Origin of the sequence: Amycolatopsis acidicola (assembly GCF_007713735.2) — a bacterium.
Taxonomy (GTDB): domain Bacteria; phylum Actinomycetota; class Actinomycetes; order Mycobacteriales; family Pseudonocardiaceae; genus Amycolatopsis_E; species Amycolatopsis_E acidicola.
In genome coordinates, this window is record NZ_VMNW02000014.1 from 57,672 (window position 1) to 139,934 (window position 82,263).

Annotated in this window: 95 protein-coding genes and 1 pseudogene (1 of these 96 cut by a window edge); 65 read left to right on the forward strand and 31 right to left on the reverse strand. The window is 69.5% G+C overall.

Features of this window, described 5'->3' with window-relative positions:
- From atpB to FPZ12_RS12520, 9 genes are all read left to right on the forward strand, one after another.
- Positions 1 to 469: the 3' portion of a F0F1 ATP synthase subunit A gene (gene atpB / locus FPZ12_RS12480; protein WP_144747280.1), read on the forward strand. Its footprint begins 314 nt before the window's first position; 469 of the gene's 783 nt are visible here — the last part of the coding sequence; its start codon lies off the left edge, out of view; the stop codon is at positions 467 to 469.
- 70 nt (positions 470 to 539) lie between these two features.
- Positions 540 to 797 (forward strand): ATP synthase subunit c family protein, encoded by a 258-nt coding sequence (locus FPZ12_RS12485; protein WP_144747278.1) that lies wholly within the window; start codon positions 540 to 542, stop codon positions 795 to 797.
- A 29-nt stretch (positions 798 to 826) separates the two neighbouring features.
- Complete coding sequence (locus FPZ12_RS12490; RefSeq protein WP_144747276.1) at positions 827 to 1,372, forward strand: F0F1 ATP synthase subunit B; 546 nt, start codon at positions 827 to 829, stop codon at positions 1,370 to 1,372.
- Positions 1,373 to 1,380: 8 nt separating this feature from the next.
- The gene (locus tag FPZ12_RS12495; RefSeq protein WP_144747275.1) at positions 1,381 to 2,211 is read left to right on the forward strand and encodes a F0F1 ATP synthase subunit delta; all 831 of its coding nucleotides are present in this window, start codon (positions 1,381 to 1,383) and stop codon (positions 2,209 to 2,211) included.
- A gap of 49 nt (positions 2,212 to 2,260) precedes the next feature.
- Positions 2,261 to 3,904, forward strand: a complete 1,644-nt coding sequence (atpA, locus tag FPZ12_RS12500) for a F0F1 ATP synthase subunit alpha (protein WP_144747273.1) — start codon at positions 2,261 to 2,263, stop codon at positions 3,902 to 3,904.
- A 10-nt stretch (positions 3,905 to 3,914) separates the two neighbouring features.
- The gene (locus FPZ12_RS12505) at positions 3,915 to 4,859 is read left to right on the forward strand and encodes a F0F1 ATP synthase subunit gamma (protein WP_144747272.1); all 945 of its coding nucleotides are present in this window, start codon (positions 3,915 to 3,917) and stop codon (positions 4,857 to 4,859) included.
- Positions 4,860 to 6,284 (forward strand): F0F1 ATP synthase subunit beta, encoded by a 1,425-nt coding sequence (gene atpD / locus FPZ12_RS12510; RefSeq protein WP_144747270.1) that lies wholly within the window; start codon positions 4,860 to 4,862, stop codon positions 6,282 to 6,284. It abuts the gene before it with no gap.
- Positions 6,285 to 6,499: 215 nt separating this feature from the next.
- Positions 6,500 to 6,865 (forward strand): F0F1 ATP synthase subunit epsilon, encoded by a 366-nt coding sequence (locus tag FPZ12_RS12515; protein ID WP_144747268.1) that lies wholly within the window; start codon positions 6,500 to 6,502, stop codon positions 6,863 to 6,865.
- Between the two features lie 25 nt (positions 6,866 to 6,890).
- Positions 6,891 to 7,325, forward strand: coding sequence for a DUF2550 domain-containing protein (locus tag FPZ12_RS12520; protein WP_144747267.1), 435 nt, complete (start codon positions 6,891 to 6,893; stop codon positions 7,323 to 7,325).
- A 44-nt stretch (positions 7,326 to 7,369) separates the two neighbouring features.
- On the opposite strand, the gene FPZ12_RS12525 is transcribed toward FPZ12_RS12520, so the two are convergent.
- Positions 7,370 to 7,945, reverse strand: a complete 576-nt coding sequence (locus tag FPZ12_RS12525; RefSeq protein ID WP_144747266.1) for a cob(I)yrinic acid a,c-diamide adenosyltransferase — start codon at positions 7,943 to 7,945, stop codon at positions 7,370 to 7,372.
- A gap of 9 nt (positions 7,946 to 7,954) precedes the next feature.
- Positions 7,955 to 9,469 (reverse strand): insulinase family protein, encoded by a 1,515-nt coding sequence (locus FPZ12_RS12530; protein WP_243769811.1) that lies wholly within the window; start codon positions 9,467 to 9,469, stop codon positions 7,955 to 7,957.
- Positions 9,470 to 9,611: 142 nt separating this feature from the next.
- Here FPZ12_RS12530 and murA point away from each other — a divergent pair, with 142 nt between their 5' ends.
- Positions 9,612 to 10,886: a UDP-N-acetylglucosamine 1-carboxyvinyltransferase gene (gene murA / locus FPZ12_RS12535; protein WP_144747265.1), complete on the forward strand. Its 1,275-nt coding sequence runs from the start codon at positions 9,612 to 9,614 to the stop codon at positions 10,884 to 10,886.
- A gap of 86 nt (positions 10,887 to 10,972) precedes the next feature.
- Complete coding sequence (locus FPZ12_RS12540) at positions 10,973 to 11,548, forward strand: Uma2 family endonuclease (RefSeq protein WP_144747264.1); 576 nt, start codon at positions 10,973 to 10,975, stop codon at positions 11,546 to 11,548.
- Here the strand turns inward: FPZ12_RS12540 and FPZ12_RS12545 are convergent.
- On the reverse strand, positions 11,545 to 12,168 hold the full coding sequence (locus tag FPZ12_RS12545; protein ID WP_144747263.1) for a LysE family translocator: 624 nt from the start codon (positions 12,166 to 12,168) through the stop codon (positions 11,545 to 11,547). The two genes, FPZ12_RS12540 and FPZ12_RS12545, sit on opposite strands and share 4 nt — an antisense overlap.
- Positions 12,169 to 12,277: 109 nt before the next feature.
- Here FPZ12_RS12545 and FPZ12_RS12550 point away from each other — a divergent pair, with 109 nt between their 5' ends.
- From FPZ12_RS12550 to FPZ12_RS12575, 6 genes are all read left to right on the forward strand, one after another.
- Positions 12,278 to 14,299 carry a protein meaA gene (locus FPZ12_RS12550; RefSeq protein WP_144747262.1) on the forward strand — a complete coding sequence of 674 codons (2,022 nt, stop codon included), beginning with the start codon at positions 12,278 to 12,280 and terminating at the stop codon, positions 14,297 to 14,299.
- 119 nt (positions 14,300 to 14,418) lie between these two features.
- On the forward strand, positions 14,419 to 15,312 hold the full coding sequence (ehuB, locus tag FPZ12_RS12555; RefSeq protein ID WP_144747261.1) for an ectoine/hydroxyectoine ABC transporter substrate-binding protein EhuB: 894 nt from the start codon (positions 14,419 to 14,421) through the stop codon (positions 15,310 to 15,312).
- 10 nt (positions 15,313 to 15,322) lie between these two features.
- On the forward strand, positions 15,323 to 16,039 hold the full coding sequence (ehuC, locus tag FPZ12_RS12560; RefSeq protein ID WP_144747260.1) for an ectoine/hydroxyectoine ABC transporter permease subunit EhuC: 717 nt from the start codon (positions 15,323 to 15,325) through the stop codon (positions 16,037 to 16,039).
- The gene (gene ehuD / locus FPZ12_RS12565) at positions 16,039 to 16,695 is read left to right on the forward strand and encodes an ectoine/hydroxyectoine ABC transporter permease subunit EhuD (RefSeq protein ID WP_144747259.1); all 657 of its coding nucleotides are present in this window, start codon (positions 16,039 to 16,041) and stop codon (positions 16,693 to 16,695) included. Before ehuC ends, ehuD begins: the two co-directional genes overlap by 1 nt.
- Position 16,696: 1 nt before the next feature.
- Complete coding sequence (ehuA, locus tag FPZ12_RS12570; RefSeq protein ID WP_144747303.1) at positions 16,697 to 17,449, forward strand: ectoine/hydroxyectoine ABC transporter ATP-binding protein EhuA; 753 nt, start codon at positions 16,697 to 16,699, stop codon at positions 17,447 to 17,449.
- Positions 17,450 to 17,551: 102 nt separating this feature from the next.
- Positions 17,552 to 18,448, forward strand: a complete 897-nt coding sequence (locus tag FPZ12_RS12575) for a hypothetical protein (protein ID WP_144747258.1) — start codon at positions 17,552 to 17,554, stop codon at positions 18,446 to 18,448.
- Positions 18,449 to 18,672: 224 nt separating this feature from the next.
- On the opposite strand, the gene FPZ12_RS12580 is transcribed toward FPZ12_RS12575, so the two are convergent.
- Positions 18,673 to 19,230, reverse strand: coding sequence for a hypothetical protein (locus FPZ12_RS12580; protein ID WP_144747257.1), 558 nt, complete (start codon positions 19,228 to 19,230; stop codon positions 18,673 to 18,675).
- A 15-nt stretch (positions 19,231 to 19,245) separates the two neighbouring features.
- On the opposite strand from FPZ12_RS12580, the gene FPZ12_RS12585 reads away from it, so the two are divergent.
- The gene (locus FPZ12_RS12585) at positions 19,246 to 21,423 is read left to right on the forward strand and encodes a bifunctional polysaccharide deacetylase/glycosyltransferase family 2 protein (RefSeq protein WP_243769812.1); all 2,178 of its coding nucleotides are present in this window, start codon (positions 19,246 to 19,248) and stop codon (positions 21,421 to 21,423) included.
- On the opposite strand, the gene FPZ12_RS12590 is transcribed toward FPZ12_RS12585, so the two are convergent.
- Positions 21,420 to 22,211, reverse strand: a complete 792-nt coding sequence (locus FPZ12_RS12590) for a pyridoxamine 5'-phosphate oxidase family protein (RefSeq protein ID WP_144747255.1) — start codon at positions 22,209 to 22,211, stop codon at positions 21,420 to 21,422. The two genes, FPZ12_RS12585 and FPZ12_RS12590, sit on opposite strands and share 4 nt — an antisense overlap.
- A gap of 71 nt (positions 22,212 to 22,282) precedes the next feature.
- Here FPZ12_RS12590 and FPZ12_RS46375 point away from each other — a divergent pair, with 71 nt between their 5' ends.
- From FPZ12_RS46375 to FPZ12_RS12605, 3 genes are all read left to right on the forward strand, one after another.
- Positions 22,283 to 22,813 carry a CGNR zinc finger domain-containing protein gene (locus FPZ12_RS46375; RefSeq protein ID WP_144747254.1) on the forward strand — a complete coding sequence of 177 codons (531 nt, stop codon included), beginning with the start codon at positions 22,283 to 22,285 and terminating at the stop codon, positions 22,811 to 22,813.
- 77 nt (positions 22,814 to 22,890) lie between these two features.
- Positions 22,891 to 23,985 (forward strand): LLM class flavin-dependent oxidoreductase, encoded by a 1,095-nt coding sequence (locus FPZ12_RS12600; protein ID WP_144747253.1) that lies wholly within the window; start codon positions 22,891 to 22,893, stop codon positions 23,983 to 23,985.
- 11 nt (positions 23,986 to 23,996) lie between these two features.
- Positions 23,997 to 24,602 carry an FMN reductase gene (locus tag FPZ12_RS12605; protein WP_144747252.1) on the forward strand — a complete coding sequence of 202 codons (606 nt, stop codon included), beginning with the start codon at positions 23,997 to 23,999 and terminating at the stop codon, positions 24,600 to 24,602.
- A 2-nt stretch (positions 24,603 to 24,604) separates the two neighbouring features.
- Here the strand turns inward: FPZ12_RS12605 and FPZ12_RS12610 are convergent, their stop codons facing one another.
- Both FPZ12_RS12610 and FPZ12_RS12615 read right to left on the reverse strand, forming a co-directional pair.
- On the reverse strand, positions 24,605 to 24,961 hold the full coding sequence (locus tag FPZ12_RS12610) for a VOC family protein (protein WP_144747251.1): 357 nt from the start codon (positions 24,959 to 24,961) through the stop codon (positions 24,605 to 24,607).
- A gap of 28 nt (positions 24,962 to 24,989) precedes the next feature.
- Positions 24,990 to 26,024, reverse strand: a complete 1,035-nt coding sequence (locus FPZ12_RS12615; protein ID WP_144747250.1) for an aldo/keto reductase — start codon at positions 26,022 to 26,024, stop codon at positions 24,990 to 24,992.
- 72 nt (positions 26,025 to 26,096) lie between these two features.
- On the opposite strand from FPZ12_RS12615, the gene FPZ12_RS12620 reads away from it, so the two are divergent.
- From FPZ12_RS12620 to FPZ12_RS12640, 5 genes are all read left to right on the forward strand, one after another.
- Positions 26,097 to 26,633 (forward strand): TetR/AcrR family transcriptional regulator, encoded by a 537-nt coding sequence (locus FPZ12_RS12620; protein WP_144747249.1) that lies wholly within the window; start codon positions 26,097 to 26,099, stop codon positions 26,631 to 26,633.
- 90 nt (positions 26,634 to 26,723) lie between these two features.
- Entirely contained in the window at positions 26,724 to 28,034 is a 1,311-nt protein-coding gene (gene dctA / locus FPZ12_RS12625) for a C4-dicarboxylate transporter DctA (RefSeq protein WP_144747248.1), read from the forward strand.
- Positions 28,035 to 28,048: 14 nt separating this feature from the next.
- Positions 28,049 to 28,555 carry a carboxymuconolactone decarboxylase family protein gene (locus FPZ12_RS12630; RefSeq protein ID WP_144747247.1) on the forward strand — a complete coding sequence of 169 codons (507 nt, stop codon included), beginning with the start codon at positions 28,049 to 28,051 and terminating at the stop codon, positions 28,553 to 28,555.
- Positions 28,552 to 29,346, forward strand: a complete 795-nt coding sequence (locus FPZ12_RS12635) for an SDR family NAD(P)-dependent oxidoreductase (RefSeq protein WP_144747246.1) — start codon at positions 28,552 to 28,554, stop codon at positions 29,344 to 29,346. The genes FPZ12_RS12630 and FPZ12_RS12635 overlap by 4 nt, the downstream gene beginning before the upstream one ends.
- The gene (locus FPZ12_RS12640) at positions 29,346 to 30,215 is read left to right on the forward strand and encodes an amidohydrolase family protein (protein ID WP_144747245.1); all 870 of its coding nucleotides are present in this window, start codon (positions 29,346 to 29,348) and stop codon (positions 30,213 to 30,215) included. Before FPZ12_RS12635 ends, FPZ12_RS12640 begins: the two co-directional genes overlap by 1 nt.
- Here FPZ12_RS12640 and FPZ12_RS12645 read toward each other — a convergent pair.
- Positions 30,212 to 30,982: an IclR family transcriptional regulator domain-containing protein gene (locus tag FPZ12_RS12645; protein WP_144747244.1), complete on the reverse strand. Its 771-nt coding sequence runs from the start codon at positions 30,980 to 30,982 to the stop codon at positions 30,212 to 30,214. The two genes, FPZ12_RS12640 and FPZ12_RS12645, sit on opposite strands and share 4 nt — an antisense overlap.
- A 32-nt stretch (positions 30,983 to 31,014) precedes the next feature.
- On the opposite strand from FPZ12_RS12645, the gene FPZ12_RS12650 reads away from it, so the two are divergent.
- Together FPZ12_RS12650 and FPZ12_RS12655 are read left to right on the forward strand one after the other, a co-directional pair.
- A complete protein-coding gene (locus FPZ12_RS12650; RefSeq protein ID WP_144747243.1) occupies positions 31,015 to 31,641 on the forward strand; it encodes a hypothetical protein in 627 nt (208 codons plus the stop codon).
- 9 nt (positions 31,642 to 31,650) lie between these two features.
- Entirely contained in the window at positions 31,651 to 32,424 is a 774-nt protein-coding gene (locus FPZ12_RS12655) for an enoyl-CoA hydratase-related protein (protein WP_144747242.1), read from the forward strand.
- 87 nt (positions 32,425 to 32,511) lie between these two features.
- Here the strand turns inward: FPZ12_RS12655 and FPZ12_RS12660 are convergent, their stop codons facing one another.
- Entirely contained in the window at positions 32,512 to 33,039 is a 528-nt protein-coding gene (locus tag FPZ12_RS12660) for an NUDIX domain-containing protein (protein ID WP_424923596.1), read from the reverse strand.
- Positions 33,040 to 33,085: 46 nt separating this feature from the next.
- On the opposite strand from FPZ12_RS12660, the gene nucS reads away from it, so the two are divergent.
- The 10 genes from nucS to FPZ12_RS12710 all read left to right on the forward strand — a co-directional run bounded on the left by nucS (position 33,086) and on the right by FPZ12_RS12710 (position 44,171).
- Positions 33,086 to 33,745 carry an endonuclease NucS gene (gene nucS, locus FPZ12_RS12665; protein ID WP_144747240.1) on the forward strand — a complete coding sequence of 220 codons (660 nt, stop codon included), beginning with the start codon at positions 33,086 to 33,088 and terminating at the stop codon, positions 33,743 to 33,745.
- Positions 33,746 to 34,916: 1,171 nt separating this feature from the next.
- Positions 34,917 to 36,617, forward strand: a complete 1,701-nt coding sequence (locus FPZ12_RS12670; RefSeq protein ID WP_144747239.1) for a sodium:solute symporter family protein — start codon at positions 34,917 to 34,919, stop codon at positions 36,615 to 36,617.
- Positions 36,618 to 36,630: 13 nt separating this feature from the next.
- Positions 36,631 to 36,906: a hypothetical protein gene (locus FPZ12_RS12675; protein WP_144747238.1), complete on the forward strand. Its 276-nt coding sequence runs from the start codon at positions 36,631 to 36,633 to the stop codon at positions 36,904 to 36,906.
- Positions 36,907 to 36,952: 46 nt separating this feature from the next.
- Positions 36,953 to 37,933, forward strand: coding sequence for a DUF3558 domain-containing protein (locus tag FPZ12_RS12680; protein ID WP_144747237.1), 981 nt, complete (start codon positions 36,953 to 36,955; stop codon positions 37,931 to 37,933).
- 69 nt (positions 37,934 to 38,002) lie between these two features.
- Positions 38,003 to 39,004: a dihydroxyacetone kinase subunit DhaK gene (gene dhaK, locus FPZ12_RS12685; protein WP_144747236.1), complete on the forward strand. Its 1,002-nt coding sequence runs from the start codon at positions 38,003 to 38,005 to the stop codon at positions 39,002 to 39,004.
- Between the two features lies 1 nt (position 39,005).
- Complete coding sequence (dhaL, locus tag FPZ12_RS12690; protein WP_144747235.1) at positions 39,006 to 39,638, forward strand: dihydroxyacetone kinase subunit DhaL; 633 nt, start codon at positions 39,006 to 39,008, stop codon at positions 39,636 to 39,638.
- Complete coding sequence (gene dhaM, locus FPZ12_RS12695; protein ID WP_144747234.1) at positions 39,635 to 40,321, forward strand: dihydroxyacetone kinase phosphoryl donor subunit DhaM; 687 nt, start codon at positions 39,635 to 39,637, stop codon at positions 40,319 to 40,321. Before dhaL ends, dhaM begins: the two co-directional genes overlap by 4 nt.
- A gap of 6 nt (positions 40,322 to 40,327) precedes the next feature.
- Positions 40,328 to 41,287, forward strand: coding sequence for a DUF3558 domain-containing protein (locus FPZ12_RS12700; RefSeq protein ID WP_144747233.1), 960 nt, complete (start codon positions 40,328 to 40,330; stop codon positions 41,285 to 41,287).
- Between the two features lie 62 nt (positions 41,288 to 41,349).
- A complete protein-coding gene (locus FPZ12_RS12705) occupies positions 41,350 to 42,315 on the forward strand; it encodes a hypothetical protein (RefSeq protein WP_144747232.1) in 966 nt (321 codons plus the stop codon).
- A gap of 83 nt (positions 42,316 to 42,398) precedes the next feature.
- Positions 42,399 to 44,171 (forward strand): 3-hydroxyacyl-CoA dehydrogenase family protein, encoded by a 1,773-nt coding sequence (locus FPZ12_RS12710; protein ID WP_144747231.1) that lies wholly within the window; start codon positions 42,399 to 42,401, stop codon positions 44,169 to 44,171.
- Here FPZ12_RS12710 and FPZ12_RS12715 read toward each other — a convergent pair.
- Positions 44,168 to 44,386: an FmdB family zinc ribbon protein gene (locus tag FPZ12_RS12715; RefSeq protein WP_144747230.1), complete on the reverse strand. Its 219-nt coding sequence runs from the start codon at positions 44,384 to 44,386 to the stop codon at positions 44,168 to 44,170. The genes FPZ12_RS12710 and FPZ12_RS12715 overlap by 4 nt on opposite strands.
- Positions 44,387 to 44,444: 58 nt before the next feature.
- Between FPZ12_RS12715 and FPZ12_RS12720 the strand changes: the two genes are divergently transcribed.
- Complete coding sequence (locus FPZ12_RS12720; RefSeq protein WP_243769813.1) at positions 44,445 to 45,575, forward strand: alkaline phosphatase family protein; 1,131 nt, start codon at positions 44,445 to 44,447, stop codon at positions 45,573 to 45,575.
- Here the strand turns inward: FPZ12_RS12720 and FPZ12_RS12725 are convergent, their stop codons facing one another.
- Entirely contained in the window at positions 45,576 to 46,139 is a 564-nt protein-coding gene (locus FPZ12_RS12725) for a class I SAM-dependent methyltransferase (protein WP_144747228.1), read from the reverse strand.
- A 43-nt stretch (positions 46,140 to 46,182) separates the two neighbouring features.
- Between FPZ12_RS12725 and FPZ12_RS12730 the strand changes: the two genes are divergently transcribed.
- Complete coding sequence (locus FPZ12_RS12730) at positions 46,183 to 46,944, forward strand: AraC family transcriptional regulator (protein ID WP_144747227.1); 762 nt, start codon at positions 46,183 to 46,185, stop codon at positions 46,942 to 46,944.
- Here FPZ12_RS12730 and FPZ12_RS12735 read toward each other — a convergent pair.
- On the reverse strand, positions 46,907 to 47,473 hold the full coding sequence (locus FPZ12_RS12735; RefSeq protein WP_243769814.1) for a TetR/AcrR family transcriptional regulator: 567 nt from the start codon (positions 47,471 to 47,473) through the stop codon (positions 46,907 to 46,909). The genes FPZ12_RS12730 and FPZ12_RS12735 overlap by 38 nt on opposite strands.
- Positions 47,474 to 47,602: 129 nt before the next feature.
- Between FPZ12_RS12735 and FPZ12_RS12740 the strand changes: the two genes are divergently transcribed.
- Complete coding sequence (locus tag FPZ12_RS12740; protein ID WP_279537794.1) at positions 47,603 to 49,027, forward strand: MFS transporter; 1,425 nt, start codon at positions 47,603 to 47,605, stop codon at positions 49,025 to 49,027.
- 10 nt (positions 49,028 to 49,037) lie between these two features.
- Positions 49,038 to 49,337 carry a hypothetical protein gene (locus tag FPZ12_RS12745; protein WP_144747226.1) on the forward strand — a complete coding sequence of 100 codons (300 nt, stop codon included), beginning with the start codon at positions 49,038 to 49,040 and terminating at the stop codon, positions 49,335 to 49,337.
- Here the strand turns inward: FPZ12_RS12745 and FPZ12_RS12750 are convergent.
- Positions 49,334 to 49,843, reverse strand: a complete 510-nt coding sequence (locus tag FPZ12_RS12750; protein WP_144747225.1) for a GNAT family N-acetyltransferase — start codon at positions 49,841 to 49,843, stop codon at positions 49,334 to 49,336. The genes FPZ12_RS12745 and FPZ12_RS12750 overlap by 4 nt on opposite strands.
- Positions 49,844 to 49,885: 42 nt before the next feature.
- On the opposite strand from FPZ12_RS12750, the gene FPZ12_RS12755 reads away from it, so the two are divergent.
- Positions 49,886 to 50,623 carry an alpha/beta fold hydrolase gene (locus tag FPZ12_RS12755; protein ID WP_144747224.1) on the forward strand — a complete coding sequence of 246 codons (738 nt, stop codon included), beginning with the start codon at positions 49,886 to 49,888 and terminating at the stop codon, positions 50,621 to 50,623.
- Here the strand turns inward: FPZ12_RS12755 and FPZ12_RS12760 are convergent.
- Positions 50,616 to 51,131, reverse strand: coding sequence for a phosphotransferase family protein (locus tag FPZ12_RS12760; protein WP_144747223.1), 516 nt, complete (start codon positions 51,129 to 51,131; stop codon positions 50,616 to 50,618). The genes FPZ12_RS12755 and FPZ12_RS12760 overlap by 8 nt on opposite strands.
- Positions 51,132 to 51,185: 54 nt before the next feature.
- Between FPZ12_RS12760 and FPZ12_RS12765 the strand changes: the two genes are divergently transcribed.
- From FPZ12_RS12765 to FPZ12_RS12790, 6 genes are all read left to right on the forward strand, one after another.
- Positions 51,186 to 51,431 carry a hypothetical protein gene (locus tag FPZ12_RS12765; protein WP_144747222.1) on the forward strand — a complete coding sequence of 82 codons (246 nt, stop codon included), beginning with the start codon at positions 51,186 to 51,188 and terminating at the stop codon, positions 51,429 to 51,431.
- 106 nt (positions 51,432 to 51,537) lie between these two features.
- On the forward strand, positions 51,538 to 53,322 hold the full coding sequence (gene ctaD, locus FPZ12_RS12770) for an aa3-type cytochrome oxidase subunit I (protein ID WP_144747221.1): 1,785 nt from the start codon (positions 51,538 to 51,540) through the stop codon (positions 53,320 to 53,322).
- 130 nt (positions 53,323 to 53,452) lie between these two features.
- A complete protein-coding gene (gene serB, locus FPZ12_RS12775; protein ID WP_243769819.1) occupies positions 53,453 to 54,676 on the forward strand; it encodes a phosphoserine phosphatase SerB in 1,224 nt (407 codons plus the stop codon).
- Complete coding sequence (locus FPZ12_RS12780; RefSeq protein ID WP_144747219.1) at positions 54,673 to 55,431, forward strand: peptidyl-tRNA hydrolase; 759 nt, start codon at positions 54,673 to 54,675, stop codon at positions 55,429 to 55,431. Before serB ends, FPZ12_RS12780 begins: the two co-directional genes overlap by 4 nt.
- Before the next feature lie 35 nt (positions 55,432 to 55,466).
- On the forward strand, positions 55,467 to 55,874 hold the full coding sequence (locus FPZ12_RS12785) for an OsmC family protein (RefSeq protein WP_144747218.1): 408 nt from the start codon (positions 55,467 to 55,469) through the stop codon (positions 55,872 to 55,874).
- A 209-nt stretch (positions 55,875 to 56,083) separates the two neighbouring features.
- The gene (locus tag FPZ12_RS12790) at positions 56,084 to 56,263 is read left to right on the forward strand and encodes a hypothetical protein (RefSeq protein ID WP_144747217.1); all 180 of its coding nucleotides are present in this window, start codon (positions 56,084 to 56,086) and stop codon (positions 56,261 to 56,263) included.
- A gap of 266 nt (positions 56,264 to 56,529) precedes the next feature.
- On the opposite strand, the gene FPZ12_RS12795 is transcribed toward FPZ12_RS12790, so the two are convergent.
- Positions 56,530 to 56,880 (reverse strand): hypothetical protein, encoded by a 351-nt coding sequence (locus tag FPZ12_RS12795; RefSeq protein WP_144747216.1) that lies wholly within the window; start codon positions 56,878 to 56,880, stop codon positions 56,530 to 56,532.
- 53 nt (positions 56,881 to 56,933) lie between these two features.
- Entirely contained in the window at positions 56,934 to 58,982 is a 2,049-nt protein-coding gene (locus tag FPZ12_RS12800; RefSeq protein WP_144747215.1) for an ATP-dependent DNA helicase, read from the reverse strand.
- Positions 58,983 to 59,247: 265 nt separating this feature from the next.
- Between FPZ12_RS12800 and FPZ12_RS12805 the strand changes: the two genes are divergently transcribed.
- Entirely contained in the window at positions 59,248 to 59,889 is a 642-nt protein-coding gene (locus FPZ12_RS12805; protein ID WP_144747214.1) for a choice-of-anchor P family protein, read from the forward strand.
- Between the two features lie 34 nt (positions 59,890 to 59,923).
- Here the strand turns inward: FPZ12_RS12805 and FPZ12_RS12810 are convergent, their stop codons facing one another.
- The 3 genes from FPZ12_RS12810 to FPZ12_RS12820 are packed head-to-tail and all read right to left on the reverse strand — an operon-like array spanning position 59,924 to position 62,456.
- A complete protein-coding gene (locus FPZ12_RS12810) occupies positions 59,924 to 60,583 on the reverse strand; it encodes a bifunctional 4-hydroxy-2-oxoglutarate aldolase/2-dehydro-3-deoxy-phosphogluconate aldolase (RefSeq protein WP_144747213.1) in 660 nt (219 codons plus the stop codon).
- Entirely contained in the window at positions 60,583 to 61,152 is a 570-nt protein-coding gene (locus tag FPZ12_RS12815; protein WP_144747212.1) for a nicotinamidase, read from the reverse strand. The genes FPZ12_RS12810 and FPZ12_RS12815 overlap by 1 nt, the downstream gene beginning before the upstream one ends.
- Positions 61,149 to 62,456: a nicotinate phosphoribosyltransferase gene (locus tag FPZ12_RS12820; RefSeq protein WP_144747211.1), complete on the reverse strand. Its 1,308-nt coding sequence runs from the start codon at positions 62,454 to 62,456 to the stop codon at positions 61,149 to 61,151. The genes FPZ12_RS12815 and FPZ12_RS12820 overlap by 4 nt, the downstream gene beginning before the upstream one ends.
- A 152-nt stretch (positions 62,457 to 62,608) precedes the next feature.
- On the opposite strand from FPZ12_RS12820, the gene clpS reads away from it, so the two are divergent.
- The 8 genes from clpS to FPZ12_RS12860 all read left to right on the forward strand — a co-directional run bounded on the left by clpS (position 62,609) and on the right by FPZ12_RS12860 (position 67,105).
- On the forward strand, positions 62,609 to 62,905 hold the full coding sequence (gene clpS, locus FPZ12_RS12825; RefSeq protein WP_144747210.1) for an ATP-dependent Clp protease adapter ClpS: 297 nt from the start codon (positions 62,609 to 62,611) through the stop codon (positions 62,903 to 62,905).
- Positions 62,902 to 63,459, forward strand: coding sequence for a DUF2017 domain-containing protein (locus FPZ12_RS12830; protein WP_144747209.1), 558 nt, complete (start codon positions 62,902 to 62,904; stop codon positions 63,457 to 63,459). Before clpS ends, FPZ12_RS12830 begins: the two co-directional genes overlap by 4 nt.
- On the forward strand, positions 63,456 to 64,436 hold the full coding sequence (locus FPZ12_RS12835) for a P1 family peptidase (protein ID WP_144747208.1): 981 nt from the start codon (positions 63,456 to 63,458) through the stop codon (positions 64,434 to 64,436). Before FPZ12_RS12830 ends, FPZ12_RS12835 begins: the two co-directional genes overlap by 4 nt.
- 64 nt (positions 64,437 to 64,500) lie before the next feature.
- Positions 64,501 to 64,902, forward strand: coding sequence for a hypothetical protein (locus FPZ12_RS12840; RefSeq protein WP_144747207.1), 402 nt, complete (start codon positions 64,501 to 64,503; stop codon positions 64,900 to 64,902).
- 168 nt (positions 64,903 to 65,070) lie between these two features.
- On the forward strand, positions 65,071 to 65,355 hold the full coding sequence (locus tag FPZ12_RS12845; RefSeq protein ID WP_144747206.1) for a hypothetical protein: 285 nt from the start codon (positions 65,071 to 65,073) through the stop codon (positions 65,353 to 65,355).
- A 37-nt stretch (positions 65,356 to 65,392) separates the two neighbouring features.
- Positions 65,393 to 65,818: a M67 family metallopeptidase gene (locus tag FPZ12_RS12850; protein ID WP_166462709.1), complete on the forward strand. Its 426-nt coding sequence runs from the start codon at positions 65,393 to 65,395 to the stop codon at positions 65,816 to 65,818.
- Between the two features lie 53 nt (positions 65,819 to 65,871).
- The gene (locus FPZ12_RS12855; RefSeq protein ID WP_144747204.1) at positions 65,872 to 66,150 is read left to right on the forward strand and encodes a MoaD/ThiS family protein; all 279 of its coding nucleotides are present in this window, start codon (positions 65,872 to 65,874) and stop codon (positions 66,148 to 66,150) included.
- Positions 66,151 to 66,154: 4 nt separating this feature from the next.
- Positions 66,155 to 67,105, forward strand: a complete 951-nt coding sequence (locus FPZ12_RS12860) for a PLP-dependent cysteine synthase family protein (RefSeq protein ID WP_144747203.1) — start codon at positions 66,155 to 66,157, stop codon at positions 67,103 to 67,105.
- A 38-nt stretch (positions 67,106 to 67,143) separates the two neighbouring features.
- Here FPZ12_RS12860 and FPZ12_RS12865 read toward each other — a convergent pair whose 3' ends face one another.
- Together FPZ12_RS12865 and FPZ12_RS12870 are read right to left on the reverse strand one after the other, a co-directional pair.
- A complete protein-coding gene (locus FPZ12_RS12865; RefSeq protein ID WP_144747202.1) occupies positions 67,144 to 67,506 on the reverse strand; it encodes a group I truncated hemoglobin in 363 nt (120 codons plus the stop codon).
- Between the two features lie 92 nt (positions 67,507 to 67,598).
- On the reverse strand, positions 67,599 to 68,453 hold the full coding sequence (locus tag FPZ12_RS12870) for an arylamine N-acetyltransferase family protein (RefSeq protein WP_166462710.1): 855 nt from the start codon (positions 68,451 to 68,453) through the stop codon (positions 67,599 to 67,601).
- 84 nt (positions 68,454 to 68,537) lie between these two features.
- On the opposite strand from FPZ12_RS12870, the gene FPZ12_RS12875 reads away from it, so the two are divergent.
- From FPZ12_RS12875 to FPZ12_RS12885, 3 genes are read left to right on the forward strand one after another with little or no spacing between them, the layout of a single operon-like run.
- Positions 68,538 to 69,179 (forward strand): rhomboid family intramembrane serine protease, encoded by a 642-nt coding sequence (locus tag FPZ12_RS12875; protein WP_144747201.1) that lies wholly within the window; start codon positions 68,538 to 68,540, stop codon positions 69,177 to 69,179.
- Complete coding sequence (gene murI / locus FPZ12_RS12880; protein ID WP_144747200.1) at positions 69,176 to 69,976, forward strand: glutamate racemase; 801 nt, start codon at positions 69,176 to 69,178, stop codon at positions 69,974 to 69,976. Before FPZ12_RS12875 ends, murI begins: the two co-directional genes overlap by 4 nt.
- 18 nt (positions 69,977 to 69,994) lie before the next feature.
- Positions 69,995 to 70,759 carry an MBL fold metallo-hydrolase gene (locus FPZ12_RS12885; protein ID WP_144747199.1) on the forward strand — a complete coding sequence of 255 codons (765 nt, stop codon included), beginning with the start codon at positions 69,995 to 69,997 and terminating at the stop codon, positions 70,757 to 70,759.
- Between the two features lie 27 nt (positions 70,760 to 70,786).
- Here the strand turns inward: FPZ12_RS12885 and FPZ12_RS12890 are convergent.
- Together FPZ12_RS12890 and FPZ12_RS12895 are read right to left on the reverse strand one after the other, a co-directional pair.
- Positions 70,787 to 71,680 (reverse strand): annotated as a pseudogene (locus FPZ12_RS12890) (lysylphosphatidylglycerol synthase transmembrane domain-containing protein); the annotation flags it as partial.
- A gap of 68 nt (positions 71,681 to 71,748) precedes the next feature.
- Entirely contained in the window at positions 71,749 to 72,540 is a 792-nt protein-coding gene (locus FPZ12_RS12895; RefSeq protein WP_144747198.1) for a hypothetical protein, read from the reverse strand.
- Between the two features lie 35 nt (positions 72,541 to 72,575).
- Here FPZ12_RS12895 and rph point away from each other — a divergent pair, with 35 nt between their 5' ends.
- Both rph and rdgB read left to right on the forward strand, forming a co-directional pair.
- Positions 72,576 to 73,355 (forward strand): ribonuclease PH, encoded by a 780-nt coding sequence (gene rph, locus FPZ12_RS12900; protein WP_144747197.1) that lies wholly within the window; start codon positions 72,576 to 72,578, stop codon positions 73,353 to 73,355.
- Entirely contained in the window at positions 73,352 to 73,954 is a 603-nt protein-coding gene (gene rdgB, locus FPZ12_RS12905; RefSeq protein ID WP_144747196.1) for an RdgB/HAM1 family non-canonical purine NTP pyrophosphatase, read from the forward strand. Before rph ends, rdgB begins: the two co-directional genes overlap by 4 nt.
- A 29-nt stretch (positions 73,955 to 73,983) precedes the next feature.
- On the opposite strand, the gene FPZ12_RS12910 is transcribed toward rdgB, so the two are convergent.
- Genes FPZ12_RS12910 through FPZ12_RS12925 form a run of 4 tightly spaced genes read right to left on the reverse strand, consistent with a single transcriptional unit; the run spans position 73,984 to position 77,592 of the window.
- Positions 73,984 to 74,865, reverse strand: coding sequence for a 5-oxoprolinase subunit C family protein (locus FPZ12_RS12910; RefSeq protein ID WP_243769815.1), 882 nt, complete (start codon positions 74,863 to 74,865; stop codon positions 73,984 to 73,986).
- Positions 74,862 to 75,476: a 5-oxoprolinase subunit PxpB gene (pxpB, locus tag FPZ12_RS12915; protein ID WP_144747194.1), complete on the reverse strand. Its 615-nt coding sequence runs from the start codon at positions 75,474 to 75,476 to the stop codon at positions 74,862 to 74,864. Before pxpB ends, FPZ12_RS12910 begins: the two co-directional genes overlap by 4 nt.
- Positions 75,473 to 76,249, reverse strand: coding sequence for a LamB/YcsF family protein (locus FPZ12_RS12920; RefSeq protein WP_243769816.1), 777 nt, complete (start codon positions 76,247 to 76,249; stop codon positions 75,473 to 75,475). Before FPZ12_RS12920 ends, pxpB begins: the two co-directional genes overlap by 4 nt.
- Before the next feature lie 2 nt (positions 76,250 to 76,251).
- Positions 76,252 to 77,592, reverse strand: coding sequence for an MFS transporter (locus tag FPZ12_RS12925; protein WP_144747193.1), 1,341 nt, complete (start codon positions 77,590 to 77,592; stop codon positions 76,252 to 76,254).
- Between the two features lie 284 nt (positions 77,593 to 77,876).
- On the opposite strand from FPZ12_RS12925, the gene FPZ12_RS12930 reads away from it, so the two are divergent.
- Positions 77,877 to 78,584 carry a GntR family transcriptional regulator gene (locus FPZ12_RS12930; protein ID WP_424923595.1) on the forward strand — a complete coding sequence of 236 codons (708 nt, stop codon included), beginning with the start codon at positions 77,877 to 77,879 and terminating at the stop codon, positions 78,582 to 78,584.
- A 79-nt stretch (positions 78,585 to 78,663) separates the two neighbouring features.
- Here FPZ12_RS12930 and bcp read toward each other — a convergent pair whose 3' ends face one another.
- The 3 genes from bcp to FPZ12_RS12945 all read right to left on the reverse strand — a co-directional run bounded on the left by bcp (position 78,664) and on the right by FPZ12_RS12945 (position 80,051).
- Complete coding sequence (bcp, locus tag FPZ12_RS12935; RefSeq protein ID WP_144747192.1) at positions 78,664 to 79,137, reverse strand: thioredoxin-dependent thiol peroxidase; 474 nt, start codon at positions 79,135 to 79,137, stop codon at positions 78,664 to 78,666.
- A gap of 13 nt (positions 79,138 to 79,150) precedes the next feature.
- Positions 79,151 to 79,675, reverse strand: coding sequence for a hypothetical protein (locus FPZ12_RS12940; RefSeq protein ID WP_208025836.1), 525 nt, complete (start codon positions 79,673 to 79,675; stop codon positions 79,151 to 79,153).
- A gap of 193 nt (positions 79,676 to 79,868) precedes the next feature.
- Positions 79,869 to 80,051 carry a hypothetical protein gene (locus tag FPZ12_RS12945; protein WP_144747191.1) on the reverse strand — a complete coding sequence of 61 codons (183 nt, stop codon included), beginning with the start codon at positions 80,049 to 80,051 and terminating at the stop codon, positions 79,869 to 79,871.
- A 226-nt stretch (positions 80,052 to 80,277) separates the two neighbouring features.
- On the opposite strand from FPZ12_RS12945, the gene FPZ12_RS45550 reads away from it, so the two are divergent.
- Entirely contained in the window at positions 80,278 to 80,973 is a 696-nt protein-coding gene (locus FPZ12_RS45550) for a hypothetical protein (protein ID WP_166462711.1), read from the forward strand.
- A gap of 330 nt (positions 80,974 to 81,303) precedes the next feature.
- Here FPZ12_RS45550 and dprE2 read toward each other — a convergent pair whose 3' ends face one another.
- A complete protein-coding gene (gene dprE2, locus FPZ12_RS12955) occupies positions 81,304 to 82,038 on the reverse strand; it encodes a decaprenylphospho-beta-D-erythro-pentofuranosid-2-ulose 2-reductase (protein ID WP_144747189.1) in 735 nt (244 codons plus the stop codon).
- Positions 82,039 to 82,263: the final 225 nt, after the last annotated feature.

Below are 82,263 nucleotides of genomic sequence, written 5' to 3' on the forward strand. Positions count from 1 at the left end.
GTTCGGGATCATCCCGTTCCTCCAGTTCCCGACGATGGCGCACATCGGTTTCCCGGTCGCGCTCTCGGTGCTGGTGGTCTACCCCGTGTACCACTTCGTGGGGATGAAGCGCCACGGCGTCGGCGGCTACCTCAAGCACCAGCTTTTCCCGCCGGGCGCGCCCAAGGCGGTCTACCTGCTGCTGACGCCGATCGAGTTCATCCAGAAGTTCATCATGAACCCGATCACGCTCGCGATCCGGGTTTTCGCCGCCATGTTCGCCGGACACCTCATCCTCATGGTGTTCACCGTGGCCGGTGAGTTCCTGCTGCTGCACGCGAGCGGCGTGTTCAAGCCGGTTTCGGTCGTGTCGTTCCTCTTCGCGCTGCTGATGACGGGCGTCGAGGCGCTGATCCAGGTCATCCAGGCCTACGTGTTCGCCATCCTCTCGGCGAACTACATCGGCGCGGCACTGGCCGAAGAGCACTGATAGAAGACCACCACAACCGCAAGCCCCCGATCCGCGGAGTACGCGGACCGACTGGAAAGGGATATACCAAGTGAGCAACATCGTTCTTGCGCAGGCGGCCGAATCCGCGGTGAACCTCAACCCGGGCCTCGCTGCCATCGGTTACGGCCTCGGCGCCATCGGCCCCGGTATCGGTGTGGGTCTGATCTGGGCCGCGGTCATCAACGGCACCGCCCGGCAGCCGGAGGCGCAGGGCAAGCTGATGGGTATCGCGTGGACCACGTTCGTGCTTACCGAGGTGCTCGCGCTGCTGGGTCTGGTCATCTACTTCATCGCCTCCGCTGCCTGAGTTAACCGCTCAACGCTGAAGGAGTCGTTGTGAAAACGCAGATCCTGCTCGCCGCGGAGGACACACCGAACCCGGTGCTGCCCGACTGGGGCGAGGTCATCCTCGGCCTGGTCGCCTTCCTGATCCTGCTGTGGCTGCTGAAGAAGTACGCGGTGCCGCGGTTCGAGAAGCTCTACGAGGAGCGGACCGCCAAGATCGAGGGCGGCATCGAGAAGGCCGAGAAGGCACAGGCCGAGGCCGAAGAGGCGTACGCCAAGTACAAGGCGCAGCTCGCCGACGCCTACACCGAGGCGGCCAAGATCCGCGATGACGCACGGCTCGAAGCCGAGCGGATCAAGGAGGAGCTGCGCGCCGAGGCGCAGGACGAGGCCGCGCGCATCATCGCGCAGGGCCACGCCGCGCTGCAGGCGCAGAAGGCGCAGATCGTCGCCGAGCTGCGCAACGAGCTGGGCCGCAACTCGGTCGAGCTGGCCAGCCGGATCGTCGGGGAGTCCCTGGAGGACGAGACCCGCCGCCGTGGCACGGTCGACCGTTTCCTCGCCGAGCTCGGGACCGGTAACGGAGCAGGGAAGTAGAAGGCCGGATGACAACCGCGACGACACTGCACGCCGCCAGCCGCGAGGCGCTCGCCACCGCCGAGTCCACGCTCGACGAGGTGCTCGGCGGGGCCGGGGCCGACCCGGCCGCGATCGGCACCGAGCTGCTGTCCGTGGTCACCCTGCTGAGCGGGGAGATCGGGCTGCGCCGGGCGCTGGGCGACGGGTCGAGCGACCCGGACGCTCGTGAACGCCTGGTCACCTCGCTGTTCGACGGCAAGGTGTCGGCATCCGCGCTTCGGGTGCTCAAGCGCGCGGTCGCCCTGCGCTGGTCCAGCCCGCGCGAGCTCGTGGACGGGCTCGAGGCGCTGGGCCGGTCGGCACTGTTGACCAGTGCGGAAAAGGCCGGGAACCTGGACATGGTAGAGGACGAATTGTTCCGGATCGCCCGTATCGTGGTGGGGGAGCCGGAGCTGGACCAGGCGCTGTCGGATCAGGCGGCGCCCGCCGAAGCCAAGCGAAAGCTGGTGCGGAACCTGTTCGCGGGCAAGGTCGGCGACGTGACGCTGGCCCTCGTCGAGCAGGTGGTCACCCGGCAGGTCGGCCGTGGCGTCGGCTTCGGGCTCGACCGGCTGGTCAAGCTGACGGCGGAGCGTCGTCAGCGCTCCGTGGCCTACGTGACCAGCGCGAACGCGCTGTCGCAGCCGCAGCAGGAGCAGCTGGCCGAGAAGTTGCACGGCATCTACGGCAGGCCGATCGCGCTGCACGTGGAGATCGACCCCCGCCTCGGCGGCGGGCTGGTCGTCCGTGTCGGTGACGAGGTCATCGACGGCAGTGCCGCCGGCCGGATCGCGGCGCTGCGCAGGCAGCTGGCGTGAACCACAAGACTTTGAACACTGGCAAGAACGAAGCGAGAGCGGGAACGACATGGCGGAGCTGACGATCTCCTCGGACGAGATCCGTAGCGCGATCGAGAACTACGTCTCGAGTTACTCACCCGACGTGAGCCGGGAAGAGGTCGGCACCGTCGTGGACACCGGTGACGGCGTCGCCCACGTGGAGGGCCTGCCCTCCACGATGGCGAACGAGCTGCTGGAGTTCCCCGGCGGCATCCTCGGCGTCGCGCAGAACCTGGAGCCGCGCCAGATCGGCGTCGTGATCCTGGGTAACTACGAGAAGATCGAAGAGGGCCAGGAGGTCAAGCGGACCGGGCAGATCCTGTCCATCCCGGTCGGCGAGAAGTTCCTCGGCCGGGTCATCGACCCCCTCGGCACCCCGATCGACGGCCTCGGTGACATCGAGTCGGACGAGCGCCGGGCGCTGGAGCTGCAGGCCGCTTCGGTGGTCGAGCGGCAGCCGGTGTCCGAGCCGCTGCAGACCGGGATCACCGCCATCGACGCGATGACGCCGATCGGCCGCGGCCAGCGCCAGCTGATCATCGGTGACCGCAAGACCGGCAAGACCGCGGTCTGCGTCGACACGATCATCAACCAGAAGGCCAACTGGGAGAGCGGCGACCCGGCCAAGCAGGTCCGCTGCATCTACGTCGCGGTCGGCCAGAAGGGCTCCACGATCGCCGGTGTGCGCAAGTCGCTGGAGGACGCGGGCGCGCTGGAGTACACCACGATCGTCGCGGCACCGGCTTCGGACTCCGCCGGCTTCAAGTGGCTGGCCCCGTACACCGGTTCGGCGCTCGGCCAGCACTGGATGTACCAGGGCAAGCACGTCCTGATCGTGTTCGACGACCTGTCGAAGCAGGCCGACGCCTACCGCGCGATCTCGCTGCTGCTGCGCCGCCCGCCGGGCCGCGAAGCCTTCCCCGGCGACGTCTTCTACTTGCACTCCCGGCTCCTCGAGCGGTGCGCGAAGCTGTCGGACGAGCTGGGCGCCGGCTCCCTGACCGGTCTCCCGGTCATCGAGACCAAGGCCAACGACATCTCGGCCTACATCCCCACCAACGTCATCTCCATCACCGACGGGCAGTGCTTCTTCCAGTCGGACCTGTTCAACTCGGGGCAGCGCCCGGCGGTCGACGTGACCACCTCGGTGTCCCGTGTCGGTGGTGACGCGCAGATCAAGGCGATGAAGAAGGTCTCGGGTTCGCTGCGGATCGACCTGTCGCAGTACCAGGAGCTGCAGGCCTTCGCGGCCTTCGCCTCCGACCTCGACCCGACCTCGCGCGCCCAGCTGGACCGCGGTGTCCGCCTGTACGAGGTGCTCAAGCAGCCGCAGTACTCGCCGGTCCCGGTCGAGCAGCAGGTCGTCACCGTGTACCTCGGCACCAACGGGCACTTCGACGACGTGCCGGTGGAGGACGTGGCCCGGTTCAACCACGAGCTGCTGGAGAACCTGCGCCACAAGCACGACGACATCCTCGCCGAGATCCGCGACAAGGGGCAGTGGGGCGACGAGCTCGCCGAGCGGGTCGTCTCGGCCACGAACGAGTTCAAGCGGGGCTTCACCACCTCCGGCGGTCAGACCCTGACCAACGAGGCCGAAGCCGAGGCGATGGACGCCGACAAGGTCGGGCAGGAGACCGTGAAGGTCAACAAGCCCGCCCCGAAGAACTGACCGGATAACCATGGCGCAGCTTCGCGAGCTCCGGGCCAAGATCCGGGCGACGAAATCGATCGGAAAGATCACCAAGGCGATGGAGCTCATCGCCACCTCGCGCATCGGCCGCGCGCAGGCGCGGGTCGAGGCATCCCGGCCGTACTCGGGGGAGATCACCAAGGTGCTCTCCGCGCTGGCGGGCGCGGCGGCGAGCCTGGACGACCCGTTCCTCGTCGAGCGGGAAAACCCGAAGCGCGCGGCGGTGCTGGTGGTCACCAGTGACAAGGGCCTGTGCGGTGGTTACAACACCAACGTGCTGCGGGCCACCGAGGAACTGCTCTCCCTGCTCCGCGAGCAGGGCAAGCAGCCCTTGGTCTACGTCATCGGCGGCAAGGGCGTGAACTACTACCGGTTCCGCGGCCGCGAGATCGTGGACAGCTGGACGGGCTTCTCCGACCAGCCGCACTACGAGAACGCGGCCACGGCCGGGGACACGCTGACCAAGGCGTTCCTCGCCGGGCAGGACGACACGGCCGAAGGGCCTGGCGCGGACGGGATCGAGGGCGTGGACGAGGTGCACATCGTGTACACCGAGTTCAAGTCCATGCTCACGCAGACCCCGGCCGCCAAGCGGATCGCTCCGCTCGAGGTCGAGTACAGCGAGGAGGGTGCGGAGCCCAAGCCGGGCGACATCACCCCCGCCTACGAGTTCGAGCCCAGCGCGGACCGGCTGCTGACGGCCCTGCTGCCGAAGTACATCAACACGCGGATCTTCTCGGCGCTGCTGGAATCGGCCGCGTCCGAGCTGGCCGCCCGGCGGACGGCCATGAAAGCGGCCTCGGACAACGCCAACGATCTGGTCAACACCTACACCCGCCTGGCCAACCAGGCGCGGCAGGCCCAGATCACGCAGGAGATCAGCGAAATCGTCGGTGGGGCCGATGCGCTCGCCGCTGTAGGAAGTGATGAGTAGATGACCACCACTGAAACGCAGACCAAGGGGCGGATCGTCTCCGTAACCGGTCCCGTCGTCGACGTCGAGTTCCCGCGTGGCGCGGTGCCCGACCTCTACAACGCGCTCAAGGTCGACATCGAGTTCGCCGAGCTGCGCAAGACCGTGACGCTGGAGGTCGCCCAGCACCTCGGCGACAACCTGGTCCGCACGATCTCCCTCGCCCCGCAGGACGGTCTCGTCCGCGGCGCCGAGGTGCGCGACACCGGCGCGCCGATCTCGGTCCCGGTGGGCGACAAGGTCAAGGGGCACGTCTACAACGCGCTCGGCGACTGCCTCGACGAGCCCGGCTACGGCAAGGACCTCGAGCACTGGGGCATCCACCGCAAGCCCCCGGCCTTCGACCAGCTCGAGGGCAAGACCGAGGTGCTGGAGACCGGTCTCAAGGTCATCGACCTGCTGACCCCGTACGTGCAGGGTGGCAAGATCGGCCTGTTCGGCGGTGCCGGCGTCGGCAAGACGGTGCTGATCAAGGAGATGATCACCCGTGTCGCCAAGAACTTCGGTGGCACCTCGGTGTTCGCCGGTGTCGGCGAGCGCACCCGTGAGGGCACGGACCTGTTCCTGGAAATGAGCGAGGACGGCGTCATCAACGACACCGCGCTCGTGTTCGGCCAGATGGACGAGCCGCCGGGCACCCGTATGCGGGTCGCGCTGTCCGCGCTGACGATGGCGGAGTACTTCCGCGACGTGCAGAACCAGGACGTGCTGCTGTTCATCGACAACATCTTCCGGTTCACCCAGGCCGGTTCCGAGGTCTCGACCCTGCTGGGCCGGATGCCTTCGGCCGTGGGTTACCAGCCGACGCTGGCCGACGAGATGGGTGAGCTGCAGGAGCGGATCACCTCGACCAAGGGCCGTTCGATCACCTCGATGCAGGCGATCTACGTGCCGGCGGACGACTACACCGACCCGGCCCCGGCCACCACGTTCGCCCACCTGGACGCCACCACGGAGCTTTCCCGGTCGGTGTTCCAGAAGGGCATCTTCCCCGCGGTGGACCCGCTCGCGTCCACCTCGACGATCCTCGACCCGGCGGTCGTCGGCGAGGAGCACTACCGCGTGGCCTCGGAGGTCATCCGGATCCTGCAGAAGTACAAGGAGCTGCAGGACATCATCGCGATCCTCGGCATGGACGAGCTGTCCGAAGAGGACAAGCTGACGGTGCAGCGGGCCCGCCGTATCGAGCGTTTCCTCTCGCAGAACATGCTGGTGGCCGAGCAGTTCACCGGCCAGCCGGGGTCGACGGTGCCGGTCTCGGAGACGGTCGACGCGTTCGACAAGATCGCCAAGGGCGAGTTCGACCACTACCCGGAGCAGGCGTTCCTGGGTATCGGTGGTCTGGACGACCTCGAGAAGAAGTACAACGAGATCACCAAGAAGTGACGTTGGCGAGGACGGCGGGACGGGTGTCCACTGTGGACTTCCGCCCGCCGTTTTCGGTAACTGGAGTACGGGCCATACCAATCCGATCGAAAAGAAGGCCAAGCCCGCTCAACCGGCGGCCGACCTGCGTTCGGTTGAAAGCCGTGACTGTCGATCGGATTGGTATCGACGACGCAGTAGACTCGGGAGACGCCCCGAGGTGATGGGAGAGCTACGTGGCTGAGATTTCCGTCGAGCTTGTCGCCGTGGAGCGCCGCCTCTGGTCCGGTCAGGCCACGTTCGTGGTCGCCCAGACCACCGAGGGCGAGATCGGCATCATGCCCGGTCACGAGCCTGTGCTGGGGCAGCTGGTCGAGGGCGGCATCGTCAAGGTGATCACCACCGACGGCGACGCGTTCTGCGCGGCCGTACACGGCGGGTTCCTCTCCGTGACGAACGAGCGGGTCAGCGTGCTCGCCGAGTCCGCGGAGCTGGCCGACGAGATCGACGTCGAAGAGGCGAAGGCCGCGCTCGGCGGCGAGGACGAGGCCGAACGGGCGAGAGCAGCCGCTCGCCTGCGGGCGGCCGGTCAGTCGGTCTGACCGGGCGACGAGCAGGGAGCCGGCCGTGGAGATCGCCGTGGTTGTCCTGGTTCTCCTGCTCGTGCTCGCGGTCATCGCGGTCTGGTACGGCCTGCGCTGGGTGCGGATGCGCCGCAACGGCGGTGTGAGCGTCGCGTTGCGCTGGAAGCCGGACAACACGCGAGCGGGCTGGCATCTGGGCATCGGGCGGTACGAGGGCGAGGTGTTCGCCTGGTACCGCGTGTGGAGCCTCGGGATCGGCCCGGATCGCGTCTTCGAGCGGGAAAGCCTGATGATCGCCGACCGGCGTGACCCCGCGGGCACGGAGGCGTACGCGGTGCCCGCGGACGCGACCGTGCTGAGATGTGAGTCCGAAGGCCGGGAGCCGATCGAGATAGCGATGGGGCCTGGTGCTTTGACGGGCTTCCTGTCCTGGCTGGAGTCGGCGCCACCGGGACGCCGGCTGCCACGCGCCAGCTGAGTACTTGCCAGGGGACCTCGGGATCGAGGTCCCCTTCGTCGTCTCTAGGCCTCGGGGCCGCCGGGTTGCCAGAGCACGTCGCCGTCCGGGTTGGCCAGGCGCGCGAGGATGAACAGCAGGTCCGAGAGCCGGTTCAGGTACTTCACCGCGAGCGCGTTGGTGCGCTCGGCGTCGGCCTCCACCAGCGCCCAGCCGCTGCGCTCGGCGCGGCGGGAGACCGTGCGGGCCTGGTGCAGGAACGCCGCGCCCGGGGTACCGCCGGGCAGGATGAAGCTCGTCAGCTTGGGCAGGCGCTCGTTGAACTGGTCGCACCAGCCTTCGAGGCGCTCGATGTAGGCCTCGGTGATGCGCAGCGGGGGATAGGGCGGGTCCGGCACGACAGGCGCGCACAGGTCCGCTCCGACGTCGAAGAGGTCGTTCTGGACGCGGCGCAGTACGGCGCCGATCTCCTCGTCCAGCCCGCCGACCGCGAGCGCCAGCCCGATGACCGAGTTCGCCTCGTCCACGTCGGCGTACGCGCCGAGTCTCGGGTCGGTTTTCGGCACCCTGGAGCCATCGCCGAGTGCTGTGGTGCCGGTGTCGCCGACCTTGGTGTAGACGCGGTTGATCCTTACGGCCATTGGTTGATACTAGGACTGCTCGAACTGCCGCATGGCGTCCGGAGCGTCGAAACACACCGCGGGATCGAAGCGGGCACGTAGTTCCCGCACCAGATCGCGGCCGCCGCGCCAGTCGCCGGGGCGCACGGTGATGAGCCCGCCGTGCCTGCCGAACAGGTGCAGGATCGGCAGCCGCCCGTCCGTGTGCTCGATCCCGACGCCAGCCGCGTCGTCGTAGCGCACGACCGCGACCGGGACGGTGCTGTTGCCGTAGAACGCCGAAACGCCTTCGTCACCGACGACGATCCGGAACCCGCGCGGCACGGTCGAACCGATGAGCGCCCGCTTCAGCTCGCGCCCGGACGTCGGGGGCAGGGGGCTGCCGGGCAGTTCCGGCAGGTCCTCCGGTACGTGGCCGAGCGGCGCGCACAGTACGAGTTTCCCGGCCAATTCCCTTGCCGCGGCGGCAACTTCACTCGCGTCGAGCCCGTCGAGGATCTGGTTCTGGTGCTTGGCGGCGGAAGTCCAGCCGGTGAGCGCGCTGAGTGCTTCGTCGAACGCGCAGTACTGGGCGAATTCGCCTTCGCCCAGCTGCACGGCCAGTCCTTCGCGATCGGCAGCCAGTTCCTGTGGTGTGGGGCCGTTTTCGCCGAGCCCGTGGAGTTCGGCCCGGATCGCTTCGACGACCTTGCCCGCGTGCTTGTCGGGTACGTCGGCGCCGAAACCCAGCACTGTCCGGTGTTCGTCGATGCGCTGCTGGTCGAAACCGATCTCGCAGTCGAGTCCGTCCAGCTGCCGCAAGCGATCGGTCAAGCGGGAGATGAGAACGCCGACCGCGCAAGCCATTTCGGCCGTCCAGCCGACGAGCGCGCACGCGACCACGCCGTTCGGGATCACCGTCTGCGCCGGGGTGGGCAGCTCGAACGGGCCGAACGACGGGGGTTGCCGCGGGGGTCCCTCGGGCAGCGGCAGCCAGAGGTCGGCGGGCGGTGGCCCGGAAAGCACCAGCGCCGCGTTGCCTCGGTGGAACCAGCGCGCGCCCCAGGCGCGGATCTGTTCGGCGGTCGCGCGGACGGGCGCCACCTGCACGTTCCCGGCGAGGCCGAAGGACTGGTTGCCGAACCAGATCGACGAGGGCAGCCAGGTGGTCACGCCGAGGCCGTCGCTCGCGCGTTCTTCGGCGACGAGCGCCCCGCGTTCGGTCACGAGCGGGCCGGTGTCGAGCTGCGACAGGGAGGTGCAGATGCGGCGCAGGTGATCGGAAACGGTCGCGGCGCCACTGGTCACTTCGAAACTGGTGTGCAGCATTTCGGTGGCGGAACCGTTGTCGTAACGGCTGGTGCGCAGCGGATGCATCGCGAGATGCTCGACGAGGTGCGTGACACCGGTTTCGAGGAATGTCTCGTGTGCCGTGCCGACACCGAAGATCAGGCTCGCGGAAAGCCTGCCCGGCTGGGTGTTCCAGAACGCCGGAATCCCATCGACCTCCGTGCGGTGCACGGCCGGTAGCTGAGGTACCGACGAACGGGCCACGATTTCGCTCAATGCTCCCCCAAGAGGGTTATCCGGCAGGCAGGTATCGCTCCGAGAGCGCGTAGTGTTTCACACTTTCGCCGGATTGGGCCCGCCCTTCCTTATCGCCTGCCCCACCGATCGGGCAGGCACCCCGGAAGGCATGATGGCGGCCATGAGCGAGCACTTCGACGTGCATGGTGGCGCCCGGCTGACCGGTGAGGTCGAGGTCGTCGGCGCCAAGAACAGCGTCCTCAAGCTGATGGCGGCGGCGCTGCTCGCCGAGGGCACGACGACCGTCACCAACTGCCCGCAGATCCTCGATGTCCCGCTGATGGCCGACGTGCTGCGCAGTGTCGGCTGCGAGGTGGACCTGAAGGACGACACCGTCCACATCACCACTCCGTCCGAGCTGTCGCACCGCGCGGACTCACCCGCGATGGGCAAGCTGCGGGCGTCGGTGTGCGTGCTCGGCCCGCTCGTCGGCAGGCTGAAGCGCGCCGTGGTGGCGCTGCCCGGTGGCGACGCGATCGGTTCGCGGCCGCTGGACATGCACCAGAACGGCCTGCGCGCGCTCGGCGCGACGAGCACCATCGAGCACGGCTGCGTGGTGGCCAAGGCGGACGAGCTCGTCGGCGCGCAGATCTGGCTGGACTTCCCGAGCGTCGGCGCGACGGAGAACATCCTGATGGCCGCCGTGCTCGCCGACGGCACCACGGTGATCGACAACGCCGCGCGCGAGCCCGAGATCGCCGACATCTGCACGATGCTCATCGAAATGGGCGCGAAGATCGAGGGCGCCGGCACGTCGACGCTGACCGTGCACGGCGTGGAATCCTTGCACCCCACCGAACATCGCGTGATCGGCGACCGGATCGTCGGTGCCACGTGGGCGTTCGCGGCGGCGATGACCCGCGGCGACGTCACGGTGAACGGGGTCAACCCGCATCACCTCGATCTGGTGCTGGACAAGCTCCGGCTGGCCGGTGCCGAGGTGACTTCCTTGGACGACAAGGGTTTCCGGGTCGTGCAGGAGGACCGGCCGAAGGCGGTGGACTTCGTGACGCTGCCGTACCCCGGGTTCGCCACGGATCTGCAGCCGTTCGCCGTGGCGCTGTCCTCGGTGTCCGAGGGCACGTCGATGATCACCGAAAACGTCTACGAGGCGCGGTTCCGGTTCATCGAAGAGATGGTCCGCCTCGGCGCCGACGCGCGCACGGACGGGCATCACGCGGTGGTGCGCGGAGTGCCTACGCTGTCGAGCGCGCCGGTGTGGGCGTCGGACATCCGGGCGGGCGCGGGGCTCGTGCTGGCGGGGTTGTGCGCGGACGGGGTCACCGAGATCTGGGACGTCTTCCACATCGACCGCGGTTATCCGCATTTCGTGGAGAACCTGAACCGGCTCGGCGCGCGGATCGAGCGCGTGACGGGGGAGCCGGAGCGCGCCTGACCGCGGCGGACCGCCACCCCTTTCACCTCCGGGACCCAGGCCAGGGAAGGTATGCTCTGGGAACGATCTCGAGGTTTGGGGTTCTGATGACGGTGCTGCCCGACTGGATGGTCCTCCCACCCGAAGGGCTGTCCGCAGCCGAGTACGAGGTGTTGCCGGAGGAACTGTGCCGGAACATCGAGATCGTTGATGGAGCGATTGTCGTGAACCCGGCGCCTCGCCGTCCGCACCAGAAACTAATCCGGCGGTTTTCGTACGTTCTGGAGCAGGCCTGCGAGCCTGATGTCGCGGTCGAGTTCGATGTCGATCTCCGGCTCCGTGATGTCCCGCTCCTGAACCGCCGCCCGGATCTCGTGGTCTACGACGCCTCGCTCGACGCCGACGAAATCCTCCGCCCCGACCACTGCCTGCTCGTCGTGGAGGTGATGTCGCCGGGTTCGGTGACAGCGGACCAGATCGACAAGCCCGCCGAGTACGCCCGCGCCGGGATCAAGCACTTCTGGCGGCTGGAGAACGCGGACGACACGACGGCCGGGCTGACGATGTTCCGCTACCGCCTCGACCCGACCACCGGGACGTATTCCTCGGCCGGCGTGCACACCGCCGAGATGACGGTGACCGATCCCTTCGCGCTGTCGGTCGACTTCGCCGGGCTGCTCTAACCCTCCGTCGCCAGTGCGATCCCGAAGCCGATCAGCGCGCCGCCGGTGACGCCGTCCAGCGTGCGGCGCACCTTCCGGCGCTGTAGCCAGCCCCGCACCCGGTGCGCCAGGAACAACAGCACGAGCAGCCAGGCCGCGCCCAGCACGCCGACGGTGTACGCGAGCAGCAGCGCGTCCCACGTGTTCGTCTGCCCCGGCACGAGGAACAGCGGCAGCACGGACAGGAACAGCGCGATCACCTTCGGGTTGGTGACGTTCGAGAGGAAGCCTTCACGCCAGCGCCGGAAGCTGCTCGCCCGGGAGCCTTTCGTGTCGAGCGCGTCGTAGTCACCCCGCATCGCGCTGCGCAACGCCTGCACGCCGAGGTAGCACAGGTACACGACGCCGGCCCAGCGCAGCGTCAGGAACACCGGCTGGGACTTCGTGATGAGCGCGCCGAGCCCGAGCGCCACCGCCGTGCCCTGCAGCATGTTCCCGACGAAGATGCCGGAGATCGCCATCAGCCCGCCGCGGAACCCGCCGGAAAGCGTGTTCTTCAGGGTGACCGCGGTGTCGGGCCCGGGTGCCAGCACGACCAGCACGACAAAAACCAGGTAGGTGCCGTAAGAACTCCAAGTCACGCCTGTCGAGCGTACCGGTGGAGCTCGCCGGAGTCGTGTGATTTCTCCGCTGCTGCGGACCAAGTTACCGGCAAGTACGCTAAGGGCTCGATACACATGGAGGTGCACCGTGCCCTACCCCACGGATCGCGAGCGGGACCGCCCCTGGGTCATGCGCACCTACGCCGGGCATTCCTCCGCCGCGGCGTCGAACGAGCTCTACCGCCGCAACCTCGCGAAGGGGCAGACCGGCCTGTCGGTCGCCTTCGACCTGCCGACCCAGACCGGCTACGACGCCGACCACCCGCTGGCCAAGGGCGAGGTGGGCAAGGTGGGCGTGCCGATCGCGCACATCGGCGACATGCGCCGTCTCTTCGACGGCATCCCGCTGGCCGAGGCCAACACCTCGATGACGATCAACGCGCCCGCCATGTGGTTGCTGGCGCTGTACGTCACCGTCGCCGAGGAGCAGGCGCGCGAGCAGGGCCGCGACGTGGACGAGGTGCTCGCGAAGCTCACCGGCACCACGCAGAACGACATCATCAAGGAGTACCTCTCCCGCGGGACGTACATCTTCCCGCCGGCGCCGAGCCTCCGGCTGATCACCGACGTGATCGCCTGGACGGTGCACCACGTGCCGAAGTGGAACCCGATCAACATCTGCAGCTACCACCTGCAGGAGGCGGGCGCGACGCCGACGCAGGAGGTCGCGTACGCGTTGTCCACGGCCATCGCGGTGCTGGACGCCATCCGCGACTCGGGCCAGATCGAGCTGGCCGACATGGGCAAGGTCGTCGGCCGGATCTCGTTCTTCGTCAACGCCGGGGTGCGGTTCGTCGAAGAGCTGTGCAAAATGCGCGCGTTCACGAAGCTGTGGGACGAGATCACGCGCGAGCGTTACGGCGTGGAGAACCCGAAGGCGCGCCGGCTGCGTTACGGGGTTCAGGTCAACTCACTCGGCCTGACGGAGGCGCAGCCAGAGAACAATGTCCAACGCATCGTGCTGGAAATGCTCGCCGTCTCGCTTTCGCGGGACGCGCGCGCCCGCGCGATCCAGTTGCCGGCGTGGAACGAAGCCCTTGGCCTGCCGCGGCCGTGGGATCAGCAGTGGGCGTTGCGGATGCAGCAGGTGCTGGCGTTCGAGACCGATCTGCTGGAGTACGAGGACATCTTCGCGGGCTCGCACGTGATCGAGTCCAAAGTGGACGAAATCGCCGAAGGGGCGCGCGAGGAGATCGCGCGGGTGCAGGAGCTGGGTGGCGCGGTGGCCGCGGTGGAAAGCGGTTACATGAAGTCACAGCTGGTCTCCTCGCTCGCGGAATACCGGCGCGGGGTGGAGTCCGGCGAGCGGGTCATCGTCGGGGTCAACAAGTTCGAGACCACCGAGCCCAGCCCGCTGCAGGCCGAAGGCGCCAAGGCGATCGAGACGGTCGACGCGGCGGTGGAGAAGGAAGCCGTTGCGGCGCTTGAAGAGTGGCGGCAGCAGCGCGACAACGCGGCCGTGGAGGCGTCGCTGGCCGAGCTGCGCGAGGTCGCCAAGACCACGGAAAACCTGTTCGAGGCAACGCTGAAATGCGCCCGCGCGGGCGTCACCACGGGGGAGTGGTCGCAGGCGTTGCGGGACACCTTCGGCGAGTACCGGGCGCCCACCGGTGTTTCGGCCGCCTCGATGGGCGGCGAGGCCGCGGAGCTTTCCCGGGTCCGCGACCGGGTGCGCGCGGCCGGTCAGGAGCTCGGCGAGCGGTTGCGCATCCTGGTCGGGAAACCGGGCCTTGACGGGCATTCCAACGGTGCCGAACAGGTGGCGGTGCGGGCCCGCGACGTCGGGTTCGAGGTGGTCTACCAGGGCATCCGGCTGACCCCGGACCAGATCGCGGCGGCCGCGGTGCAGGAGGGCGTGCACGTGGTCGGGCTGTCCGTGCTGTCCGGCTCGCATCTGGAAGTGGTGCCGGAGGTGGTGGACAGGCTGCGCGCGGCGGGCGCCGGGGACATCCCGGTGATCGTCGGCGGGATCATCCCGCCCGACGACGCCAAGGTGCTGACGGATCGTGGCGTCGCGCGGGTCTTCACGCCAAAAGATTACGAACTGACCGAGATCATGGATGAAATTGTCACGGTCATCCGGGAAACCCAGGGGCTGGCCCAGGAATGATTACTTTTAGTGCGAACAAGCCCTACGCGCTGTCGATCTCTTTCCGGTAACGCCTTTTGACCCGTCCGGGTGGCGGCGCCTACGTTCGGTAAGCAAACCGAGCGGAACGGGGTGCTGCAATGGCACAGGGTCAGTGGTCGCGGCGGGATTTCTTCAGGCGTTCGGCGGCGGTGGGGGCGATCGCGATCGGCGGGCCCACGCTGCTGGCGGCGTGTCAGAGCACCAGTAGCGGTGACACGCTCACGGCGGCCAAGAACGCCAAGACGATCAAGATCGGAATCGCGAACGAGGCGCCTTACGGGTTCGCGGATTCTTCCGGGAACACCACCGGTGAAGCGCCCGAAGTGGCGCGCGCGGTGTTCAAGGCGCTGGGCATCGACGGCGTGCAGGCCAGTGTCGTGCCGTTCGACCAGCTCATCCCGGCGCTCAACGCCAAGCAGTTCGACGTGGTCGCCGCGGGCATGAACATCACCGCGACGCGCTGCAAGGCCGCGCTGTTCTCCGACCCGGACTACTCGGCGCTCACGGCTTTGCTGGTGCCGAAGGGAAATCCGCAGGGCGCCAAGAACTTCCAGGACGTGGCGTCGAAGAAGCTCAAGGTCGCGGTGCTCTCCGCCGCGGTGGAGAAGGGCTACGCGACCGGCGCCGGGGTCGCCGAGGACCAGATCGAAACCCTCGACACCCAGGACAACATGCTGCGCGCGGTCACCACCGGCCGGGTCTACTGCGCCGCGCTGACCGACATTTCGCTGAAGTACCTGGCGCAGCAGAACGCGGACGCAGGCGTCGAGGTGACCCCGGGCTTCACCCCGACCGAGAACGGCCAGCCGGTGGTCTCGGCGGGCGGGTTCGTCTTCCGCAAGGACGACACCTCGCTGCGGGACGCCTTCAACCAGCAGCTGAAAACCTTGCACGGCAACGGGCAATGGTTGCAGATCGTGCAGAAGTTCGGGTTCGGTGAGAGCAACCTGCCTGCCGCGGACGTGACCACCGACAAGTTGTGTGCCGCCTGATCGGGGCGACATGTCGGACGCTCATTCCACGATCCTTTCGTCCATCCTCAGTGGACTGGGCGCGACGATCTCGGCGACGCTCGGCGGGATCCTGCTGACCATCGTGCTGTCGTTCGTGGCGGGGCTGGCGATGCTCTCCCATTCGCGGACGGTGCGGTTCGTCAGCCGGGTCTACGTCGAGGGTTTCCGGGGTACCTCCGAAGTGGTGCAGCTGTTCTGGCTCTACTTCGTGCTTCCCGCGCTGGTGGGGCTGAAGCTCATCCCGCTGTTCGCCGGGATTCTGGTGCTGGGCCTCAACCACGGGGCGTACGGCGCCGAGGTGGTGCGCGGCGCGGTGCAGTCCGTGCCGCGCGCGCAGCGGGAGGGCGCGCTCGCGCTCTCGCTTTCCCCGGCGCAGCGGATGTTCCGGGTGCTGCTGCCGCAGGCGCTGGTCGAGATGTACCCGCCGTTCAACAACCTGTTCATCCAGCTGCTGAAGAGCACGGCGCTGCTGTACTTCATCTCCGCCGGTGAGATCACCGAGAAGGGCGAGCTGCTGCGGCCGGTGTTCGGCAGCGACCTGGTGTTCATCTACGGCGTGGAGCTCGTCTGCTACCTGGTGCTCGCGGTGATCATCACGGTGGTCATGCGCACGCTCGAACGCCTCGCCGCCCGGCGGCTCGGCCGCGCTCCCGCGCCGCGGCGCAAGTGGCGCACCCGGATGCCACGGACGTCGGAGGTGTCGTGATGGATTGGGACTGGCAGAACGCCGCCGACTCGATTCCCTTGCTGCTGGAGGGTTTGCTCGTCACGGTGGAGCTGACCGTGCTGGGTTCGGTGGTGGCGTACGTGCTGGGCCTGGTGCTCGCGCTGCTGCGCCGCTCGCGGATCCCGGTGCTCTCGCAGGTGGTGTACCTGTTCATCGAACTGGTGCGCAGCACCCCGCTGCTGATCCAGGTCTTCGTGATCTTCTACCTGCTCTGGCCCGCGCTCGGGATCCAGCCCTCGGCGTTCCTCACCGGCGTGATCGCGCTCGGCATCCATTACGCCACTTACACTTCCGAGGTGTACCGGGCCGGGATCGATGCCGTCCCGAAAGGACAGTGGGAGGCCGCGACGGCCCTGAGCCTGCCGCGCACGCGGGTGTGGACCGGGATCATCCTGCCGCAGGCGGTGCCCAGGGTGCTGCCCGCGCTGGGCAACTACATGATCTCCATGTTCAAGGAAACCCCGCTGCTGCTGGCGATCGGTGTGCTGGACGTGCTCAACCGCGCCAAGGAGCAGGGCGCCGAGACGTTCCGGGTGATCGAGCCGTACACCCTGGCCGGCATCATGTTCCTGCTGATCAGTTATCCCGCGTCGATTCTCGTGAGAAGGTTGGAACGCCGTGTCGGAACGCTCTGAGATGATCGCCTTCGACGGCGTCGTGAAGAAGTTCGGCGACCATGTGGTGCTGCGCGAGCTGGATCTGACGGTGGCTCCCGGCGAGTTCGTCACGCTGATCGGGCCGAGCGGTTCGGGCAAGACGACGATCCTGCGGCTGCTGATGACGCTGGAACGCGTGGACGGCGGCCGCATCTACGTCGACGGGGAATGCCTGACGCATACGGAAAAGGGTGTCGCGGACGAGAAGCACCTGCGGAAGATGCGCAAGCGGATCGGCATGGTCTTCCAGCAGTTCAACCTGTTCCCCAACATGAACGTGCTGCAGAACGTGACGGAGGCGCCGATCCGCGCGCTCGGACTGTCCAAAGGGGAGGCCGAGGCGCGCGCGGTGGACCTGCTGGACATGGTGGGGTTGAGCGACAAGACGAAGGCGCACCCCAGCCAGCTCTCCGGCGGGCAGCAGCAGCGGGTGGCGATCGCGCGGGCGCTGGCGATGCGGCCGGAGGTGCTGCTGCTGGACGAGGTGACCTCCGCGCTCGACCCGGAGCTGGTGGCCGGGGTGCTCCGGGTGCTGAAGGAGATCGCCTCCACCACGGACATCACTTTCCTGTGCGTGACGCACGAAATGCAGTTCGCGCGTGACGTCTCGGACCGGGTGATGATGTTCGACCAGGGGCAGATCGTCGAGCAGGCGCCGCCGGAAAAGCTGTTCACCGACCCGGACCACGAGCGCACCCGGTCGTTCCTGCACGCCGTGCTGGACAGGGCGTAGGCCGTACCGGCTCCGTACCGGCGGTGCCGAACAGGAAGTCCGTGCCGCCGCGCGTATCGGCCTGAGGAGAGCGGGTTCGCGTAACGTCACCGCGCTGTGGACATGGCTGTGGACAAGAATGTCGTCACCTTCCAGGTGAACGGCAGCGACGACGATCTGCTTCGCGCCGAAACGCTTCCCGGTGCCGACGACGCCGTCCGGCAGGCGTGGCGGCTGGCTCAGGAAGGGCGGGAGATCCAGGCCTCCGACATCACCAGGGTGCACAGCACCTGGCAGCCCTCGCGGATGGACCGGGTCTTCCTGGCCGGGATGTTCCCGCACGCCGAGCACACCCATCAGTTCACGCGGCCCGAGGGTACTGCCCGGGACGAAGCCTTCGATTCCGCGCGCGACGTGTTGCAGCGCAGCGCGGACACAGCCGTCGAGGCCGAGCAAGACGGGGAATGGCTGCCGATTCTCCACACCTACGACGGCCCGTTGAAGCTCTACGCCTCCCTGCCGCTGGTGTCGGGCCGGCTGTACCTGGGGTTCGCCAAGACGACCGTCGGTGCCGGCGGCCGGGTCGGCATGTCCCACTTGCTGCGCGCCAGGTTCGAGCAGATGAGCGAGGACGAACTCCTGGAGCTGGTCGGCGAAGCCTGCGACAACCTCAAGCGCGGGCTCGTCTTCAAGGTGCATCCCGATGAGAAGAAGGGAAACCTCGTCGCGCTGGAGCGCGGCGACGGCAACCTGTGCGCCGGGTCCGCGATCATGCTGGACGACTTCTACGAGAACACCGCCGCGCGCGTCGGCTCGGAAAAGGTGATCGTGGGGCTGATCAGCCCGGACCACATTTACGTGGCCGGTGCCGATTCCGGCTGGGTGGGCGAAATCGAGGACTGGGTGCGCACTTCGCCCGACACCAGCGGCGACCTGGTTCCCACCGTGCTGCTCATCGAGGGGCCGCAGAGCATGAAAATCCTCGCCGAGCGGCCTACCGGGCGTGCGCCCCATCACTAGTGTCTCGTGATCTTGTGGTCTTGACGCGCGGGTGTGTTTGCCCGCCAGGGCGCCGAGTTGGCCCCTGGCGTCGCCGAGTTGGCTCGGGGCGTGGCCGAGTTGGCCGACCGCTGCCGCCGTGGGCAAACTCAGCGACCGGACCGGCAAAATCAGTGACGCAGCGGGCAAACTCACCGACCGCAGGGGCAAACACGGCAACGTAAACCGGACAGGGTCACGAAACACTAGCGAGCTGTTGGCGGAAACCGACGAATTCGGAATTCGGTTGCGGAATTTCCGACCTGGAATGCGCTGTTCCTGATCCACTGTTCGTCGCTTAGGCTGTCCCCCCGGATTGGGAGGATGATGAGCCACACCGATCTCGACGATGCCGACACCGTGGAACCGGGATCGGTGAGCCCCGTTTTCGACGACCCTTCGGGACGGCGCCGGAAACTGTTCCGGCGGTTCGCCATCGGCGTCTGCGCAGTGGTCGGTGTGTACGTCGTCGCGCTCGTGGCCGCTTTGTTCGGCGCGCCCATTCCGTCGTCGGCGCTGTTGCCGTTGCCCGCCGTCCGCGCGCCGGAAGCACCACCAAAGGCCTCGTCGACGGCTGCCGCCCCGACGACCAGGAGTGCGTCCACTTCAGCCGTGACAACGGAAAGGGCAACGCCCGCGCCACACGATGAATCCAGTGTCGTCGTGACCCCGGCACCGGCCGCGGCGAGTGCCCCCGCCGGCACCGCGAGTTCCGAGAGCCGCAACACGCACGCGCCGGCGGTGCCACCGGGCAAGGCGTCCACGGGGCGTCATCCCTGATGAAGCACCGCAAAGTCGCCCCGCCCAAGGCGCATTGGCTGCTGTTGTGTTCGATCCTCGCTTTCGCGGCGTTCCTGCTCGCACTGAACGCCGTTTTCCTCGGGGAATTCAACGGGGACGAGACGGCCGCGCCGGGAACCGCCACGGATGTGCCCACCACGGTGCGCGCCGGCGGTTCGCTGGTCGACGCGCACGGCGCTGAGCCCGTCTCGTCGCGGCCCGGGGAAAGGACGATCGCGCTCACCTTCGACGACGGCCCCGACCCGGAATGGACGCCCGCGGTGCTGGCCGTGCTCGCGCGGTATCAGGTGCACGCCACGTTCTTCGAGACCGGGGCGCGGGCCGCGCAACACCCCGAGCTTGTGCGGCAGGTGCTCGCGGCAGGGCACGAGATCGGCAACCACACCGCGAGTCACACCGACCTGCGGGACGCGAGCGCGTTGCGGCAGAACCTCGAGCTGCAGGCCACCGACCTCGCGCTCGCCGACGCGGCCGGGGTGGTCCCGTCACTGGTCCGGCCGCCCTACGCGGCGACACCGTCGAGCGTCGACGACGCCGAGTGGCAGGCGATCCGGCGCATCGGCGCCGAGGGCAAGATCGTCGTGCTGTCCGATCTCGACTCCGGGGACTGGCGGCAGCCGGGTGCGGACCGGATCGTCGCGAACGCGACGCCCAGGGACAACCGGGGCGCGGTGGTGCTTTTCCACGATGCGGGCGGGGATCGTTCGCAGACCGTCGCCGCGCTGGAACGGCTGATTCCCCAGCTTCGGGCCGAGGGCTGGACGTTCGACACGGTGAGCCGGTCGGCTGGGATGACCTCCGCGGACACCCCGGCGGATCTGCGGGCGAAGCTCGCCGGCCTGCTCTTCGTGTTCGCCGTCCACCTGGGCGGTTTCGCCGAGGACCTGCTGACCGTGCTGATGATCGCGGCCGGCGTGCTGGCGTTCGCGCGGGCGTTCCTGGTGCTCGTCGCGAGTTTGGTGCACCTGCGCCGGGCGCCGCGCGAGCGCGGGCCGGGACGTGCTCCGGTGACCGTGATCGTGCCCGCGTACAACGAGGAGGCCGGGATCGAGGCGACCATCCGGTCGGTGCTGGCGTCGACGCACCAGGTCGAGGTGATCGTCGTCGACGACGGTTCGACGGATGGCACGGCCGGCGTCGTGTCCGGGCTCGGGTCCGCGCAGGTCCGCCTGATCCGGCAACGCAACGCGGGCAAGGCGGCCGCGCTGAACACCGGGCTCGCCGCGGCCCGCACCGAGCTGGTCGTGCTCGTCGACGGGGACACGGTGCTGGACGAACGGGCGGTGCGCACGCTGATCAGGCCCTTCGTGGACGAGCGCGTGGGTGCGGTGTCCGGCAACGCCAAGGTCGCCAACCGCGGTGGATTGCTGGGCCTGTGGCAGCACATCGAGTACGTGATCGGCTTCAACCTGGACCGCCGCATGTACGACGTGTTCGAGTGCATGCCGACGGTGCCCGGCGCGGTCGGCGCGTTCCGCCGGTCGGCGGTGCTGCGGTGCGGTGGTGTCCCGGTGGACACCCTCGCCGAGGACACCGACCTGACGATGGCGCTGCAACGCGACGGGTGGCGTGTGCTGTACCAGCCGCGGGCGATCGCGTGGACCGAGGCGCCTGCCACGCTCGGGCAGTTGTGGCACCAGCGGTACCGCTGGTGCTACGGGACCTTGCAGGCGGCGTGGAAGCACCGCCGGTCGGTGCTGGAACCGGGGCAGGGCGGGCGACTCGGCCGCCGAGGGCTCCCATACCTGTTGTTGTTCCAGGTGTTCCTGCCGGTGCTGGCGCCGTTCGTGGACCTGGCGGTGCTGTTCGGGTTGCTCACCGGGCAGTCCGCGATGCTGCTCGGCTACTGGGTGGTTTTCCAGCTGCTGCAGCTCATTCCGGGGTTCGTCGCGTTCCGGCTGGACCGGGAGCCGGTGCTGCCGCTGCTGGCGTTGCCGCTGCAGCAGTTCGTCTACCGGCAGCTGATGTACCTCGTCGTGCTGCAATCCGTCGTCACGGCGGTGGCAGGCGTACGGCTGCCGTGGCAGAAACTTCATCGCCGGGGGATCGGTGAACTACGCGCGCCAACGGGTTCCGAGGCGGTCACGGAGCCGATCGAGCTGCCGCATCCGGCCGATGTGCGGCCGATCGTCCGTGGCGGCTCACGGCGTCGCTAGCGCGCCACGGCTTCGACGCTGAAACGGACCAAGCGGCCGTGCTCCGTCCATTCGAGCGCGGCCTTTCCTGACACGTGCAGGGCGTCGCCGGTCTCGAAATCGAGGAACAGCAAGGCGGTCGTCGGGTCGACGGCGATGTTGCCGAGGCTGTTGAACATGTTGTTGCCGGGATAGTCGCCCCACCACAGCGTGTGCTCGTCCTCGACGTACACGAACCCGGCCGGGCCGCCGCGGTGGGACGCGTCGTTCCCCTGTTCGGGGTGGGTGGTGCCGAGGATGAAGGTGTCCGCCCGGCGGATCAGCGCGACGTCTTGTTCGCCGAGCGCGGTTCCGCGGGAGGTTTCCTTGGCAGGCAATGGTTGTGGAGTGTGCTCGTGGATGTACTGCGGGCAGTTTCCGTAGGCCTGCTCGGCTTCGACGGTCAGGTCGGCGCCGACGGCGGTGAGCGTCCCGTTGACGCGGACCCGACGTCGCTTGGCGAACTCGATCACGAGCAGCCCCACGGGTTGGCCGGGAGCGATCTCCTCCAACGGCGCTGGGGGTGACGCGTGAATCCGCAGCGTCCGCTCGCCGACCGGTTCGAGAAATCCGGGCGGGCCACTCAGCGAGGTGACCCACAGCCGTCCCTCGCGATCGCGTGCGGTGATCGCCGCGAAGGTGCGCCCGCCGAGGAAACGCCCGATGCCGCCGCTCAGGTCGGCCGGCGCGAGCATGCGCGAAAGGCGCCCGGCCTCGGTCCGGACCCTTGCGCGCTGCTGTACGGCCAGCTCGCCTTCGTGGAACCCCATGCTTGAACTGTGCCTCGCCCTGTCCGCCGAGTCAAATGGTTGAAGGTAGCTCTATCCATTAGGTTGGTCGGATGGAACCGTTGCCGGTCGAGCTGATGAACACGGTGCGGGCGGGGCACGATGCGCTCGCGACGCGCGAGGAAGCCCTTGCCTGGCTGCGCGGAGTCGACGCCTGGCCGGAGGTCGTACGCGAGTGGTTGCCGACGCCGCGTGGCCTGCGGCTCGACGAGTTGCGTGAGTTGCGAGATGCCCTGCGCGTGCTGGCCGCGGACGTGACCGGCCGGGCGTCGGAGGGTGATCCGGACGCGGCGGCCGACGTGGTGAACCGGTGCTGTGCGCTGGCCCCGCAGTGGTCGTCGCTCCGCTGGCCCGCGGCCCGTGAACCGCGCTCCGCCGGGCGCCCGGGCGAACTGCTGTTGTCCTTGCTGGCGGAGGGCGCTGTGGAGTTGTTCACCGGAGAGCAGCGCTCCGCGCTCCGGGCCTGTCTCGCGCCGAACTGCGTGCGGTATTTCGTCAAACAGCACCCACGCCGCGAGTGGTGCTGCGCCGGCTGCGGCAACCGTGCCCGTGTCGCACGTCACTACGAGCGTCATCACCACTAGCCACGGATGTCTCGCGGGAAATATTCTTCCGCGCGAGACGTTAAGCCGGGTAGTACCGCAACCGACCAGGAGGGGCCATGCAGTTCGGAATCTTCACCGTCAGCGACGTCACCACGGATCCGACCACCGGGCGGACCCCGGACGACACCGAACGCGTGCGCTCGATGCTCAAGATCGCCCAGCACGCGGACGAAGCCGGGCTCGACGTGTTCGCCACCGGTGAGCACCACAACCCGCCGTTCGTGGCCTCCTCGCCGACGACGATGCTCGGCTACCTGGCAGGCACGACGAAGAACATCGTGCTGTCCACGTCCACCACGCTGATCACCACCAACGACCCGGTGAAGATCGCCGAGGACTACGCGATGCTGCAGGTGATCTCGAACGGCCGGATGGACCTGATGATGGGACGCGGCAACACCGGCCCCGTCTACCCGTGGTTCGGGCAGGACATCCGCCAGGGGATCCCGCTCGCGATCGAGAACTACGCCCTGCTGCGCCGCCTCTGGGAAGAGGACGTGGTCGACTGGGAGGGCAAGTTCCGCACGCCGCTGCACGGCTTCACCTCGACGCCGCGTCCGCTCGACGGGGTGCCGCCGTTCGTGTGGCACGGCTCGATCCGCAGCCCGGAGATCGCCGAGCAGGCCGCCTACTACGGCGACGGGTTCTTCCACAACAACATCTTCTGGCCGATGTCGCACACGAAGCAGATGGTCGACTTCTACCGGCAGCGGTTCGAGCACTACGGACACGGCAAGGCCGACCAGGCCCTCGTCGGGCTCGGCGGGCAGGCGTTCATGCGCAAGAACTCGCAGGACGCCTGGGACGAGTTCCGGCCGTACTTCGACAACGCACCGGTATACGGCCACGGCCCGTCGATGGAGGACTTCACCGCCAGCACGCCGCTGACGGTGGGCAGCCCGCAGCAGGTGATCGAGCGCTACGCGGCGATGCGCGAGGACGTCGGGGACTACCAGCGTCAGCTGTTCCTGATCGACCACGCCGGCCTGCCGCTGAAGACCGTGCTGGAGCAGATCGACCTGCTGGCCGAAGAGGTGGTTCCGGTGCTGCGCAAGGAAATGGAGTCGCACCGGCCCGAGCACGTGCCGTCGAACCCGCCTTCGCACGCCGAGCGCGTCGCCGCCAAGCAGAGCGAAGCCGTCGCTTCCTGACTGGAGAAATCATGAGTGAGTTCACCATCGTGGCGCTGTCGGCGGGGCTGAACCAGCCCTCGTCGACCCGCCTGCTCGCCGACCGGCTCACCGGCGCCGCGGTCTCCGCGCTGGAGGCCGGAGGGGCAACGGTGAAGACCGAGACCATCGAACTGCGCGACATCGCGCACGACGTCGTGAACACCATGCTGACCGGCTTCCCGGCAGGGAAGATGCCCGCGGTGTTCGACGCCGTGACGAGCGCGAGCGGGCTGATCGCCGTGACCCCGGTGTTCACCACGTCGTACTCGGGCCTGTTCAAGTCCTTTGTGGACGTACTGGACAACGAGGCGCTGACCGGGATGCCGGTGCTGCTCGGTGCCACGGGCGGGACGGCGCGGCATTCGCTGGCGCTGGACTACAACCTGCGGCCGGTTTTCACCTACCTGCACGCCGATGTCGTCACGACGGGCGTCTTCGCGGCGACCGACGACTGGGCCAGTGGCGAGGATTCGCTGCCAGGCCGGATCGAGCGCGCGGGCGGCGAGCTGGCGGCGAAAATCCTCGGCTCCCACCGTGCCGGCCCCGTGGACGACTACGCGTCGGTCCCGTCGTTCGAGGAACTGCTCGGCCGCTGAGGTCAGGCTCGAAGGCAGAACGGGTGCCCAGCCGGATCGCGGAGGACGCGGGAGCGTTCCGGGCTGGGCTGGTGGTCTTCCTTGGTGGCGCCGAGCCGGATCGCCTCCTGCTCGGCGGTGTCGAGGTCCTCGACGGTGAGATCAAGGTGGATCTGCTGCGGCCGGTCCCGCGCTGGCCAGGTCGGCGGCCGATGGTCCTCGGCACGGATCGCGCCGAGGTGGAGCGTTCCGGCGTTGACCGCGCAGAAGCCGGGCGTCTCGACCACCGTCTCGCCGCCGAGGATGGCGGCCCAGAAGCGGGCCAGTGCGATCGGGTCGGCGCAGTCGAGGTTGATCGCGGCGATTTTGGCTGTGGGCACAGGTACTCCAGGCGACAAGGGGCGATGGTCAGATCACAGGGACGGGTACGTCGTCGAGCAGGCTGTGGTCGCCATCGACGCCGTGGGCCAGTGCGGCCGCCACGCTCTCGTGTGGAGCGCCCGGCCGGATCGCGCTGACTACGTCCAGCCGTTCGTAGTGGCGTGGCTCGAGTTCGACGTCGAGGGCTTCGAGATATCCCTCCAAATGGCCCGGGGTGCGAGGCCCCACGATGGGGATCATCGAGGTCGCCGCCCGTGCGGCGCGCTCGCGCAGCCACGCCAGCGCGACCTGGACCGGCCCCGTCCCCAGCTCATCCGCGACAGCGACAACAGCGTCGAGTACCGCTTCAGCGCCCTCACCGACAACCCCGGCTCGCGCGCTGAGCCGCCCCTGTTCGCCACGGCGGTATTTCCCGGTCAGCAGGCCACCCGCCAGCGGCGAATAGAGAACCACGCCCAGCCCGTGAGCCGCCGCCATCGGGATGATCTCCCGTTCCGCGGAGCGCTCGGCCAGGCTGTACTCGGTCTGGATGCCGACCAGCGACGCCCGCCCGCTCAGCTCCGACCGGACAGCGGCGCCTGCGACCCGCCAGGCCGGAAAGTTCGACAGTGCGCCGTAACGGATCTTGCCCGCCCGGATCAGATCTTCGAGCCCGGCCAGGATCTCCGGCATCGGGGTCACGCCGTCGGGGAGATGGGGCATGAACACGTCGACGTAGTCGGTCCGCAACCGCCGCAGGCTCTCCTCCAGGGAGCGGATCATGGTCTTGCGGCTGTTCCCCGTGGTGCCGGGAGGGATCTTGGCGCTCCTGCTCCCGGTGTACTTGGTGATCACCACGTAGTCGTCGCGGTCGCGGCCGAGGAATTCGCCGAGGAGGGTCTCGGCCTCGCCGTCCTGGTAGATGTTCGAGACGTCGAAAGTGGTCCCGCCCGCCGTCACGAACGCCTCGAAGATCGCTTTCGCGCCGTCGACGCCCGCCGCGGCCGAGCCGAAGTTGGCCGTGCCCAGCACGTACTCCGAGACCCGTAGCCCGCTGTTTCTGCCGAAGGCTTGGTAGCGCACAGGAATCTCCCTGAAGAGGTGGGCGTGGGGTACGGTCGTGACGTTACCACGTAAAACGAATGGTCGTTCTTTATGCCTAGAGTGAGCCAGGCCCACCTCGACGCCCGCCGTCAGCAGATCATCGACGCCGCCCGCGCCCGCTTCGCCACGCACGGCTTCGCGCGGACGTCCATGACCGATCTCGTAGCGGCCTCCGGGCTGTCGGTCGGGGCGATCTACCGCTATTTCACGAGCAAGGACGAGATCGTCGCCGCCATCTGCGAGCAGGGAACCCAGGCGTTGCCCGCCGAGCTGACGGCCGCGTCGATCAAGGAGTTCCTCGAGCACATCCGCACCATGGCGCGCGAGGAGGATCACGCCCGGCTGGTCGCGCAGATCTACGCCGAGGCCGCCGTCTCTCCGGCCCTCGCCGCTCTTGTCCAGCGCCAACTCGAGGACCTGCGCCAGGCGGTCGTCGCGCTCCTGCCGCGCCACGCGCCCGCGGAGGCGGCGCGGGTCGCTGAGACATTCGTCGCCCTTTGTCACGGCTACACCCAGCAGCTCGCCGTGCGCGGGGACCTCGACCCCGCGCCCTTCGCTGCGGCCCTCATCGCCATCACCGCGTCGTAGCCCGAGACCTCTTGACCTTCGCGGGTTCGCGCGGCACAGTGTGTTCGTCAGTCGTGCATATGTGCGTCAGTCGAACAAACGGAGACGATGATGTCGGCCGGATCAGTCCTGCGGAGCGCGTTCACCACGAAGCTCTACGTCACCGTGCTGGTGGCGATCGTGCTGGGAGCGGCGCTCGGGTTCGTCGCGCCCGGCGTCGGCGCCGCGCTGCAGCCCATCGGTACCGGGTTCATCTCGCTGATCCAGATGCTCATCGCGCCGGTCGTGTTCTGCACGATCGTCACGGGCATCGCGTCGGCCGGGGAGCTGACCAGCGTCGGCCGCGTCGGAGTCAAGGCGCTGGTCTACTTCGAAGTCCTCACGACCGTCGCGCTGATCATCGGGCTGATCGTGATGGACCTCTTCCGCCCCGGCGGCGGCATCCACGCGGACCCGGGTTCGCTGAAACTCTCCGGCACCGCGCAGCAGTACGTGCAGACCGGCGAATCCCAGCACTGGTACGACTTCCTCGTCAACATCATCCCGAAGACGGTGGTCAGCTCCTTCACCGAAGGAAATGTGCTGCAGGTGCTGCTGGTCGCCGTGCTGTTCGCCATCGCCGTCAAGGCGCTGGGCGAACGCGGCGCGCCGGTCGTGCGCGGGATCGAGCGGATCAGCGACGTGCTGTTCGGCATCGTCAAGCTCATCATGTACCTGGCCCCGCTGGGCGCTTTCGGCGCGATGGCCTACACCACCGGCAAGTTCGGTGCGTCCACTTTGGCCAGTCTCGGCGGGATCGTGGTGCTGTTCTGGGCCACCGGGATCGTCTTCTGCGTGGTCGTTTTCGGAGTGGTCGCGCGGTTGTGCGGGATCCGCGTGCTGAAGCTGTACCGGTACTTCAAGGACGAGCTGCTGATCACGCTCGGCACGGCCAACTACGAAGCCGTGATGCCGCAGCTGATGCGCAAGCTCGAGTACCTCGGCTGCCCCAAGAAGATCGTCGGCCTCGTCGTGCCGTCCGGTTACGCCTTCAACGGCGACGGCGTGTGCCTGTACCTCGGCTTCGCGTCGCTCTACATCGCGCAGGCCTTCGACGTGAATCTCTCGCTGTGGCAACAGATCGGGCTGCTCGCGGTCTTCATGGTGACCTCGAAGGGCTCGGCCGGGGTGGCCGGCGCCGGGTTCGTCATCCTCGCCGCGACCCTGTCCACCACCGGCGTGGTGCCGGTCGCCGGGATCATGCTCGTGCTCGGCGTGGACCGGTTCCTCTCCACCATGCGCGGCCTCGTCAGCCTGTGCGGGCAGATGCTCGGCAGCATCGTCGTCTCCCGCTGGGAAGGCGTCTTCGACCTCGACCGGGCCAGGCGTGTGCTGGCCGGTGAAAAACCAGCCGGGACAACGGAAAGCGTCCCGGTCAGCTGAACAGGGAGAGTGGTATGGCAAGGCTCGACTACGTGGTCGAGGGCAGCGAGGTGGCCGACCGGATCCGCGCGCGCCGCGGCGGCAGGCTGACCGCGCTGGACGGCATGCTGTTGCACAGCCCGCCGTTCGCCGACGGGTGGAACAACCTGCTCGGCGCCATCAGGGGGAATTCGACGTTGCCGGGCGACATCCGCGAACTGGCGATCCTGCGGGTCGCCGAGCTCAACGGGGCCGAGTACGAATGGTCCGCGCACGAGCCGGTCGCGAAGGAAGAAGGCATGACCACGGACCAGCTCGCCGCGCTGCGCGTCGGCGGCGACACCGGGGCGCTCGATGCCCGCCAGCGCGCGACTGTGGCCTACACCGACGCCATGACCAGGGAAATCGCGGTCGGCGACGAGCTGTTCGGGGCGCTGGGCGAGCATTTCGACGAGCAGCAGGTGGTCGAGCTGACCGTGACGGTCGGCGCCTACAACATGGTGTCCCGGTTCCTGGTCGCTTTGGAGGTCGGCAAGGAGTGAGGCTCGAAGGGAAGGTCGCGATCATCACCGGCGCGGGCAGTGTCGGGCCGGGGTGGGGCAATGGTCGCGCGGCCGCGGTGCTGTTCGCGCGCGAGGGCGCAAACGTTTTCGCGGTGGACCGCGACGCGGCGGCGCTGACGGAAACCGTGCGGATGATCGAGGACGAGGGCGGCACGGTGCGCACCCACACCTGCGACGTCACCGACAGCGCGGCGGTCGAGGCGATGGTCGCGGCCTGCCGCGCGGAGTTCGGCAGGGTGGACATCCTGGTCAACAACGTCGGCGGTTCGCGCCCCGGCGGGCCGGTCGAGCTGAGTGAGCAGGACTGGCACGCGCAGCTCGACTACAACCTGAGCAGCGTCTACCTGACCTGCAAACACGTCATCCCGGTCATGCGCGAGCAGGGTTCCGGCGCGATCGTGAACACGGCGTCCACGTCAGGTACGCGGTTCACCGGCTCGCCGCAAGTCGGCTACGCGTCGGCGAAGGCGGGCGTCATCCAGTTGTCCAAGGTGATCGCCGTGCAGCACGCGCCGGACGGGATCCGCGTGAACACGGTGGTGCCAGGGCAGTTGCACACACCGATGGTGGAGGCGCGGCTCGCCGGGCAGCGCGAAGGCGGCGACGTGGCGGCGCTCCTGGCGAAGCGGCAGGCGCGGATTCCGCTGGGGTTCATGGGCGACGGGCGCGACACCGCGTACGCGGCGTTGTTCCTCGCCTCCGACGAGGCCCGGTTCGTCACCGGTACGGAGATCGTGGTGGACGGTGGTATGACGGCGAGGTGCGATTGATGACCGAACCCGGCAACCCGGGCCCAGACCCGAACACGAAGACGCCCGCGCTCGTCCTGCCGCCGGGCAGCTGCGACGCGCACTGCCACATCTTCGGCCCGACGGCGGAATTCCCTTACGCGCCGGACAGGACGTACACCCCGCCGGAGGCGCCGCTGGCGGATCTCCAGCGCCTGCACGGAATCCTCGGGCTCGAGCGGGCGGTGATCGTGCAGTCCGCCGTGCACACCACGGACCACGCGGCGCTCTACGACGCGCTCGGCCGGTTCCCGGGCAGGTACCGCGGCGTCGCGCTGATCAAGCCGGACACGCCGGACGCGGAGGTGGCGCGGCTGCACGAGGCCGGTGTGCGCGGCGCGCGGCTGCATTTCACCCCGCACCTCGGGCCGGCGCCGTCGATGGAGACCATCCAGGCGATCGTGGCCAAGATCCGGCCGTACGACTGGCATCTGGCCCTGCACGTGGCCGGTGACGGCGCGGCCGAGCACGAGGAGCTGGTGCGTTCGCTGCCGGTGACCGTCGTGATCGACCACATGGGCAGGCCGGATCTGCGCGCGGGTTTGGACAGCGCGCCGGTCCATGCCTTGCTGCGGCTGCTGGACACGGGGTCGGTGTGGATCAAGCTCAGCGGCGCGGACCGACTCGCGACGCGGCCGCCGTCGATGGCCGATTCCGCCGCGCTGGCAAGGAAACTGGCCACGCACGCGCCCGATCGGGTGGTGTGGGGCACGGACTTCCCGCATCCGAACACGCACGGATTCGTGCCCAACGACGGGGATCTGGTGGATCTGCTGGCCGAGATCGCCCCGACCGCCGAAGCGCGGGAACGGTTGCTGGTCACCAATCCGGCCGAGTGCTTCGGCTTCTAGTGCAAGCCCGCGATGTCCTTCGTGATCGCGTCGGCCGTTTCGCGCAGGCGCGGCACGAAGCGGGTCCGCAGCTCTTCGAGCGTCACGCGGCCCGCGTTGGCCGAGACGTTGAGCGCGGCGAGCACGCGTCCGGTGGAACCGCGCACCGGCGCGGCGGCGGAGCGCACGCCCTCCTCGCGCTCGCCGTCCACCACGGCGAAGCCCTGTTCCCGCACCCGGTTCAGCTCGGCGCGAAGCTCGGCGGGGTCGGTGATGGTGTGCGCGGTGAGCGGGGCCAGTTCCGCTCTGTCCAAATAGGAGTCCAGCTCGGCCGCGGGAAGCGCGGCGAGCAGTACGCGGCCCATCGAAGTGGGGTACGCGGGCAGGCGCGAACCGACGTTGAGAGTGATCGTCATCGAGCGGGACGCCGGAACGCGGGCCACGTACACGATTTCGCCACCGTCCAAAGTGGCCATCGAACTGGCTTCGCGGAGCTCGTCGGAGAGCGCGCGCATGTGCGGCTGGGCGTGCTCCCAGAAGGGCAGCGCGGCGAGGTAGCCGTAGCCGAGCCGGAGTACGCCCGCGGTGAGCCGGAACTGGCGGCCGTCGCTGTCGGCGAAACCGAGGCGCTCCAGCGTCAGCAGGATCCGGCGTGCGGTGGCGCGGGTGAGGCCGGTGGCCGTGGCCGCCTCGCTCACCGTCATCGCCGGGCGCTCGGCGGAGAAGCTTTGCAGCAGCCGGAAAGCCTTCTCGACCGAGTCGATGACGTCGGGGTCCTCTCTCGACACCACCCCTCCTCTCTCGATGGGAACCGTACCCGATGACCGAAGGACTCCTGTTCGTCTTGGCCGAGCCCGGCCGGGTGCCCGAAGCCGAGTTCCACGACTGGTACGACAACGAGCACGCCCCCGCGCGGCTGGCGGTGCCCGGGATCCGGACGGGGTACCGGTACCGCGCACTCGACGGGCTCCGGCCGGGCTGGCTCGCCTGGTACGAGCTGGACCTCGCCGCGCTTGAGGGACCGGAGTACGCGCGAGCGCGGCGTCGAAGCCCGCGCGAACAGTTGGTCGTGGAACGGCTCGACGTGCTGGACCGGCGGGTGTACGAACAGACCGACGACGCGGGGGAGCGCACGAACGGTCCATTCGTGATCGTGTCAGTGGCGCTTTCGACCACCGACGAACCCGGCCTGAACGCCTGGTACCGGGAGGAACACGTTCCACTCCTGCACGCGATCCCGGGCTGGCGGCGGACGAGGCGGTATCGCAGAAAGCAAGGCAGCGGCCCGGATCTGCTCGCTTTCCACGAGATCGACAGCACGGAGTTGTTCGAACTTCCCGCGTACCGCGCAGCCACTAGCACACCCCGTCGCGAAGCGGTAATGGAAAAGGTGACCGCAAGGGAGCGGCGGATCTTCGGCTTCCACAACTCCGCCGCGAGGACGTAGCGTCGGGGTATGACCGAGTACGAACACATCCTGGTCAAACGCGACGGCGACACCGTCACGATCACGATGAACCGCGCCGCACGGCGCAACTCCCTGTCCGAGGAGCACCTGCGCGAGCTGGTGGCGGCCTTCCGCGAGGCGGGACAGTCGGACGCGACGGGCATCGTGCTCGCCGGGGCCGGGCCGGTTTTCTCGGCGGGGCACGACTTCGGCGACGTGGCCGGGCGCGATTTGGCGGGCACCCGCGAGCTGCTCCAGGTGTGCACGGAACTGATGAAGCTCGTCCAGTCCGTGCCACAGGTGGTCATCGCGCGGGTGCACGGGCTCGCGACGGCCGCCGGCTGCCAGCTCGTCGCGTCCTGCGATCTGGCGGTGGCGGCGGAGTCGGCCGGGTTCGCGCTGCCCGGCGGCAAAGGCGGCTGGTTCTGCCACACCCCGGCGGTGCCGGTCGCCAGGGCGGTCGGCCGGAAACGGCTGATGGAACTGGCATTGACGGGCGACCCGATCGACGCGGCGACGGCGCTCGAATGGGGTCTGGTCAACCGCGTGGTGCCGGACGAGCAGCTCGACGAGGCGGTCGCCGAGCTGCTCGGCAGGGCGACGCGCGGTAGCCGGGCGAGCAAGGGGCTCGGGAAGGTGACGTTGTATGCCCAGCTGGACCGCCCGGAGGCCGACGCCTACGCCATCGCGCTCGAGGTGATGGCGGCCGCGTCGCAGACAGCGGATGCGAAGGAGGGGATGGCCGCGTTCCTGGAGAAACGGAAACCGGAGTGGCCTGGGTGAGGGTTCTCGTTCGGTTCTGGGTGGCGCCCGGGTGATCTTGGGGCCGTCCACAGTGGACGGCTGGGCTCGGCGGCGGTGCGGCGGAACTCAGCGTTCGTGCAGGAGCAGGAGCGTGTAGGCGGCGATCGACTGCGCGTCGGTGATCTCGGCGCGGGTGATCAGCTTCTCGAACTCGGTCCGGGAGAACCAGCCGGTGCGCATGTCCTGTTCCTCGTGCTCGCGCTCGTGCGGGCCCGCGGTGAGTTCGGTGGCGAGGAAGACGCGGCCGCGCTGGCTGGACATCCCGGGCGCCACGTCGAGCAGGCCGAGGTCGGTCATCCGGCCGGCGACGAGGCCGGTCTCCTCGCGCAGCTCCCTGGCAGCCAGCTCGGTGGCGTCCATGTCGGCGAGGCCGGGCGCGGTGCCCTGCGGGAACTCCCAGCGGCGCAGCCCCAGCGGGTAGCGGTACTGCTCGACGAGGTGCAGGCGATCGCCGTCGAGGGGGATCACGAGCGCGTAGTCGGGCTTGTCGACGACTCCGTAGATGCCGTCGGTGCCGTCGGGCCGCCGGATGCCGTCCTCGCGCACGGTCATCCAGCTGTTCCGGTACACCTCGCGGGAGCTCAGCTGTCGAATGGGATCCACTCCGACAGTGTGCCGAAGCATCTTCTACCCTCGCTGGGTGCGTCTCGTGATCGCTCGCTGCCAGGTCGACTACGCCGGCCGCCTGACCGCCCATCTGCCGATGGCCACCAGGCTGCTGCTCATCAAGGCCGACGGATCGGTGTCCATCCACTCCGACGACCGCGCCTACAAGCCGCTCAACTGGATGAGCCCGCCCTGCTGGCTCATCGAGGACGGCGACATCTGGACGGTGCAGAACAAGGCAGGCGAGAAGCTCGTGATCAGCATCGAGGAACGCCTCGAGGAGCTGAAGCACGAGCTCGGCGCCGAGCCCGGCCTGGTCAAGGACGGCGTGGAGGCGCACCTGCAGGAGCTGCTCGCCGAGCACATCACCACACTCGGCGAGGGCTACAGCCTGATCCGGCGTGAGTACATGACGGCCATCGGCCCGGTCGACATCCTCTGCCGGGATGCCGACGGCGGCACGGTGGCCGTGGAGATCAAGCGCCGCGGCGAGATCGACGGGGTCGAGCAGCTGACCCGGTACCTGGAACTGCTCAACCGCGACCCGCTGCTCGCCCCGGTGCAAGGGGTCTATGCGGCGCAGTTGATCAAGCCGCAGGCCAGGACGCTGGCCGAGGACCGCGGGATCCGCTGCCTCACCTTGGACTATGACAAGCTCCGCGGCACCGAATCCGACGAGTTCCGCCTCTTCTGAGGAGCGCACTCCGGTGGCCGGGCGTCGCTCGGCTCCTCGGCTCTCCGGCGTTCCGGCTCTCCGGTGGCTCGGTTCCTCGGCGGCCGGGTTCTCGGGTGGCCCGGCTTTTCCGGCGGCGCGGCTCTCAGGTGGCGCGGCTCCTCGGCGGCCCGGTGTGGCTGGGCGTTCCGGCGCCGCGGCTCTCCGTTGCCCTGGCGTTTCGGTGCCCCGGCTTTCCGGCTCTCCGGGTGGCCCCCATGCTCCGGCTTTCCAGTGCCTCGGCCCCCGGCATCGCCCGGCGTTCCAGCTTTCCGGTGCACCCGCGCCCCGGCATCGCTCGGCGCCAGCTCTCCAGCGCCCCAGCGCCCCAGCGCCCCAGCGTTCCGGCTCTCCGGCCCTCCGGCGCCGCGCGTCTCCGGCGCCAACGGCGCCCCGCCTCTCCGGTGCCAACGGCGCCCTGCCTCTCCGGCGCCCTGCCTCTCCGGCGCCCTGCCTCTCCGGCGCCCTGCCTCTCCGGCGCCCTGCCTCTCCGGCGCCCTGCCTCTCCGGCGCCCTGCCTCTCCGGCGCCCTGCCTCTCCGGCGCCCCGCCTCTCCGGCGCCCCCGGCGTCACTCGGCGGTCCGGTGTGGACACACGGTCCGTGATCGGTTTGGTGCGCTCCGGTACCGGCACACAACCGCACAGACTCCGAGCCCGGATGTCGTTACCGATCTGCAAGGTGACAATTCCACCGGTAAATGCCTCACGGCCGGGAAGAAAGTTGCGAACGCAACCTGTGAAGAATTGTCCGCCCCGGCCGGCCGGGAAAGCCGGCCCGAAGCCCGTGCCGACCCACCTCTGACGGTCGTCGTCGAGGCTCGCGCGGGCCTCGACGGGTAACGCCTGCCCGCACCGTTTGCTCAGGTGGGCAGGGGTTTTTGGCGCGGCGGGGCTTTGTCACGCGCGAGCCGGGAGCCCGGTCCTAGGTGTGTGCGAACCCTGGTCCCGTGTGAAGAACCCGCCGGCAGGTGAACGGACGCGATTCGAGTTGCCGACCGTGTCGCGGCGCGGTTGGCTCTTGGCCAAGTTCATCTCAACATGGACAAGTCGCCCCGGCTGAGATTCACACGGGGGATACCAGGTAGTAATGTGCGCTCGTCAGCTTGATCCTGGTGTTTCTTGTTGAATGGTGTTGACTCGTGGAGGTGCACCGGTGCATGTCCTAGCCGCAGCGAACCTGCGACTTGATGCGAGCGCGATCGACTACGTGTTGCTCGCGTTCTATTTCGTGCTGGTGCTCGGCATCGGCTACCTGGCCCGGAAGCAGATTTCGACCAGCCTCGACTTCTTCCTCTCCGGGCGCTCTCTGCCCGCGTGGGTGACCGGCCTCGCCTTCATCTCCGCGAACCTCGGCGCGATCGAGGTCATGGGCATGTCGGCCAACGGTGCGGAATACGGTCTGCCGACCGCGCACTACTTCTGGATCGGCGCCGTCCCGGCGATGCTGTTCCTCGGCGTCGTGATGATGCCGTTCTACTACGGTTCCAAGGTCCGCAGCGTGCCGGAGTTCATGCTGCGCCGCTTCGGGCCGACGGCGCACTGGGTCAACGGCGCCAGCTTCGCGCTGGCGCAGATCCTGATCGCGGGCGCGAACCTGTACCTGCTGGCCAGTGTCGTGAACCTGCTGCTCGGCTGGAGCATCTGGGTCTCGATCATCGTCGCCGCGGTGATCGTGCTCGTGTACACCGCGCTCGGCGGGCTTTCGGCCGCCATCTACAACGAGGTGCTGCAGTTCTTCGTCATCCTCGCCGCGCTGATCCCGCTCACCATCGCCGGGCTGTACAAGGTCGGCGGCTGGAGCGGCCTCGTCGACAAGGTGACCAACAGCCCCGGCGGCACCGCGCAGCTGCACTCCTGGCCGGGTAACCAGCTCACCGGTTTCGGCAGCAACTTCCTGTCCGTGCTGGGCCTGGTGTTCGGCCTCGGCTTCGTGCTCTCGTTCGGTTACTGGACCACGAACTTCGTCGAGGTCCAGCGCGCGATGGCGTCGAAGAGCATGTCGGCCGCCCGCCGCACGCCGATCATCGGCGCGTTCCCGAAGATGTTCATCCCGTTCGTGGTGATCATCCCTGGCATGATCGCCGCGGTCAGCGTCACCGAGCTGATGGGCGAGAACAAGCAGGCACTGCTGGACGGCAACGCCGCGCCCAGCGGCGCCACGTTCAACAACGCGCTGCTGCTGCTCATGCGGGACGTGCTGCCGAACGGCATCCTCGGCGTCGCGATCGCCGGCCTGCTCGCCTCGTTCATGGCGGGCATGGCGGCGAACCTGAGCTCGTTCAACACGGTGTTCACCTACGACATCTTCCAGACCTACATCAAGAAGAACCGGCCCGACTCGTACTACCTCTCGACCGGCCGGGTCGTCACCGTGATCGCGACGCTGCTGGCGATCGGCACCGCGGCCATCGCTTCGAGCTACTCGAACCTGATGGACTACCTGCAGACGCTGTTCTCCTTCTTCAACGCGCCGCTGTTCGCCACGTTCATCCTCGGGATGTTCTGGAAGCGGATGTCGAAGTCGGCCGGCTGGACGGGCCTGGTGACGGGTACCGCGGCCGCCATCGTGATCTTCGTGCTCAGCGAGACCGGCACGATCGACCTGCCGGGTCAGGGCACGAGCTTCGTCGCGGCGATCGCGGCCTTCGTGGTCGACATCGTGGTCAGTGTCGTGGTCACCATGTTCACGCCGGCCAAGCCGGAGGCGGAACTGGTGGGGCTGGTGTACTCGCTCACCCCGCGGGACACCCTCAAGCACGAGACCACCGGCGACGACGCGGGCTGGTACCGCAAGCCCGTGCTGCTGGCCGGTATCGCGCTGGTCATCACCATCCTGCTGAACATCGCCTTCTAGGAGGAGGACAGCCATGGCAACCCCATCAACCACGCGGGCGCGCAAAGCGGGCGCGTTCGACATCCGGCTGATCATCTCCCTGCTGACCGGCGTGTACGGCCTCGTGCTCACGATCATGGGCGCGGCGTTCACCGACGAAGCCGAACGGGCGAAGTCGGGTGGCCTGAACATCAACCTGTGGGCGGGTATCGGTCTGCTGATCTTCACGGCGCTGTTCGTGCTGTGGGCGGTGCTGCGGCCGATCCGGGTGCCGGAGACCCCGGCCGAAGAGCCGCCCGCGGCCGAATAACCAGGTTCGGCGTACCCGGCGAGGCCGGTGCGGATACGGTGCAGGCGTGCCATCGCCCGCTCCTTCCGCCCGGCCTCGCCGGTTTTTCGCGCTCCTGCTGGCCGTTTCGCTGACCACCGCGTGCGGGCCGGACCTGGCGCGGCAGAACTTCCCGCGCACCACGGTGACCGCGTCGGCCGCGCCGACCGACGGCCCGATCGACGACCCGGCCGTCACGCTCGACGTGCAGCGCCTCGTCGACCCGTGCGCGCTGATGGATCCCGCGAGCATGGCTTCGCTCGGCACGGAGGACGAGGACGCGCGCTACTCCGACGATCTGGGCGAGTGTCACGACCAGCTCACCGACGCGGGCGGCAAACAGCTCCGGCTGGCGCTGACCCTGGGCGATCTGCTCACCAGCTCCGCCGACACCCAGGGCACCCTTGAAGGCCTGCCGCTGCAAGTGGACAAGCTCGACGACACCTCGTGCCTCGTTTCCGTGTACACGAGCCGGAACCCCGGGCTCGGCATCAGCGTGCAGACCGACTACGACGGCGGGAACTCCTGCAACGCCGGGCAGACGGCGTTGCAGAAAGTGTTGCAGCGTATGCACAACAACCCGGCCCGGCTGAACCAGCCGAAGGGCACGCTGCTGGCCGTCGACTTCTGCACGCTCGTCGACGACGCCACCATCACCTCCACCCTCGGGAAGGGCTCGAAGCCCTCGGCCTATGGCCTGCACGGCTGCACCTGGGACGGCGGCTCGGCGACCGCGTACTTCGACTACCGCGACACCTACGCGCCGACGGCGGAGGACGACGGCCAGCAGGTGGACCTCGGAAACGGGAAAACCGCTTTCCAGAAGAAGGAAACCTACGCCGGCACGCGGTGCACGGTGAAATGGGTGCACCGGCCGACGCAGGACGACCAGGCCGAGGTCGTGTCCTTCCAGTACGAGAACTACAACGACGAGACCGGCGCGGACGACGCCTGCGGCAAGGCGGTCACGGTGGTCAAGGCCGCGTTGCCGAAACTGCCCACGCCTTAGCTGGTGTCTCGCCTTGATCGACGGTAGGAAGGTCAGGGCAGCACCAGCCAATGGAGGCGGAGGCTTGGCATGAAAAAGATCATCAACGATCCGGCGAACGTCGTCACCGAGTCACTGCGCGGACTGGCACTCGCGCATCCCGAACTGCTGCGTGTCCAGTACGAACCGGACGTGGTCGTCCGCGCCGACGCCCCCGTGGCGGGCAAGGTCGCCGTCGTCTCGGGTGGTGGGTCCGGACACGAGCCGTTGCACGGTGGGTTCGTCGGCGTGGGCATGTTGGACGCCGCGGTGCCCGGGGCGGTCTTCACCTCCCCGACGCCGGACGCGGTGCAGGCCGCCGTCTCCGCCACCACGGGCGACGCGGGCGCGCTGCTGATCGTGAAGAACTACACCGGCGACGTGCTGAACTTCGAGACGGCGGCCGAGCTCGCCGCGGCCGAGGGGCTCGACGTGCGCAGCGTGGTCATCGACGACGACGTGGCGGTGGCGGATTCGACGTTCACGGCGGGCCGTCGCGGGGTCGGTGGCACGGTGCTCCTGGAGAAGATCACCGGCGCCGCGGCCGAGCGCGGTGACTCGCTGGACGCGGTGGAAGCCTTGGCGCGCAAGGTGATCGGCCAGGTGCGCTCGATCGGCGTCGCGCTCACCGCGCCGACCGTCCCGCACGTCGGCGAGCCGAGTTTCGACCTCGCGGACGACGAGATCGAGTTCGGCATCGGCATCCACGGCGAGCCCGGCCGCGAGCGTCTCAAGGCCGAGCCCGCCGACGCGCTGGTCGAGCGGATGGTCAACGCCGTCGTCGAGGACCTGCCGTTCGCCGACGGCGACCGCGTCCTGCTGTTCACCAATTCGATGGGCGGCACGCCGCTGGTCGAGCTGTACCTCGCGCACGGAATCGCCGAGAAACTGCTGGTGGACCGCGGGATCACGGTGGAACGCAGACTCGTCGGCCCGTACATCACGAGCCTGGAGATGCAGGGGATCAGTATTAGCCTGCTCAAAGTGGACGAAGAGCTGACCGAACTGTGGGACGCTCCGGTCAGCACCGCCGCACTGCGCTGGAGGATTTGAGATGGGATGCACCGCGAGCGGGGTCGCGGATGCGCTGCGGGCCGTGGCGGTCGTGGTCGCCGAGCACCGGGCCGAGCTGATCGAACTGGACCGGGCCATCGGCGACGGCGACCACGGCGAGAACCTCAACCGGGGTTTCACGGCCGTCGTCGCCGCGTTGGACGCCAAGACGCCGGAGACGCCCGGCGCCGTGCTGAAACTGGTGGCCACCACGCTGATCTCGAAGGTCGGCGGCGCCGCGGGTCCCTTGTACGGCACGGCTTTCCTCCGCGCGGCCACGTCGCTCGGTGACAAGTCCGAAGTGGACGTCGACGCGGCCGTCGCCGCACTGCGCGCGGGCCTGGAAGGTGTGCAGGCGCGCGGAAAGGCCGTCGCGGGCGACAAGACGATGGTCGACGCGCTGCTCCCCGCCGTCGCCGCTGCCGAGCAGGCGGCGGGCACGGAGGGGGCGGACCTCGCGGCGGTGCTGACGGCGGCGGCCGACGCGGCGGCAGGCGGCTATCAGTCCACAATGGACATGGTGGCGCGCAAGGGCAGGGCGTCGTATCTCGGTGAGCGCAGCGCGGGGCACCTCGATCCCGGAGCCCGCTCGACCAGCCTGCTGCTGGCCACGCTGGCGAAGGCGGCGCGATGAGCGTCGGGATCGTGCTGGTGTCCCACAGCGCGAAGCTGGCCGAAGGGCTCGCCGAGGTGGCCACGCAGATGGCGCCGGACGTCACGATCGTCCCGGCGGGCGGCATCGAGGACGGCGGGATCGGCACGGACTTCGACCTGGTCGTCGCCGCCGTCCAGCGCGCCGACTCGGGCGCCGGCGTGGTGCTGCTCTACGACCTCGGCAGCGCGCAGATGACGGCGGAGCTGGCGGTGGAGTCGCTCGCCGACCCCGAAGCGGCGGTGGTGGCCGACGCGCCGTTCGTCGAGGGCACCGTCGCCGCGTCCGTCGCCGCGCAAGGCGGGGCCGATCGTGCCGCGGTGCTCGCCGCCGCGGCGGCCGCGGGCGCGCCGGATCTGGAGGCGCCGGCCGCCACCGGCGGCGCCGACGTGGACACCATCGAAGTGGTGCTGCACAACGATGTCGGCCTGCACGCCCGGCCCGCGGCCCTGCTCGCGCGGAGCCTCGCCGGGATCCAGGCGGACGTCAGCGTGGTGCTCGGCGAACAGGAGGCGGACGCGCACAGCGTGCTGGCGCTGATGTCGCTGGGCGCCCGCAAGGGCGACCGGATCGAGATCAGGGCTCGCGGGCAGCAGGCGGGCCAGGCGCTGGCGACGGTGCGGGATCTGGTGGCGCGGAACTTCGACGAGCCCGGTGACGTCTAGATCGACATGCGTCGTTTGTGGGTGGCCGCGGTGGCCCTGCTGCTGACCGGTTGTGCCGGCACGGTTTCCGGGACGGCGTCGGTGAACACCCAGGAGGTCCAGCAGTACCAGTTGCAGCGGACCCCGCTCACGTCGCAGGCTGCGTTCGGTGACGTGAGCACGGTCGACTACTGCAGTCTCCTCGATCTCGACCGGGTCAAGGCCGCGGGCGGCAACGGGCTGAGCGAGCCCGCGCGGAACTTCAACTACTGCCAGGTGAGCGGCAAGGTCTACGGCCAGGACATCGTGCTCGGCCTGGGGTACCTGAGCTCGCAGGGCGGCTCGCAAGAGAGGGTCGCGGATCCGGCCAAGGCGCTGTCGCGCGGTCTCGTCGCGCAGCGTTCGACGCGCAACGACAACAAGAGCTGTACCTACTACCTCGCCTTCCCGGACGGCGTGAGCCTCCAGGTGTACGTGACGAACGAGTCCACCTACCCGTCGACCAGCGCCGGGCCGAGTCTGTGCGCGATCAACGGCGCGGTGCTGGACGGAGCCGTCGCGAAGCTTTCGGCGAACCAGGCCGGGCATTTCCAGTTCGCGCCCGGCTCGCTCGGCACTGTCGACGCGTGCACGCTGCTGGACGTCGCCGAGGTCAACGCCCAGCTCGGCGGATCCTTGCGGCAGTCGGCTTTTCCGGCGAAACACCGCTGCCGCTGGCAGGACGCCCAGGGCAACCAGCTGGATCTGATGCTCGACGTGAGCGACGGGACGGGCTCGACGGCCGAGCAGATCGGCGGGCACGCCACCGACATCGCCCAGCTCGACGATGCCGGCCGCGATTGCCTGGCCACCGGCTCGGTCGCGCCGTACGACGGGCAGGTCGAGGTGGCGAACCTCTACGTCACCGTGGGCGAACCGCCGAAGGACGCGTGCGGCGTGGCACGGGCGCTGGCCGGGGTCGCCTGGCCACGGCTGCCCGCGACCTGAGGGGAACGGCGCACCGGCCCGGCACGTCTGAAAGCGCAACCGGACCCGAAGGACAAAAGAAAATGGCCCGATACTGGGTGGCCGCGGTGGCTCTGCTGCTGACCGGCTGCACAAATGTGGTGACCGGAGCCGCCTCCGTCGACACCGCGGACGTCCAGCGCTACCTGGACGAGACCGCGCCGTTGACCTCCCAGCGCGCGTTCGGTGACGTGAACTCCGTCGACTACTGCACCCTGCTGGATCTCGACGGGATCGGGAAATCCGGGGCCACCGGCGTCGGCAAGACCTCGCCTTCGCTGAGCTCGTGCGAGGTCGAGGCACAGATTTCGGGCCAGAAAGTGGCCGTGGGACTGGGATTCCTCGAAAGCGGCGGGTCCGACAGCAGCCGTGTGCCGGACACGAGCAAGAAGCTCGATCGCGGGCTGACGGCGTCGAAGAACGCCTACAACGACTACTACAGCTGCATCTCCTACCTCCGGTTCACGGACGGCGTCAGCATCGAGATCTACGTCGACAATCTGGCCGACGACCCCTCGCCCGGCGTGGAGAGCGCGATCTGCGACACCGACGAGGCGGTGCTCGACGGGCTGGTCGGGAAGATCGAGGCGAAGAAGGTCGGGCATCTGACGTTCGGCGCGAATTCGGTGGGGGAGGTGGACGCCTGCTCGCTGGCCGGTGACCCCGACGTCGTGGCGCAGATCGGGGCGGCGGAGAAGACGCCCAAGATCCCCACGAAACACCGCTGCCGCTGGCAGGACCACGTCAACCGGAACGTGCTCACGGTGCTGCTGGAGATCGGGCCGCGGCCCGCCGGCCCGACGGAACAGCTCGGCAACCACACGACGGCGGTCGAGGCCGGCAGCACGACTTGCCTTGCCACGACAGCGATCCGGCCCTACCCGGCGGGCAAGAACGGGGAGTACGAGCTGGCCGAGGTGTACCTCATCGTGCGCAACGGGATCGCGGATCCGTGCGGGCCGGTGCGCGCGGTCGCGAACGTGGCTTTCGGCAAGCTGCCCCCGGGCTGACTCGATTCCGTCGTGCCTCCCGCCCGTACTCGTGGCACTATCGGTGGACATTACCGCCGGGTAACCATCGGAGGGCCGGAGCCATGACGAGCGGAATCACCAAGGTCGGAGTGGTCGGGCTCGGCACGATGGGCTCGGGAATCGCGGAGGTCCTCGCGCGCAGCGGGCTCGACGTCGTCGGGGTCGAGATCGATTCGGCGGGCATCGCGCGCGGGCGCGGGCACATCGAGCATTCCACCGCGCGCGCCCTGTCCGGCGGGAAGCTCGACGAAGCGGGCCGCGCGGAACTGCTCGGCCGTATCAGCTACGGCACGGCGCTGGCCGATCTGGCCGAGGTCGATCTGGTGATCGAGGCGGTGCCGGAAAGCCTGGAGCTCAAGGCCGAGGTCTTCGCGCAGCTGGACAAGATCGTCAAACCGGAGGCGGTGTTCGCGTCCAACACGTCCTCGTTGTCGGTCACCGAAATCGGGGTGCACACGGCGCGGCCGGGCAAGGTGGTCGGGCTGCACTTCTTCAACCCGGCGCCGGTGCTCGGTTTCGTCGAGGTCGTGCGCACCGTGGTCACCGAGCCGGACGTGGTGGCCGGCGTGGTCGCGTTCGCCGAGCGGCTGGGTAAGACACCGGTGGTGATCGGGGACCGCGCGGGGTTCATCGCGAACGCGCTGTTGTTCGGCTACCTCAACCACGCGGTGCGGATGTTCGAGCAGCGGTACGCCACCCGCGAGGACCTCGACGCCGCGATGCGCTACGGCTGCGGGTACCCGATGGGGCCGCTGGCTTTGCTGGACCTGATCGGGCTGGACACCGCGTACGAGATCCTCGATTCGATGTACCACCAGTCGCGGAACCGGCTGCACGCGCCGGCGCCGCTGCTCAAGCAGATGATCACCGCCGGGCTGCTGGGGCGGAAGAGCGGGCGCGGGTTCTACACCTACGACGCGCCGGATTCCCCGGTGGTGACCGATTCCGCGACGGGTTCCTCCATAGTGGACACTCCGGTTCGCGAGGTCCGCAAGGTGGGTGTGGTCGGCACCGGCACGATGGCCACCGGCATCGTGGAAGTGTTCGCCAAACGCGGGCACGACGTCGTTCTGCGTGCCCGCACGGCGGAAAAGGCCGAAGCCGCGGTGGCGAAGGTGGCCAAATCGGTCGGTCGCGCGGTGCGCAAGGGCAAGCTGTCCGAGTCCGACGCCGCGGCCGTGCTCGCCAGGATCACGCCGGTCACCGAGTTCGCCGAACTGTCCGAAGTGGACCTCGTGGTGGAGGCCGTCGCCGAGGAACTGGCCGTGAAGCAGGAGGTGTTCGCGGCGCTCGACGCCGTGGCGCGGCCGGGCGCGATCCTGGCGACCACCACGTCCTCGCTGCCGGTGATCGAATGCGCCGCCGCCACCGGGCGCCCGGCCGACGTGGTCGGCTTGCACTTCTTCAACCCCGCGCCGGTGATGAAACTGGTCGAGGTGGTGCACACGATTGCCACCGCGCCGGACGTGGTGGCGACCGCGCACCAGCTGTGCGAGTTGATCGGGAAGCATCCGGTGCACTGCGGCGACCGGGCCGGGTTCATCGTGAACGCGCTGCTTTTCCCGTACCTCAACGACGCGGTGAAGATGCTCGAAGGGCACTACGCCGACGCGGCCGACATCGACACCGCGATGAAGGTGGGCTGCGGGCTGCCGATGGGGCCGTTCGAACTGCTGGACGTGGTCGGCCTGGACGTCTCGCTGGCCATCGAGCGGACCCTGTACAACGAATTCCGCGAAGAGGGCTTCGCGCCCGCGCCGCTGCTGGAGCACCTCGTGACGGCGGGACGCCTCGGGCGGAAAACGGGCAAGGGCTTCAAGGACTACACGAACTAGCCGCAGCCGCAGGCGCCGCCGCAGCAGCCACCGCCCGAGGGCATCGACGCGGGCATCGACGCGGACGCGGAGCCGGTGAGCGAGACCGTGGTGAGGAGCTTGACCGTGTCCTCGTGGCCGTCCGGGCAGGTCGCGGGCGCGCCGGACTCGCTCATCGGGCGGTTCACCTCGAAGGTGCCGGTGCATTCGCGGCAGCGGTAGGCATAAGTCGGCATGCGCCCATTATCGCCCCAGGAAGTGCGAAGGCGGGAGTGTCCCTGTCAAGCTGGGGTCGTGGATCTGCCCAAGCTGCAAGTCCGGCCGCATCTGGCCGAGGTGGTGCCCTCGGTACTCGCCGTCCTCGGTGCGCGCGGGTTTTCCGACACTCTGGGGCTCGCGCCCGTTTCCAGCGCTTGTGTCCTCCTCGTCGACGGGCTCGGCTGGGAGCTGCTGCGCGAGCACGCCGCGCACGCCCCGGTGCTCGCGTCGCTCGCCGCGAGGGAGTTGCAGGTCGGCTATCCGGCCACGACGGCGGCCGGGCTGGCCGCGATCGGCACCGGGCTCGCGTCCGGCGAACACGGGATGGCCGGCTACACCTTCGAAGTCCCCGGCGTCGGGGTGCTCAACGCGCTTCGCTGGTGCGGGCATCCGGGCGGGCCGGACCTGGGGGAGAGGTTGCCGCCGGAGCAGGTGCAGCCGCTGGACACCACGTTCAGCCGCGCCGTCGAGTCCGGCATCGACGCCTGCGTGGTGTCCGACGCCCAGTTCGCGAACTCGGCGTTGACGAGGGCCGTGCAGCGCGGCGGCCGCTACGTCGGCGTGCACGCGCTCGGCGACCTCGCCGCGGCGGTGATCGCGGAACTGGGGAAGGGCACCGGTTTCTGCTACGCCTACCACAGCCAGCTGGACACGATGGGCCATCTGTACGGGCCGGGTTCGTCCGCCTGGTGCCTGCAGCTGCGGCAGGTGGACCGGCTGGTCGAGTCCATTGTGGAGAGTCTGCCCGACGGCGGGATGCTCGCGGTGGTGGCCGATCACGGGATGGTGGCGCTCGACGAGACTTCGCTGGATCTGGACGCCGTGCCGGAGCTGGCCGACGGCGTGCGCGCGCTGGCGGGCGAGGCGCGGGCGCGGCACGTGTACGCGGAGCCGGGCGCCGAGGCCGCGGTTTTGGCCGCCTGGCGGGAAAAGCTCGGCCCGAACGCGTGGGTGGCCGAGCGCGAGGAGGCCGTCGAGGCTGGCTGGTTCGGCCCGCGCGTCAGTGACCGCGTACGGCCCCGGATCGGCGACATCGTGGCGGCGGCCAAAGGCAACTTCGGGATGTTGCGGCGCACGGCCGAGCCGATCGAGTCGTCGCTGATCGGCCAGCACGGCTCGCTGACCACCGCCGAACAGCTCGTGCCGCTGGCGCTCGCCACCCGGTGATCACTTCCGGGCGGAGAACTCGATGACCCGCCCCGGCTCGCGGGAGACGTGCACGTCGCGGAACCCGGCGCGGGCCAGCCTGTCGGGGAGCGTCGAGTGATCCAGCACGTTCATGATGTCGCCGACGTGCAGCAGCCGGAACCCAAGACTGAGCTGGCTGTCGGTACCGCGAAGCAGCCCGCCAGGCCGCAGCACCCGGTGTGCCTCGGCGAAGATGGTGTCCTGCAAGGCTTTCGTGGGCACGTGATGCATCATCGTGAAGCACACGACGGCGGAGAACCGCCCGTCCTCGAAGGGCATCGCGGCGCCGTCGCCGTGCACGATCTCCGCGCGCCCGCGGAACTTCTGCTCGAGCAGCTCGGCCGAGGCCTCGTCGACCTCCAGTGCGGTGAGCGAATGCCCGCCCTCGGCGAGCACGCTGGTGGTGGCGCCGAAGCCCGGGCCGACTTCCAGCACGTCGTCACCGAGGTCGAAGCCGTCGAGGCTGCGCGGCAGGCTCTCGGCGACGCCGTCGGCCCACGCCTTCGAGGCGCACAGCTTGCGGTGGAGGAAATTCATCGGCATGAACCGAATCTAGGGTGGCCGGACCACGATAGGCTGCCAACCGATGTCGCAGGACGGACAGAGCGTGCTGCTCGGGAACATGGACCTCCCGGCGGGAACGTGGTTCCCGTGGCACAGCCATGCCGAGCATCAGCTGGTGTGGGCGCCGCGCGGGGTGGTCACGGTCGAGGTCGGCAGCGCGCACTGGGTGCTGCCGCCGACGAGGGCGCTCTGGCTGCCGGGCCGCACCTGGCATCGCACCGGCGCGTCCGGCCGGATCCGGCTGATGGGCATCTACGCCGATCCGGAGCGCTGCCCGGTGAGCTGGCCCGAGCCGCGGTTGATCCCGGTCCGGCCGGTGCTGCGCGAGCTCTTGGGGCACCTGATCAAACCCGGCCTGGACGCCGAAGCGCGGGACCGCGCCGAGCAGGTGGTCTTCGATCTGCTGGAGCCGATGGACGCGGTGCCGATCATCGTGCCGATGCCGGAGGATCCGCGTGCGCTCCGGGTGGCCGAGGCCGTGCTGCGGGATCCGGCGGACCGGCGCGGGCTGGCGGAATTCGGCGGTGAGGTCGGGGCGAGCGCGCGGACACTGGCGCGGATCTTCCTCGCGCAGTGCGGAATGTCGTTCGGGCGCTGGCGCACGCAGGCCAGGCTTCGGGCCTGTCTTCCTTGGCTGGCAACGGGAATGCCGCTGGACGGCGTCGCGCGCCGGGCGGGTTATTCGTCGCCGAGCGCGTTCGTCGCCGCCTTCCGCCGTGCTGTCGGGGTGACGCCGGGGGAGTACTTCAGGCAGCCACCCGTAAGCCGTCCAGCATCACCTTGAGCATGCGCTCGGCGGCCTCGGGATTGCCGTCGGAAGCGACGGCGACCCCGTGGCCCATCCGCAGGAGATCCGGCGCTTCGATGTCGGCGCGGACGAGCCCGGCCTCCTGCGCGGGTCGGACCAGCGCGTCGGCGGCCTCCCAGAGCTGGACCCGGCACAGCTTGAAGGTTTCGGCGTCCTTGTCCATCGCGGCCTTGAGAGTGGCCGCCAGCCCGCGTTTCGCGAGCGCGAACTTCAGCTGCGCCCGCATCCACTCCAAGAGCGCGCCGAGCGGCTCGTGCGACTCGCGCAGTTCGCCGGCGAGATCGCACAGCTGCTGGATGTCGTCCCGGTAGACGGCTTCGATCAGCGTCTCGCGGCAGGGGAAGTGGCGGTACAGCGTCCCGGGCCCGACGCACGCGCGACGGGCGATGTCGTCCATCGGGGCTTCGGGGCCCTGCTCGGCGAACACCTCGCGCGCGGTGGCGAGGAGCCGCTCGTAGTTGCGTCGCGCGTCCGCGCGCATCGGCCGCGATGCCGAGGTTCCCACGTGCCCTCCCGGTGGAAGCGGACGGATTCTCCGGATACGCTTGCGCAAGCGGAGACTTTCTCCATATGATAGCTCCAGTAGAAGCGGAGAGTCTGTCCGCTTACTTTCGCGCACCCCAATGGAGCTTTCTTGTCCGAAAGAACGCTGTCCGCACACACCCCGGTGCTCAGCGGTGGCCGGACCCGGCCGCGGCGGACCGGGATAGTCCTGGCGGTCCTGCTGACCTGCCAGCTCATGATCATCCTGGACGCGACGGTCATGAACGTGGCGCTGCCGCGCATCCAGGCCGACCTCCACTTCAGCCAGACCGGCCTGTCGTGGGTGCTCAACGCCTACACGCTCGTGTTCGGCGGGCTGCTGCTGCTCGGCGGCCGCATGGGGGACTACTTCGGCAGGCGCCGGACGTTCCTCGCCGGGATCACCCTGTTCACCCTCGCCTCGCTGGCCGGCGGCCTCGCCGACTCGGCGACGTGGCTGCTCGTCGCGCGGATCGTGCAGGGCCTCGGCGCGGCCGCCGCGGGCCCGAGCACGCTCGCGCTGATCGCCACCACCTTCACCGAAGCGCGCGAACGGATGCGCGCGCTCGCCCTGTTCTCCGGGATGTCCAACGCCGGGCTCGCCGTGGGGCTCCTCCTCGGCGGGCTGCTGACCGAATGGCTGTCCTGGCGCTGGGCGCTGTTCATCAACGTCCCGTTCGGCCTGTTCGCCGTGGTGCTCGGCCTGCGGCACCTGGCCGATCCGCCGCGGCGGCGGGCCGGGCTCGACCTGCCGGGCGCGATCACCGCCACCGGTGGCGTCGCCGCGATCGTCTACGGGTTCATCAGCGCCGCGTCCGAGGGCTGGGGCACCACGACCACGCTCGTCTCGCTCGCTGTCGGACTCGTGCTGCTCGCCGCGTTCGTGGTGATCGAGGTCCGCGCCCCGCAACCGCTGATGCCACTGCGGTTGTTCAAGGACCGCAACCGCGCCACCGCCTACGTGAACTTCTTCCTCGGGCCGATGGCCGGGATGTCGATGTTCTTCTTCCTGACCCAGTACCTGCAGGACGTGCGCGGATTCACCGCGCTGCAGACCGGGTTCGCGTTCCTGCCGATGGCGCTGCTGGTGTTCACGCTCAGCCGGTTCATCCCGCGGCTGCTGCCGCGCTTCGGGCCGAAGCCGACCGCGCTGGCCGGCACGCTGTCCATGATCGCCGGGGTGCTGGTGCTGACCCAGCTGACGACGGGATCCGGCTACTTCCCGCTGGTGCTCGTGCCGATGGTGCTGATGGGAATCGGGATGGGGCTCGCCTTCGCCCCGCTCAACGTGATCATCATGGGCAGCGTCCCTCCGGAGGACGCGGGCGCGGCGGGCGGCGTGCTGCAGACGATGCAGCAGACCGGCGCCACGCTCGGGCTCGCGATCCTCGTCACCGTGTTCGGTTCGGCGACGCGGGGAGTGGCAGGCTCGCCGCAGGAAGTGCTGGTCACGGGCATGACGCACGCCTTCGTCGCGGCGGCGGTGATCGCGGCCTGTGCCTTCGCCGTCGCGCTGACCTTCAAGCGCACCCGCTAACCTGCGGGTCGTGCCCCGCAGAAACCGTCCACACCGCGGCCGCCCCGAGAACACCGATCTCGGGGCGGCTGCGGGCTGGGCGCGTGCGGAGTCCGGGGCCGACGGGGAATGGCTCGTGCGCAGCGTTCCCGGCTCACAGGCGACCAAGATCTACCGCTGCCCCGGCTGTGACCACGAGATCGCGGTCGGCATCCCGCACGTGGTGGCGTGGCCCGCCGACGAAACGGGCTCCGTCGCCGACCGGCGGCATTGGCACCGCGCCTGCTGGCAGGCCCGCGCACGGCGTGGCCCCACCCGCCGCCGTTTCTAGTCCCGCCGGAAGTGCCTGGTCAGCATGCCCGCGTAGAACGACTCCGAGTACGTCGAGAAACCCAGCCGCCGCGCGACCCGCAGCGAGGGTTCGTTCCTGAGGTAGACGCTGATCTGCACCGGGTACTGCGGCAGATGCTCGTCCGCCCACGCGATCACCGCGCGGGACATCTCCGTGGCGTAGCCCTGGCCCCACGCCTCCGGCCGGAAGCGGTAGTAGAGGTTGAGCACCTTCTCCGCGCCGAACTCGCGCAGCTGCAGCCCGCCGACCCCGGCGAACCAGCCGGTCTCCAGCTCGATCACCGCCACGTAGCAGATTCCGAGCTCGGCCCAGTCCGCCAGCCAGGACTCGAACTTCTCCTCGGTCTCGGCCCGGCCGGGCGGCTCCACGTTGTGGACGTTCGCGCGCGGATCGGTCTGGATCTCCACGACCGTCTCGCGGTCGGCCGCCGTCAGTGGGCGCAGCAGCAGCCTGCAGGTCCGCAGCTCGGTGAATCCGCTCGTCACAGGGGAAGACGCTAGCGCGGCCCGTCCGACACAATGAGGCACATGGCCGATCTTCCCCTGCTCCTGCTGCACGCCTTCCCCGCCGACGCCCGGATGTGGCAGCGCGTACGGGATCCGCTGTCGGCGCGGCTCCGGCTGATCACCCCCGACCAGCGCGGCCTCGGCCGGTCGCCGTTGCCGGAGACAGGGCGTGAGCCGGACCTTGCCGACGCCGCCCGCGACGTGCTCGCCCTGCTCGACAAGCTCGAGCTGGAGAAGGTGGTGCTCGGCGGCTGCTCGATGGGCGGCTACCTGGCCATGGCCGTGCTGCGCGCGGCGCCCGAACGCGTCGGCGGACTCGTGCTGATCGACACGAAGGCGAGCGCGGACGCGCCCGAGGCGGCCGCCAACCGCCGCAAGATCGCCGAACGGGCCGAGTCGGAGGGCGTCACGGGCTGGCTCGCCGAATCGATGCTGCCGAACCTGCTCGCCGAGAACGCCACGCCCGACGTGGTGGAAACGGTGCGCGAGATCATCGACTCGCAGCCGCCCGCCGGCGTCGCGTGGGCCGCCCGCGCGATGGCCGTCCGCCCGGATTCCCTTGATGTACTGGCGAAAGCCGACGTGCCGGCGCTGGTCGTGGTCGGCGAGCAGGACAAACTCACCCCGCCGGAGCAGGCCAAGGCGATGGCCGAGGCACTGCCCGGCGCCGAGCTGGCCGTGCTTCCCGGAGTCGGCCACCTGACGCCGCTCGAAGATCCGGACGGCGTCAGCGACGCGATCCTGCGCCGCTTCAGCTGAGCCGGAAGTACTCGTCCACCGCTTCGCGCGCACCGGCGAGCCGCTCGGGGAAACGCCGGGCGACCACGAACTGCCAGCACGCCGCGAACAACCGGCGCAGCCGCGAATACGCGGCCAGCAGGTCCTCGTCGGGCGGGTCCGGATAGCCGCGGAGCGACTCGGGCGAGCGCATCGCCAGGCACGCCACGTCCCAGGCGACCGGCCCGTGCCAGGTGTCCTCGAAATCGAGCCAGCGGGGTCCGTCCGGGGTCATCAGCAGGTTCGACGCGTGCGCGTCCCCGTGCAGTGCCTGCGCCGGCGTGTCCGGCGAAGCGAAGCGATGACTCGCTCCGCTTCGCCGGACACGCGGGAATCCCCGGCGAAGGCGGCTATCCGGCGCAGCTCGGCGACGGGCCCTTCTCCTGCTTCGCCGGGAAAATCGCGCAACGCGTGGTGCAGTTCTCCCAGCAGCGCGCCCGTTTCGGCGGGTTCGAACCGGTGCGCGGGATCGTGACGTGTGAAACGCCACAGTGTCACCGGAAGCCCGTTCGCGAAGTGCGGTCCCGGGTCTTCCAGCGGTGGAATGACCGGTGCGTCCCGCTCCGCGAGGAAAGCGGAGACCGCCACGTCACGGGCCATCCACGCGGTGGGATCGGGCCGCGAGAACAGCGTTGTCGCCGGTACCCGCGCGACCGCCGGACCCAGTTTCACCAGCACGTTCGACCGCGCGGCGAGGATTTCCGGCGCCCCGCACGGCAGTCCGCGGCGGCGCGCGACCTCGGTCGCGGCGGCGAGCGCGGCGGTGACGTGGCCGTCAACCATCGCGTGATCTTCCCAGCCGGTGCGCACCGCCCCCGGAGGCGGGGGATACGATCCGATCGGCCACCGAGGTGGCCGTTGACCAACATCGAGGTTTGAAGTCCTTGGAGGCAGGAGTGACAGCCGTAGCCCCGCAGCCGATCGTCACGCGGCCGTATCCGGCGCCGGACGCGGCCAAGGGTTCGTTCCTGCTGCGGTTGTTCCGCACGACGGACCACAAGCAGATCGGCATCATGTACCTGGTCACGTCGTTCGCCTTCTTCATGGTCGGCGGCGCGATGGCGATGCTGATCCGCACCGAGCTGGCGCGCCCAGGGCAGCAGTTCCTGTCCCAGGAGCAGTACAACCAGCTGTTCACCATGCACGGCACGATCATGCTGCTGCTCTACGCCACCCCGATCCTCTTCGGGTTCGCGAACTTCGTGATGCCGCTGCAGATCGGCTCGCCGGACGTGGCCTTCCCGCGGCTGAACGCCTTCTCCTACTGGCTGTACCTGTTCGGCGGGATCATCGTGGTCTCGGGCTTCCTGACCCCGGGCGGCGCCGCCGACTTCGGCTGGTTCGCCTACACCCCGCTCTCGGACGCCATCCACTCGCCGGGCGTCGGCGCGGACATGTGGATCGCCGGCCTCGCGGTCTCCGGTCTCGGCACCATCCTCGGCGCGGTCAACATGGTCACCACCATCGTCTGCCTCCGCGCGCCCGGCATGACCATGTACCGGATGCCGATCTTCACCTGGAACATCCTGATCACCTCGATCCTGGTGCTGCTCGCGTTCCCGATCCTGACCGCCGCGCTGCTGGGCCTGATGGCCGACCGGCACATCGGCGCGCACGTGTTCGACCCCGCCAACGGCGGCGTGATCCTGTGGCAGCACCTGTTCTGGTTCTTCGGCCACCCCGAGGTGTACATCGTGGCGCTGCCGTTCTTCGGCATCGTCTCCGAGATCTTCCCGGTGTTCTCCCGCAAACCGGTCTTCGGCTACAAGGGCCTGGTCTGGGCGACGCTGTCGATCGCGGCGCTGTCGGTCGCGGTGTGGGCGCACCACATGTACGCCACCGGCGCCGTGCTGCTGCCGTTCTTCTCGTTCATGACCTTCCTGATCGCGGTGCCCACCGGCGTCAAGTTCTTCAACTGGATCGGCACCATGTGGAAGGGGCACCTGACCTTCGAGACGCCGATGATCTTCTCGATCGGCTTCCTCGTCACGTTCCTCTTCGGCGGGCTGACCGGCATCCTGCTGGCCGCGCCCGCGATCGACTTCCACGTGTCGGACAGCTACTTCGTGGTGGCGCACTTCCACTACGTGCTCTACGGCACGATCGTGTTCGCCACCTTCGCCGGGATCTACTTCTGGTTCCCCAAGATCACCGGCCGGATGATGGACGAGAAGCTGGGCAAGCTCCACTTCTGGACCACGTTCATCGGCTTCCACACCACGTTCCTGGTGCAGCACTGGCTCGGTGCCGAGGGCATGCCCCGCCGGTACGCGGACTACCTGGCCACCGACGGGTTCACCACGCTGAACACGATCTCCACCATCGGCGCGTACATCCTGGGCGCCTCCACGCTGCCGTTCATCTACAACGTGTTCAAGAGCTACCGCTACGGCGAGCTCGTCACGGTGGACGACCCGTGGGGCTACGGCAACTCGCTGGAGTGGGCCACCTCGTGCCCGCCGCCGCGGCACAACTTCACCGAGCTGCCCCGGATCCGTTCCGAGCGCCCGGCGTTCGAACTGCACTACCCGCACATGGTCGAGCGGCTGCACGCCGAGGGCGAGATCGGGTTCACCGGCAAGCCGAGGGTGCACGCGGCCCAGCCGAAAGCGGGCTCGCAGGGGCTCACCGAGGCGGTCGTCCCGGGTGACCACGACAAGGACAACGCGGGCGAGCAGTGACCGCGGGCCCTCGGCCGACGTGACGGAACACGCGTCCACCGGGGCCGCAGGACATGAGAACGTGGAGCCGGGCAAAACGCCTGGCTCCACGTTTTTGTTCGGGTAGATGAGGAAGGCAGCCTTGAGCGAGCTGACGCCGGTTTTGATCACGACGACGGGGCCGGACAAGCCGGGGGTCACCTCCGTGCTGTTCGCCGCGCTGACCCGGCACGGCGTGGAGATGCTGGACGTCGAGCAGGTCGTCATCCGCGGGCAGCTGACGCTGGGTGTGCTGGTCGGCGTCGCGGACGACCCCGAGGGCGTGCAGGAGGCCGTCGAGCAGGCGATGGCGACCGTGGACATGCGGGTCGACGTGCGCATCGGCGACGAGATCGGGGAGGACCCGTTCGCGCCCGCGCGCCAGGGTTCCTCGCACGTCGCCGTCATCCTGGGCCGCCCGCTGACGGCCCGCGCCTTCACCGACGTGGCGCGGCGGCTGGCCGCGCTGGGCGCCAACATCGACGCCATCCGCCGCATCGCCGACTACCCGGTCACGGGCCTCGAGGTGCACATCTCGGTGCCCGACGACACCGAGCACGCGGACGCCGAACTGCGCTCGGTGCTGGCCGACGTCGCCTCGCAGGGCGGGCTCGACATCGCGATCGAGCGGGCCGGGCTGGCGCGGCGCGCCAAGCGGCTCATCGTGTTCGACGTGGACTCGACGCTCATCCAGGGCGAGGTCATCGAGATGCTCGCCGCGTACGCCGGGGTGGAGCCGCAGGTCCGCGAGATCACGGATGCCGCGATGCGCGGCGAGCTGAACTTCACCGAGTCGCTGGAGCGGCGCGTCGGCCTGCTCGCGGGGCTGCCCGAATCGGTGCTGGACGAGGTGGCCGGGACGATCCTGCTGACCCCGGGCGCCCGCACCACGGTGCGCACGCTGAAGCGGCTCGGCTATCGCTGCGGGGTCGTGTCCGGGGGCTTCCGCCGGATCATCGACCAGATCGTGGACGACCTCGGGCTGGACTTCGCGGCGGCCAACGAGCTGGAGGTCGTGGACGGCAAACTCACCGGGCGCGTGGTCGGCGACATCATCGACCGCGAGGGCAAAGCCGTGGCGCTGCGCCGGTTCGCCGGGGAGTACGGCATCCCGCTGGCCCAGTGCGTGGCGGTCGGCGACGGCGCGAACGACATCGACATGCTGCACGCGGCCGGGATGGGCGTGGCGTTCAACGCCAAGCCGGCGCTGCGCGAGGTGGCGGACACGGCGCTGTCGTTCCCGTACCTGGACGCGGTGCTGTTCGTCCTCGGCGTGACCCGTGCGGAGGTCGAAGCCGCGGACGCGGCCGACGGGCTCGAACTGTCGCGGCCATGAGTCTCCTCGAACCGCTCGCGGCGCGTTACGCGTACTGGCTTGGCTTGCCCGCCAAGGAAACCGCGTTGCCCGAGGCGTCGCCGGAAGAAGTCCGGGCGATGCCGGTGATCCTGCGCATGGAGAAGTCCACGCCGCCAGGCCGCACGCCGTTGCTCGAGGCAGCGGCGAGCGCCGCGCTGGCGGTGTGCCTCGACGAGCGCGCCCAGCCGGGCGGGGAGTGGCACGAGCCTGTGCGGGAGTGGGTGTCCGGGCACATCCGCAAGGTCTCGCGCCGGGCGCGTGGACTGCATTGGCAAGTGGCGCAAGAGTTTCCGGGCGTGACCGTGAGCGTCGAGGGCGCCGAGGCGCGGGCGCTGGTGCCGGGCCGGGTGGTGGACGTGCCGAAGGAGATCGCGCGGCTGCAGATCCAGGGCAGCGACCTCCCGCCCGACGAGCCGCCCGCGGCGTCGCCGGAGCTGCCGGTGCTGTGGCTGAACCCGGAGGTCTCGATGACCGTGGGCAAAGCGGCCGCCCAGGTCGGCCACGGCACGATGATCCTCGCTTCGCTGCTGGGCGACGCGGAACTGGCCGCGTGGGGCGAACACGGGTACAGGTGCTCCGTCCGCACGCCCACGGTGGCGCAGTGGAAGGCGCTGCACCCGGGCGAAGATCCGGAGGGCGCGTGGCGGGAACGCCGGGTGGTCGCGGTGCGCGACGCGGGTTTCACGGAGGTCGATCCCGGCACCGTGACGGTGCTCGCCCACTACCCGGGATAGCGGAACAACGGCGGTCCCGCGGCGGTTCCACCGGCATGGGATTGGATGTGCAGCGCGTCGGCGAGCACGAGTTCGTCGGGCGCAACGAGCGGGGTGCCGAGGTCAAGATCGGGCGCAAGGGCGCGGAGGGCGCGTTCTCGCCCGCCGAGTTGCTGCAGATCGCGGCCGCGGGGTGCAACGCGGTGACGGCCGAGCAACTGATCACGCGCCGCGTCGGTGAGGATTCCCGGTTCCGGGTGGACGTTTCCGCGGACCGGCGGGAAGGCGCCTCGGAACTGGACGCGGTGCACGTCAAGTTCGACGTCGACCTCGGCGACCTGCCCCAGGAAGACCGCGAAGCCCTCGCCACGGCCGTCGACCGCGCGATCGAACGCCTCTGCACGGTGAGCCGCACGCTGAAGAAGGGCATCCCCGTCCTGGAGGAATTCCCCGGACGCGCTTGACGCCCGTCTTTGCCCTTCCCGTCGATGTGTTGGCCGTTCCCGTTGGCGTGTTGGCCGCTCCGGTTGGCGTGTTGGCCGCCGTCGGTGGCCAACACGCCAACCGCGCGAGCCGACAGACACTCGCGGACGGCACGGGCCAACTCGCGCGCGGGACGGGCCAACACGCCGACGGGAGGGGCCAACTCGCGGACGGGAGGGGCCAACACACGATGGGCGAGTTGGCCAGGCTGGTCGCGGGGTTGTTGCCCGACAAGGACTTCGCGAGGGCGGCCGCGTTTTCGATCGCCTGCGCGGCGCCGTGGGCCAGGAACGGCAGTATCGGGTGGCAGGCGTCGCCGACCAGCGTCGTCGCGCGAGTGGACCACCGGGTAATCGGTTCCCGGTCGTAGCGGTCCCAGCGGTGGGCGGGCGTGCGCAGGCGTTCGAGTAGCCCGGGGCAACTCCGGTCCGAACACCGAGAAAACCTGTCGTCGATGCGCACGGCGAGCTCCCACTTGACGAGCGAAGCGCGGTTCTCCCAGTGCGGAAACCTTGTGGCCAGCGGCGAAACCGCCACGGGCGCCGGTGCCGCCTCCAGGCCGAGGCTCGCCGGCAGCCTGGTGGCGTTCGGTCCTGTTTGGACGCCGGCACCGGCCTCGCCGGACCCCGCGGTTGTCTAGTTCGTGGAGGTTTTTTCGGCCTTCCAGACCACATACGCCTCGTCCGCGTCGGTGGTCATGGCCTCGACGAACTTGTCGTTGTCGAAACCGGGCAGGCTCTGCAGCCGTTCGATGAGCGCGTCCGCGGCCGGGTCGCCGCTGGGCACCGCGGTGCCCTTGCCGTCCGCGCCGGCGAGCATGAGGAACACGTCCTCTTTCCACGGGCCTTCGGGAATCACTCTGATCACCACGGCGGACAGTTCCGCCCAGGTGACCGACTCCTCGCTCCCGTCGGCGAGCTGACGGCGCACCCCGATGTCGTCGACACTGACCGAACGCGACTTCGCGTGTGGCGGGTCCTGTGACACGGTGCTCCTTCTTCTTACGTTCCTTTTACGGTAGCGCCGCTTCTTGTGAGCCGTCAGGCGGGGGCGGCGGCGTCCAGCCTGCGCAGCGCGGCACGCGCGATTTCCGGGTCCGTGGTCGGCCAGAACGGCGGCAGCGAAGCCTTGAGGAAACTGCCGTAGCGCGCCGTCGCGAGCCGCGAGTCCAGCACCGCCACCACGCCGCGGTCGCCGACCGAACGGTGCAGCCGCCCCGTGCCCTGCGCGAGCAGCAGCGCGGCGTGCGTGGCCGCGACGGTGAGAAAACCATTGCCGCCACGGGCTTCCACGGCACGCTGGCGAGCGGAGGACACCGGATCGTCCGGCCGGGGGAACGGGATGCGGTCCACCAGCACCAGTTGCAGCGACGGCCCTGGCACGTCCACGCCCTGCCACAGCGACAACGTGCCGAACAGGCACGTGCGTGCGTCGTCGGCGAACTTGCTCACCAGCAGCGACGTGGTGTCCTCACCCTGGCAGAGGATGGGGTACTTGACCTTGTCCCGCAGCTCCTCGGTGGCCTGCTTCGCCGCGCGCATGGACGAGAACAGGCCGAGCGTGCGCCCGCCGGCCGCGTCGATCAGCTCCGCGATTTCGTCCAATGTGGACGGCTGGAGTCCGTCGCGTCCCGGCGGCGGCAGATGTTTGGCCACGTAGAGGATGCCGTTGCGCCGGTGGTCGAACGGCGAGCCGACGTCGAGTCCGGTCCACTTCAGCGTCTCGGCATCCGACGGTGGGGCCTTGTCCGTCGCCGTGCCCTCGGCCTTTTCCACTTTCGCCTGCTCCGGCGGCAGACCCCATTGCCGCGCCAGCGTGTCGAAGGCGCCGCCGAGGGTGAGGGTGGCCGACGTCAGCACCGTGGTGGTGCTGCCGAAAACGCGCTCGCGCAGCAGGCCCGCCACCGACAGCGGGGCGACGTGCAGCGAGGGCGGGCGGTTGCTCATGCCGTAGCGGTCCGAATTCAGCCAGACGACGTCGCGCTGATGCGCCGCGTCCTCCTCGAACGCCTCCAGCAGCCTCGTCGCCGTGTCGTGCACTTCCTCCAGCTGCGAACGGGCGAGCTTGCGGGCCGTGGCCTCCTCGACGTCCTCCTTGCGATCCGAACCCAGCGCGGTGATGCACGCGTGCGCGGCGTCGCGGATCGCCGTGACCGATCCCGCCAGCGGTTTCGGCAGGCTGTCCATCCGGCCCGGCGGCAGGTCCTCGATGATCATGGCGAGCCCTTCGCTCGCCTCCTGCAACCGGTCGGCGATGTCGGCGTCGATCAGCTTGCCGCAGCGGCGGACCGCGATCGCGACCATCGCCGCGGTCAGCTCCCCGGTGGCCACCGACGTGACCCTGTCCACCAGTTCGTGCGCCTCGTCCACGATCACGAGGTCGTGCTCGGGCAGCACCTGGTAGCCCTGCAGCGCGTCGATGGCCAGCAGCGCGTGGTTGGTGACCACCACGTCCGCCTTGCCGGCCTCGGCGCGGGCGCGCTCGGCGAAGCAGTCCGTGCCGATGGGGCAGCGGGACGCGCCGAGGCATTCCCTCGCGGTGACCGAAACCTGGCGCCACGCCTGCTCGCTGACGCCGGGCACCAGCTCGTCACGATCCCCGGTTTCGGTGTCGGAGGCCCATTCCCGCAGCCTGCCGACCTCCTTGCCCAGCCGGGAAACGGCGAACGGGTCGAACAGGCCGGGATCCTCCGGCTCCTCCGGGGCGCCGGTGTCGAGCCGGTGCAGGCACAGGTAGTTGCGGCGGCCCTTGAGGATGGCGAACGTCGGCGTGTGGCCGAGCGGCTTCTTCAGCGCCTTCGCCAGCCGCGGCAGATCCCTGTCCACCAGCTGGCGCTGCAGCGCGATGGTGGCCGTGGAGACGACGACGGTGGTGTTCTTGACCATCGCGTGCCGGATCGCGGGCACCAGGTACGCCAGCGACTTCCCGGTGCCGGTGCCCGCCTGCACCGCCAGGTGCTCGCCGGTGCGCAGCGCGCGGCCGACCGCCTCCGCCATCTCGACCTGGCCCGGCCGCTCGGCACCGCCGAGCGCCTCCACCGCGTGGGAGAGGAGTTCGTTGACACCGGGGAGGTCACGGGAGGGCGGCACGGAGACCAACGGTACCGGGCGGCTCTGACAACTCCCGCGCCCTCCTCGGCGCGGCGGCCCGCCGGATCCACTCGACCGAGTGGTATCCGCTCAGGTGCCTCCAGCTTGACGATCACCCGGCCGATGACGAGGCAGGAATATTGCCGGTCCGATCGAAAGCAGGCCAACCGGCTGAACCGGCGGCCGATCGACGCCACGCGATCGCCGTGGCTGCCGATTGGACCGGCAATGATCAACACAGCTCTGATTTTGAAGGGAGTGGCACATGCGGAGGTCCACGGGGGTCGCGGCGATGGCGCTGTGCCTGGCGGCCTTGCCCGCGACGGCGAGCGCGGACCAGATCTCGGGCAGCGGCGCGGGATCGGTCGGCGCCGTGGACATCGCGGTCGGCCAGCAGACAGCGCACCAGGACCCGCTCGCGCCGTGCGAGGTGGACAAGACGGCCGAGAACCGCAGCGACCCGGTCACGGTCGGCACGACCACCAAGTTCGGGCTGGGCAGCACCACCTGCAAGCGCAATGACGACGGCACGGTGAGCGTGCAGGTGTCCGGGCAGCGGTTCGAGACCACGGTGCTGAAGCAGTTCGGCGGCCCGGTGATCACGGCGCGCACGTTCAAATCCGGCTGCAACAGCACGGCCAACGGCAGCAACGGTTCGATGGAGCTGGGCACCGTCACCGGCGTCACGGTCCCGCAGAACATCCCGGCGAACTACGTCGTGACCATCCCCGGCGCGAACGGCGCGCCGCCGCTGGCCGAGGTCGTGCTCAACGAGCTGATCGTGCCGACACCGGCGGACGGCAGTCTCGTCACGCACGCCATGCACATCAAGCTGTTCCCGCAGGGCGGCCCGGCGTCGGGGGACATCCTCGTCGGCACCGCCGTCTGCGCTCCGTACGGCGGCTGACCGAGCGCGCGGGGCCCTTCGCGGGCCCCGCGCCTCAGGCGAACTTCGCGGCGAGCGTGGCCAGTTGCGAGGCGCGGTGGCCCAGTTCGTCGAGCCTGCCGCCGCTGAGCGCGTCGCCGATCAGCTGGCAGCCCGCGCCCACGGCGAAGGCGCCCGCGCCGAGGTACGAGTCCACCTCGTCCAGCTCGATCCCGCAGGCGGGCACGAGCGGGATCTCGGGCAACGACGCGTGTACGGCCTGCACATACGACACTCCGCCGACCGGGCCCACCGGGAGCACCTTCACCACCGCCGCGCCGAGGCGCCAGGCCGAATCCACCTCCGTCGGCGTCAGCGCCCCGCACGCCACGGGCAGCCCGAAGAGCCGCGCCCTGTCCAGCAGTTCGGCCGAAACCGTCGGCGTGGCGAGGAAATCGGCACCGGCCGAGACACAACTGTCCACATCGGACAGCGTGCGCACGGCGCCGGCGCCGACCATGGTGTCCGGGCCCAGTTCCTGCCGCAGCAGGCCGATCGCGTCCAGCGAACCCGGCGTTGCCAGCGAAACCTCGATCACCCGCAGGCCGCAGTCGTAGAGCACCTGCGCCGCATCGGGCAGGAACTCGGCGTCGTCCCCGCGCAGCATCGCGATCACCCTGGCCGCGGCGAGCCGCTCGCGGAACCGGATGTTCTGCTTCTTCAGCGCCGGCCGCATCAGCCGACCCGCGGGGTTCCGGTGAGCTCCACGCCTGCCTCGCGCAGGTCGCCGAGTGCCTTGTCCACGGTCTCCCGCGCGACGCCCGCCGTCAGGTCCAGCAGCACGCGCACGCTGAACCCCGCTTTGACGGCGTCGAGTGCTGTGGCGCGGACGCAGTGGTCGGTGGCGATGCCGACGACGTCGATCGTGCTCACCTCCTGTGCGCGCAGCCAGGGCGCCAGCTCCTGGCCGGACTCGGCGTGCCCCTCGAACCCGGAGTAGCCGTCGCTGTACTGCCCCTTGGAGAACACCGTCGAGATCGGCCCGACGTCCAGCGCCGGGTGGAAGGACGCGCCCGGCTTGCCCGCTTCGCAGTGCCGCGGCCAGGAGCGCACGTAGTCCGGGTTTTCGCTGAAGTGCGCGCCTGGGTCGATGTGGTAGTCGCGGGTGGCGACGACGTGCCGGTAGCCGCCCCGCGCGAGGTGCCCGGTGATGTCGGCGGCGACCTGCGCGCCGCCCGTCACCGCGAGCGAACCGCCCTCGCAGAAGTCGTTCTGCACGTCCACCACGATCAGTGCGTCGGTCATGTCCGCTCCTCGGTGAAGACGGTCGGGATCGCGGGTTCGCCGTGGGACAGTTTCAGCCCCTCCCACGGCAGGCTCACCAGGCCCTGGCGCAGCCGGCGCCGCCCGTCGTCCAGGGTGGGCAGATCGGCGGCCGGTTGTCCACCGGTCATCAGCGGGATCTGCAGTGCGCGGTCGTACTCGCCCAGCACGGGCTGTTCGCCGTGCTGGTGCACGACTTCCTCGATCGCCGTGCCCGTGGGTTTGTGGCGGCGCAGCGCGCCTTTGCGGCCACCGCGCGAAGCCTTGTTCTCGCTGCGCTTGGCGACCGGGCGGCCGTCCACCTCGACGAGCTTGTAGACCATGCCCGCGGTCGGCGCGCCGGAGCCGGTGACCACCGAGGTGCCCACGCCGTACGCGTCCACCGGCTCGGCGCGCAGCGCGGCGATGGCGTGTTCGTCGAGGTCGCCGGAGACGACGATGCGAGTGTCCTTGGCGCCAAGGGAATCCAGCTGTTCGCGGGCCTTGCGGGCGAGCACGCCGACGTCGCCGGAGTCGATCCGGATCGCGCCCAGCTCGGGGCCCGCGACCCGGACGGCGGTCTCGATGCCGCCGGTGATGTCGTAGGTGTCCACCAGCAACGTGGTGTCCGTGCCCATTTTTTCCACCTGTGCGGCGAAAGCCTGCTCCTCGTTGTCGTGGAGGAGCATGAAGGCGTGCGCGACGGTGCCGCGGGTGGGGATGCCGTAGCGGCGGCCGGCCTCGAGGTTCGACGTGGTCGCGAAACCGGCGAGGTACGCGGCGCGGGCGGCCGCGACCGCGGCCCACTCGTGCGTGCGGCGGCCGCCCATCTCGATGATCGGCCTGCCGTGCGCGGCGCCGGACATGCGCGCCGCGGCACCGGCGATCGCGCTGTCGTGGTTCAGGATCGAGAGCACCAGCGTCTCCAGCACGACGGCTTCGGAGAAGCTCGCGCGCACGGTCAGCACCGGGGAGCCGGGGAAGTACAGCTCCCCCTCGGGGTAACCCTCGATGTCGCCGGAGAACTCGTAGTCGGCGAGCCAGGCGAGGGTGCCGTCGTCGACCACCGCCGTCTCCGCCAGCTGCGTGAGCTCGGCGTCGGTGAAGCGGAAGTCCGCGATCGCGTCGAGCACCCGCGCGGTGCCCGCGACGACGCCGTAGCGCCGCCCGTCCGGCAGGCGGCGCGCGAAGACCTCGAACACGCACGGCCGGTCACCGGTGCCGTCGGCCAGCGCACTGCCGAGCATCGTCAGCTCGTAGTGGTCGGTCAGCAGGGCCGTGCTGCCCTGTGTCTCTCCGAAACCCATGCGCAAAATCTAACCGCCGGGCCCGGAGTCACCATTGCGGGTGGTCACGCGTGGTCGATACGGCGTTGGAGTGGTCCTGCGGCGGGTGCCGTCACCCGAACGGCGGCGACCACCGGCTCACCCCGTGCCGGTTCCGTGACAACATGGTCGCTATGACCACGCCTGTCGAATCGTCGCAGACGCAGGTTGAGCCCGCTGGGGCCGAGGCAGGGGCCCAGGACAGACCGTGGCAGACCGTCGTCTGGAACGACCCGGTCAACCTGATGTCCTACGTGACGTACGTGTTCCAGAAGCTGTTCGGCTACAGCCGGGACCACGCCACGAAGCTGATGCTCGACGTGCACCACAAGGGGCGCGCGATCGTGACCTCGGGTTCCAAGGAGAAGGTCGAGGGCGACGTGACGAAACTGCACGCCGCGGGGCTGTGGGCGACGATGGAGCAACCGTGAAAACCTGGACGCGCAAGGGCGAGCGCGTGCTCGCGGGGTTCGAGCAGCAGGAGGCCGCGGTGCTGCGCGGGCTCGTCTCCCAGATCGAGGACATGCTCCAGGCGCGTGCGGAGGAGACGCCGCAGGACGAGCTCTCCGAGCTGACCGGGATCCGCACCGGCCCGTCGGAATCGCCGAACGACCCGGTGCTTTCCCGGCTGCTGCCCGATTATCACCGGCTCGACCCGGACAACCCGAGCCGCGAAGACCTCGACTCGGCGGCGGCGCTGCGTTCGCTGCACGAGCCGGAACTGCTCGACGCGAAGGTCGGCGTGGCGACCGTGGTGATGGAGACGCTGCCGCGTGACGGCGGGAACGTGCGGCTCACCCTGGAGGAGGCCGACGCCTGGGTGTCCGCGTTGAACGACGTGCGGCTGGCGCTCGGCACGGCGCTCGACGTCACCGAGGACATGCCGGACGAGCTGCCCGAGGACGATCCCCGCGCGCCGCATCTCGGCGTCTACCACTGGCTGACCTGGGTGCAGGAAAGCCTGGTCGAAGCGCTGACCGCATGATCACCGACGTGCCGGGCGTGCTCGTCGGCCAGTACGAGCGGATCGGCGGCGGCTGGGCGACCGGCACGACCGTGGTGCTCACGCCGGCGGGCGCCACGGGCGCGGTCGATCAGCGCGGTGGCGCGCCCGGCACTCGCGAGACGAACCTGCTGGAGCCGGAAAACCTGGTGCGGCGGGTGAACGCGATCTGCCTGTCCGGGGGAAGTGCTTACGGGCTCGCCGCGGCGGACGGCGTGATGCGCTGGCTCGGCGAGCGGGACTACGGATTCCAGATCGGCGCGCAGCCGCACGAGGTCGTGCCGATCGTGCCCGCGGCGGTGATCTTCGACCTGCCGCGTAGCGAATGGGGCAACCGGCCGGACGCGTCTTTCGGTTACGCCGCTTGCGAAGCGGCCACGGGCGAGTCGGTCGCGCAGGGCTGTGTCGGCGCGGGCGCGGGCGCCACGGTGGGTTCGCTCAAGGGCGGTGTCGGCACCGCCAGCGAAGAGGTGGCCGAGTACACCGTGGGCGGGCTCGCGGTGGTGAACGCCTCGGGTGAAGCGGTGTCGGCGGAGACGGGGTTGCCGTTCGCGGCGGATCACGAAGTGGCGGGGGAGTTCGGGGTGCGCTGGCCGGGGCGGCCCGGCGATGTGGCGGCCGCGGCGACGAAGCTGAACACCACGATCGGCGTGGTGGCGGTGGACGCGGATCTGTCCAAGGCGGAGTGCCGGCGGTTGGCTGTCGCGGCGCAGGACGGTCTCGCGCGGGCGGTGCGTCCGGCGCACACGATGTTCGACGGGGACACGGTTTTCGCGCTGGCGACGGGAGAACGTGAGCTGCCCGCGGGCGAAGCGCAGCGCGTGGTGGCACTGGACGCGCTTTGTTCGGCCGCCGCACGGGTTTTCGCGCGGTCGATCGTGCACGGCGTGCTGTCGGCGGAGTCCGTGGCAGGCGTGCCCGCGTATCGGGACGTATGGCCGGAGGCGTTCCCGGCGTAACGCTGCCGGGGCCGGCAGAGATCAAGAGGCATGCGAAGCGAACGGCCGTGGACCGTGGTGGCCGATGGTTGAGTTCCTGCAAGCCGTCCCCCAGGGCGAAGCGGTGCGGCTCGTGATGTCCGGCCCGGTGGCGAAACGGTTGCGTTCGTTGCTTGCCGTGTTCCCGGATTCCTTGGGGGACAAGAAGAACGCGGCCGTCCGCGCGGAGCTGTCCGGTGCGGTGGGCCGGATCCTCGCGGGCTGGAGTGGCGCGCCGGAGGTGATCTTGTCGCCGCAGGACGTGCGGGACTGGCTGGATGTGCTGAGCCGCGCGAAAAGCACGGGCAGGCGGTGGCTCCGCTTCGGCGGCCTGGAGGAGCCGGACGTCCAATGGCTACGCGCGGCGCACGACCAACTCTCCGCGGCTTCACGGGGCGTACGCCGCCCCGCGGTCTGCGCCCGATGGCCGGAGGCGTCGGTCCTGTGACACAGCAGTGGTCCGTCGTGAGGTTTACGAGCTGGCGCTGAGGGCCGGAACGAGGCCGACCGTGGCGCCCGAGGTGTGCACAGTCACGAGACGCGTCCGACTGACGCGCTGACCGCGCCCCCGCCAGCACGTCCAGCCCATCCCGCCGCTGGCGGCGCGCACCTCGTCATGTCCGAGAACGTCGCCGTGTGCCTGGCGAACCTGGCCGGACGGTTACACGAGGCCGTGCTCGCGGCTCCGCCCGCGCCGGAGGTGGTCCTCGGCCCGGCCGCGGTGCGGGACTGGTTCATCGTCTTCGGCCACGCGCAGAGCCTGTTCCGCGACCGCTGGCGGCGGAGCCTGTGGGAGCGCGCTGTCTACGAGCGCGAGGGCTACCTCGTCCACTCGAAGATCGAGCTGCTCTGGCTGCAGCACGTCCAAGACCAGCTAGCCACCGCGGCGCTCGCGTGCTGAGTCTCACTCTGTGAACACCCCGTGTCCGCAACGTAAGATGTCGGGCGTGCTTCGGATCCGCCGTGAACTCGTGGACGAGATCGTCGCGCATGCCCGCCGGGACCACCCGGACGAGGCGTGCGGGGTGATCGCCGGACCCGAGGGCTCAGACTCGCCCGAGCGGTACATTCCCATGCTCAACGCGGCCCGGTCGCCGACCTTCTACGAGTTCGACTCCGGTGACCTGCTCAAGCTGTACCGCGAACTGGACGCGAACGACGAGGTCCCCGTCGTGATCTACCACTCGCACACGGCCACGGAGGCGTACCCGTCGCGGACCGACGTGTCCTATGCCTCCGAGCCGGACGCGCACTACGTGCTGGTTTCCACCCGCGACCCCGAGCGGCACGAGTTCCGCTCGTACCGCATCGTGGACGGGGTGGTCACCGAGGAGCCCGTGGAGATCACCGGCGGCACGGAATAACGCGCCCGTCCCGAACGTCTGTCACTGAAGGAACCAAGCGGAGGTAAACAAGCATGGCCGTGACCGTGTCGATCCCGACCATCCTGCGTACGCACACCGGCGGCGAGAAGTCCGTCGAAGCGTCCGGCAAGACGGTGCTGGAGGTCATCGACGACATCGAATCCCGCCACGGCGGCCTCAAGGCCCGCCTGGTCAAGGAAGAGAAGCTGCACCGGTTCGTGAACGTCTACGTCAACGACGAGGATGTGCGCTTCTCGGGTGGCCTGGACGCCGAGGTCAAGGACGGCGACACGGTGACCATCCTGCCCGCGGTCGCCGGCGGCGCGCGCTGAGCTGATGGCGCGCTACGAATCGCTGCTCGACGCGCTCGGCGGCACCCCGCTGGTCGGGTTGCCCCGGCTGTCCCCGACGGACGACGTCCGCCTGTGGGCCAAGCTGGAGGACCGCAACCCGACGGGCTCGATCAAGGACCGGCCCGCGCTGGCGATGATCGAGGCCGCCGAACGTGACGGCACGCTGCGCCGCGGCGCCACCATTCTGGAGCCCACCTCCGGCAACACCGGGATTTCGCTGGCCATGGCCGCGAAGCTCAAGGGCTACGGCCTGATCTGCGTGATGCCGGAGAACACCTCGGAAGAGCGCAAGCAACTGCTGCAGGCGTACGGCGCGCGCATCGTGTTCTCGCCCGCCGCGGGCGGCTCGAACGAGGCGGTGCGCCGGGCCAAGGAGCTGGCGGAGAAGAACCCGGACTGGGTGATGCTCTACCAGTACGGCAACCCGGCGAACCCGGATTCCCACTACCGCGGCACCGGGCCGGAGCTGCTCAAGGACCTGCCCACGATCACGCATTTCGTCGGCGGGCTCGGCACCACCGGCACGCTGGTGGGCGTCGGCCGGTTCCTGCACGAGCAGAAGCCGGACGTGCAGATCATCGCCGCCGAGCCCCGCTACGGCGAGCTGGTGTACGGGCTGCGGAACCTCGACGAGGGCTTCGTGCCCGAGTTGTACGACGCCGAGGTGCTCAACGGCCGCTATTCGGTCGGCGCGTACGACGCGTTGCGCCGCACCAGGGAGCTGCTGGAGCACGAAGGCATCTTCGCCGGGATTTCGACCGGGGCGGTGCTGCACGCGGCGCTCGCGGTCGCGGAGAAGGCGGCCGCCCGCGGCGAGTCGGCGGACGTGGCGTTCGTCGTCGCCGACGCGGGCTGGAAGTACCTGTCGACGGGCGCGTACAGCGGCACGATCGACGAAGCGGCCGAACGGCTCGACGGCCAGCTCTGGGCTTGAGACGAGGCCCCCGTTCCACCCGGAACGGGGGCTTTTTCCTATGCCGCGGACGAAACGATGTCAGTCGACAGCGGGGCGACGGCCCCGATGATCCGGTCGACGATCTCCTGTGGCACCCCGGCCGCCTGCAGCGCTTCGGTCAGGTGCTTGGCCACGAGATCGAAGTGGTGCTGCTCGATGCCGCGCCCGCGGTGCACCTCCTTCATCGAGCGGCCGCTGTAGTTCGCCGGGCCGCCGAGCGCCTGCGTGAAGAACTCCACCTGCATGCCCTTGAGCCGGGACATGCTGGTGCCCTTGAAGAAACCCGCCAGTTCGGGATCGGCGAGGACACGGACGTAGAAGTCGTCGACGACGACGATCAGGGCTTCCTGACCGCCGATCTGCTCGTAGATGCTGGCCACGGGTTGCCTCCGCTGTGTGGTGGTTCGCTCCAGCGAACCGCGGCGGTGTTTCCCCGCCGTTAGCGGAAGATCAACGCCACGCAAGCGGACTCTCACCGCGTGCCACCGGCTTTGCGTGCCAGGTAACGCTCATGCTGGGCGGCGGCCAGTTTCCACAGCTTGGTCCAGTCCTCGTCCGGGTAGGCGTGCGGCTCGACGCCGAACACGTCCACGATCGCGGCGCGCCAGTCCTTTTCCTTATCCAGCAAGGTTTTCGACTTGCCCGACGCGTCGAAACGGGTGAGTGTCAGTGAGCGCAGGAGGTCGATCGAGCAGGCGTCCCGGCGCTGCACGGTGCAGGTCCGCACGAACCCGGATTCGGGGGAGCGGGACAGGTGCTCGTGCTCCTCGGCGAACACGTCCATCTCCACCGGCTCGGGCCCGAAATCCAGAGCGTGGAAGCTGCCCTGCTCGTCGTGCACGAACTGCCAGCCGCCGGGCGCCACGGCGGAATGCCGCAGTGCGAACGAAAACGGCCCCTGCCGGTACGTGCCCTCGACGAGCGGGACGGGGGTGAACAGCCCGTCGCCGAGCCCCGCGTCCACCATCCACCCGTCGTCGCCGAGCCCGGTGACGGTGAGCGCGAGATGCCCGCCGTCCACGTTCGGCGGCTCGCCGGGGCTCATGCTCGAACCGCCCTTGTGCCGGGTGACGCGGTAGCCGAGGCCCTTCAGCAGCTCGGAAAACGCGCCGTTGAGGTGGTAGCAGTAGCCGGATCGCCCGTCCCGCACCACGCGCCCGGCGGAAGCGGCCGGGTCCAGCGGCCCCGGCCTGCCGAGCTGGATGTCCAGCGAGTCGTACGGAACGTGCGTGATGTGCGCGGTGTGCAGCCGCCACAACGCTTCCGCGCTCGGCGGTTCCCGCTCGGTGATGCCCAGCCGCAGCAAGTAGCCGTCGATGTCGATCACCGGTCCGAGGTTAGCCGCCACGCGCACCCGAATTCAGGGTTTTTTCCCGAGGTCGGCGGGGGCGCGGCGCCGTACCGTCGAGGTATGAGCACGCTGCCGACGCCACCCGCGCCCGCCGATCAGTCGAAGCGGATCCTGCCTGCCGCCCCGAAGTCGGCGGGGCTGGTCGTGGTCGGCTTCACGGTGCTGCTCTACCTGGTCGAACTGGTGGACGTGCTGCTGCACGGCAGGCTGGACCAGCAGGGCATCGTGCCGCGCACGCTGTCCGGGCTCGACGGCGTGGTGTGGGCGCCGCTGCTGCACGGTGGCTGGGCGCATCTGTTCGCGAACACGATCCCGGTGCTGGTGTTCGGTTTCCTCGCGATGGCGGGCGGGGTGACCCGCTGGATAGCGGTCACCGTGCTGATCTGGGTGGTCAGCGGGCTCGGCGTGTGGCTGACGGGCGAAACGGGCACGGTGACCATCGGCGCGTCCGGGCTGGCCTTCGGCTGGCTGGCGTATCTCCTGGTGCGCGGCATCTTCAACAGGTCGTTCGGGCAGCTCACGGTCGCGGCCGCGCTGCTGCTGATCTGGGGCGGCACGCTGTGGGGGCTGCTGCCGGGCCAATCCGGGATTTCCTGGCAGGCGCACCTGTTCGGCGCGATCGGCGGCATCATCGCCGCCTGGCTCGCGTCCCGCGCGGACAAGTCCAAGGCGAAGAAGACGCCTAGTAGTCTCGCGGAGTGATCTCGAGTCAGTCCCCGATCGGTGTGTTCGATTCCGGCGTCGGGGGCTTGACGGTCGCCCGCGCGATTCTCGACCAGCTCCCGCACGAACAACTCCGCTACGTCGGCGACACGGCGCACAACCCGTACGGCCCGCTGCCCATCGCGCGAGCGCGCGAACTGGCCTTGGCCGCGCTGGACGATCTGGTCGAGGGCGGCGTGAAGGCGCTCGTCATCGCCTGCAACACAGCGTCGGCCGCGTGCCTGCGGGACGCGCGCGAGCGCTACGACGTGCCGGTGATCGAAGTCGTGCTCCCCGCCGTACGCCGTGCTGTCGCGGCAACGCACAGCGGCCGGATCGGCGTGATCGGCACCGAGGGCACGGTCCGGTCCCGCGCCTACGACGACGCGTTCGCGGCGGCGAAGGACATGAAGATCAGCAGCGTCGCCTGCCCGCGCTTCGTGGACTTCGTCGAGCGGGGCATCACCTCGGGGCGTCAGGTGCTCGGGCTCGCGCAGGGGTACCTGGAGCCGTTGCTGGACGCGCAGGTCGACACGCTCGTCCTCGGCTGCACGCACTATCCGCTGCTCACCGGCGTGCTGCAGATCGTGATGGGCCCGGAGGTCACGCTGGTGTCCAGCGCGGAGGAGACCGCGAAGGACCTCGTGCGCGTGCTCACCGAGGCCGATCTGCTCGCCGAGCGGGAGACGGAGCCCGCGCACGAGTTCATCGCGACAGGTTCGCCGGAGCCGTTCGCCCGGCTCGCGCAGCGGTTCATGGGATTCGCGCCAGGAGTGCTTTCGCCGACGACCCGCTGACGTGGGAGGGTGGCGCACGTGCGACTGACGATCCTCGGCTGTTCCGGCAGCATTCCGGGCCCGGGCGCCGCCGCCTCGGGCTACCTGCTCGAGGCCGAAGGCTTCCTGCTCGCCGTGGAACTGGGCAACGGCACCTTCGCACAGCTGCAGGCGCGGCACGATCCGTTCGCGCTCGGCGGGCTCGTGCTCAGCCATCTGCATCCGGATCACTGCGCCGATTTCAGTGCGCTCACAGTGCTTCGCCGGTATCACCCCGCGCCGCCGCACAACGTACTCGAACACCGCCTGCCCGTCTACGGTCCGGACAACGCGCCGGTGCGGCTGGCCAAGGCGTACGCGCCGAACGACACCGAACTGGCCGAGACGGATCTGTCGGACGTGTTCGACTTCCATTCCCTGCACGGGCAATCGAAGATCGGGCCCTTCGAGCTGAGCACCGTGCAGGTGGACCACCCGACGGAAGCCTTCGGGCTACGAGTGCGCCACGGTGGCCGGACGCTCGCGTACACCGGCGACACCGGGCCCTGCGCCGCGCTCGACGAGCTGGCCCGTGGCGCTGACGTCCTGTTGTGCGAAGCGAGTTGGACGGACGCGCCGGACAGGCCGCCGGGCGTGCACCTTTCCGGCAAACAGGCAGGCGCGCTGGCGCGGCGCGCGGGCGTCGGCAGGCTCCTGCTCACGCACGTCGCCCCGTGGAGCGACCGTGACGCCATCCTCGCTGAGGCTCGTGCCGAGTTCCCCGGGGCCGTGCTCGTCGAGCAGGGTGCCGGGTACGACCTTTGACCCGGCGCGCAGCAGCAGCCAGCACACCAAACCGACCGGGATGATCAGCCAGCACGACAGCATCCGGTAAGCCAGCACGGCCGCGGCGCCGGCCGGTTCGGCCGCGCCCGCGGACACGAGCCCGGTCAGCAGGCTCACCTCGATCACGCCGATCCCGCCCGGCGTCAGCGGGACCTGCCGCACGATCTGCACGGTGAGGTAGATCGTGGCGAGTGGGAGCAAACCCACCTCGATGCCGAACCCGCGTGCCGCGGCGACGAGGCACACCAGGTCGGTGAGCCAGTTGAGCACTGCCGCGCCGAGTGCCAGCGTCCAATGCCCCGGCGTCACCGAGCGCGCCGCGTCCACTGCTTCGACCAGCGGCCGCAACAGCCGCGAGCGCGGCATCGCGTGTTCGTGCGCCGGATGCCGGTGCAGGGCGAAGATCGACCACGCCGTTCCGCCCATCAGCGCGAGGAAGCCGAGCGCGGTGAGCACGGGATGCCCGTCCCAGGTGGCGGTGAGCGCACCCGTCGCGTACAGGAAAGCCAGGCCCAGCAAGGAAAGCAGCCCGGACAGCACCATCACCGTCGTCGCCGCGGCCCGGCTTGCGCCGCCCGCGCGGAACTGCTGGAGCGCGTACCCGGCGGACACGGCCGAGCCGGCGGGCAGGCTGATCGAGATGGCGGACCGGCTGTAGGAAAGCGCCAGCGCGCGGCGGCGGGGGAGCGTCACCCCGAAAGCGAGGAGCAGCCTTCGCTGCTGGCGGGCGAACATCGCCATGGAGACGAACTCGGCGACGGCGGCGACGATCAGCCAGCGTGGGTCCGCGCGGTCGAGAGCAGCGAGCATGTCCGCGGGCGCCGGGACGCGGTCGCGCAGCGTGAAAACCATGCCAGCCAGGACCGCCAGCACCCCGAGGACCCGTGCGAGACGCTTCATCGCGCACCCCCTTATTCACCCTGCGATGAATTATCCTCGCCGGGCACACGATGTCAACGTGCGTTGAATTACACGGCGGCGAGGTAGTCGGCGGACAGGTACCGGGCGTAGGCCGCGGCCACCGCGACCAGATCCACCGTGCCGGCCGGGGCGTCGAACTGACCGAGGTCGTAGGCGAGCGCGGCACCCTTGCGCGTGGGCACGTCGTTGGTGACGTCGGTGAACCAGTCGAGGAACGTCAGCTGCTTGCCGCCCTGCGTCGGCGGCGCGAGGACGTCCAGCACGGCGGGACGGCTACGCAGCATCCAACGGTAGAAGTCCGAGAACTGGTAGAAGCGCTCCTCGGCGTCGCTCGGCCGAAGCCCGTGCACATGCTCCGCGAGCACGACCCCGTGCTCTGTCGACGCTTGTTCCGCCTGGCTCCACGCGAGGTCGTGCGCGGCGCGCCCGGAAAGCTCGCCCGCGCCAAGCCGTAGCAGGTAACTCGCCCAAAGCTGTGAGCCCGGATTGCCGAAGGTGTCGGTGCTCCGCCCCGAGGCGATGGCGATCCCGCGTTCGATGCCCTCGAGGATCCCGGCGTCCACGTAGGACACCCAGCTGCCCGTGGCGCCCATGCCGCGGTCGGTGAAGAACTCGATGATCCCCTCGATGTTGCCCCAGCGCCGTGGGTAGCCCGGCGCGATTTCCGCGGCGGGCCCGGCGGAAAGCCCGCGGACGAAGTCCAGCCGTTCGCCCATCGTCATCCGGTTGATGTCCGCTGCCGAACAGCTCAGCGTGTTCGCGCAGGTGACGGCGTTGGCCGCGGGCGCGAGCCCGAGGCAGAGCAGTGCGGTCAGGAAGGTGACGAAGGCGGCGCGCATGACCGGTCACCTTAGCGGGGCTCTAGTCTGCACGGGTGGCTCGAAAAGATGGCAGGAACGACGACCAGCTCCGCGAAGTGAAGATCACTCGCGGTTTCCAGGACTGGCCCGCGGGCTCCGTGCTGATCGAATTCGGCAGGACCCGGGTGCTGTGCGCCGCGAGCGTCACCGAAGGGGTGCCCCGCTGGCGGGTGGGCTCCGGGCTCGGCTGGGTGACCGCCGAGTACGCGATGCTGCCCTCGGCCACCCACGACCGCAGTGACCGCGAGTCGGTGAAGGGCCGGATAGGCGGGCGCACGCACGAGATCAGCAGGCTGATCGGCCGTTCGCTGCGCGCCTGCATCGACCTCTCCGCGCTCGGCGAGAACACCGTCCACCTCGACTGCGACGTGATCCAGGCCGACGGCGGCACCCGCACGGCGGCGATCACCGGCGGCTACGTGGCACTCGCCGACGCGATCACCTGGCTCGCCGCCGCGAACCGGCTCGCCGACCCGAAACCGTTGTCCGCCATGGTCTCCGCGATCAGCGTCGGCGTCGTCGACGGCCGGGTCCGGCTGGACCTGCCCTACGAGGAGGACTCGCGCGCGGAGGTGGACCTGAACGTGGTCGCCACCGACGCGGGCACCCTCATCGAGGTGCAGGGCACCGGCGAGGGCGCCACCTTCACCCGGTCCACTTTGGACCAGATGCTGGACGTGGCGCTCGCCGGCTGTGAAGAGCTGACCCGCAAGCAGACGGCCGCGCTGGCCGAGCCGTACCCGGGCGAGCTCCCGGAACCGCAGCAGGGCAAGAAGTCGAAGGGCGCGAAGTGACCAAGGTGCTGCTGGCCACCCGCAACGCCAAGAAGCTCGGCGAACTACGTCGGATCGTCGAGGCCGCGGGACTCTCCGGGATCGAGGTGCTCGGGCTCGCCGACGTCGACGAGTTCGAGGAGGCCCCGGAGACAGGAGCCACCTTCGAGGACAACGCGCTGGCCAAGGCGCGTGATGCCGCCGCGGCAACGGGTTTGCCTTCGGTGGCCGACGATTCCGGCATCTCGGTCGACGCGCTCAACGGCATGCCCGGCGTGCTCTCGGCGCGCTGGGCCGGGAAGCACGGGGACGATCAGGCGAACCTGGAGCTCGTGCTGGCGCAGACCTCCGACACCCCGGACGAGCGCCGGGGCGCCGGGTTCGTCTGTGCCGCGGCGCTCGTCGTGCCGGGCGGCGACGAGCAGGTCGTGCGGGGTGAATGGCGTGGCACCCTGCTGCGGGAAGCCCGTGGTACCAACGGTTTCGGCTACGACCCGATCTTCCGGCCGGAGGGTGAGGAGCGGTCGTCGGCCGAGCTTTCCCCGGCGGAGAAGGATTCCGTCTCGCATCGCGGGCGCGCGCTGCGCGCGCTGCTGCCGCACCTGCGCGCGCTCGCCTGACCCGAGGGGGCGGTCAGGCGAGCGCATCCTCAGGCGGCCCGCGCGCTCCGCTTGACCACGCGGAAGGTCATCGCCTGGCCCGGACATGCTTGTGCGACAACGGGAAGGTCCTCGGTGACCACCACGGCGATCACCGGGTAGCCACCGGTCACCGGGTGATCGGCGAGGAACAGCACCGGCAGCCCGGACGGCGGCACCTGGATCGCGCCGATCACCATGCCTTCGCTCGGCAGTTCCTCCTGCCGGTCCCAGGTCAGCTTCGGCCCGTCCAGCCGCACGCCCACCCGGTTGCTCTCGGAAGTCACCGTGTAGCGGGAATTTCCCAGCACCTGCAACGCGCCGGGCGTGAACCAGTCGTCGCGCGGCCCCGGCAGGACACGGACGGAAAGCCCGGTGCGCGGCGGATCCGCGACGGGCGCCACCGAAACCGCGGGCAGCGGCCCCGTGACCGCGCCGCCCACGGGCAGCACATCCCCGGCGGAGAGCGCGGGCGGGCCGAGCCCGGAAAGCAGGTCCGTGGCACGGGAATCCAGCGTCGGTTCCACGCCGATCCCGCCGCGGACAGCGAGGTAGGTGCGCAAACCCGACGAAGGCGGGCCGAGCACGAGTTCCTCCCCGGGGCCGACGGTGAACGGCGAGTTCATCGCCTCGCCGCGGCCGTCGCGGGTGATCGGGCAGGGCGCGCCGCTGACAGCCACGTGGCTGCGGTGGCGGAACCTCAGCGCCAGCCCGCCGAACGTGGACTCCAGGCAGGCCGAGCCGTCGTGGTTGCCGACGAGCCGGTTGGCCAGCGAGGCCGACCGCCGGTCGGCCGCGCCCGAAGCGCCCACGCCCAGCGCGGCCAGCCCGGGCCGGCCCAGGTCCTGCACGGTGGTCAGCGGCCCTGGCCGCACCACCTCGATCTCGTTCACGCCGCCACCGCCTCGAACCGCACCTTGGTCCCCGGCGCGAGCAGCGCCGGGGGTCGTCTTTCCGTGTCCCACAACGGGATTTCCGTGCGGCCGAGCAGCTGCCATCCGCCGGGGGACGAGCGGGGGTAGACCCCGGTGTACTCGCCGGCGATCGCGACCGAGCCCACCGGCACCCTGGTCCGCGGCACCGAGCGGCGCGGCAGGTGCAGGCGCGAGTCGAGCCCGGTCAGGTAGCCGAACCCGGGCGCGAACCCGCCGAACGCCACGACGTACTCGGTCGCGGTGTGCGCCGCGACGACTCCGTCCGCGCCGAGTCCGGTCGACTCGCCGACCTCGGCGAGATCGGGGCCGTCGTAGATCACCGGCACCACCACCTCGCCGCCGCGCGACCCCTTGGCGTGCACCGGTTCGATGTCCGCCAAGCGGGCCGCGAGGGTTTCCGGGTCGGTGACCCGGGGGTTGAAACGGACCAGCAGGGTCCGCGCCGCGGGCACCAGTTCGGTGATGCCCGCGGGCCGGGACTCCGCCAGCGCGGCGTACAGGCCGAGTACCGCGTCGATCCCGTCGACCTCGGCCAGCAGCGCCTGATCCCCGAAGGGCCTTAACCTCATGCGAAACTCCGCAATTCCACGCCTGCCTCCCGCAACGCGGTGCGGGCCGCGCCGGCCAGCGCGACCGCACCGGGGGTGTCACTGTGCACGCACAGCGAACCCGCCCGCAGTTCGACGACGGTGCCGTCGACCGCGACCACTTCTCCTTCGGTCACCAGCCGCACGCACCGCTTCGCGACCTCTTCGGGGTCGGTCAGCACCGCGCCCGGCATGTTCCGGGGCAGCAGCCGTCCGTCCGGGCTGTAGCCGCGGTCGGCGAACGCCTCCGCGACCGTGGCCAGGCCGGCTTCCTTGGCGTGCGCGAACAGCCGCGACCCCGGCTGCCCGAGGATGGGCAGCTGCGGGTCGTACTGCCACACCGCTTCCACCACCGCGGCGGCGTGACCGTCGTGCGTGGCGATCGCGTTGTAGAGCGCGCCGTGCGGTTTGACGTAACGGACATCGCCGCCCGCGGAACCGGCGATCGCGTCGAGCGCGCCGAGCTGGTAGAGCAGGTCGTCCACCAGCTCGCCGGGTGCCACGTCGAGGAACCGGCGGCCGAACCCGGCCAGGTCCCGGTACCCGACGTGGGCCCCGATGGCGACACCTTGCGCCACCGCGGATTCGCAGACCTCCCGCATCGTCCGCGGGTCCCCGGCGTGGAAACCGCAGGCCACGTTGGCGGCGGTCACGACGCCCAGCAGCTCCTCGTCGTCCGCGATCCGCCAGGCGCCGAAGCCTTCGCCGACATCGCAGTTGAGGTCGATCGTCGTGACCATGCCCATCGTCGTCATGGCTACGCGTCCACCGTCGCGGGTGCCGTGGAGAGCGCCTCGAGGTTGTCCTCCTCGGGGTGCGGCTCCTTGCGCGAGATCAGCACACCGATGAGCGTCAGCAGCGCCGTGAAGGTCACGTACAGCGCGACGATGACCCAGCTGTTGAAGCCGGACAGGAGTGCGGTGAAGACGAGCGGAGCCACCGCGCCACCGAAGATCCCGGCCAGGGTGTAGGCCAGCGAGCTACCGGTGAAGCGCAGCCGCGGCGAGAACTGCTCGGTGATCATCGCGGCCTGCGGGCCGTAGAGCAGCGCGTGGATGGCGAGCGCGCCGACCACGCCGACGATGATCGCCGCGAAGGACTTCGTCGAGGCGAGCGGGAAGAACAGGAACGGCCACACCGCGGCGAGGATCGCGCCGAGCAGGTACATCGAGCGCCGGTTGAAGCGGTCGGACAGCGCGCCGAAGGCCGGCATCAGGAACAGCTGGAAACCCGAGCCGATCATCACCGCGATCGTGCCCTGGCTCTTGGGCATGTGCAGCTTGGTGGTCATGTAGGTCAGCACGAACACCGTGAACAGCGAGTACAGCACGTCCGGCGCGATGCGGATCAGGATGCCGGTGATCAGCGCGCGCGGCTCCTTGGTGAAGACCTCCTTCAGCGGCGCCTTCGGCTTCTCGCCCTTCGCCGCCAGCTCCTTGAAGACCGGGGTCTCCTCGAGCTTCATCCGCAGCCACAGACCGAACAGCACCATCACGGCGGACAGCAGGAACGCGACGCGCCAGCCCCAGGACTCGAACTGCGCGGTGGTGAGGACGGCGGCCAGCAGGGTCAGCACGCCGTTGGCCAGCAGGGTGCCGGCGGGCGGGCCGATCTGCGCGGCCGAAGCCCAGAACCCTCGTTTCTTGGGATCGCCGAACTCACTGGAGAGCAGTACCGCGCCGCCCCATTCGCCACCGACACCCACACCCTGGGCGAACCGCAGGATCACCAGCAGCACCGCGGCCATCCCGCCCATCGCCGCGTGCGTCGGCAGCACACCGATCAGGAACGTGGAGATACCGGTCAGCAGCAGGGTGAAGACCAGGACCTGCTTGCGGCCCAGCAGATCGCCGAGCCTGCCAAAGATGAAGCCGCCGAGCGGGCGGGCGGCGTAACCGACGGCGTAGGTGGAGAACGCCAGCATGGTGCTCGCGAGCTCATCCGTGGACGGGAAGAACAGCTTCCCGAGGATGGTCGCCGAGGCCACCGAGTAGACCGCGAAGTCGTAGTACTCGAGCGTCGTACCGGACAGGCTCGCGGCGAAGGCGCGCGTGAGCGACTTCTTGTCCGGCGCCTGAGCCGTGGTGGTTTCGGTCATCGGGGGGATCCGATCTTTCAGGGGCTTGTGATGTGAGTCTCGAAGGTAAGGATTGTTGAACGAAAGGTCAATACTTTTGCCGCACGTGACTTCAAATCTTCATGAGGCGCGTTGAATCCGGCAGTCAGGTGCTGGTTAACTGGGTGTTACTGAGCCGACCGGAAGCAGGCGGATGCGGACCGCGGCGGACCTGCTCGTCCGGACCGTTTCCGCCGTGGCTGTAGTCGGCTCGGTAACGAACAGCGCAGTACAAACCATCAGCTGTCAAGCCCTCGGGAGGCGCGTTGAGCGCGGACGCCATGTCCATCGACGCCATCGCTGGACTGGAGGCGGATCGCCTGCTGCTCGGCCGGACCAGCACGGCCGAACGGCTCGCCGACCTGCTGCGCGGCCGCATCACCGAGGGCTACTTCGTACCCGGCACCCGGCTCTCGGAGGAGGCGATCGGCGGCGCGCTCGGCGTCTCGCGGAACACCCTTCGCGAAGCCTTCCGGCTGCTGACGCACGAACGGCTGCTGGTGCACGAGCTCAACCGCGGGGTCTTCGTGCGAGTGCTGAGCGTGCAGGACGTCGCGGACCTCTACCGCGTGCGCAAGCTGATCGAATGCGCCATCGTCCGCTCGGTGACCGAGCCGCCGGGAGAGCGCCTCGCCCCCGTCGTCTCGGCGGTCGAAGCGGGCGAAGACGCCGCGCTGCGGCAGGCGTGGCGGGAACTGGGCACGGCGGACATCCGGTTCCACCGCGGACTGGTAACGCTGGCAAACAGCCCGCGCACCGAAGAAGTGATGCGCGGGCTGCTCGCGGAGCTACGGCTCGTCTTCCACGTGATGGACGCCCCACAGGCGTTCCACGAGCCGTACCTGACGCGCAACCGGGAGATCCTCACGGCGCTGAGCGCGGGCGACGGGCGGGGCGCGGAAGAACTGCTTTCGTCCTATTTGGACGATGCCGAACATCAGCTCACCACGGCGTACCGGGCGCGCGGGTTCTAGTCGCGGTAGGTGAGCACGGCGCGGACCCGGCGTCGGGCCGATCCGCCCGGCTTCAAGAAGTACGAACGGTCTGTTCCCGCTACGCGCTCAGGGACAGGTCCTTGATCAGCTTCGCGACGTGCCCGGTGGCGCGGACGTTGTACAGCGCCTTCTCGATCTTGCCCTCCGGGTCGACCACGAACGTCGAGCGGATGACGCCCTGCACGATCCGCCCGTAGTTCTTCTTTTCGCCGAACGCGCTCCACTCGGTGAGCACGGTCTTCTCGGGGTCGGACAGCAGCGGGAAGGTCAGCTCCTCGGCGGCCACGAACTTGGCCAGCTTTTCCGGCTTGTCGGGCGAAATGCCGAGCACCTGGTAGCCGGCGTCGTTGAGCAGCGCGAGGTTGTCGCGGAAGTCGCAGGCCTGCTTGGTGCAGCCGGGCGTGCCGGCGGCGGGGTAGAAGTAGACGACGACGTGGCGGCCCCGGAAGTCCGAAAGGGAGACCTTGTTGCCCTCGCTGTCGGGGAGGGTGAAGTCGGGGGCCGCGTCGCCGGGGGAAAGTCGCTCGCTCATGCGGCTCAGCGTATTACGCGGAACCGCAGTACACCGCGACGACCGAGCTGGTGGCGTTGGGACGCAGCGAAAGCCGCATCTCCGACGGCGCTTCCGGCACCGCGAACGCGAGCGTCACCTGCACGTCCCGGCCCGAGGGGACGTCCTTGCCCGCGTCGACGATTCCGCTGTAGCCCTGCGTGGAGTCGACCACCTGCTTGGCCGCCGCGCCCGCGGCGGTGGCCGAAACCGACAGCGCGGAGAGCCGGTACGGCTGGTCACCGTCGTTGTGGATCGAGATCTCGAACGCGACCGCGCGATCGGTGCGCGGGTACGCGCTGGTGCTGGGGCGGAACGATTTCGGTGCGGAGACGAGCACCGTGACCCCGTCGGTGAAGTGGTAGCGCGCGCCGAAATCCACGGTCTGCTGCGCCGGGGCCGCGGCCTGCACGGCCGGACCGCCGCCTTCCGCTCTCGTGCTGTTGCCCTGTGCCGGAGCGCCACAGGCTGCCAGCCCCACCAGGGCGGCAGCCAGCGCGACGCGGGCCGGGGTGCGCACAGCGGCTACTTCCTTTACACGGTTCGAGGGCCCCGGCTGGTCCGTTCGGGGTAGGCACTTCTGCCGGGGACCGCTCCACTTTGGCCGCTGGCGCGCGCCTGTGCGAGGCGTGGCGCGGGGTTGAGGCGGACCTGGTGTGAGGCTGTGGCCGATCCGTGATCGGAAAGGCACCGCCGGTGACAGTGGTCACTCGTCAGGTAGCCATCGCGAACAGCAGGATGAACCCGCCGACGCCGATCACCCAGACCACGATGAGCCAGCCGAAATCCCGCCACGGGTCCACGGTGTGGTTCTCTTCGCCGGGCACGTACACGCCCCGCTGTTCGAACCAGTCGGCCCAGCCGAGTATCCGGCGGAACCTGTGCCGATCCGGCATGTCTTGCACCTCCGGATGTCACATTACGGCCGTCTTCGGCCATCACGTCCGCTACCTGGCCATTACTCAGGGTCGAAAGTCGGCCCAAAAGAGCGTGACGCCTGCCACTATCATGGCAACAAACTGGTAACGGTGGTTAAGCATGTCGCGGACGGTGACGAATGGAAGGGCTGTGACTGTGCCGAGTGACGAGGTGAATTCCCGACCGGGTGACACTGGCGAACGGTTGACCGTTGCCGAGTTGCTCGCGCGCGAAGGGATGACCCACGAGTTTCCCGCCGTGCAGCCCGCGGCCGACGACACCCCGACCGACCGGATCCCGGTGGGTGACCTGCTGCGCCGGGAGGGGAAATGGGATCGCCGCAAGGCCGGCCGGATCGGTGTGCTGGCGGCTGGGGTGGCGGCGCTGGCCGGTATCGCGGCCACCGCGCTGAGCGCCGGGCAGCTGCACGACACCGCGGCGCCGGCCGCCGGTGGCGCGGGCGGGCCGTCCATCGGGCCGAGCGCGAGCCAGGCTGGGGTGCCGCCGCAGCTGGTCTCGACGTCGACGCCGACCACTTCGGCCGCGGAGCCGACCGCGACGGCGCCGCAGCGCGGTTCGACGACGAGCGAAAGCAGCGGTTCGCGTTCCTCCCGGACTTCGCCGCGTTCGAGTTCCTCGGACTCCTCGACCTCGACGGGCTCGACCGGATCGACTGGTTCGACGAGTTCGACCGGATCGACGGGCTCGGCGGGCGGTTCGGCTTCCGCGCCCGCCCCGCAAGCCCCCGCGACCACGACCACGACTGCCCGGGAAGAACCCCCAGCAGCCGCGAAGCCAGCCCCGACGACGACCACCACGGAGCCCTCACAGCGCGGCGGCGTGCTGAACGCGCTCACTGACACCCTCGGCGGCGTGGTGGGCGGCCTCCTCGGCCAGTGATGCGGCCCTGAGTGCCGTTTCGCCTGGCAGGCCTCGTTTCTCTGACGCCCGGCGGGTGTTGGGTGGCGTGTTCGGCCCGTGTCACGGCGGGTGCCGTGTCGTGCTGTTTGCTCACGCTAGCCGGTGTATAGGGCGGCCTCCTCGGTCAGCTGCGGCGTCGTCCGGCGGGACAGTTTGGCGCCGCGGAGCGCTGTTTCGGCGTCGAGGCTGGTTCCTGCGGGTGGAATCCCAGACGGGAGGTGCCGCAGGGAGCGACTTCGCGCGCCGAGACCGGCCTCCTGTGCTGGCATCCCTCGGTTTGTAGCGCGGGAGGCGTGAGCTGCGGCCGAGTCAGCGGGGCATGCGCCGCCACACGAACCGGGGCAGCAGCCGCATGAGGAAGAAGACGGGACGCAGCACGGCAGGTACCCAAACTTCGCCCCGCCCGCGCCGCAACGCGGCCACCGTAGCGTCCGCCACTTGGTCCGGTGTGCTGGAAAACGGTGCGGGCGACATGCCCTCCGTCATCCGGCCGATCACGAACCCCGGCCGGACCAGGAGCAAACGCACCTTGCTCCCGTGCAGCGCATCGGCGAGGCCGCTGGCGAACCCGTCCAGCCCGGCTTTCGCCGACCCGTACACGTAGTTCGCGCGCCGCACCCGCACGCCGGCAACCGAAGAGAACACCACGAGGGTGCCCTTTCCCTGTTCCCGCAACAGGTTCGCCAACTCGGTCAGGATGTGCACGTGCGCCACGTAGTCGGTGTGCACGATCGAGACGGCGTGCGCCGCGTCCTCTTCGGCGCGCTGCTGATCCCCCAGCAGACCGAACGCCACCACCACGACATCAAGCGCCCCATGCTCGGCGACGATCGAATCGAGCAGCGGCCGATGCCCCGCCAGATCGTCCGCGTCGAACTCGACGCGTGCGACCTCGGCCCCGGCCTGACGCAGCGTGGCCTCCTGCTCGTCGAGGTCACCGCTGCGCCTCGCTGCCAGGATTACCTTGTTGGCTCCGGCCAGTCGTTGGGCCACAGCCAGCCCGATCTCGCTACGGCCACCGAGCACCAGGATCGTTTCGCTCACGGCCAGCAGTCTGCCGGACCGGCTCGGCATCCTCGCATTGCCGCCCGTACCAGCCCTGACAGAGTGGTCTTGGGGATGGCACGCGGCACGTTCCGCGACCCGATCCGAGCGCGCCAAGTCCACCAGAATTGGCGCCGGGCCCCAAGACACATGTCCGCAGCCGCAGCCGCAGCCGCAGTCCGCGGCCCGCACCGCCCGAGCCCGCGGCCCGCATCCCCCACAGCC

What these genes read in the sequence shown, in the direction of transcription:
- FPZ12_RS12495 (WP_144747275.1), top strand. Translation starts at nt 1,381, where the DNA reads ATGACAACCGCGACGACACTGCACGCCGCCAGCCGCGAGGCGCTCGCC.
- atpA (WP_144747273.1), top strand. Translation starts at nt 2,261, where the DNA reads ATGGCGGAGCTGACGATCTCCTCGGACGAGATCCGTAGCGCGATCGAG.
- FPZ12_RS12505 (WP_144747272.1), top strand. Translation starts at nt 3,915, where the DNA reads ATGGCGCAGCTTCGCGAGCTCCGGGCCAAGATCCGGGCGACGAAATCG.
- atpD (WP_144747270.1), top strand. Translation starts at nt 4,860, where the DNA reads ATGACCACCACTGAAACGCAGACCAAGGGGCGGATCGTCTCCGTAACC.
- FPZ12_RS12525 (WP_144747266.1), bottom strand. Translation starts at nt 7,945, where the DNA reads ATGGCCGTAAGGATCAACCGCGTCTACACCAAGGTCGGCGACACCGGC.
- murA (WP_144747265.1), top strand. Translation starts at nt 9,612, where the DNA reads ATGAGCGAGCACTTCGACGTGCATGGTGGCGCCCGGCTGACCGGTGAG.
- FPZ12_RS12540 (WP_144747264.1), top strand. Translation starts at nt 10,973, where the DNA reads ATGACGGTGCTGCCCGACTGGATGGTCCTCCCACCCGAAGGGCTGTCC.
- ehuB (WP_144747261.1), top strand. Translation starts at nt 14,419, where the DNA reads ATGGCACAGGGTCAGTGGTCGCGGCGGGATTTCTTCAGGCGTTCGGCG.
- ehuC (WP_144747260.1), top strand. Translation starts at nt 15,323, where the DNA reads ATGTCGGACGCTCATTCCACGATCCTTTCGTCCATCCTCAGTGGACTG.
- ehuD (WP_144747259.1), top strand. Translation starts at nt 16,039, where the DNA reads ATGGATTGGGACTGGCAGAACGCCGCCGACTCGATTCCCTTGCTGCTG.
- ehuA (WP_144747303.1), top strand. Translation starts at nt 16,697, where the DNA reads ATGATCGCCTTCGACGGCGTCGTGAAGAAGTTCGGCGACCATGTGGTG.
- FPZ12_RS12575 (WP_144747258.1), top strand. Translation starts at nt 17,552, where the DNA reads ATGGCTGTGGACAAGAATGTCGTCACCTTCCAGGTGAACGGCAGCGAC.
- FPZ12_RS12585 (WP_243769812.1), top strand. Translation starts at nt 19,246, where the DNA reads ATGAAGCACCGCAAAGTCGCCCCGCCCAAGGCGCATTGGCTGCTGTTG.
- FPZ12_RS12590 (WP_144747255.1), bottom strand. Translation starts at nt 22,211, where the DNA reads ATGGGGTTCCACGAAGGCGAGCTGGCCGTACAGCAGCGCGCAAGGGTC.
- FPZ12_RS46375 (WP_144747254.1), top strand. Translation starts at nt 22,283, where the DNA reads ATGGAACCGTTGCCGGTCGAGCTGATGAACACGGTGCGGGCGGGGCAC.
- FPZ12_RS12600 (WP_144747253.1), top strand. Translation starts at nt 22,891, where the DNA reads ATGCAGTTCGGAATCTTCACCGTCAGCGACGTCACCACGGATCCGACC.
- FPZ12_RS12605 (WP_144747252.1), top strand. Translation starts at nt 23,997, where the DNA reads ATGAGTGAGTTCACCATCGTGGCGCTGTCGGCGGGGCTGAACCAGCCC.
- FPZ12_RS12620 (WP_144747249.1), top strand. Translation starts at nt 26,097, where the DNA reads ATGCCTAGAGTGAGCCAGGCCCACCTCGACGCCCGCCGTCAGCAGATC.
- dctA (WP_144747248.1), top strand. Translation starts at nt 26,724, where the DNA reads ATGTCGGCCGGATCAGTCCTGCGGAGCGCGTTCACCACGAAGCTCTAC.
- FPZ12_RS12630 (WP_144747247.1), top strand. Translation starts at nt 28,049, where the DNA reads ATGGCAAGGCTCGACTACGTGGTCGAGGGCAGCGAGGTGGCCGACCGG.
- FPZ12_RS12640 (WP_144747245.1), top strand. Translation starts at nt 29,346, where the DNA reads ATGACCGAACCCGGCAACCCGGGCCCAGACCCGAACACGAAGACGCCC.
- FPZ12_RS12650 (WP_144747243.1), top strand. Translation starts at nt 31,015, where the DNA reads ATGACCGAAGGACTCCTGTTCGTCTTGGCCGAGCCCGGCCGGGTGCCC.
- FPZ12_RS12655 (WP_144747242.1), top strand. Translation starts at nt 31,651, where the DNA reads ATGACCGAGTACGAACACATCCTGGTCAAACGCGACGGCGACACCGTC.
- FPZ12_RS12675 (WP_144747238.1), top strand. Translation starts at nt 36,631, where the DNA reads ATGGCAACCCCATCAACCACGCGGGCGCGCAAAGCGGGCGCGTTCGAC.
- dhaK (WP_144747236.1), top strand. Translation starts at nt 38,003, where the DNA reads ATGAAAAAGATCATCAACGATCCGGCGAACGTCGTCACCGAGTCACTG.
- dhaL (WP_144747235.1), top strand. Translation starts at nt 39,006, where the DNA reads ATGGGATGCACCGCGAGCGGGGTCGCGGATGCGCTGCGGGCCGTGGCG.
- dhaM (WP_144747234.1), top strand. Translation starts at nt 39,635, where the DNA reads ATGAGCGTCGGGATCGTGCTGGTGTCCCACAGCGCGAAGCTGGCCGAA.
- FPZ12_RS12700 (WP_144747233.1), top strand. Translation starts at nt 40,328, where the DNA reads ATGCGTCGTTTGTGGGTGGCCGCGGTGGCCCTGCTGCTGACCGGTTGT.
- FPZ12_RS12705 (WP_144747232.1), top strand. Translation starts at nt 41,350, where the DNA reads ATGGCCCGATACTGGGTGGCCGCGGTGGCTCTGCTGCTGACCGGCTGC.
- FPZ12_RS12710 (WP_144747231.1), top strand. Translation starts at nt 42,399, where the DNA reads ATGACGAGCGGAATCACCAAGGTCGGAGTGGTCGGGCTCGGCACGATG.
- FPZ12_RS12715 (WP_144747230.1), bottom strand. Translation starts at nt 44,386, where the DNA reads ATGCCGACTTATGCCTACCGCTGCCGCGAATGCACCGGCACCTTCGAG.
- FPZ12_RS12725 (WP_144747228.1), bottom strand. Translation starts at nt 46,139, where the DNA reads ATGCCGATGAATTTCCTCCACCGCAAGCTGTGCGCCTCGAAGGCGTGG.
- FPZ12_RS12730 (WP_144747227.1), top strand. Translation starts at nt 46,183, where the DNA reads ATGTCGCAGGACGGACAGAGCGTGCTGCTCGGGAACATGGACCTCCCG.
- FPZ12_RS12755 (WP_144747224.1), top strand. Translation starts at nt 49,886, where the DNA reads ATGGCCGATCTTCCCCTGCTCCTGCTGCACGCCTTCCCCGCCGACGCC.
- FPZ12_RS12765 (WP_144747222.1), top strand. Translation starts at nt 51,186, where the DNA reads ATGACCGGTGCGTCCCGCTCCGCGAGGAAAGCGGAGACCGCCACGTCA.
- FPZ12_RS12780 (WP_144747219.1), top strand. Translation starts at nt 54,673, where the DNA reads ATGAGTCTCCTCGAACCGCTCGCGGCGCGTTACGCGTACTGGCTTGGC.
- FPZ12_RS12785 (WP_144747218.1), top strand. Translation starts at nt 55,467, where the DNA reads ATGGGATTGGATGTGCAGCGCGTCGGCGAGCACGAGTTCGTCGGGCGC.
- FPZ12_RS12790 (WP_144747217.1), top strand. Translation starts at nt 56,084, where the DNA reads ATGGGCGAGTTGGCCAGGCTGGTCGCGGGGTTGTTGCCCGACAAGGAC.
- FPZ12_RS12805 (WP_144747214.1), top strand. Translation starts at nt 59,248, where the DNA reads ATGCGGAGGTCCACGGGGGTCGCGGCGATGGCGCTGTGCCTGGCGGCC.
- FPZ12_RS12810 (WP_144747213.1), bottom strand. Translation starts at nt 60,583, where the DNA reads ATGCGGCCGGCGCTGAAGAAGCAGAACATCCGGTTCCGCGAGCGGCTC.
- FPZ12_RS12815 (WP_144747212.1), bottom strand. Translation starts at nt 61,152, where the DNA reads ATGACCGACGCACTGATCGTGGTGGACGTGCAGAACGACTTCTGCGAG.
- FPZ12_RS12820 (WP_144747211.1), bottom strand. Translation starts at nt 62,456, where the DNA reads ATGGGTTTCGGAGAGACACAGGGCAGCACGGCCCTGCTGACCGACCAC.
- clpS (WP_144747210.1), top strand. Translation starts at nt 62,609, where the DNA reads ATGACCACGCCTGTCGAATCGTCGCAGACGCAGGTTGAGCCCGCTGGG.
- FPZ12_RS12835 (WP_144747208.1), top strand. Translation starts at nt 63,456, where the DNA reads ATGATCACCGACGTGCCGGGCGTGCTCGTCGGCCAGTACGAGCGGATC.
- FPZ12_RS12840 (WP_144747207.1), top strand. Translation starts at nt 64,501, where the DNA reads ATGGTTGAGTTCCTGCAAGCCGTCCCCCAGGGCGAAGCGGTGCGGCTC.
- FPZ12_RS12845 (WP_144747206.1), top strand. Translation starts at nt 65,071, where the DNA reads ATGTCCGAGAACGTCGCCGTGTGCCTGGCGAACCTGGCCGGACGGTTA.
- FPZ12_RS12850 (WP_166462709.1), top strand. Translation starts at nt 65,393, where the DNA reads ATGTCGGGCGTGCTTCGGATCCGCCGTGAACTCGTGGACGAGATCGTC.
- FPZ12_RS12855 (WP_144747204.1), top strand. Translation starts at nt 65,872, where the DNA reads ATGGCCGTGACCGTGTCGATCCCGACCATCCTGCGTACGCACACCGGC.
- FPZ12_RS12860 (WP_144747203.1), top strand. Translation starts at nt 66,155, where the DNA reads ATGGCGCGCTACGAATCGCTGCTCGACGCGCTCGGCGGCACCCCGCTG.
- FPZ12_RS12875 (WP_144747201.1), top strand. Translation starts at nt 68,538, where the DNA reads ATGAGCACGCTGCCGACGCCACCCGCGCCCGCCGATCAGTCGAAGCGG.
- FPZ12_RS12895 (WP_144747198.1), bottom strand. Translation starts at nt 72,540, where the DNA reads ATGCGCGCCGCCTTCGTCACCTTCCTGACCGCACTGCTCTGCCTCGGG.
- pxpB (WP_144747194.1), bottom strand. Translation starts at nt 75,476, where the DNA reads ATGAGGTTAAGGCCCTTCGGGGATCAGGCGCTGCTGGCCGAGGTCGAC.
- FPZ12_RS12920 (WP_243769816.1), bottom strand. Translation starts at nt 76,249, where the DNA reads ATGACGACGATGGGCATGGTCACGACGATCGACCTCAACTGCGATGTC.
- FPZ12_RS12925 (WP_144747193.1), bottom strand. Translation starts at nt 77,592, where the DNA reads ATGACCGAAACCACCACGGCTCAGGCGCCGGACAAGAAGTCGCTCACG.
- bcp (WP_144747192.1), bottom strand. Translation starts at nt 79,137, where the DNA reads ATGAGCGAGCGACTTTCCCCCGGCGACGCGGCCCCCGACTTCACCCTC.
- FPZ12_RS12945 (WP_144747191.1), bottom strand. Translation starts at nt 80,051, where the DNA reads ATGCCGGATCGGCACAGGTTCCGCCGGATACTCGGCTGGGCCGACTGG.